The sequence below is a fragment of the Enterobacter sp. EC_50 genome (genome assembly GCF_019584525.1).
Lineage (GTDB): Bacteria > Pseudomonadota > Gammaproteobacteria > Enterobacterales > Enterobacteriaceae > Enterobacter > Enterobacter roggenkampii.
This window is the reverse complement of the sequence record NZ_VDAF01000019.1, coordinates 1-97,034: the sequence shown is the minus strand read 5'-3', so window position 1 is coordinate 97,034 and position 97,034 is coordinate 1. Positions and strand designations below refer to the sequence as shown.

The following is a 97,034-nucleotide window of genomic DNA, read 5'->3' as shown; positions in this document are numbered from 1 at the left end:
AATGTTTTATAACAGTAAGCGTCGGCATGGTTCGAGCGAGCAGATGCCACCGGCTGAATATGAAAACCTATATTATCAACGGCTCAGAAGTGTCTAGATTATCCGTGGCGATTCACACCACCAAACCTAACCCACATAGCGCCATCTTCCATTACCTCTACAAATCCAGCGCATCCATTTACTAAGAAGTGAACATAATGTTTAACGCTGTCTTTCTTGCCAGCCATTTAACACCCCTCTTTAAACGCTCTGTAAGCCCCGCTATTCATTTTATTATTAACAGGGCTACCAGAGTATTCATTAGCCTAATAAAGCTTGCTGTGCATCATCTGTAGCCGCTCCTGCTAATACCAACTTAGCTACAGCAATAGTTTTAGCTGGTACTTTCTCACCTGCCGTGGCTCTGTCTAATGCCGCCTGTGCCTTAGCAATGATTTCAGCGTCATATTCCCATTTACTAGCCTCTTGTTCTGGCTGTGGAATCATCGCAGCTAAGCCGCCCATCTCAGCCTCTAACTCTGCCAGAATACGCGCTTGTGCTGCTTCTATTTTCCTGCGCTGAATCTCTGTATAGGCGGCGGTTAAAATAGCTGGTGCATCACGCTTAACCAGTTCTAACAGCACATTGAAAAACTCATGCTGTGCGGTGGTGATGGTTACACCCTCTGTAGCTGGCTGCGCCACCGCCTGAAACATTGGAGCAGCTTTAGCCGCTTTAGCTTCACCACGTTTAGCGCGTGGTTCTGCTGCTGCTCTGGTTCCTTCCAGCATCTTGCTAAAGTCATTGATGGTCAGTGACAGGCCTTCCTGCTCGAACCACTTCACCACATCACTCTTAGTAATTGCTGGTTCCTGTTCTGCTGAATCATTCACCTTAATGAATGGGGCAAACTTCACAGCCTCAGCTTTACGCTGGTCAAAGGAACACAGCAAAGCCTTACCCTCTGCGCTCATATGGTGAAGCTTTGGGTTAGCTTCTTTAGCATCTTTAAATGCCTTGTTACCCATTACAGCTACATTAATGTTAGCTTTCTTGATTACTGCTTTAACGCTTTCCATCTTCAATCCTTATTAGTTAATGGCTAGCATCATTACTAGCCCTAATAGTTAATATTAAGCTGGTGTATGCAGGAGGTCTATCACGCTTGCTGTCATAGCCTCTACACCTTCATCCGATGCACAAACAATACCCGCATCCCGCATGGCATAAAGCACACATTCAATCATTTCAGACTCTTTATCGAAGTCAGGTTGAGTATCTTTAATCAGCTCACGCACGAGATTTATTAAAGCAAAGTCATTAGCCTTATTTAGCTGGTTAGCAATAAGGCAAGCCAGAATTAGATTGTATTTCATATTCCCATCCTCGTATTTGTCGTTTCCCGCAATCGGGAATTGAATAGTGCTCTTGTCAATAGCTAACAGCAAGCGCTAGCATTAATGCTTAGCACAAATACCTTAAAACCTTTGGGTGTGATAGCGCCTGATTACATCTGTTTAACCAGCGATAACAGATCATATCTCATTGATAATAAAACGGTAAATAAACGGTGCAGCACGGATAGATTAAGAATAGTCTTAACAGCTAATTAACCCCATTTACGCGATGAGATAACACCTGTAATAGATTGTTAGGCGCTAGAATGAACGCCTTAGAGAGTGCTTAGATGGTTAAACATCGCGCAGTTCATTACGATTTAGGTCAAAAGAACGCAGAAAGGAAAGTATTAACTAATAGCTATACATACTACTAATAGCTACTAAGCATTAATTGCAGCCACTAATAATAGCTCATACGGAAGGATAAACAACACAGGCGAGGCCAACCGTATAGCCATTGAAACGGGTGTGCATTCGCTAGCTCATGGGTGAATGACAATAGTTTTCACATTGATAGCCCTTCACATCTACGCTCTTGCACCCACGTTGCACACAGGAACAGCACAGCCTGATGCTAACATATTGATAGATAAACAAGTTTATCGGATAGATATAGATTAGGGTATTTTGCCCATCTCCCACGATGGGCTTTTTTTTATCCTGACTACGCGCGCGTAACCTCACAGGTACTGAGCATCCGCCACTCGGCAGGCAGCACCCGCGTTTCCCCGGTCACATTGACCGTCACCACCTGGCGGATATCCGCCGACGATGCGCCAACCTGCAGTTCAAACTCGCCCGGCTCAACGATGCGTTTCCCGTTGCGACGGGTGAAGTTGAACATCTCCACTGGCAGCGTAAAGCTGAGCGTGGCGGTTTCGCCCGGCGAGAGCGTGACGCGCTGGAAGGCCTTCAGCTCCTGAAGCGGCCGCACCTGGGTGGCGACCTTATCCCTGACGTAAACCTGCACCACCTCGCTGCCGCTGCGCTCTCCGGTATTGGTAATATCCACGCTCAGCGTCACCTCGCCGTCGACCGGCACGCTGTTTTCAGCTACGCGGACAGCATTCCAGCGAAACGTCGTCCAGCCGAGGCCGAAGCCAAACGGATAACGTGAACCGAAGTGGAACGCAAACGGCGTGCCCCCGCTTTTGAGCTTGTGATTGTAGTAATACGGCATGGCCCCGGCGCTTTTCGGCACGCTCACCACCAGACGGCCCTGCGGCTCTGCCCGTCCCGTTAACACGTCCGCAATCGCCCAGCCCCCTTCCTGCCCCGGTGCCCACGCCACGATCAGCACGGCCACCTTGTCCTCCAGGCCCTGAAGAGTGTAAGGACGCCCGCCGGTCATCACGACAATCACCGGCTTGCCCGTCGCCACCAGCGCCTCCAGCAGCTGCTGCTGAACACCCGGCAGGTTCAGGGAATCGGTGTCGGAACCTTCCCCCACGGTACCGCTCTGGAACAGCCCGGCGAGATCGCCCACGCAGGCCACCACCACGTCACTCTCCTGCGCGGCGTTGACCGCCTCGGGGATAAGAGCGGTGCTTTGCGACACGGGAGACTGCTGCATCGGTTTACCGCCGCTGTCGCCCGGGAAGACCGGCGCACCCGCCATCCGTTTCTCAATGATGTGACACCCTTTGGCGTAACGGACCTGAGACGCGCCGAGGTAGTGTTCCAGCGCCGCGCGCGGGGTCGTCACCTGCGAGGTCTCCTCAACCATATCGCTGATGATCAGATGCACCGGGAAGCTGTAGCCGCTGAGCAACGCCAGCGGATCGTCTGCCGTCGGTCCCACCAGCGCCACGCGGGGCTTACCATTTAGCGGCAGAATGCCGTTGTTTTCCAGCAGCGTGATCGATTTTGTCGCCACCTCCCGCGCCACCTGTAGGGTCGTCTCATTTTGCAGAACGATACCGTTTTCATCGGCATACGGGTTCTCAAACAGGCCGAGACGGAATTTTTCGGTCAGCACACGGCCCACAATCTCATCCACTTTCGCCATAGAGATCAGCCCGCGCTCAACGGCGTCCGTCAGATGGCGTGCGCAGTCATCTTTCGGCAGCTCAACGTCCAGCCCGGCGTTGAAGGCCAGCGCGGCGGATTCGGCCGCATCGTGGGAAATGCCGTGATGCTGGTGCAGCAGGCTGACGCCGCCGTAGTCCGCCACAATAATGCCGTCGAAGCCCCACTGTTCGCGCAGGACGGTGGTCAGCAGGAAGCTGTCGCTGTGCCCCGGCTGGTTATCGATATCGTGGTAGGCGGGCATGACCGAACCGGCGTTTGCCAGCTTCACCGCCATTTCAAACGGCAGCAGGAAGGTGTCATTCAGTTCGCTAAAGCCCAGATGTACCGGCGCATGGTTGCGCGCCCCTTCGCTGAACGAGTGGCCCACGTAGTGCTTGAGCGTCGCCAGCAGATCGCGCTTGTCGCCCTGTAACCCGTTCACGTAGGCGGTTGCCATCACGCCCACCAGCCAGGGATCTTCCCCGAAGGTCTCTTCGGTTCGCCCCCAGCGCACGTCGCGGGAAACGTCCAGCACCGGCGCCAGCCCCTGCTGGCAGCCGACGGATCGCGCCTCTTTGCCAATCTGCTCTGCCGCGCGCTGCACCAGTTCCGGATCCCAGGTCGAACCGTAGTTCAGCGACGACGGGAACAGCGTGGCGTCTTTGCACAGCAGCCCCACCAGGCACTCTTCATGGAACAGGGCCGGAATGCCGAGTCGCGTCTCCTCCATCATCAAGCGCTGCAGGCGGTTAGCGGCGCGCACGCCGGTTTTCGCGTCAACGATATGGGTACCCAGCGGACGGGTGATCTGCCCGACGCCCAGCTTCAGCCGTTCGCTCAGTGCAGCCTGCTCGCTCACGCCGGCGAATTCGTCGCTGAGGTCGCTGCGCTCGCGGTGGTTGCCGTTTTCATCGAGGATCAGCCAGTACGCATGCATCTGGGCGAACTTCTCTTCCGGGGTCATACGCGCCAGTAAATCGGCGACGCGCTCGTGCACGGGACGTCCCGCGTCCTTATAGATAGCTGTCATGTTTTACTCCTGTAGTGCGGAAGGGGTTGCCGGGCTGAGCGGCCCTGCTTCGGGTCTCACCTCACGCTTGCTGGCCAGCTCCCGGGCGATGGAATCCACCAGCCGACTGTTAAGCTTGTAGATTGAAAGCAGCGCGACCATGCAGAGGAACAGCGCGCAAGGGATAAGGGTGAACAGGGCGTTGATCGTAGAGAGCACGTGCGGCGCCTGGGCTGCCTGTCCCGGGGCGTAATCCACCATGCCAAGCACCCAGCCGACGACCGCCCCACCCAGCGCCAGCCCAAATTTGATGGCAAACAGCGCGGTAGAGAAAACCAGCCCGTCCAGGCGGCGGCCGCTGCGATGCTCTTCGTAGTCGACCACATCGGAGAACATGGTCCACTGCAGCGGCGTGGTGAGGTTTTGCACAAAGCTAAAGACAATGTTGAGGCCAAAAATCAGCCACACCTGCGAAGGCGGCAGGAAGAAAATCAGCGCCCCGAAAATGACGAAGGAAATAATGGTCCACTGATAGGCGCGGACTCGGTCAAATTTCCCCAGCAGCCGTTCAGATAATAGTGCGCCGCTTAAGGAGGCGACCATTCCGGAAACAATAAAGGCAAAAACCAGCTCCGGTCGCAACAGCACGTAGTTCACGTAATACATCGTGGCGGAACCGCGCGTTACCACCGCCGTTAACAGCAAAATATTAAACAGGAACACTATGCGCCACTGGCTGTTTCCGGCCAGCAGTTTTAAATCGGTGAGCATCGAGCCGGAAGTATCACTGCGCGGAGAATAACGCTCGCGGGTCATCAGGAAGCAGCAGAAAAACAGCACAATGCCCAGCAGCCCCATCAGGCTCATGGCGTAGAAATAGCCTTTCTGCACGTTGCCCTGGCCTAACAGTGAGACCAGCGGCAGGGCAATCACCGTCACAATCAACCCGCCGATAAACGACAGGCCAAAGCGCCACGACTGCAGGGAGTGACGCTCGCGGGGATCCAGCGTCAGCGCACCGGGCATAGCGCAGTAAGGCACGTTAATCGCGGAGTAAATCAGGCTTAAGATCGCGTAGGTCAGGCAGGCATAAACGATTTTCGCCGTCGGCCCCACGTCCGGTACATAGAAGGTGATGAGGCAGCTTACGCCAAACGGAATGGCAAACCACAGCAGCCAAGGACGGAAACGGCCGTGGCGCGTTTGAGTGCGATCCACCAGCGCGCCAATGCACGGGTCGACAAACGCATCGACCACGCGCACCACTAAAAACATGGTGCCCATGATTGCGGCGGGCAGCCCAAAAACGTCCGTATAGAAATAGGCGAGAAATAACGTTGCCGTTTGCCAGACCAGCGCGCTGGCCATATCACCTAAGCCATAACCTATTTTATCTTTGGTACGCAATACAGAGGAGAGTGTCATTGTTATTTGCCTTTTTATCAGGTTAAAACGTATTTCAACCAGTTGCGCATCATCTGAAGGGAAATGCGCATGTAAGGCTCAAGTATTAGCAACGGTTTGCGCGCTAACAATTGTCTAAATTGACAGGCAAATTATGATATTTAGTTTTTTACTTTATTTGTGATGGGGAGCATATTCGGGCGGAAATAAAAAAGGCGAGGAATAATATCCTCGCCTTTTCGGGTCAGCGTGGCGTTACTTGTTCAGTTCCGCCAGGCTCAGCCAGGTTTGCACCACGGTGTCCGGGTTCAGGGACAGGCTATCGATCCCCTCCTCCATCAGCCAGGCGGCAAAGTCTTCATGGTCGGATGGCCCCTGACCACAAATCCCGACGTATTTGCCCTGCTTCTTCGCCGCGCGGATGGACAAGGAGAGCAATGCTTTCACCGCCTCGTTGCGCTCGTCGAACAGCTCGGAGACCACGCCGGAGTCGCGGTCCAGACCCAGCGTCAGCTGCGTCATGTCGTTCGAGCCGATAGAGAAGCCGTCGAAGTGCTCCAGGAACTGCTCGGCCAGCAGGGCGTTGGACGGGATTTCGCACATCATGATGATCTTCAGCCCGTTCTCGCCGCGCTTCAAACCCTGACGCGCCAGCTCGTCCACCACCGCTTTCGCCTGATCCACGGTACGCACAAACGGGATCATGATTTCGACGTTGGTCAGCCCCATGTCGTTGCGCACGCGCTTCACCGCCTCACATTCCAGCGCGAAGCAGTCGCGGAAGCTGTCGGACACGTAGCGTCCGGCCCCGCGGAAGCCCAGCATCGGGTTCTCTTCTTCCGGCTCGTAGCGCTCGCCGCCGACCAGGTTGGCGTATTCGTTAGACTTAAAGTCAGACAGGCGCACAATCACGCGTTTCGGATAGAAAGCGGCACCCAGCGTGGCGATCCCTTCGGTCAGACGGCCGACGTAGAACTCTTTCGGCGAGTCGTAGCCTTTCATCATCTCGCGGATTTCGTTCTGCAGCTTCGGCTCCTGGTCGTCAAACTCCAGCAGCGCACGCGGGTGAACGCCGATCATACGGTTGATGATAAATTCCAGACGCGCCAGGCCTACGCCTTCGTTCGGCAGGCAGGCGAAGTCAAACGCGCGGTCCGGGTTACCGACGTTCATCATGATCTTCAGCGGCAGGTCCGGCATGGTATCCACGCTGGAGCTCTTCACGCTGAAGTCGAGGATATCGGCATACACGTAGCCGGTATCGCCTTCGGCACAGGAGACGGTCACGTTCTGTCCGTCCTTCATGCGTTCGGTGGCGTCACCGCAGCCGACAACCGCAGGAATCCCCAGCTCGCGGGCGATGATCGCCGCGTGACAGGTACGGCCGCCGCGGTTGGTGACGATAGCCGCCGCTTTCTTCATGATCGGTTCCCAGTCCGGGTCGGTCATGTCGGTCACCAGCACGTCGCCCGGCTCAATACGGTTCATCTCGCTGATGTCGTGGATCACCTTCACCGGACCGGCACCGATGCGGTGACCGATGGCACGGCCTTCCGCCACGATTTTGCCCTGGGCGTGCAGCGTGTAACGCTCCATCACCTGGCCGCGTGAGCGGACGGTTTCCGGGCGCGCCTGCACGATAAACAGCTTGCCGGTGTTCCCGTCTTTCGCCCATTCGATATCCATCGGACGGCCGTAGTGTTTTTCAATCTGCACCGCCTGCTTCGCCAGCTCCTGCACTTCGGCGTCGGTCAGGGAGAAGCGGTCGCGCTGCTCCTGCGGTACGTCTTCAATTTTAACCTGCTTGCCATGCTCCTGGGTCGGGGCATAGATCATGCGGATTTTTTTCGAGCCCATGGTGCGGCGCACCACCGCCGGACGGCCAGCGGCCAGCGTAGGCTTGTGAACGTAGAATTCGTCAGGGTTTACCGCACCCTGCACAACCATCTCACCCAGACCCCACGCGGAGGTGATGAACACCACCTGGTCGAAGCCGGATTCGGTATCAATGGAGAACATCACGCCGGATGAGCCCACGTCCGAGCGCACCATGCGCTGTACGCCAGCGGAGAGCGCCACGCCGCGATGGTCGTAGCCCTGGTGCACGCGATAGGAGATGGCGCGGTCGTTGAACAGGGAAGCAAACACGTGCTTCACCGCCACCAGCACCGCATCGTAACCCTGGACGTTCAGGAAGGTTTCCTGCTGCCCGGCAAACGAGGCGTCCGGCATGTCTTCTGCGGTGGCTGAAGAGCGCACAGCAAAGGAGGCCTGCGCGTCGTCAGCGGAGAGCTGGTTGTACGCGTCGTGAATGGCTTTTTCCAGTTCCGGCTGGAAAGGTGTGTCGATGATCCACTGGCGGATCTGCGCCCCGGCTTTGGCAAGCTCGGTCACGTCATCAATATCCGTTTTATCCAGCAGGTCGTAAATGCGCTGGTTAACACCGCTCTGGTCTAAAAACAGGTTAAAGGCATCGGCGGTGGTGGCAAACCCGTTCGGTACGGAGACACCCATACCCGACAGGTTTGTAATCATTTCACCCAGGGAGGCATTTTTGCCCCCAACTCTGTCTACATCATTCATGCCGAGTTGGTTATACCAAAGCACCAGCGGTGACGAGCCATTGTTGGACATCGAAACAATCCTTTTGTGATATTTGATCGGAGTAAGAAACACCTGACTACGTATTTATACTGGCATAATTATTTCCGCTAAAAAAACGGTGAATCGTGTAAGCAATTTAAATTTTCAACTTTTCGGATACTTTCCCATCAACGATTAACCCGATGATTCCTCTATATTCAGCCAGAAACCCCAAAAATAAAGTCGCTATTTGAAAAATGAAATCCACTTTTCAGGAAAATCAAAAACAGCGTTTCATTCATAATTAGGATAAGTTCTTTGCTGTGTAAATTACTTTTTTAATTTATGCTTTCAGACAATTACGTCTGATATTCAGGGTGGGTAAAATGGATAGTGCTGTCGATCGTCACGTTTTTTATATTTCTGATGGTACGGCGATCACCGCCGAGGTGCTGGGCCACGCGGTGATGTCGCAGTTTCCCGTATCGATCAACAGCATTACGCTGCCGTTTGTCGAAAATGAGAGCCGCGCCAAAGCGGTGAAGGACCAGATCGACGCCATTTACCAGCAGACCGGCGTCCGTCCGCTGGTGTTCTACTCCATCGTGATCCCCGAGATCCGCGCCATCATTCTGCAGAGTGAAGGCTTCTGCCAGGATATCGTGCAGGCGCTGGTGGCTCCGCTGCAGAGCGAGTTGAAGCTCGACCCAACGCCTATCGCCCACCGTACCCACGGGCTGAACCCCGGCAACTTGACCAAGTACGATGCCCGTATCGCCGCCATTGACTATACCCTCGCGCACGACGACGGCATCTCGCTGCGTAATCTCGACCAGGCGCAGGTGATCCTGCTTGGCGTGTCGCGCTGCGGCAAAACGCCGACCAGCCTCTACCTGGCGATGCAGTTCGGCATTCGCGCCGCCAACTACCCGTTCATCGCTGACGATATGGATAACCTGGTGCTGCCCGCCGCCCTGAAGCCGCTGCAGCACAAGCTGTTCGGGCTGACCATCAATCCGGAGCGCCTTGCCGCCATCCGCGAAGAGCGCCGCGAGAACAGCCGCTACGCCTCCATGCGCCAGTGCCGGATGGAGGTCTCCGAAGTGGAAGCCCTGTACCGCAAAAATCAGATCCCGTGGCTGAACAGCACCAACTACTCTGTGGAGGAAATTGCCACCAAAATTCTCGACATCATGGGGCTTAATCGCCGCATGTACTAATATGCTAGTACATTAGCTCAGATTCAGGTATCATCATCGGCAACCACGGGGCTATGTCGCCCCGAACTTGAAATCAGCAGGGATTGGTTTAAGGTGATGCCCATCACTTCCCGGTAGTCTGCCGATGAAGCAAAAATTTTCTGAGACATTCCATGAATAAAACCGATGAACTCCGCACTGCGCGCATTGACAGCCTGGTCACGCCGGCTGAACTGGCCCAGCGGCATCCTGTTTCCGCTGCCGTTGCGGAACACGTGACGGCCTCCCGCCGCCGCATTGAAAAAATACTTAATGGTGAAGACAAGCGTCTTCTGGTGGTGATTGGTCCCTGCTCCATCCACGATCTGGATGCCGCGATGGATTATGCAAAACGGCTTCAGAGCCTGCGGGATAAGTACCAGCACCGCCTTGAGATTGTGATGCGAACCTACTTTGAAAAACCGCGTACCGTGGTGGGCTGGAAAGGGCTGATTTCCGACCCTGACCTTAACGGCAGCTATCGCGTGAACCACGGCATCGAGCTGGCGCGGAAGCTGCTTTTGCAGGTCAACGAGCTGGGCGTGCCGACCGCCACCGAGTTTCTCGATATGGTGACCGGGCAGTTTATCGCCGATCTGATCAGCTGGGGCGCGATTGGCGCACGCACCACCGAGAGCCAAATCCACCGCGAGATGGCCTCCGCCCTCTCCTGTCCGGTCGGCTTTAAAAACGGGACCGATGGCAATACCCGTATTGCGGTTGATGCCATCCGCGCGGCCCGTGCCAGCCACATGTTCCTGTCGCCGGACAAGAGCGGTCACATGACCATCTACCAGACCAGCGGTAACCCGTACGGGCACATCATCATGCGCGGCGGGAAGAAGCCCAATTACCATGCACAAGATATTGCGGCGGCCTGTGAAACGCTGGCGGAATTCGACCTGCCGGAACATCTGGTGGTGGACTTCAGCCACGGCAACTGCCAGAAGCAGCATCGCCGCCAGCTGGACGTCTGCGATGAGATCTGCCAGCAGATCCGCAGCGGTTCAACCGCCGTTGCAGGGATTATGGCGGAGAGCTTTATCAAAGAAGGCACGCAGAAAATCGTTGCTGGCCAGCAGATGGTATACGGCCAGTCGATCACCGACCCGTGCCTGAGCTGGGAAGACAGCGAGCTGCTGCTGGAGAAACTCGCAGCAGCCGTGGACACGCGCTTTTAACATCCTGCCGGGTGGCGCTGCGCTTACCCGGCCTACGATTCGTGCCGTTGTAGGCCCGGTAAGGCGAAGTCGCCACCGGGCTTTTGATTGCACAATATTGATCCTCTCACCCTTTTTTCACAAAAACGCTTGCCGTAAATTTGCAGTTTATTGATAATGATTATCATTGTTACATTGATTGTTATTTATAAACATTATGTCACGTACGGATAACAGCGCGGCAACGCCAGCAAAAACAGACACAGCACCAGCCCCTACCGAGCGTCGGATTGACAGCAAAACCCTGCTCGGCGATGCGGGGCGGGTCATTATCGAGCATGACGGCCAGCGCTATCTGCTGCGCCAGACCCATGCCGGAAAACTGATCCTCACAAAATAAACCAAAAACTTCGCCAGCCACCCAGGTGATCCCCAGGCAGCCAGCGCTTTCGATTCTTTATGGAGAGTTGCTATGCCACACCTGCCTTCCGCGTCTTTACGCCCGTCACTTCTGGCGCTGGCGATTGTCAGCACCCTGCCGGGCGTCGCGTTTGCTGCCGCAGATGAAATGACCGTCACCGCCACGGGCAACGCCCGCAGCGCCTTTGAAGCCCCCATGATGGTGAGCGTGATTGATGCCACCGCCCCGGAGAAACAAACCGCCAGCTCGGCGGCCGATATGCTGCGTAACGTTCCCGGCCTGATGCTGGACGGAACCGGGCGCACCAACGGGCAGGATGTGAACCTGCGCGGCTACGATCGTCGCGGCGTGCTGGTGCTGGTTGACGGCGTGCGTCAAGGCACCGACACCGGCCACCTGAACAGCACGTTCCTCGATCCGGCGCTGATTAAACGTATCGAAGTGGTTCGCGGCCCGTCGGCCCTGCTGTACGGCAGCGGCGCGCTGGGCGGCGTGATTTCCTATGACACCGTCGATGCAAAAGACCTGCTGGAAACGGGTAAAAAAAGCGGCTACCGCGTGTTTGGGACGGGCGCGACGGGCGATCACAGTCTCGGCATGGGGGCCAGCGCCTACGGCCGCACCGACACGCTGGACGGTCTGGTGGCCTGGTCCAGCCGGGATCGCGGTGATATTCGCCAGAGCGACGGAGCAACCGCCCCTAACGACGAATCCATCAATAACATGCTGGCGAAAGGCAGCTGGAAAATCGACCCGGCCCAGACCCTGAGCGGCACCCTGCGCTACTACAACAACGATGCGCAGGAACCAAAAAACCCGCAAACCACGGGGACGGACAGCAGTAACCCGATGACCGATCGCTCCACCATCCAGCGTGACGCGCAGGTGGGCTACCGCATCGCCCCGGAAGGTAACGACTGGCTGAACGCCGACGCGAAGGTCTACTGGTCCGAAGCGCGCATTAATGCCCAGAATATCGACAACAGCGGTGAGTTCCGCAAACAGACCACCAAAGGCGGCAAGGTGGAAAACCGCACCCGCCTGTTCAGCGACACTTTAGCAGCACATCTGCTGACCTACGGTGGGGAATACTACCGTCAGGAGCAGCATCCGGGCGGCGCGACCACCGGCTTCCCGGAGGCGAAAATCGACTTCAGCTCCGGCTGGCTGCAGGATGAAATCACCCTGCGCGATCTGCCGGTCACCCTGCTGGGCGGTACGCGCTATGACAACTACCGCGGCAGCAGTAATGGCTACGACGACGTGGATGCCGATAAATGGTCCTCCCGCGCCGGGTTGACCGTCAGCCCGACCGACTGGCTGATGCTGTTTGGCTCATACGCGCAGGCGTTCCGCGCGCCCACCATGGGCGAGATGTACAACGACGCCAAACACTTCTCTATTGGCCGCTTCTATACCAACTACTGGGTGCCAAACCCGAACCTGCGCCCGGAAACCAACGAAACGCAGGAGTTTGGGTTCGGTCTGCGCTTTGACGATCTGCTGCTTGCCAACGATGCGCTGGAGTTTAAAGCCAGCTATTTCGATACCAAAGCTAAAGACTATATCTCCACCACCGTCAATTTTGCCGCCGCGACCACCATGTCTTATAACGTTCCGAACGCCAAAATCTGGGGCTGGGACATGATGGCAAAATACTCTGCCGACCTCTTCAACCTCGACCTGGCCTATAACCGCACGCGCGGGAAAGACACCGATACGGGCGAGTACATCTCCAGCATCAACCCGGATACCGTCACCAGCAAGCTGGACATTCCGGTGGCGCAGAGCGGTTTTTCCGTCGGCTGGATTGGCACCTTTGTCGATCGCTCAACGCATATCAGCAGCAGCTACAGCAAGCAGCCGGGCTACGCGGTCAATGACTTCTACGTCAGCTATAAGGGCCAGGAGCAGCTCAAAGGCGTGACCACGACGCTGGTGCTCGGCAACGCCTTTGACAAAGAATACTGGTCACCTCAGGGCATTCCGCAGGACGGCCGTAACGGCAAGATTTTCGTAAGCTATCAGTGGTAATTCCCGTCGGGGCAACTCTTCAGAAGGATAAGAAAATGAATCACTACACGCGCTGGCTTGAGCTGAAAGAAGACAATCCGGGTAAGTACGCACGCGACATCGCAGGGTTAATGAATATCAGCGAAGCAGAGTTGACCTTTGCCCGCGTGGGTCACGACGCCTGGCGACTGCGCGGTGAGATCCGCGAGATCCTGGGCGCGCTGGAGGCGGTGGGCGAAACCAAATGCATCTGCCGCAACGACTACGCCGTTCACGAGCAGGTCGGAAGCTTCACCAACCAGCACCTGAACGGCCATGCCGGGCTGGTGCTGAACCCGCGCGCGCTAGATCTACGCCTGTTCCTCAACCAGTGGGCAAGCGCGTTTCACATCAGTGAAGCCACCGCCCGCGGCGAGCGGCAGAGCATTCAGTTCTTCGACCACCAGGGCGATGCCCTGCTGAAGGTCTACGCCACGGATAACACCGACGTTTCCGCCTGGGGCGACGTGCTGACCCGTTTTATCTTTGCCGATAATCCACCGCTGGCGTTGAAGGCGCCCGACGCGCCTGCTCACGCGGAAAATGCGCAAGCCGACCTCGTGGATAAAGAGTGGCGCGCCATGACCGACGTGCACCAGTTCTTCAGCCTCCTCAAACGCCATAACCTCAGCCGCCAGCAGGCGTTTCGCCTGGTGGGGGACGATCTGGCCTGTCGGGTAGAGAACAGCGCGCTGGCGCAACTGCTGGAGACGGCGCGCCGGGACGGCAATGAAATCATGGTCTTCGTCGGCAACCGCGGCTGCGTACAGATTTTCACCGGCGTGGTGGAAAAGCTGGCGCCGATGAAAGGCTGGCTGAACATCTTCAACTCAACCTTTACCCTGCACCTGCTTGAAGACGCCATTGCGGAGACGTGGGTCACGCGCAAACCAACCGCTGACGGGCACGTCACCAGCCTGGAGCTGTTTGCCGCCGACGGGACGCAAATCGCCCAGCTGTACGGCCAGCGCACCGAAGGCGAGCCGGAGCAAAGCCAGTGGCGCAGCCAGATAGACGCCCTGACGGCGAAAGGGCTGGCCGCATGAAACGGTGGCTTGTCCTGTTCAGCGCCCTGCCCCTGATGGCGTTTGCTGCGCCGCAGGAGAAAATCATCACGCTCGGCGGCGACGTCACCGAGATTGTCTACGCCCTCGGTGCGTCGTCTTCCCTGGTGGCGCGCGACAGCACCAGCCAGTGGCCGCAGGCGGCGAACGTGCTGCCGGACGTGGGCTATCTGCGCCAGCTCAACGCGGAAGGGATCTTGTCCATGCGCCCCACGCTGGTGCTGGCCAGCGCCCAGGCGCAGCCCTCCCTGGCGCTAAAGCAGGTTGAGCAAAGCCACGTCCGGGTTATCGCGGTTCCAGCCGCTAACGATTTGAGCGTCATCGACGAAAAAGTGCGGATCGTGGCGGAAGCGACGCACCGGGAGGCCGAGGGGGAAGCCCTGCGCGGCAAGCTGCGTCAGGCGCTGTCAACCCTGCCCACATCGCCGCTCAACAAGCGGGTGCTGTTTATTCTCAACCACGGCGGGATGACCGCGATGGCTGCCGGACAACAGACCGGCGCGGACGCGGCCATTCGCGCGGCGGGGCTGCAGAATGCGATGCAGGGGTTCACCCGCTATCAGCCGCTGTCTCAGGAAGGGGTGATTGCCAGCCGGCCCGATCTGGTGGTGATTTCGCAGGACGGCATCAACGCCCTGGGCGGGGAAGCGAATCTGTGGACGCTGCCCGGGCTGGCGCAAACCCCGGCAGGACGTAATAAGCAGGTGCTGGCGATGGATGATATGGCGCTGCTGGGCTTTAGCGTGCGAACGCCGGAAGCCATCCGGCAGCTGCGTACCAAAGCGGAGCAACTGCCCTGATGTCCCGGCGAGTCGCCCTGTCATTGTGGATGCTGGCCGCGCTGCTGGTCGTCACGACGCTGACGGCCAGCGGTATTGGCGCGCTGCGCCTGCCAGTCAGCCTGCTTTGGAACGGCACCGACGAGTCCCTGCGTCAGATCTGGCTGACGATCCGCCTGCCACGCGTGCTGCTGGCGCTGGCGATCGGCGGTTCACTGGCGCTCGCGGGCTGCGTGATGCAGGGGCTATTCCGCAACCCGCTGGCGGACCCGGGCCTGCTCGGCATCAGCAGCGGCGCGGCACTTGCCGTCGCGCTGTGGGTGGTGCTTCCGCTCTCGCTGCCTGCACTGGTGATGCTGTATGCCCCGATGCTGGCGGCGTTTCTCGGCGCGCTGGCCGCCACCTTCGTGATTTTCCTGCTCAGCCGTCAGCGTGACGCTTCCCTGTCGCGCCTGCTGCTGGTGGGCATTGCCATCAACGCCCTGTGCGGTGCGGCCGTCGGCGTGCTGTCATGGCTCAGCAATGATGCCCAGCTTCGCCAGCTTTCACTCTGGGGAATGGGCAGCCTCGGCCAGGCCCAGTGGTCGACGCTGCTGGCCGTCGCGTCGCTGATGATCCCCACCGTACTGATTATCTGGCGCCTGGCAGGGCCCCTCAACCTGCTGCAGCTGGGCGACGAAGAGGCGCACTATCTCGGCGTGGAGGTGGCCGCCGTGCAGCGGATCCTGTTGCTGTGCAGCGCCCTGCTGGTGGCTGCCGCCGTTGCGGTCAGCGGCGTGATCGGTTTTGTCGGCCTGGTGGTGCCGCACCTGGTGCGGATGTGGCTGGGAGCCGACCACCGGGCCACGCTCCCCGGCTCGGTGCTGGCCGGTGCGCTGCTCCTGCTGGTGGCCGACACGCTGGCGCGCAGCGTGGTCGCTCCGGCGGAAATGCCGGTTGGCTTATTGACCAGCCTTCTCGGCGCGCCGTGGTTCCTGTGGCTGATCTTTCGTCGTGGAGGTGCGCATGGCTGAACGCTATTGTGCAGAAAACCTTGTTTTTCGCGCCGGGCAACGCACGCTGATTAACGACGTGTCGCTGACCTTATCTCAGAGCGAGCTGGTGGCGTTGATTGGCCCCAACGGTGCCGGGAAATCGACGCTGTTGCGGCTGCTTACCGGCTATCTTAAACCTGCTGGGGGACGGTGCAGCCTGGCGGGCACACCGCTTGCGGCCTGGCAGCCGGAAAGGCTCTCCCGCTACCGGGCGGTGATGCGCCAGAGCACGCAGCTCGGATTTGACTGGCCGGTTGAGGCGGTGGTCGGTATGGGGCGTGCGCCCTGGACCCGCACGCCAGAAGCGTCGGTGATCGAGGAGGTGATGGCCATCACCGGTTGTTTACCGCTGGCGGGCAGGCAGTTTGCCGCGCTCTCCGGCGGCGAGCAGCAGCGCGTTCAGCTCGCCCGCGCGCTGGCTCAGCTCTGGTGCGACGGGGCGCCGCGCGGCTGGCTGTTTCTTGATGAACCGACGTCCGCGCTGGATCTCTATCACCAGCAGCATCTGCTGCGCCTGCTGAAATCCCTGACCAGCCGGGGACATCTGCACGTGTGCGCGGTGCTGCACGACCTCAACCTGGCAGCGCTGTGGGCGGATCGCATCCTGCTCCTGCACAGCGGCCGGATCGTGTCCCAGGGAGAGCCGGAAACCGTGTTGCAGGCCGATGTGCTGGCGCGCTGGTACGGCGCACAGGTTCACGTCGGCAGGCATCCGGCTCACCCCGTGCCGCAGGTGTTTCTCGCCCCCTGACCGGTCCGGATTCTGACGACGCCGACTCCGGCCAGACACTAGCTTGAGCAACTGACCTCCAGCCGCTTGCCCCACTCAGGCGGGCGGCTGACGTAATCATCATCCCGGTCGGCAAACGGCGTGCGCAACGCCACGTGCAGACGGTGTAACTCGTCGTACTCGCCCTGCTCGGCCTGCTCAATCGCCCGCTGCGCCAGCCAGTTGCGCAACACCATCGCCGGGTTCGTAGCGTTCATCTGCGCCTGGCGGGTCGCATCATCCACCTGCTCCTGCTGCAGCCGCGTGCGGTACGATGCAAACCAGTCGTCAAACGCCTGTCTGTCAATAAACTCATCGCGCAGCGGCGAGGCGGCACTGTGCTGCTCCGTCTGGCCCAGCATCCGGAAGGTGCGCGTGTAATCGCTGCCCTCGCGCGCCATCAGGACAAACAGGCCATTGAGGATGTCGTTATCGCCCTTCTCCTGCGTGACTAGCCCCAGCTTGTTGCGCATCAGCGAGCCATACTCTCGCAGTAAGATCGCCTGATAGCTGTCGAGCGCATCATTGAGGGCATCAACGTCGATGAACGGCGACAGGGTTTGCGCAAGCCGCTGCAGGTTCCACAGGCCCACCGCGGGCTGATTGTCAAAACTGTAGCGCCCCTGATAGTCGGAGTGGTTACAGATGTACCCTGGCTGATAATCATCCAGGAAACCAAACGGGCCGTAGTCAAAGGTCAACCCGAGAAGCGACATGTTGTCCGTATTCATGACGCCATGGGCAAAACCTACCGTTTGCCAGCGAGCAATCAGGGCTGCGGTACGGGCCACCACGTCCCTGAACCAGAGAACGTATTTATCCGCGTCGTCCTGCAACTGCGCCCAGTGGTGACGAATGGCAAAGTCAGCCAGCTGGCGCACCTTGTCCGGCTCGCGGCGATAGTAAAAGTGTTCAAAATGACCGAAGCGCAAATGGCTTTGCGCAATGCGCATCAGCATTGCGCCCTTTTCCACGGTTTCGCGCGCAACCGGCGTGTCGCTGGTCACGATCGACAGCGCACGGGTGGTGGGGATACCGAGGGCATGCATCGCTTCGGAGCCCAGGCATTCGCGAATCGTTGAACGCAGAACCGCACGCCCGTCGCCCATCCGCGAATAGGGCGTCAGGCCCGCACCTTTCAGGTGCCAGTCAACCGTCTCCCCGTTGGGAAGCTGTTGTTCACCGAGCAGGATCCCCCTGCCGTCGCCCAGTTGCCCAGCCCAGACGCCAAACTGATGCCCGCTATAGACCTGAGCAAGGGGTTGCATACCGGCGAGAAGCGTTTCGCCTCCCCAGACGCCAGCGCTTCCTGAACGCTGAAACAGCTCAGGCGGAATGGCCAGCTCTTCTGCCAGCCGATCGTTATGCCAGATAAGGCGTGAATTTTGTAACGGTGTGGGTTTGAGTGCGGTATAAAATCCCGGCAACTCGTCATGCCAGTGAGCAGTAAAAGACAGGGTCATAAGTCCTCCTGCTTTTAGTGTAGAGGGTTTACCCGGACTTAAACACGGGCGAAAGCAAGGGTTATCGCTGCTGAACCAGCGTAGTGACGTGTTCCGCCGAGACGGCAGGCCAGAGTGTTCCCTGCATGGCGCCAAAATTAAAGGACAACACGCGCTGCAACAGACCGTGGTCGTCAATGCCCGAGACAATCACAGACTGGCAGTGCGGCGTGATTTGCCAGAGGATGGCGCGCATAAATGGCTCAAAAGAGAGCTCTGAAGCACGCTGCTGAATGAAGCCTTTATCGAGAATAACCCGTTTAAATAATCCATCATACACCGCTTTGAGCGATGCAGCGCCTGCACCAAAGTTTGCCAGCACCAATGGGAAATGGATTGCCATTCTCGCCAGCTGAAGATCGTCCTTTCCGTTATTTAAACCTGGATAATTCTCATTAACAGTAAACTCAAGAAACGGATAACGCTCAAGAATTGAAACAGCGTTTCCATTACTTAATAAAAATTCAACTATTGCAGGGGTAATATTGATCCATGCAATTAACTGATGCTGAATAAAAAACAGTTTGCAGGTATCAAGCAATTGCAGTTTTTCGTTAAACAGCGCTAACTCTTCAGCCGCTGAAAGTCGTGGGATAACAAGCTCAGTGGGGATCCGCACATCGCTGTCGACGCCAGTAAAGTTAACCAGAATTTCTAAACCTTTAAGCTCCCCTGCGCTATTACGGGCAGGCAAAAGCAGCAGTTCAGACTGGTAAGCATTATCTAGCGTAATTATCATTGCACTCGCCCCGCATTAAAGATGAGAGAGGACATCCTGGAGCAATTGCCGACACAATTCCACTGTCTTGATTTTAATAAGATTAATTTCATTAGTTCCGTATTAATTTTCAGATTTTTCCCTGAATCTAAAATAATCTTATCCTGGTTGCAAAATAATAGCCAGTTTTAGATAAAACAGATACATGAGGAATTCGCTAATTTTAGGTAAATTTAACTTTAATCATCTTATTTGAGAAAAAACGGCATGTTATTCGCTACCATGCCGTCATAAGAGAGGTATACGACGAAGATTATATACGTCGTGCCTGCCAGAAATTTTTACGCCAGTAAACATTATCAAGAGAAGAGCGCATCACGCCGCGGCTCGTCGAGGCGTGAATGAACTGGTTGTCAGTATCATAAATGCCCACATGAAGTCCGCTTTCCCCCGATCCGGTTTTGAAGAAAACCAGGTCCCCGGGCAGGAGGTCGTCTTTATCAATTTCCGTGCCGATTTCTGCCTGTTTACGCGTTTCACGCGGCAGCTGTAAATCAAACTTGTCGCGAAACGTCATCAGAACGAAGCCGGAGCAATCTACACCGCCACGGCTCATGCCGCCGTAGCGATAAGGCGTGCCGCGCCAGTTGCTCAGCTGATCGTTGAGGCTGGCAATGACGGTGATCGAATCTGAAAGCCGTGGGTTAGGCGGCGGTGCACGATGGCTACTGCATCCCGCAAGAAAAAGTGCGGCCATCAGGAGAAACCAGAATCGCATTTTCAGACGAATCCTCTGCTTTTTTTGTTCTTTTCGTAATTTAGCGTGCAATTGTGCTCACAGGCAAGAAACGCTTACTCCTGCCCGGTCGAAATCAGCATCTTATGGCCCTCAATATCCAGCCTGCGGAACGACATGTTGTACGCGCGGGCAAGATTGGGCGGCGTCAGAACCTGATCCCGCGTACCGCTGGCGATCATCTTCCCCTGCGACAGCAGCCACACCCGGTGGGCATGACGCAAGGTGTGGTTGAGGTCATGACTGCTCATCACCACGGCGATGCCTTTTCTACTGAGCGCACTTAGCAGGGTATCCAGGGCCGCCTGCTGCGCGACATCCAGACCGCTCATCGGTTCATCGAGAAGCAGCATCCGCCCATGAGGATTACCGGCCGGGTGGATCTGAACAATGGCAGCCGCCAGACGCACCCGCTGCCATTCGCCGCCGGATAGCTGGCTGGCATGCCGGGAGAGTTTATCCTCCAGCCCCAGCGCCGCGGCCACGTCCGTCAGCAGTGCCGTAGAATGTTTGTCGTGCAAATGCAGCATCAGATAGTGCCAGACCGGCATCGCAAAGGGGGGGACCTGCTGCTGCACGAGATAGCTGCGCCGATGCGCCAGCGAGACCGGCGACCACTCGGCCAGCGTATGCTCCAGCAACATTATCTGCCCTTCTCCGGCAGTCATGCCTGCCATCCGTGCCAGCAGCGTGCTCTTTCCTGCGCCGTTTGGCCCGACAAGATGCAGGATTTCTCCCGCATTGACGGCGCCGGTTATCGGCTCCAGACGTCCCTTCTCGGCAACGTCCGTGAGCTGCATCAGCAGCGACATTATTTCGCCAGCGCCAGCTTGATCGATTCCATGACGATCGGATCTTCAGGGGTCATATCCGGTGAAAAACGCTGTACGACCTGACCGTCGCGACCTATCAGGAATTTTTCAAAGTTCCACAGAATATCGTCCGGATAAAGCGGCGCGCGGCCTTTGCTGGCCATGCGTTCATAAAAACCGCTGCCTTCCGGCGCGACGGCTTTCGGTGCGGCAGCGATCAGCTTCGCATACAGCGGGTGGCGGTCTTCACCGTTGACATCGATTTTGCTGAACAACGGGAACGTTACGCCGTAGGTAGTGCTGCAGAAGGTTTTAATCTCCTCTTCGCTGCCCGGCTCCTGCCCCAGGAACTGGTTGCAGGGGAAGCCCAGCACGGTAAAACCGTCTTTCTCCCAGGCCTTCTGAATGTTTTCCAGCTGCTCGTACTGCGGCGTCAGGCCGCATTTGGATGCCACGTTGACGATCAGCAACACATTGCCTTTGTAGCCTTCCAGCGTGGTTTTATCGCCATCAATGGTGGTCACTTCAGTATTCAGGATATCTGACTGCATAGCATTTCCTCAGGTTGTCGATTTAACGTCCAGCTTTTAATAGTAGCCAGATAAAGACCGGCGCGCCCAGCGTGGCGGTCACCACGCCAATGGGCAGCTCTGCGGCCGTCAGGGCAAGCCTGGCGATGATGTCGGCCACCAGCAGCGTGACGGCCCCGGCAACCGCCGAGGCCGGAAGCAAGGTTCGATGGTCCGTGATTCCGCACAGTCGGAGCATATGCGGAATCACCAGACCGATAAAGCCAATCGCGCCCGCCAGAGCCACGCTGACGCCGACCAGCCAGCCAATGGCGATGACCAGCACATTACGCCAGAACCCAATCGGCATGCCCAGCTGGCGGGCTGAGGTTTCACCCAGCGCGAGCATATTCAACGGCTGCGCCTGCAGGGCAGCCCACACGATGACCGGCACCAGCAGCGCCATCAGCCAGCCCTGCTGCCAGTCGACGCCGCCAAAGCCGCCCATCATCCAGTACATGAGCTGCCGAAGGTCAAAAGAGGTCGAGAAGTAGACCGCCCAGGTCATCAGCGCGCTACAGATGATCCCCAGCGCCACGCCGGCAAGCAGCAGACGGCTGGTCGATAAGTGCCGTCTGGCAAAACGAAGAAGGATGAGCGTTATCAGTAATGCGCCGAGGATCGCGCTCAGGCTAATGCTCCAGCCGGAGAGTTCTCCTCCGCCCAGCATCACCGCTGCAATCAGCCCCACGCCCGCACCGTTAGACACGCCGAGCAGCCCGGGCTCCGCCAGAGGATTCTCAAACAACGCCTGCATAATGGTGCCGCACAGCGCCAGCGCGGCCCCCACCAGCATCACCGCGACGGTACGCGGCAGACGAATTTGCCAGACGAAGAGCTGTCCGTCAGGTCCCCACCAGCTTTCGGGCCCTATCCACCGGTCACCGGCGCAGAGGCTAACGCCTGCGGCGACAATGAGCAGCAGCACCAGAAAAAGCAGGTGACGCCGATCGGAACGGTGCTGGAGATAGACATAATCAAGCATGTTTACGGTTTTCGTAGCGAGAGATGTAATTGATTTTACGGCGGGTTTGCCTGAGAGCGCAAAGAAAAAAGGCCGCGTGGGCGGCCTTTTTAGTTAGTTCATATTACTCTGCTTTGGGCGTTGCGTTTTCGACACGGCTTTTTAACTTCTGGCCGGGTCTGAAGGTCACCACGCGGCGGGCTGTAATGGGAATATCTTCCCCCGTCTTCGGGTTGCGGCCCGGACGTTGGTTTTTGTCTCGCAAATCAAAATTGCCAAAGCCGGAGAGTTTTACCTGCTCACCATTTTCCAGAGCACGACGGATCTCTTCGAAAAACAGCTCTACCAGCTCTTTGGCATCCCGTTTGCTAAGCCCAAGCTTATCAAACAGATATTCTGACATTTCAGCTTTTGTAAGCGCCATAGGTTCAATCCCTCAATGATGCCTGGAATCGCTCTTTTAATGCCTCTACACATTTGGCGACGGTAGCGGCAATCTCCTCTTCTTCGAGTGTACGGCTGGTATCCTGAAGGATCAGGCTGATAGCCAGGCTCTTAAAGCCCTCTGCTACGCCCTTGCCGCGGTACACGTCAAATAAGTTTACGCCAACTACCTGATTTACGCCAACTTTCTTACATTCGGCCAAAATATCTGCTGCGGGCACATTTTCCGCGACCACAACCGCGATATCACGGCGGTTTGCCGGGAAGCGGGAGACGTCCTGAGCCTGAGGAATCACGCGGTCTGCCACCAGGTTCCATTCCAGCTCGAACACGATGGTACGGCCATTCAGGTCCAGTTTACGCTCCAGCTCAGGGTGAACAACCCCAATAAAACCAATGCGTTTGCCGTCTAAATAGAGGGCGGCGCTCTGGCCTGGATGCAGGGCCGGAATGGCTTCTGCACGGAATTCAATTTCAGATAATTTACCGGTCAGATCCAGAATCGCTTCCAGATCGCCCTTCATATCGTAGAAATCAACCGTGCCTTTTGCCAGGTCCCAGTGCTCTTCATAACGGTTACCGCTGATGGCGCCAGCCAGCATGAGATCCTGACGGATGCCTAAATTTGCCTGATTATCCGGTACAAAGCGCAAACCGCTTTCGAAAATTCGCACGCGGTTTTGCTGGCGATTCTGGTTGTAAACGATAGTGCCCAGCAGGCCCGTCCACAGGGACAGACGCATCGCGGACATTTCGCTGGAAATTGGGCTTGGCAGGATCAGCGCTTCCTGACCCGGGTGGATCAGCTGCTGCAGCTTTGGATCAACAAAGCTGTAGGTGATCACTTCCTGATAGCCTTTGTCGTTCAGCATGGTTTTCACACGCTTCAGGGACAGGTCGGCTTCACGGTGGGTGCCCATCACCAGACCTGCCTGTACCGGCTCGTCAGGGATGTTGTTGTAGCCATAAACACGGGCCACTTCTTCCACCAGATCTTCTTCAATTTCCATGTCGAAACGCCATGACGGCGCAACGGCTTTCCACTCGTCCTGGCCTTCGGTTACGTCGCAACCCAGACGCTTCAGAATATCGGTCACCTGCGCGTCGGCAACGTGGTGCCCAATCAGGCGATCCAGCTTACTGCGACGCAGGGTGATGGTCGCACGCTTCGGCAGCGTGGCTTCGTTGGTGACGTCGATAACCGGGCCCGCTTCGCCGCCGCAGATGTCGATCAGCAGGCGAGTCGCACGCTCCATCGCTTTGTATTGCAGCGCAGGATCCACGCCGCGCTCGTAGCGGTGGGACGCATCGGTGTGCAGGCCGTGACGGCGTGCGCGACCAGTGATGGAAAGCGGGCTGAAGAACGCGCACTCCAGCAGGACGTTTTGCGTTTCGTCGTTGACGCCTGAATGCTCGCCTCCGAAGATACCGCCCATTGCCAGCGCTTTGCTGTGGTCAGCAATCACCAGGGTGTCGGCGTTCAGTTTCGCTTCGGTGCCGTCCAGCAGAACCAGGGTTTCGCCCTCTTTCGCCATGCGCACCACAATACCGCCTTCAATACGATCTTTATCGAAGGCGTGCATTGGCTGGCCCAGTTCCAGCAGAACGTAGTTAGTCACGTCAACCACGGCGTCGATAGAGCGGATACCGCAGCGGCGCAGCTTCTCTTTCATCCACAGCGGGGTTGGCGCTTTCACGTTGATGCCTTTCACCACGCGACCGAGATAGCGCGGGCAGGCATCCGCAGCGTCAACCTGGATAGGCAGCACGTCATTGATGGTCGCTTCAACCGGGGCGATCTCCGGCGCGTTCAGCTCGGTCTGGTTCAGCACGGCAACGTCGCGCGCCACGCCGATGATCCCTAAGCAGTCAGCGCGGTTTGGCGTGACGCTGATTTCGATGGTGTTGTCATCAAGCTTCAGGTATTCGCGGATGTCGGTGCCGATTGGCGCATCCAGCGGCAGCTCAATGATGCCGTTGTGATCGTCGGAAATACCCAGCTCGGAGAAGGAACACAGCATGCCTTCAGACGGCTCGCCGCGCAGCTTAGCCGCTTTGATTTTGAAATCGCCCGGCAGTACCGCACCGACGGTCGCCACGGCCACTTTCAGCCCCTGGCGGCAGTTTGGCGCACCGCAGACGATATCCAGCAGACGGTCACCGCCTACGTTTACTTTTGTTACGCGCAGTTTGTCCGCGTTAGGGTGCTGGCCGCACTCTACCACTTCACCGACGACCACGCCGTTGAATGCCCCTGAAACCGGCTCAACGCCGTCCACTTCCAGACCTGCCATGGTAATCTGATTAGAAAGCGCGTCGCTGTCCAGCGTGGTGTTCACCCACTCGCGTAACCACAGTTCACTGAATTTCATTGTTCTGTCCTGCCCTTATTTAAACTGTTTGAGGAAACGCAGATCGTTTTCGAAGAATGCACGTAAGTCGGTGACGCCATAGCGCAGCATGGTCAGACGCTCCATGCCCATACCGAAGGCGAAGCCGGAGTAAACTTCCGGATCGATACCCACGTTGCGCAGGACGTTTGGATGCACCATGCCGCAGCCCAGCACTTCCAGCCATTTGCCGTTTTTGCCCATCACGTCAACTTCCGCAGACGGTTCGGTGAACGGGAAGTAGGACGGACGGAAACGAACCTGCAGATCTTCCTCAAAGAAGTTGTTCAGGAAATCGTGCAGCGTGCCTTTCAGGTTGGTGAAGCTGATGTTTTTATCAACAATCAGACCTTCCATCTGGTGGAACATTGGGGTGTGGGTCTGATCGTAGTCGTTACGATAGACGCGGCCCGGCGCGATAATACGGATTGGCGGCTCCTGATCCTTCATGGTACGGATCTGAACGCCGGAGGTCTGGGTACGCAGCAGACGCGTCGCGTCGAACCAGAAAGTGTCGTGGTCAGCGCGTGCCGGATGATGGCCAGGAATGTTCAGAGCATCGAAGTTGTGGTAATCATCTTCGATTTCCGGGCCAGTCGCCACGGTAAAGCCGAGCTCACCGAAGAAACTTTCAATGCGATCGATGGTGCGGGTAACCGGGTGCAGACCGCCGTTCTCGATGCGGCGACCCGGCAGAGAAACGTCGATCGTCTCTGCGGCCAGACGCGCATTCAGCACCGCGCTTTCCAGCTCGGCTTTGCGTGCGTTCAGCGCCTGCTGTACCTGCTCTTTGGCTTCGTTAATCACCGCCCCCGCTGCCGGGCGCTCTTCTGGCGGCAGCTCACGCAGGGTTGTCATTTGAAGGGTCAGGTGCCCTTTCTTCCCAAGATATTCGACGCGGACATTGTCTAACGCGGCAACATCTGAGGCCTGATTAATGGCGGCTGTTGCACTGGCAACCAGCTCTGCGAGATGTGACATGATTTTCCTCATTATGTCGGTGCAGACACCGATTTGGTGGAGTTATTCTCTCAAATTCAGGCACAAAAAAAGCCTCCATCGGGAGGCTTATCTGGCGCTGTTTTTCGTTTCATCTTTCACGCGCTAGCCTCCTGAAGTCAGGTGCTAAAGTAAAAGAAGAAGCGGAAAATAGCAGCATTCATGCTTGCGTTACCTTGTTGGGTAAAAACCGTTGAGACCTTATTGAAAAGCCTGCACGGGTAAATGTCAATCTTCTTACAGGGTTATATGAAAAGAGGGAGCCAGGCCCCCTCTCTCAACTGGCTTATGCCAGTGCTGCTTTCGCTTTTTCGACCAGAGCGGTGAACGCTACTTTGTCGAATACTGCGATGTCAGCCAGGATCTTACGGTCGATTTCAACAGAGGCTTTTTTCAGGCCGTTGATGAATTTGCTGTAAGAAATACCGTTCTGACGTGCTGCTGCGTTGATACGCGCAATCCACAGTTGACGGAACTGACGCTTACGCTGACGACGGTCACGGTAAGCGTACTGACCTGCTTTGATAACAGCCTGGAAGGCAACGCGGTATACGCGTGAACGCGCACCGTAGTAGCCTTTAGCTTGTTTCAAAATTTTCTTGTGACGTGCACGTGCAATTACACCACGTTTTACGCGAGCCATGTGTGCTCTCCTGTATCTATTCTAAGTTAAAAAAGTTAAACGAAACGACTTATGCGTACGGCAGGCACGCGATGACCAGGCCCAGATCGCCTTTAGAAACCATGGCTTTTGGACGCAGGTGACGTTTACGCTTGGTAGCTTTCTTAGTCAGAATGTGACGCAGGTTAGCGTGCTTGTGCTTAAAACCACCTTTACCGGTTTTTTTGAAGCGCTTAGCAGCACCGCGTACGGTCTTAATTTTTGGCATTTTAATAACTTCCACTTCGCATTGTTAAATAAACGAAACATAGGCGAACAAAACCTATGAAACCCGAAGGCTCCACAGATTTTGCTGCTTGAAGGCCTTACTGTTTCTTCTTAGGAGCGAGCACCATGATCATCTGGCGGCCTTCGATCTTCGTAGGGAAGGATTCGACTACTGCCAGTTCACTCAGATCGTCACGGACGCGGTTAAGCACTTCCATACCAATCTGTTGGTGGGCCATCTCACGACCGCGGAAACGCAGTGTGATCTTGGCCTTATCGCCATCTTCCAGAAAGCGAATCAGGCTGCGGAGTTTTACCTGATAATCGCCATCGTCTGTACCAGGACGGAATTTGATTTCCTTAACCTGGATAACTTTTTGCTTCTTCTTCTGTTCCTTAGAAGACTTACTCTTTTCATAAAGGAACTTGCCGTAGTCCATGATACGACAAACTGGCGGTTCGGCGTTAGGGCTGATTTCAACTAAATCTACTCCAGCTTCTTCAGCCTTTTCGATTGCTTCTCTCAGACTCACAATCCCCAGCTGCTCGCCTTCCAGACCTGTTAAGCGAACTTCCTGGGCGCGAATCTCGCCATTGATACGATTCGGACGTGCCGTTTGAACTCGTTTTCCGCCTTTAATACCTTATTCCTCCAGTTGTTGAAGACTGCGGCTGCGAATCTCTTGTTGCAGCTTCTCAATCACTTCACTTACGTCCAGGCTGCCCAGGTCTTTACCACGGCGGGTGCGAACGGCAACTTTGCCTGCTTCCACCTCTTTATCACCACAGACCAACATATACGGGACACGACGTAAAGTGTGCTCGCGGATTTTAAAGCCAATCTTCTCATTTCTCAAGTCTGCTTTTACGCGAATGCCCGCATTTTGTAGTTTCTGCGTCAATTCTTTAACGTAATCTGCCTGAGAATCGGTAATGTTCATCACCACCACCTGCACCGGCGCAAGCCAGGTTGGGAAGAAGCCGGCGAACTCTTCGGTCAGGATGCCGATGAAGCGTTCCAGAGAACCGAGAATGGCACGGTGAATCATTACCGGCACCTGACGCTCGTTGTCTTCGCCAACATAAGAGGCGCTTAAACGCTGCGGCAGGGAGAAGTCCAGCTGTACAGTACCGCACTGCCATGCGCGATCGAGGCAGTCATACAGGGTAAATTCGATTTTCGGACCGTAGAATGCGCCCTCGCCCAGCTGGTATTCGAACGGAATGCCGTTCTCTTCCAGCGCCACGGCGAGATCCGCTTCTGCGCGATCCCAGGTCTCATCGCTACCGATACGTTTTTCCGGACGCGTTGAGAGTTTGACCACGATCTTCTCGAAGCCAAAGGTGCTGTACATATCGTAGACCATACGAATACAGGCGTTAACTTCGTCACGGACCTGATCTTCGGTACAGAAGATATGCGCATCATCCTGCGTAAAGCCACGCACGCGCATCAGACCGTGCAGCGCACCTGATGGCTCGTTACGGTGGCAGCTACCGAACTCCGCCATACGCAGCGGCAGGTCACGGTAGGATTTCAGACCCTGATTGAAGATCTGAACGTGGCCCGGGCAGTTCATTGGCTTGATGCAGTATTCACGGTTCTCAGAGGAGGTGGTGAACATCGCATCCTTGTAGTTGTCCCAGTGGCCGGTTTTTTCCCACAGCACACGGTCCATCATGAACGGGCCTTTCACTTCCTGATACTGGTACTCTTTCAGCTTGGAGCGTACGAAGGTTTCCAGTTCACGGAAGATGGTCCAGCCGTCGTTATGCCAGAACACCATACCCGGCGCTTCTTCCTGCATGTGGTACAGGTCAAGCTGCTTGCCGATTTTACGGTGGTCACGCTTCGCCGCCTCTTCCAGGCGCAGCAGGTAAGCGTTCAGGGCTTTTTTATCGGCCCATGCGGTACCATAGATACGCTGCAACATCTTGTTGTTGCTGTCGCCGCGCCAGTAGGCGCCTGCGATCTTCATCAGCTTAAAGTGATGACAGAAGCGCATGTTCGGCACGTGCGGTCCACGGCACATGTCGACGTATTCTTCGTGATGGTACAAGCCAGGCTTGTCATCATGCGAAATGTTTTCGTCAAGAATCGAGACTTTATAGCTCTCGCCGCGCTTCACGAAGGTTTCACGCGCTTCGTGCCAGCTGACTTTCTTCTTGATGACGTCATAGTTCGTTTCGGCGAGCTCGTGCATACGTTTTTCGAGCGCGTCGATATCTTCCTGAGTCAGGGTATGGTCAAGGTCAACGTCGTAGTAGAAACCATTATCGATAACCGGACCGATCGCCATTTTGGTGTTTGGCCACAGCTGTTTGATGGCATGGCCCAACAGGTGCGCGCAGGAGTGACGAATGATCTCCAGACCTTCTTCATCTTTTGCGGTGATGATGGCCAGCGTCGCATCGTTTTCGATCAGATCGGAGGCATCCACCAGCTCACCGTTGACACGGCCGGCGATGGTCGCTTTCGCGAGACCAGGACCGATGTCCAGGGCAACATCCATTGGGCTAACAGCGCGGTCGAAATGGCGTTGGCTGCCATCAGGAAGAGTAATTACAGGCATTTTATATCCTTATTTGCAGTGATGCCCCACACATAAGAGCATATACAAAGAAAATAATCGTGATTTGACAATAGATTACGACACCATCTGACCAACAATCGTCAAATTGGTTCGTCATCATTCACCTGCCGGAAAATCAGACAACGCCGGATATACGGCAAGCCTTGCAATGTTAACACTAACAAAAGGGAGATTGCACCCTCTGCTGGCAGATTGATGTGCTGGCACTTTCGCATGAATTTGCAGGTTGCATATTCCCGGCGCTCGCAATTTAGAAATGCAGGGCTACTCTTGAACAGGTCTTTAAACCCAAAGGTGCATACCATGAACGTATCCAGTAGAACGGTTGTGATATTGAACATCCTTTCCGCCACAGGTTTATTGTTGATTCTCGCCGAACGATTCCACTGGTTCTGAACCGCCCCCTACGCTGGCATAACCCAATCGTTCCTGCGAAGGGGCATATTCAGGCCCTGTTTGGTAGACTGTGGATATCAACGAACAAGGATTAGGTTATGCCAACAAAACGATTTGCCGTAAAACACTGGAAAATGGTGCTGCTGCTGATTGCCATCTGCGGCGCAATGCTGTTACTCCGTTGGGCGGCGATGATTTGGGGTTAGGGGCGAGTAGAGCTCATCAGAAGGGACGTCACAAGATCAGAGAGAATAAACGGGCCGACATTATCATCGGCCCGTCTTTATTACATTCTATAACCCAGTGAAACCGTGGTTCTGCGGTCGGTATGATCCGGCGCAGACTCTGGTGGTGAAGAGTTCCAGGTCACGTTGTAGGCGACTTTCAGACCAAAGTGTTCGTTGATGGCCACGTTGAGCGCCGTCTCAGAGTTCAGCGTCGTGTCGTCGGCACCAAATACAGAAACACCCTGTGTAAATTTGGTGTTATCAGTCATCTGCCAGGCATAGGTACCAGAAGCGTAACCGAGCGGTTGGGTTTTGGTATCGCCATTGGTGTACTCGTCATAACGCACACCGGGACCGAATTCAAAACGGAGGCTGTGTACCGGACCGTTCAGGAACTGACGACCATAACCCGCCGTGAACACGTCACGCTGGCGATAACCGTTGTAACGGTCGGTTAACCAGCTTGCCTGACCAAACAGGTAGTCATAGTCGGTCATGTTGTAACGGCTACGTCCGCCTACCGCATATTTCTCGGAAGAGCGTTCGTCATTAGCGGACGTATTGCTGGCATTACCCCACAGAGACCAGGCGGTGGTATTACCGTACCAGGTGAGCGTACTGTCCGCCGTCAGAGAAGAGCTTTTGGTGTTACCGGATTGTGCCAAGTACCCCGCGTTCAGGTTACCTTCAAACGGTTTTTTCGCGGTGGAGGGATCGTCCATGACAGTAAAAACGGAATCATCGGCGGTCGCGTTCATAGCCGCAAACACGCCACCCGCCAGCATCAGTGCAGCGGGCACTGTCTTTAAAAGCTTCATTTTATTAAGGAGTCCGTACAACAAAAAAAGAGACCACACGGTCCCGGAATCTTTCTTGAGGATCAATGACAAGGCGTCCAGAGAAAGGTAACAAATTATAAAAAGCCGCAAATAACATAGCAATGTTTTCTTATTTCATTTTTTGAATAAGAACGATCCCAAAAAGCGTTTTATTTTATATGTCTCCGGCCTCACTTTTATTCACTATTCATATTTAAAATCATACTGTTATTTACATTGCCTTCCTGACAAATGGTGCCAGACTAAAAGGAACCCATGCTAAAAGGAGGTAATGATGGTTCCTATCTACACCCTGACGCTCTCCCCTTCCCTTGATTCCGCCACCCTGACGCCGCAGATTTATCCGGAAGGTAAATTGCGCTGTAGCGCCCCGGTCTTTGAGCCCGGCGGTGGCGGTATCAACGTGGCGCGCGCCATTACCCACCTCGGCGGCAAAGCCACGGCCATTTTCCCCGCAGGCGGTGCTACCGGTGAACACCTGGTCTCCCTGCTGGCAGATGAACAGGTGGCCGTAGAGACCGTCGAGGCGAAAGACTGGACGCGGCAAAACCTGCATGTTCACGTGGAATCCAGCGGCGAGCAGTACCGGTTTGTCATGCCGGGCGCGAAACTCACCGATGACGAGTTTCGTCAGCTTGAAGAGAAAGTGCTGACGATAGAAAGCGGCGCGCTGCTGGTGGTCAGCGGCAGCCTGCCGCCCGGCGTCAGCACGGAAAAATTAACCGCGCTGATTCAGGCGGCGCAGCAACGCGGTATCCGCTGCATCGTCGACAGCAGCGGCGAGGCCCTGCAAGCGGCCTTAGTGCCGGGCAATCTTGAACTGGTCAAACCCAACCAGAAAGAGTTAAGCGCGCTGGTCAACCGAGACTTGACGCAGCCTGACGATGTGCGCACCGCCGCGCAGGAGCTGGTACGCAGCGGCAAAGCGCGACGCGTGGTGGTTTCCCTCGGTCCGCAGGGGGCACTGGCCGTCGATGAAACGTCGTCCGTTCAGGTTGTTCCACCGCCGATGAAGAGCCAGAGCACGGTTGGCGCGGGTGACAGCATGGTGGGTGCGATGACGCTTAAGCTTGCGCAGGGTGCGTCACTGCTGGAGATGACGCGCTACGGCGTGGCGGCGGGTAGCGCCGCCACCATCAACCAGGGCACGCGCCTCTGTTCGCTGGCCGATACGCAAAAAATCGTCGATTACCTGTCCCGAAATTAACGTCTGTTCCCCTTCATCTGCATGAAGGGGAACGTCATCCCCGAGTCGCCAAACGCAAACTATCGACTATGCTAAGAAAACTTCCATGATAACAATGAGGTGAATTATGAGCAGTGGTGACATCACTCGTTATGTCGTAACCGTCAACCTTCATGAGGCATCGCTTACCGAGCTAAATGAGCTCAACAATGCCTTCACCCGGGCTAATTTTCTCCTCACCCTGACGGATGACGAAGGCAATATTCATGATTTAGGCACCCTGGCATTTGGCCTGATCGGCGCGCTTAATAAAGAAGAGGTCCATGCGCTGGCCGCCAGCCTGGTGGAAAGTGTGACCGACAAGCCCGCCGAAATTGACGTCGACACCTGGGAAAGCTGGCAGAAAAAAGAACAATAAGTGCCCTGTATGAAATTAAACCGCTCAGGTGTGCGTTAGTTCGTATTTTTTTACCGCAATAATGCGCTAACTTTATGATCTGGCAGACAACATGGGAGAGTCAACATGTGGCAGGCTATCAGTCATCTTTTAAGTGAGCAGCTGGGTGAAGGTGAAATTGAACTGCGTAACGAACTGCCAGGCGGAGAGATCCACGCCGCGTGGCATTTACGCTACGCAGGGCGCGATCTCTTCGTAAAATGCGATGAACGTGAGTTGCTTCCGATATTTACCGCCGAAGCCGATCAGCTGGAGCTGTTGTCGCGCAGTAAAACGGTGACGGTCCCGCAGGTTCTGGCCGTCGGTAGCGACCGCGATTACAGTTTTCTGGTCATGGAATATCTCCCCGCCCGTCCGCTGGATGCCCATAACGCTTTCATTCTTGGCCAGCAGCTAGCGCGCCTCCATCAGTGGAGCGACCAGCCGCAGTTTGGCCTTGATTTTGACAACGATCTCTCCACCACGCCACAGCCCAATGCCTGGCAGCGTCGCTGGTCGACGTTTTTTGCCGAGCAGCGCATTGGCTGGCAGCTTGAGCTTGCCGCCGAGAAAGGGCTGGAGTTTGGCAATATTGATGCCATCGTCGAGCACGTGCAGCAGCGCCTGGCCTCCCACCAGCCTCAGGCGTCTCTGCTCCACGGTGATTTGTGGTCCGATAACTGCGCGCTGGGGCCCAACGGCCCCTATATCTTCGACCCGGCCTGCTACTGGGGCGACCGTGAGTGCGATCTTGCCATGCTGCCGCTGCATCCAGAACAACCGCCGCAAATATACGACGGATATCAGTCGGTTTCTCCCCTGCCGCCCGGCTTCCTCGATCGTCAACCGGTGTATCAGCTTTATACGCTGATGAACCGCGCCATACTTTTTGGTGGGGAACACCTGGTTAACGCCCAGCGGGCGCTTGAGCGCATGCTTGCCGCCTGAGACGTGAACGGGTGGCTTTGCCGCCACCCGTATCGGTTACAGAAAACCGAGCAGTGAGAAGAAGAAGTATCCTGCCACAATGATGATCACGGGAAGGATATAGAGCGGGAAAATTTGCAGGAAAATGGTGTGACGCGGCACAACAATGCGGGATTCAATCTGCTCCCGGCTCATGCCTTCCGGGCCTTTGGCCTGCTCCAGAATGAGCTGGTCCTCGACGCCCTCGCGTAAGAAGCGCGTCTGACGGCTCATTCGCGCGCCAGAGGCCTGCAGCGCCAGCGCAACAAAGATCAGGGCGTAGATCACCCAAAAGCCGATATTCAGCTGATGCTGAAAATCCGGGGTCGGTGAGTTAAACCAGAAGACATTCAAGAATGGCGTATTAAAACGCATCATCTCAATCATCACATGCGCAAAATCAAGCATAACCGCATTGATACCCGGCTGTTTTTCGCTGTGATCGTACATAAATTTGAGTACAGAAATCAGCGTAGAAATGACGGCAGGAATAAAAATCACCCAGCCAGCAATACGTTTTAAGACCGCGATGCGTCCAGCTTGTTGATACGTCATCAGTTCCTCTTCATAAAGACGCGTTATTTGTGCCTAAGTCTACCTGCTGGTCATCAATTTCGCCCGCTCTTTAAAAGCAATATGCTAAATTGCAGAGTGTGCTTAGCACTTATCGTCTGTCGAACACCCTGGATAAGGAGACGTTGTGATGTCGACACCGCGCCAAATTCTTGCCGCAATTTTTGACATGGATGGATTACTGATCGATTCCGAACCGTTGTGGGATCGCGCCGAACTGGAGGTCATGGCCAGCCTGGGCGTGGACATCAGCCGCCGTAATGAACTTCCCGATACGCTGGGCCTGCGCATCGATATGGTGGTTGACCTGTGGTTTGCCCAACAGCCGTGGTCTGGACCGGGTCGTGATGAAGTGACCGCGCGCATTATCAGCCGCGCCATTTCGCTGGTAGAAGAGAGCAAGCCGCTGCTGCCCGGCGTACATGAGGCCGTCGCGCTGTGTAAAGCCCAGGGGCTCAAGGTCGGCCTGGCCTCGGCGTCACCGCTGCATATGCTGGAAAAAGTGCTCATCATGTTTGAACTGCGCGACAGTTTCGACGCGCTGGCGTCTGCTGAGAAATTGCCTTACAGCAAGCCGCACCCGCAGGTCTATCTGGACTGTGCCGCTAAGCTCGGCGTGGATCCCCTCAACTGCGTTGCGCTGGAAGATTCCGTTAACGGCATGATAGCGTCTAAAGCCGCGCGGATGCGCTCCATTGTGGTGCCTGCGGAAGAAGGCCGCCACGATCCCCGGTTTGCCCTTGCCGATGTGAAGCTGATTTCACTGGCAGAACTCACGGCGCATCACCTGCGGGGCGGTTAAGACCCTCCTGCAGTTTGTGACAAACAGTTACACCGTCACCTCTTCCGCCTACTGTATAAAAACCCTATACTGTATGAATTGACAGTTTTATGGGTTTTATCATGACGGCGGAAGGCCACCTGCTTTTTTCTATCGCGTGCGCAGTATTTGCCAAAAACGCTGAACTCACCCCCGTGCTGGCACAGGGGGACTGGTGGCATATCGTCCCTTCCGCCGTATTGACCTGTCTGCTGCCCGATATTGACCATCCCAAGTCCTTCCTCGGTCAGCGCCTGAAGTGGGTGTCAAAACCCATCGCCCGCGCGTTCGGCCACCGGGGGTTTACGCACAGCCTGCTGGCCGTGTTTGGCCTGCTGACGCTTTTCTATTTAAAAGTGCCCGAAAGCTGGATCGTCCCCGGTGATGCCATCCAGGGGATGGTGCTGGGCTATCTGAGCCATATTCTGGCCGATATGCTGACGCCCGCGGGCGTACCGCTGCTGTGGCCCTGCCGCTGGCGCTTCCGTTTTCCCATCCTCGCACCGCAGAAAGGGAACCAGGTGGAGCGCGTCTTGTGCATGGCGCTGTTTGCTTACGCCGTCTGGATGCCGCAAACGTTGCCCGAAAACAGTGCAGTCCGCTGGTCTTCCCAGATGATTAATTCGCTACAATTTCAGTTCAATCGCTTTATTCATCACCAGATTGAACAGTAAACCAACAAAATTATCCCATTTGTCATAACCCATTCCATTTGGATATAAGCGCGACATCACACTTCTGCTAACCTTCCGCCAACAGGATCGGTAAAAACCGACCCGATAATAAATCAGGAGAACGGGGATGAATTTTCCACTCATCGCGAACGTCGTTGTGTTCGTTGTATTGCTATTGCTTCTCGCGCAGGCGCGCCATAAACAGTGGAGCCTGGCGAAAAAGGTGCTGGTTGGTCTGGCCATGGGTGTCGTATTTGGTCTGGCATTACAGGCTATTTATGGCTCCGATAATCCAGTACTGAAAGATTCCATTCAGTGGTTCAACATTGTCGGTAACGGCTATGTTCAGCTGCTGCAGATGATCGTTATGCCGCTGGTATTCGCCTCTATTCTGAGCGCCGTTGCCCGCCTGCATAACGCGACCCAGTTGGGAAAAATCAGTTTCCTGACCATTGGTACGCTACTGTTCACCACGCTGATTGCCGCGCTGGTGGGTGTGCTGGTCACTAACCTGTTTGGCCTGACCGCAGAAGGTCTGGTTCAGGGTACCGCTGAAACGGCGCGTCTGACCGCAATTCAGACCAACTACGTCGGTAAAGTGGCTGACCTGACCGTGCCGCAGATGGTGCTCTCCTTCATTCCGAAGAACCCGTTTGCTGACCTGACCGGTGCGAGCCCAACCTCCATCATCAGCGTGGTTATTTTCGCCGCGTTCCTGGGCATGGCGGCGCTGAAGCTGCTGAAAGACGATGCGCCAAAAGGCGAACGCGTGCTGACCGCGATTGATACCCTGCAAAGCTGGGTGATGAAGCTGGTTCGTCTGGTTATGCAGCTCACCCCTTACGGCGTGCTGGCGCTGATGACCAAAGTGGTTGCCGGCTCTAACCTGCAGGACATCATTAAGCTGGGCAGCTTCGTTGTCGCCTCTTACCTGGGCCTTGGCATTATGTTCGTGGTGCACGGCATCCTGCTGGGCGTGAACGGCGTCAGCCCGCTGAAATACTTCCGTAAGGTCTGGCCGGTACTGACCTTTGCCTTCACCAGCCGTTCCAGCGCCGCGTCTATTCCGCTGAACGTTGAAGCACAGACTCGTCGTCTGGGCGTGCCTGAATCCATCGCCAGCTTCTCTGCCTCCTTTGGTGCCACCATTGGTCAGAACGGCTGTGCGGGTCTGTACCCGGCGATGCTGGCGGTAATGGTTGCTCCTACAGTCGGCATTAACCCGCTGGATCCAGTCTGGATCGCCACGCTGGTCGGGATTGTTACCGTAAGCTCCGCAGGCGTTGCGGGTGTTGGCGGCGGCGCAACCTTCGCCGCGCTGATTGTGCTGCCTGCGCTGGGTCTGCCCGTGACGCTGGTTGCCCTGCTGATCTCCGTTGAACCGCTGATCGACATGGGCCGTACAGCGCTGAACGTCAGCGGCTCCATGACCGCCGGTACGCTGACCAGCCAGTGGCTGAAGCAGACCGACAAAGCGATTCTGGAAAGTGAAGACGACGCCGAACTGGCGCATCGTTAATCGCTGTAGATATAAAAAAACCGCCAACAGGCGGTTTTTTTATGGCTGTTATTCTTCAACCTCTTCATCCTGGCGGATCTGCATCGCCCACCGCTGTGCGGACTCCGGCACCGTAAAGGTGGGAGAGCGACGGAAATGCTCGCCGATTAGCACAAAGGCCACGTATTTCCCCCGTAACTGCCACACATCGCGAAAACCCTCCACTTTCAGGGCATGGTCTGGCGGCGCGGGCTCAACGCGGGGCACATAGCTAATAACCTGGCGGTTTTGTTGACGAAGAGGTTTCATAAGCGACGGATTCACTAAAGCAAATTCTTGAAGCAGGAAAATTCTATGATAGCCGATCCTGCTGCCTTCCGTCGCGCTCCGAGTGGGTGAGATGGCTCCTTTCGTTAATGCTGGCATGTGAAAACTCTTAGTTCGCGAGCCATCTCACGACATTGTTCTATCCTTAATAGGGTTTTTAGCAATGGATAAAGGAGAAGCGTGCAATGTCGAACAAAGATAAAACACATCAATCACCGATTCATGGCACTGAAGAATCTCAACCGGGCATGGACTATCTCGCCCCTGCAGACGGCTCTCATCGCCCCTCCCCGGGCCCTTCCGCACCAGGCGAACAGCCTACCGCACCGGGAAGCATGAAATCCCCGGATACGGGAAACGACAAGCTGAAATCGCTTGAGCCACACCGTAAAGGCGGCGAAGGTTTTGCGCTCACCACCAATCAGGGCGTGCGCATTGCTGACGATCAGAACTCCCTTCGCGCAGGCTCGCGCGGGCCAACCCTGCTGGAAGACTTCATTCTGCGGGAAAAAATCACCCATTTTGACCACGAGCGGATACCGGAACGCATCGTCCACGCACGCGGTTCCGCTGCGCACGGCTATTTTCAGCCCTACAAGAGCCTGAAGGCGATCACCAAAGCGGACTTCCTCTCCGACCCGGATAAAATTACCCCGGTATTTGTGCGTTTCTCCACCGTGCAGGGCGGCGCAGGTTCGGCAGACACCGTCCGGGATATCCGCGGCTTTGCCACCAAGTTTTATACCGAAGAGGGGATTTTCGATCTGGTCGGCAATAACACGCCGGTGTTTTTCATTCAGGACGCGCATAAATTTCCTGACTTTGTCCATGCGGTAAAACCGGAGCCCCACTGGGCCATACCGCAGGGACAAAGTGCGCACGACACCTTCTGGGACTATGTCTCCCTGCAGCCTGAAACCTTACACAACGTGATGTGGGCGATGTCAGACCGCGGGATCCCCCGCAGCTACCGCACCATGGAGGGGTTCGGCATCCATACCTTCCGAATGATCAACGCCGAGGGGAAAGCCACGTTTGTCCGTTTCCACTGGAAGCCGGTGGCGGGTAAAGCCTCGCTGGTGTGGGACGAGGCGCAGAAGCTGACCGGGCGCGATCCGGACTTCCATCGCCGCGAGCTCTGGGAATCCATTGAAGCGGGCGACTTCCCGGAATACGAGCTGGGCCTGCAGCTCATCCCGGAAGAGGACGAATTTAAGTTCGATTTCGACCTTCTGGACCCGACGAAGCTGATCCCGGAAGAGCTGGTGCCGGTGCAGCTGGTGGGTAAAATGGTGCTCAACCGCAACCCGGATAACTTCTTTGCCGAAAACGAGCAGGCCGCGTTCCACCCGGGGCATATCGTGCCGGGGCTGGACTTCACCAACGATCCGCTCCTGCAGGGACGCCTGTTCTCCTATACCGATACGCAGATCAGCCGTCTGGGCGGGCCGAACTTCCACGAAATTCCGATCAACCGCCCAACCTGCCCGTACCACAACTTCCAGCGCGACGGGATGCACCGTCAGGATATTGATACCAACCCGGCAAACTATGAGCCGAACTCCATCAACGATAACTGGCCGCGTGAAACGCCTCCCGGACCGAAACGCGGTGGATTCGAATCCTATCAGGAGCGTATCGATGGCAATAAAATTCGCGAGCGCAGCCCCTCGTTCGGCGAGTATTACGCCCACCCTCGCCTGTTCTGGAACAGCCAGACGCCGATTGAGCAACAGCACATCATCGGCGGCTTCAGCTTTGAGCTGAGTAAAGTGGTGCGCACCTACATCCGCGAGCGCGTGGTCGATCAGCTGGCGCATATTGATGTTCAGCTTGCCCAGAGCGTCGCGGACAACCTGGGCATTACGCTGACCGACGAGCAGCGTAACCTCGCTCCGCCGAAAGAGGTTAACGGCGTGAAGAAAGATCCGTCGCTGAGCCTGTATGCGGTGCCGGGCGGCTCGATTAAAGGCCGCGTGGTTGCCATTCTGCTGAACGACAAAACCCGCGCCAGCGACGTGCTGGGGATCATGCAGGCGCTAAAAACCCAGGGCGTGCATGCCAAACTGCTCTATTCCCGCATGGGTGAAGTAACGGCCGACGATGGTTCTGTGCTGCCGGTCGCGGCGACCTTTGCCGGTGCGCCATCGCTCACCGTCGATGCGGTGATTGTGCCGGGCGGAGATCTTGCCAGTCTGCTGACCAACGGCGACGCCGTCTATTATCTGCTGGAAGCCTATAAGCACCTGAAGCCGATCGCGCTGTCCGGCGATGCGCGACAGTTTAAAGCGCAGCTGAAGGTGGCCGATCAGGGTGAGGACGGCATTGTCGAGGGAGATAACGTTGACGATGCCTTCATGACGAAGCTGTTTGATTTGCTCGCCGCGCACCGCGTCTGGTCACGCAGCTGTAAGATCGATCAGATTCCGGCGTAAAAAAAGCCCGGTAGCGGCTTCGCCTTACCGGGCCTACAAGAGTTAGCAGGTCGTTCGTAGGCCGGGTAAGGCGAAGCCGCCACCCGGCAACTCTTACAGCTCCCTGAACGTCCCCAACCGATACCCGCGTTCGGCAATCGCGTATTTCAGCGAGGCCGACGTCAGCACGTCCAGCTCCGCCAGCCGCGGCCAGCAGTAGGCACTTTTACGCACGGTGTTATCGACAAAGGCAGGATGCGCCATCACTTCCACCGAGGTTTCACCGCGGGCAGCGGAATCATCCAGCACCTTCAGGAACAGCGCTTCGCTGATCTCTTCTCCGTAAAACGCGCTGCTGAACCCCTCAGTGGATGTAACAGCGCAGTCCGGCAATCCGTGCACCTCGCGATCCACGCGCATCGCCACGCCTTTGCGCTGCGCAAACCCGGCGACAACAGGGAAAATTGCCGGGATCATATGCACGTGGTGATGGCTATCGATATGCGTCGGCGCCTGACCAAACACATCAACGAAGCGGTTGAACTGACAGTCCAGCTCGCGGGCAATCTCTTCGAGCGGCAGAGCACCCTGCTCCGCCCGTTCCCAAATCCATTTACCCAGCTGGCCGTCGCGCGTCAGGCCCGGCATTGGCGAAAGCGGCATCCCGAGCGTCAGCACAAAATGCATGCCGACGCCTAGCTCCGGCACATCGCGGCTCAGCTGCGCCGCGTGTTCAACCGCCTCAGCGTTAACCAGGGCCGTTGTAGAGGTCACAACCCCCCGGCGGCAGGCTTCAATAATGCCGTAGTTCTGACCTTTCGAGAGACCAAAATCATCAGCATTAACGATCAGCAGGTTTTCCATTGGGCGCCCTCTTATTGCTGTTTGAACTTCAGCTTCTCGATCGTGGCGGCAAAGTTCGGCAGCCATTTTTCATGCGCCAGAATCATCTCGCTGGCCAGCTGCTCCGCGTCACGGTCAGAATGCACCAGCGGGCTGAGGTTCAGGGCCAGCAGCACGTCATTGAGTTCCCCGCTCAGCGCCGCGTTGCTTGCTGCCACTTCAAAGCCTTTGATGGTATGAATCAGCCCCATGACCTTGTCATCGAAGTGGGTGATACGGGGATGCGGTTTAGCCCCCTCGCGCCCCAGGATGCAGGTCATTTCGACGGCCCAGTCAGCCGGAATATTGTCGACATGGCCGTGATGCGGGACGTTAACATAGTGCTCCGCCTGCTTGTCGTTGTAGATGGCGTTGATCACTTCGCACGCCGCATCGGAGTAGTAGGCCCCGCCGCGCTGCTCCAGCTCTTTCGGTTTGACGTTCAGGTTCGGGTCTTTATACAAATCGAACAGCTGCTTTTCGACCTTCTGAACGATCTGCGCACGCGCGCCGCCCTTATAATACTCGCCCATTTCGATGGCCAGCATCTCTTTCTGCTTGAAGTAGTAAAGCAGGTACGAGCAAGGCAGCAGATTCAGCGAGCGGATCAGCCCTTCGCTGAACGGCAGGTCAAAGATGTTTTTCACCGATGCCGCCGTCAGACGACCGGAGGCTACGCCGTCGAGGAGCTCGGCAAAGCGCGATTCTCCGTTCACGATGACATCCTTAATAAACACCATGTGGTTCAGGCCGAACAGATCGATGGAGAGATCGTCGTTGTCGGTCAGCGCCAGCACGTCGCGGATGAACATCTTCATGCCGATCGGAATATTACAGACGCCGATAAAGCGTTTGAAGTTCGTATGACGATAGACCGCCTCGGTCACCATACCGGCCGGGTTGGTGAAGTTAATGACCCACGCGTTCGGGCAGATCTCCTGCACGTCTTTGACGATGTCGAAAATGACCGGGATGGTGCGCAGGCCTTTAAACAGGCCGCCCACGCCGTTGGTCTCCTGCCCCAGATACCCGTGGCTCAGGGGAATACGCTCGTCCAGCTCACGCGCCTTCAGCTGGCCGACGCGCAGCTGGGTGGTGACAAAATCCGCATCTTTCAGCGCCAGACGACGGTCGAGGGTTTTATGCACGGTCAGAGGCACGCCCGCTTTTTCCACCATGCGCTTGCACAGGTCGAAAATAATATTCAGCTTCTCCTGACCTTCCTCAACGTCCACCAGCCATAATTCGCTGACCGGTAATTCATGATAACGTTTCAGGAAACCTTCGAGTAATTCCGGGGTATAGCTGCTGCCGCCACCAATGGTTACGACTTTTAATTTCTTCTGCATAATATCTCCCTTAGCGTATCAGGTTAATCGCCTGCAAGGTATAGCGTGCTCTTCCCGCTATTTGGGCAAGCCATTAAAGCAATATTCGTGGCGGGTAATCCGCCGACAGTTAATTAATTACCGTCAAATTTTTCCGGTAACTGTTCGGTGTGAATGACGTCAATTTCTTAAAGGTTTTAATAAACAGGCTGGGGCTGCTGTATCCTGACTCGTATGCAATATCGGTGACAGAATAGTTGGTAATTTCCAGCTGTTTTTTAGCAAAATTAATGCGGATTTCATTAATAATTTGCACGGGCGTTTTACGGTAATAACGCTGCGTCGCGCGGGTCAGATATTCCTGGGATTTGCCCGACAGGGAGACCATATTTTCCAGCGCATTTTCGCTGAACTGGCTTTTATCGTGCATCAGCTCAACGGTGCTGCGTAGCCATTGCGGAATATCATCCGTCACCTGCTGCTCTTCACGATGATGGCGCAGCCGGTTCATCACGTAGAAGGTCACCGTTTCAATAAACTCATCAAATTCATTGTCGCGGAAGTTAAGCGAGGCGATAACCGTTTCAATCCAGGTCATGAACTCGTTTTTGACGCGATAAACCTGGGAGGCCACAAAGCAGAACGGCACCAGCGGCAGATAATGCTTCTCGAAGAAACGTCTGCTGACGCCCACATTCAGAATGCGGGTGGCACCAAATTCGTAAAAGCTCTGGTGATAAGATCCCATCGGCAGGAAGACAAAATCCCCTCGTTCAAGCAGAACGCGCTTACCGTTGATCTCCTGGTAGTAGCGGCCGGTCAGAACAATCGTGAACTCGTAGTAGTCATGCTGATGCAGACCGCTGGCGCTCTCCGTCTTGTTGTAGATAACCACGTGAAAATTTTTGCCATTAAACAGCTGCTGTTCAAGTGCGGTTTTAATTTCCATCGTGCTGACCTCCTGCTACTCAGTCTGACTTACTGCATCTTCTCGTGAAGCTCAATGAGCTCCGCCACCAGCTCGCGTGCCAGCATCGAGGTCATCAGGTGATCCTGCGCGTGGACCAGCACCAGGCTGACCTTCATCTTCCCTTCGCCCTGATCGCTTTCAATCAGCTTTGTCTGCACCAGGTGCGCTTCGTTCAGCGCCGTGCGGGACTGTTCCATCATGGTTTTCGCCGCGGCAAAATCCCCCTGCTTGGCCTGCTTCAGCGCGGCGTAGGCCAGGCTGCGGGCCTGCCCGGAGTTGATGATAAGCCCCATCACCACTTCTTCGAGATCGTTCTCGACGGCTTCGTCTGCGACAATATTATCCAAATCTAACATCTTTAAGCTCCTTGTGGCTGGCGCGGGTTTCCCCGCGCCGTCAATCTTAGAATTTCAGTGAGAGGGCGATATCCTCTTCGCTCTCTTCTTCATCAATGATGGTGGCGGCTTTGTTCGCAATCGCCACGAACGGCATGTACAACAGGGTGGCAATCCCGAGGTTAAATATCGCCAGCAGGAAGGCTGCGACGCTGCCGTTGGTGTTGAAGAAGGCGCCCAGACCCGCTGGCATGGTCCACGGTGCAATGTTGGTGACCGGTGGAATGATGCCCATGTAATACGCCGTCAGGGTGATAGCGGCCAGCAGCGGCTGAACCAGGATGAACGGAATGAACATGACCGGGTTCATGATGATTGGCAGACCGAACAGAATCGGTTCGTTAATCTGGAAGATGCCTGATGGCAGCGCCAGCTTCGCGACCTGACGGTAGTCTGCGCGACGAGAGACAATAAAGACCGCGATGATCAGACCCAAGGTTGCCCCGGTACCGCCCAGGAAGATATAGGAGTCAAGCATCGGCTTCGCCCACACATGGAAGGTTTTACCCGCTGCCAGCGCCGCATCAACAGAACCGTACTGTTGATAAAGCGCAACGTTTTCCAGTGCCCACGGGGTCATAATTCCGCTGTCCAGCGCGGCCAGTGCCAGTGAACCATGCACGCCAAAGAACCACAGCAGAGAGGTAAAAATCACATACGCCCAACCGACCACGCCACCCATAGACGCCAGCGGCGTAGAGATAGAGTCCATGATGATCTGGTGGAAGTTCGTGCCCCAGTGAGAGAGCGCCCAGGCGATAATCCCCATAATAGAGAGAATAATGAAGCCTGGAATCAACGCGGAAAATGAACGGGAAACGGAGGCCGGTACGCTATCCGGCAGGCGAATCACCCAGTTTCGACGGATGATAAAGGTGAACATCTCTGCCACCACCAGGCCGATAACAATACCGGAGATGATGTTAGCCCCACCCAGCCAGTTGGCGCCCACAGCATAGGCTTCACCGACGCTGTACGGGGTCACTGTCATAAAGGCGGCGACGGATAATAACCCGGCGGCCAGTGGGTCCACCTTACGCTCTTCTGCCAGCGCCATCCCAATAAAGAAAGGCGCCATCAGCGACATAATCCCCAACGTACCGTTATAGACGTTGCCGCCGATGGCTTTAAAACCATTAAGGGTTTCAATTGTGGAAGCGTCTAACCGAATTCCTAATGAATAAAAGAAGGAACCTTCACCAAAGCTCAGAAAAACGTTGTTAATTAAAACGAACATGGCCCCGGCCAGCGTCAACGGCATTAATTTAATAAAGCCGTTTTTGATGGCATTAACGTGAGGCTGCTTTCCTATTTTAACAGCAAAAGGAAGGAGTACCTTTTCAAGTGAAGCGATGACTTTACTCATAGGAAAATACCCTTAAATGCCGTAACGCATGTTACGGCGTATTGTGTGTGAAATAACTCTTTGACGGGAAAAATAAAAATTAATTAGCAGCTTTTTTAATCGCTGCCACAGCAGCTTTAAGAACACCTAAACCATCAATCTTGCCGTACAGCCCCGAGTCGATCACTTCGACCGGTTTATTAGGTAACAGTCGTTGAATTTCGGGCAACATATAGGCAATTTGCGGTCCCAGTAAAACAACATCGGCTGTCTGACCTTTTTCGCCCGCCAGCGTTTCCGGGAACGCTTCGATCACCACAGGGACTTCATACTTTTCAGCCTGCGCACGCATCTTTGACACCAGAAGCGAGGTTGACATGCCCGCTGAGCAGAACAGGTAGATATGTTTCTTTTCCATCGTAATTTCCCTCTTGTATGACTACCTGCCGTCGCGTTCTCACTGGACTCGCTGTCCCGGCAGACAGGTAGTTTGCGTACTGTTGTTTATCGTTGGACTGAGTATACGCAATGGTACAGACAGGGGATAATTCTGAACATACTCAAATTGTCTCTCATTGACCTGGCTTGTTGACTACCCTCACATTTCGGGCAAATAATTCGCGAAAAGAAATAAGATTTTCCGATGCATAAAAAAAACCGGCCTCAGGGCCGGTTTGTTAACATCCTCAGGCAAGGAGGGTGACTACGCCTTAGGTGCCTGCGGGTCAGTATCGTATTCAGCACAGGTCTGATAGCCGGAGTTGATCACATGACCGGTATCATCCAGGGCGACAAAGTAGGTTTCTGCCTTACCATCACGTTGACCCAGGATGTAGGTCTGGCAGGTGCCTTTCGCATGAATCATGGTGACTTCGGAAGAAGGTTTACCGGCAATCGCAGCGACCTGCGAACGGGTCATCCCTTTTTTGACATCTTTTACTACGGGCTGCGTAAACTGATCCTTGGTGCGATCGTAAGCCGTACACCCTGCCAGCATAGTCAGTACCGCCGCTGCGCTAAGAATTCCTGCTACGTTCTTGTTCATATTCCGTCCTCTTGTTTATCAGCGTGTTATCTAAGCATGGGATAAAAAGTACTATTGTTCAACTTTGTGCGTTACGCCAGACGAATTTCGGAAAATTCTAATAAAACAACGATAACCTGCTAAAACGGCGCAAATTAGCGCACTCGAAACTGTGATCCTTGTCGTTTTACGTCCAAAGGGTTAGTTTTAACAGTTAACACATTCTGTTTATGGAGAGCGTGATGACTCTGCAACAAGAGATTATCCAGGCGCTGGGCGCGAAGCCTGCGGTAGATGCAAATGAAGAGATCCGCCGCAGCGTGGATTTTTTAAAAGCGTATTTAAAGAAGAACTCTTTCCTGAAATCTCTGGTGCTGGGCATCAGCGGCGGCCAGGATTCAACGCTGACCGGTAAGCTCTGCCAGATGGCCATTTCAGAGCTGCGCGAGGAGACGGGAGATGAAACCCTGCAATTTATCGCCGTGCGTCTACCATATGGCGTACAGGCGGACGAGCAGGATTGCCAGGATGCAATCGCCTTCATTCAGCCTGACCGCGTGCTGACCGTAAATATTAAAGGCTCCGTGCTGGCAAGCGAGCAGGCGCTTCGCGAAGCGGGCATTGAGTTAAGCGATTTTGTTCGCGGCAACGAGAAAGCCCGCGAGCGCATGAAAGCGCAGTACAGCATTGCCGGGATGACCAAAGGCGTCGTGGTCGGCACCGACCATGCGGCAGAAGCGATCACCGGTTTCTTCACCAAGTACGGCGACGGCGGCACCGACATCAACCCGATCTTCCGCCTGAACAAGCGTCAGGGTAAGCAGCTGCTTGCCGCGCTGGGCTGTCCTGAGCATCTGTATAAGAAAGCGCCGACAGCGGACCTTGAAGACGATCGCCCTTCCCTGCCGGATGAAGCGGCCCTTGGCGTCACCTACGACAACATTGATGATTATCTGGAAGGCAAAAAGCTGGATGAAGGCACCGCGAAGATCATCGAAGGCTGGTATCTGAAAACCGAGCACAAGCGCCACACGCCAATTACGGTGTTTGACGACTTCTGGAAATAAACGCAAAACGGTAACCCCGTTTTGTAGGCCGGGTAAGGCGTCGCCGCTACCCGGCTCTTTTTTAACCACCACACTCCTGCTACACTGTATGCCTGAACAGTATATGGAGCAGTATGTGAGCAGGCGTCAATCCGCCCCGCGTCTTGAATTTGAAGCGGCGGCTATCTACGAATATCCCGAGCACCTTCGCCCCTGGCTTGAGGCACTGCCTAAACAGCCGGGCGTGTACATCTTTCACGGCGAAAGCGACACCCTGCCGCTCTACATCGGCAAGAGCGTTAACATTCGCAGTCGGGTGTTATCCCATCTGCGTACCCCGGACGAGGCCGCCATGCTGCGCCAGTCGCGACGCATTACCTGGTTCCAGACGGCAGGAGAAATGGGCGCGCTGTTGCTGGAGGCGCGTTTGATTAAAGAGCAGCAGCCGCTATTCAACAAGCGCCTGCGCCGCAACCGTCAGCTCTGCTCCCTGCAGATCAACGAAGGCAAGCCGCAGGTCGTCTACGCGCGCGACGTCGATTTTTCTCATGCCCCGAATCTCTATGGACTGTTCGCCAATAAACGTGCGGCACTTCAGGCGCTGCAGACGCTGGCGGACGAACTCCAGCTTTGCTACAGCCTTTTGGGCCTGGAGGCGACCACGCGCGGACGCGCCTGTTTCCGATCCGCGCTGAAGCGCTGTGCCGGTGCCTGCTGTGGGAAAGAGAGCGTTGAGGCGCACCACGCCCGGCTCCTCGCCGGTCTGGCGGCCATCAGCGTGAAGTGCTGGCCCTGGGAAAGCGCCGTTGCGCTAAAAGAAGTGGGTGACGCGATGACCCAATATCACATCGTCAATAACTGGCTCTGGCTGGGCGCTGTCGACGATATCAACGACGCGGCAACCCTGCTGCGCACGCCCGCCGGATTTGACCACGATGGCTACAAAATTCTCTGTAAACCTGTGCTGGCCGGTAAGTTTGAAATCATTGAGCTCAATGGCCTGGCAGCCACGTGATTTCGCTGAACAATAAGGTACCCTGAGCCTCCAGCAGACGCAGCGTATGGGTACCCTCCTCCCAGCTGGCGCCCTGATCGGCCGTCAGCAATTTATCACCCAGCTGCCACGCCCCGCTTAACACAAACACCACGCCCCCGCGTGTGCCAAAGGTGGTAAAGGTACGGTCAGCCACGCGCACCTTCGCCCGACAGCAGTCGCGACGGGTCATGATGTTGAAGTCCATCGCCATCCGCCCATCGGACAGCAGCGCTTTCACCGGCAGGTCGCCGGCAAAGCTATAGGGCTGATGGTGCTTCAGGGTATGGAAGAACGCCTGGCCCGCATCCAGCGTCACCTCCCCGCCTTCCAGCAAGGTAATTACCCGATCGACGCCGGGAAAAGAGGAAAATTCGCCGTTGCTGGCGATAGTTGCGATACTGGCGCGCCAGTGAAAATCGCGCGTTGCGGGAGGGAAACAACAAATCTCACGCGTTTCACCCGCACCATTGCGCCAGAGGCTGACCGGCATCTTACGGATATCAAAGAACTCCATCACCACTCCTGAATGGCACAACCCGTGCCAGGGCAAGGATATTGCTATCGTTGCTGTCTTGTTTGTTATCGTTAGGTATTCACAACACAGTATCGGCAGCAGAGCGGGCAGGCCTTAGCGGAACGTTAATAAAAATTCTAACGCCATGACTCTACAAACATTCTCTGATGCGACTACAGGAGCATACCGCGCTGGCGGCGGCAGACAAGAGGGCAGGAAAGAAAAACCGCCGGTCCTGTCCACAGCGATTGCGCTTTTGTGGACAGGATCCCGGCGGTCTTAAGAGAGTGAACCGATTATTCGGTTGGTGCTGGCATTTTACCTTCCATCGCCGGACGTTCTGTCAGACGCTTCTCAAAATTCGCATTAAATTGTTTTTTCTGTTCCGGGGTCAGAATGTTGTAGATCTTGTTCTGGGTTTCCAGGTGAGCCAGCATGCGGGCTTTGTGCTGCTCGGCCATTTTGTCGATCTGCGCTTCGGCTTTCGCCTTGTCGAAGCTGTCGCTGGCGATGATGTCATGCATGGCACGACGCTCTTCCAGCGGCGGACGTTTCATCTGGTCGCGTTCGCTTTTCCGGATATCGCGGATCTGCTGTTTCTGTGCATCCGTCAGGTTGAGATCCTTAAACATCATCATCTCGTTGTGCATACCCGGGCCTTTATGATGCATCATCATTTTGCCTTCAGCAGGCGCGGCAGCGGTGGTGGTCGCAGTATCTGCGGCGAACGCCATGCTGGTAGCGCCCAGAGCCAGGGTAGAAGCAACAAACAGTGCAGTAAACTTACGCATAATTTATTTCCTTTCTTTCAGTTATTCTTCGGCGCTATGCCGTGTTGACGAGATTAACTTTACGGGGTTTATCGTCAATTAATCAGAGCAACGGTAAAACAATGAAAGTGTAAAAAACAAATTTTCGCCAAATGTGGAGGAAATAAGGATAAAGCGTGGAGAGTTGCAACCAAAAATATTCAATACGATGATTTTAAAGCGATTTAGCAAAAGTATAACGGAGTGAAGGTGAATAATAAAGCAATTCACCAGGAATATTCTGCAAAACACGTTCACGCGCTTTAATTGCTAAGAAAAGGTATTTAACTTCCCCTCCCGGATGATGAGAGGGGAAAGGTTCAGGATATTTTTTCCAGCATCAGCCCGGCACGCAGGCCAAACGCGACGGTTGGGTTAGGGAATAAAACATACTCGGTGGTTTTCTGCACCTCGTAACGTTCCTCGCCATCCTCGGCCAGCAGCGCCCCTTTGCGGAACGGGGTGAAGTTGAGGGTGTGTGCGGTCATGTGGAGCAGGAAGGCGTCGCTGCGGCGCGTGATCTGCTGTACGACCCGGTACCGCTCAACGGTCTGGTGCGTAGGCTCGGGAGCCGACCCGCCCAGCAGCGCCCGCAGGGCGAGATGCGTTGGCGCAAAGCGGGTGAGATCGTTTTCCCCAAACGGCAGCGCTTTCCCCAGCTCCAGCGTACAGGACAACGCACCAAAGTGCTCACAGGTGAAGTGCGTAAAGGTTCCGCCCGGCGACTGGTGAAACACCAGCGCCTCCAGCCCGGCATCTCCCAGCCAGCTCAGAAAACCTTCCTCCCACGGCTGATTGCGCTGCGGCAGCACGCCGAAGCGGACATGGTAGGACGCGCGGATGGCCGTATGCAGATCCAGATGCCAGCGCACGGGACCCGCAGCGGCAAAGAACGCGGTCACCACATTCTCCAGCCACGCCGCCCGCGCCGTTTCGTCACTCTGCGGAAACTGCGACCAGCGCCCGCCGAACATGCGGTTAATGTCGCTCACCAGATACCGTTTGTTTTGCGCCAGCGCAGGGGGATTGCCGAGCACCACCAGCACGCGGCACTTCAGGGCAATTTCATTGCGATACAGCGCGCGCAGCAGCAGATCGACAATCTCAACGGGCGCCGTTTCATTCCCGTGAATGCCTGTTGAAAGCAGCAGCGAGAGATCGCTCTTTGCGGTCGGCGTCAGCTCAAGCACCCCGCGCCCCAGCCACCGCCAGCGAAATGAGGGGCCATCCCCCTCTTTCTGTTCCGGTGTTTCATCGGCCAGGGTCAGCGCCAGTAAATTTTCCATACCCACTCCTTTAGCGCTGGAACGGATAAACCGATCCCAGCTGCAGGATTGTCGACAACGCGTCCAGCGCCTCGCGACCTTCGCGCAGAAGCTGCGGGTCAACCAGATCGGCCTGCGTTAGACGGTCGCGATAGTAGCGATCGACCCAGTCATTCAGGCGCGTAAAGAGCGTATCGTTCATCATGACCGCCGGATTAACCGCCTGCATTTCGTCCTGAGTCAAGACCACGCGCAGACGTAAACAGGCTGGACCACCGCCGTTGGCCATGCTTTCACGCAGGTCAAACACGCGCAGTTCGTCAATCGGGTTATCCGCCTTCACCAGCTCGGTCAGGTAGCGCCATACGCCCTGATGATCCCGGGACTCCTGCGGCAGGACCAGCATCATGCTGCCGTCATCGCGGCTGAGCAGCTGGCTATTGAACAGATACGTTTCAACCGCGTCCTGCACGCTCACCGCCTCCGTTGGCACCTGGACAGGCGTGAAGCCGTGCACGCGCTCATGCAGCGTGGCGAGCAGCTTTTCCTGATGGGCAAACGCCAGCTCGTGGCAGAACAGCACCTGGCGGTTAGAAACGGCAATCACGTCGTTGTGGAACACGCCCTGGTCGATCACATGCGGGTTCTGCTGGGCAAAAATCACCTGGGAAGGATTCACCTGGTTCAGGCGGGCAACCGCCTGGCTGGCCGCCAGCGTCTGACGGGCAGGATAACGGGTTGGCGCGACGTGGCCCCCCTCTTCTCGCCCGTAAATAAACAGCTGCACACCAGGCTCGCCATAATCGCCCCCCAGGCGGTTATGGTTGGCCGCACCTTCGTCGCCAAACATCGCCACCTGCGGCAGGGCCTGATGCACCGCGAAATGGGCGTCCTGGTTGAAAATGGCGCGCAGCACGCGCTCGGTGGTTTCCGCTTCGGTGGCGCGGTGAAACTTGTTATTCAGGTTCGCCACCGTCAGGTGGACTTTGCCATCCAGCGTATCGGCTGACGGCGCGACGGTTGCCGCGTTGGCGACCCACATCGAAGAGGCGGAGCTTGCCGCCGAGAGCAGGTGCGGCGTCTGCGTCCCCGCTTTTTCGACCACCTGCTCATCGGTACCGCTAAAGCCGAGCTGACGCAGTACCGCCACGTTCGGACGCTCCTGCGGCGGGATCACCGCCTGCGGGAAACCGGCATCCGCCAGCGCTTTCATCTTCAGCAGCCCCTGCTTCGCCGCCAGCTTCGGGTTGGAAACCTGAAAACGGTGCTTCGTGGAGGCTTCATTACCAAAAGAGAGACCGGCGTAGTGGTGCGTCAGCCCCACCAGCCCGTCAAAGTTGACTTCACGCGCTTTCATGACGGTCCCCTCCGGTAAAGTCCAGCCCCGGATTAAGCGTTTCCGGCAGCGTCAGCGCCGGGGTTTCCAGGCTCGCCATCGGCCAGGCACAGTAATCGGCGGCATACCACGCGCTGGCGCGATGGTTCCCCGACGCGCCCACGCCGCCGAACGGCGCGGTGCTCGCGGCCCCGGTCAGCGGTTTATTCCAGTTCACAATCCCGGCGCGCGCTTCCAGCAGCAGTTGGTCAAACTTCTCGCGATGCGGCGAAATCAGCCCGCTCGACAGACCGTAGCGGGTGTTATTGGCCATCGCAATCGCCGCATCGAAATCGTCATAGCGCCAGACGCACAGCAGCGGGCCAAAGACCTCTTCATCCGGCACGTTGCTCGCGCCGCTCATCTCAACGATGCCCGGCGTCAGCAGCGAGGCACCCGGCTGAACCTGTTTCGGTTCGAGCAGGGTTTTCGCGCCGCGCGTGACGTGGTCCTGCCAGGCCTTCAGCACGTTCAGCGCGGCCTGCTCGGAAATCAGCCCGCCGATAAACGGCTGCGGATCGGCATCCCACGCGGCTGGCACCAGACGCGCGCTCACCTCAACCAGACGTTTGAGGAACGCATCCCCCTGCGCGCCCCGTTTCACCAGCAGGCGGCGGGCGCAGGTGCAGCGCTGTCCGGCGGTAATAAAGGCGGACTGAATCGTCAGGTGCACCGCGGCGTCGATATCGTCAGGGTCTTCCACAATCAGCGGGTTGTTGCCGCCCATCTCGAGAGCAAGGATTTTTTCCGGCTGCCCCGCCAGCTGGCGATGCAGCTGATAGCCCGTCCCGGCGCTGCCGGTAAACAGCAGGCCGTCGATATCGCTCAGCGCGCTCAGCGCCTGGCCGGTTTCACGTCCACCCTGCACCAGGTTCAGCACGCCCGGCGGCAGGCCAGCCTGTTCCCACAGCTTCACCACCGCCTCGCCGGTTAATGGGGTGAGCTCGCTCGGCTTGAAAATCACGGTATTGCCCGCCAGCAGCGCGGGCACAATGTGGCCATTCGGCAGATGTCCCGGGAAGTTGTACGGACCAAACACCGCCAGCACGCCGTGCGGACGGTGACGCAGCGTGGCCGCGCCGTCCGGCATCTCGGTGTGCTGTTCGCCGGTGCGGGTGTGGTACGCCTTCACCGAAATGGCGACTTTGTTGATCATCGCTGTCACTTCGGTTGCCGCTTCCCAGCGCGGTTTACTGGTTTCAGACGCGATGATGCGCGTCAGTTCGGCCTTATTTGCCTCCAGCAGCCCGGCAAACTTTTCAACAAGCGCCTGGCGCACGGCGAAAGGCTGTTTTGCCCACGCCGGGAACGCGCGGCGTGCGGCATGGCAGGCTTGTTCCACCTGCGCGGCGCTGGCGTCGTTCCCCTTCCAGAGCACCTCTTTTCCTACCGGATTGGTCTTTACGCGCTGTTCGCCTTCGCCCGTGACCCAGTCACCGTTAATCCATAATGTCATGCTGTTTTCTCCTCAGGGCAGAGACGCACCAGGCGAACCTTATCGCCAGCGTTACATTTCAGGGCATCCAGTTCTGCAGCCGTCAGCACCAGACGTTCACATTTCGGGTTGGTCCGCACCAGCATCGCACGGAAGTTGGCGTAATTTTCGTTCGCCACCAGGCATGCCGGCCAGTCGCCCGGCGCGGGCTGGCCTTCAGAGACCTCAACCAGCCGGCTCTTACGGATCGCGCGTACGCGGTCGATATCGCACTCAAGCGTGGGCCCACCGTCAAAGATGTCGACATAGTTACGGTAGCGGAAGCCCTCTTTCTCCAGCACCGCGCGGGCAGGCGCGGTTTGCGGATGCACTTCGCCGATCACCGCCTGCGCTTCCGGGCTGAGGAAATGGGTATAGATAGGATGCTTCGGCATCAGTTCGGCAATAAAGGCTTTCTGACCCGTGCCGCAGAGATAGTCCGCCCGGCTGAACTCCATCGAGAAGAAGCGCTCGCCCAGGCTCTCCCAGAACGGTGAATAGCCGGTGTCGTCGATCACGCCGCGCATCTCCGCAACCACCTTTTCGTTAAAGCGATCGCGGAAGGCGGCCATAAACATAAAGCGCGATTTGGAGAGCAGATAGCCGTTGCCCTCCTTGCGCCACGCCGGGTCGAGGAACAGCGTGCAAAGCTCGCTGGCGCCCGTGTGGTCATTGCAGAGGAACAGCGTCGGCAGCGCGTTATAGACGTTCAGCTCTTTCGAGGCATGAACCATGGTGCCGACGCGGTAGTTGTACCACGGGTCGTTAAGCCCGACGGCCACTTCGATGGCGCAGATCCCGGCCACGGTCCCCGTGTCGGTGTCTTCCAGCACGAACACATACCCCTGTTCGCTTTTTGGCAACGTCCCCTGCCAGGTTTGAAGGGCGCGCTCAATGCGCGCCGATAGCGTTTTTTCATCGGCAGGAAGCGAGGTCAGCCCGCCTCCCGTCTTACCGGCAAGCTGCATGAGCCCGGCGAGATCGCCGCGCTCAACGGGACGGATGACCATCATGATGACACCCCGGATTTCACCTTTTCACACGCCAGCGCAAAGCGGTCCAGACCGGTTTGCACCTCTTCCTCGCTGACAATCAGCGCGGGAGCAAAACGCACGACGTTGGCACCGGCAATCAGCACCATCACACCCACTTTTGCCGCTTCCTGTGAAATAAGTTTAGCTTTTCCGGCAAACTCAGCGGTGAGCTCGCAGCCGATTAACAGCCCCAGGCCACGAATTTCTTTAAACAGGCCAACCTTGCCGTTGATGGCATTCAGGCGCTCAACAAACCAGTCGTGGCGCTGCTTAACGCCCTTCAGCACCTCAGGGGTATTAATGATGTCGAGCACCTGTCCGGCGACGGCGGTGGCCAGCGGGTTGCCGCCGTAGGTGGTGCCGTGGGTGCCGACGGTCATCACGCTGGCGAATTTATCGGTAGTCAGCGTTGCGCCAATCGGGAAGCCGCCGCCCAGCGCTTTGGCGGTCGACAGCACGTCCGGCGTGACGCCGTAGTGCATATAGGCATACAGCTCGCCGGTGCGGCCCACGCCGGTCTGCACTTCGTCGAAAATCAGCACCGCGTTATGACGATCGCACAGCTCGCGCAGCCCCTGCAGGAATTCCTTTTGCGCCGGAAGCACGCCACCCTCACCCTGCATCGGCTCGACGATCACCGCACAGGTGGTGTCGTTAATCAGCTCGCTGGCAGACTGCAGATCGTTATAAATACCGTGACGGATATCCGGCGGCAGCGGTGCGAAATCCTGCGAGTAGGAAGGCTGGCCACCCGCGCTGACGGTAAAGAGCGTCCGTCCGTGAAAGGCATTTTTAAACGCCACGATACCGCTCTTGTGGGTTCCAAACTTATCGTGCGCATATTTGCGCGCCAGCTTCAGCGCCGCTTCATTGGCTTCCGCCCCCGAGTTACAGAAAAAGACTTTTTCGGCAAACGTCGCGTCGATCAGTTTTTTGGCCAGGCGCAGCGCAGGCTCGTTGGTAAAGCCGTTGCCGGTATGCCAGAACTTCGCCGCCTGGTCATTGAGCGCCTGACGCAGCGCCGGGTGCGCATGCCCCAGCGCGTTCACCGCAATCCCACCGGCAAAGTCGATATACTCTTTACCCTGTTGATCCCACAGGCGCGAGCCTTCCCCACGAACCGGAATAAAAGCCGCCGGAGCGTAAACCGGCATCATCCATTCATCGAAATTTTCACGCGTAATTGACAGAGACATAGCGACCTCATCCGGTAAATAAAAAGTTATTTGAATGTTAAATAATTGAGTGTTTGCACTGTGAATGTAGATTGCAGCCTTCGTGCCAGCCAGCGATAAAAATGCATAAACGGGTTGAGAGGACAGAATATCAATAAGTTACAACATGGAGTTATTCACTGTTAGTGCATAAAAAGTGAATATTTTTACGACAAGCGGCGCTTTGCCGCATGAAAATCAGAAAGAGTATGCACAGGCCAAATATAATTCTGGAATTGTGATCGCTCGCGAAATTTATCGGCCATTTACGCCCTCTTTGGGGGCGAAGCGCGTCAGAATGGTGCAAATATTGCACCACCGGCATTATCTGTTGCAGTTATTGGTCGAAGCCGGTAACAGTTGACGCAAATTCTGCTACCATCCTTGCACTATTCACCTTGCACTGGCAGCGACTATGAAATTTGTCTCTTTTAATATCAACGGCCTGCGTGCCCGCCCTCATCAGCTTGAAGCTATCGTTGAGCAACATCAGCCAGATGTGATCGGCCTGCAGGAGACAAAGGTTCACGACGACATGTTCCCCCTCGAAGAGGTGGCGAAACTTGGCTACAACGTCTTTTATCACGGCCAGAAAGGTCACTATGGCGTCGCGCTGCTGACCAAAGCGCCACCGGTCTCCGTGCGTCGCGGCTTCCCGGGCGACGGTGAAGAAGCACAGCGTCGCATTATCATGGCGGAAGTCCCTTCTGCGATCGGCAATATCACGGTCATCAACGGCTATTTCCCGCAGGGTGAGAGCCGTGACCATGAGACCAAATTCCCGGCTAAAGCGAAGTTTTATCAGGATCTGCAGGACTACCTGACCACCGAACTCAAAAAAGAGAATCCGGTGCTGATCATGGGCGACATGAATATCAGCCCGACGGATCTCGATATCGGTATTGGCGAAGAGAACCGCAAACGCTGGCTGCGCACCGGCAAATGCTCCTTCCTGCCGGAAGAGCGTGAGTGGATGGAGCGCCTGCTGGGCTGGGGCCTGGTGGATACCTTCCGCAATGCCAACCCGGAAACGCAGGATCGCTTCTCCTGGTTTGACTATCGCTCTAAAGGCTTTGACGACAACCGCGGCCTGCGTATCGATCTTCTGCTGGCCAGTTCCCCGCTGGCCGAGCGCTGCATCGAAACCGGGATCGACTACGACATCCGCGGCATGGAAAAACCGTCTGACCACGCGCCAGTGTGGGCTAAATTCAAGCTGTAATGACGCGTGAACCTTTCAAAAACACTCTTCCTGTGCGCCCTTCTGGGCGCCTTTATTCTGGCGTTTATCATGCTTCCGCCGGGAACCCTCTCCCTGGAAGGGATTAAAACGCACCAGCAGGCATTACTCTCCTATGTCGACCACTCGCCGCTGCGCAGCGCGCTGATCTTCTTTGCGGTCTATGTGGCGGTCTCCGCCCTCTCGATCCCCGGCGCGGCGATCCTGACCCTGCTGGGCGGGACGTTGTTTAGCCTGTGGGAAGGCACTGTGCTGGTCTCGTTTGCCTCCACGCTTGGGGCCACGCTGGCGATGCTCGCCAGCCGCTATCTTTTGCGCGACTGGGTGCAACGGCGGTTTGCCAGGCAGATGGGTACGGTGAATACCGGCATGGCGCGCGACGGCGCGGGCTATCTTTTTGCCCTGCGCCTGATGCCGCTGTTCCCGTTTTTCCTGGTGAATTTGCTGATGGGACTGACCCGCATGGGAGTATTTCGCTACTGGTGGGTCAGCCAGGTCGCCATGCTGCCCGCGACGGTGGTCTTTCTCAACGCCGGGCGCGAGCTGGGAAAAGTGACCTCGCTGCGCGATATTTTGTCGCCGGGCATGCTAATCGCCTTTACACTACTGGGGTTATTGCCGTTGGTCACCCGCCGGCTGTTTTCCCGTTATCTCCCGTCTGCTAAAAAGTGAGGCATTATGCGCCGTGTGCGTTTTTGCGCGTTTCTGACCGGGCTGCTGCTGGCGGCCCCTCTGTATGCCGCCGACGGCTGGCAGGCTATTCAGCAACAGGCCAAAGGCCAGACCGTCTGGTTTAACGCCTGGGGCGGCGATCCGGCGGTCAACCGCTATCTGGAGTGGGTCAGCGGCGAGATGCATACGCACTATGCCATTACCCTTAAAATTGTCCCGCTGGCGGATGCTGCCGACGCGGTAAAACGTATTCAGACCGAAGCCGCCGCGGGGCGTAAGACCAACGGCTCCGTCGACCTGCTGTGGGTTAACGGCGAGAACTTCCGCACGCTGAAAGAGGCAAACCTGCTGGAGACCGGATGGGCGCAGACGTTGCCCAACTGGCGCTATGTTGATACCCGCAAGCCCGTTACGGAGGATTTTGCTATCCCCACAGACGGCGCGGAATCGCCGTGGGGCGGCGCGCAGCTGACCTTTATCACCCGCAAAGCCAGCATGCCGACGCCGCCTGTGGATCCTCAGGCACTGCTGGCTTACGCGCAGCAGCATCCGGGCAAGATCAGCTATCCTCGCCCGCCCGATTTTACCGGCACGGCATTTCTTGAGCAGCTGCTGATGACGCTAACCGCTCACCCGGAGGCGCTGCAAAAGGCCCCCGATAGCACCTTTGCCGAGGTCACGGCCCCGCTCTGGGATTATCTGGACACGCTCCACCCGCTGCTGTGGCGCGAAGGGAAAGATTTTCCCCCTTCTCCTGCACGGATGGATGCCCTGCTTGCCAGCGGCAGCCTGTACCTGTCGCTGACCTTTAACCCGGCCCATGCGCAGCAGAAAGTGGCGAGCGGCGAACTGCCCGCCGACAGCTATAGCTTTGGTTTTCAGAGCGGGATGCTCGGCAACGTCCATTTTGTGGCGATTCCGGCCAACGCCAGCGCGAGCGCGGGGGCGAAAATGGTCGCCAATTTCCTGCTGTCGCCGCAGGCGCAGATCCGCAAAGCTGACCCGGCCATCTGGGGCGATCCGAGCGTGCTGGATGCGAAAACGCTGCCCGAAGAAGAAGCCAGACAGCTGCTGGCCCACACGCCGCAGGGGCTGCCGAAGGTGCTTGCCGAGCCGCAGTCCGCCTGGGTGAACGCGCTGGAGCAGGAATGGCTGCGTCGTTACGGCACCCGCTGAACGGGCTCGTCTGGCTGGCGATGGCGGTGATTTATCTGCCGATCCTGCCCGCCGGCGCCATGCTGCTTGCCCCGGCGTTTTCGCTGACAAACTGGCAGCGGCTGCTGAACGATCCGCAGCTCCCGCAGGCGGCCGTCGCCACGCTGGTCTCAACGCTCATCGCCACGCTGGGGGCGTTGTTCATTGCCCTTCTCCTCGTCAGCCTTCTCTGGCCCGGTAAACGCTGGCGACGTCTCACAACCCGTCTGCCGTGGCTGCTGGCGATCCCCCATGTGGCGTTCGCCACCGGCGCGCTACTGCTGTTTGCCGAGGGCGGACTGTTTTATCAGGTCTGCACCGTCTGTTCGCCGCCGTTTGACCGCTACGGCGCCGGGCTGGGGCTGACGCTTGCGGTCAAAGAGAGCGCGTTTGTCCTGTGGGCGATTTATGCCGTACTGCCGGAAAAACGGCTCGCGCAGCAGAAGATCGTCCTGCAGACGCTCGGCTACGGGCGATTTCAGACGCTGAGCTGGCTGATTCTGCCAGCTATCGCGCCCGTCCTCGGGGCAGTCATGCTGGCGGTGCTGGCATGGTCGCTGTCGGTCGTGGACGTGGCGATCGTTCTCGGGCCCGGCAACCCGCCTACCCTGGCCGTGCTGGCCTGGCAGTGGTTAAGCCAGGGCGACGCGCAGCAGCAGGCAAAAGGGACGCTGCTGTGCCTGCTTCTCCTTCTGCTGCTGGCCGCGCTTGCCGCTCTGGGATACGGACTCTGGAAGGCATGGGTTCGCACACTTGCGGACCTTACCGGAACGCGTCCCCGGTCGCAGCGCGTCCTGCCTGAGCGGACACTGAGCGGGTTTCTGCCCGCCTGCGGCGTCCTGTGCGCCGCGGTACTGCTGATGCTGGCGCAACGGGATGACGTTGGCCCGGTGGGGAGCAGCCTCTGCTTCGGTCTGCTTTCAAGCCTGACCGGCCTGGTCGTCGGGTTACTCTGGCTGGAGTGGGGCCCGCAGCGCGGCGCACTGTGGGTGTGGTTACCGCTCGCCCTTCCGGCCCTCCCGCTCGTTACCGGCCAGTATGCGATTGCGTTGCACCTGGACGTCGACGGGCACTACGCCGCCGTGCTCTGGAGCCATCTCCTGTGGGTATTGCCGTGGATGCTGCTGGTGCTGCAACCCGCCTGGCGCCGGATCGATTCCCGGCTTATTCTCACCGCCAGAACCCTCGGCTGGCGACGGACAAAAATCTTTTTACTGCTGAAATGCCCGCTGCTGGTGCGCCCTGCGCTACTGGCCTTTGCCACCGGCTTTTCCGTCAGCATGGCGCAATATATGCCGACGCTGTGGCTGGGCGCGGGGCGTTTCGCCACGCTGACCACCGAAACCGTGGCGCTCAGCAGCGGGGGCAGCATCCCGATTCTCGCTAACCGGGCGCTGGGATTACTGCTGGTCACGGGCACGGTATTTGGTCTTGCCGCCCTGCTATCCCGGCTCGTGGGCCGCTACCGACAAGGGTTACGTTAATGCTGAAGGTAAAAAATCTCACCATCGAACCGCTTTTCCGCGAGGTCAGTTTTTGCGTGCCCCGCGGGGAGATCGTCACCCTGATGGGGCCGTCCGGCAGCGGAAAGTCGACCCTTTTTGCCTGGATGGTCGGCGCGCTGTCAGACGATTTCCAGGCGCGTGGCGAACTGTGGCTCGACGCGCGTCGCTGCGACGCGCTTCCCGTGGAGTCCCGCGGGATGGGTATTCTCTTTCAGGACGCGCTGCTGTTCGATCAGTTCAGCGTCGGGCAAAATTTGCTGCTGGCGCTGCCTGAGCGCATCGCCGGACGCGCGCGTCGGGAGGCGGTCGCGCAGGCGCTCGATTCCGCCGGGCTGAGCGGCCATTACGCCAGCGATCCGGCCACCCTCTCCGGCGGGGAGCGTGCCCGGGTCAGCCTGCTGCGGGCCCTGCTCGCGGAGCCGCAGGCGCTGCTGCTGGATGAACCGTTCAGCCGCCTCGATAAAGCGTTACGGGCCACGTTTCGGGCATGGGTATTTGACGCCGTCCGCGCGCGCAATATTCCGGCGGTGCTGGTCACGCACGATGAGGACGATATTCCACCCGGCGGCGAGCTGATTGAGATTTCTCGCTGGCAATAATGTGCTAACGCAATGTTTTCCGTTTCGGGAGAGACGACAATGCCCCCCTCTTTTACTGACGTCAGGTTATTCGATGAAACGTGTTTCTCAACTGACCGCGCTGGCCCTGCTCTGCGGCCTCGCCTCTTTTTCCTCGCTGGCGGCTGATATGCCCAACGCCATCACGCTGTCTCAGCTTCAGGCACAGCACGGCACGCCTGTCGACACACGCGCCAGCGCCTTCTATAACGGCTGGCCGCAGACGCTTAGCGGCCCCTCCGGGCATGAACCCGCCGCGCTCAACCTTGCTGCCGCCTGGCTCAGCGCCATGAGCGACGAGCAGATTGTGCTGTGGGCAAAACAGCATCAGCTTACCCCTGCGACGACCATCGCCCTGTATGGCGACGAGAACGATAACCAGGCGGTGAAAGCCCGCCTGGAGAAAGCCGGGTACCGCCACGTTTCGCTGCTCAGCGATGCTCTGCAGACGCCCGAGCGCCTTCAGCGCCTGCCTCACTTTGAACAGCTGGTTTACCCGCAGTGGATCCACCGGCTCCAGCAGGGTAAACCCGTGGCTGCCGCACCGGCGGGCGACTGGAAAGTGATTGAGGCCGCCTGGGGTGCACCGAAGTTTTACCTGCTGAACCACATTCCCGGCGCGGGCTATATCGACACCAACGAGGTGGAAAGCGAACCGCTGTGGAATAAAGTCTCCGACGACAAGCTGAAAGCGATGCTGGCGAAGCACGGGATCCGTCACGACACCACCGTCATCTTGTATGGCCGCGACGTCTACGCCGCCGCGCGCGTGGCGCAGATTATGCTGTATGCGGGCGTGAAGGATGTGCGTATTCTCGACGGCGGCTGGAAGGCGTGGTCAGATGCAGGCCTGCCGGTTGAGCGCGGTACGCCCGGTAAAGTGACGCCCGCCCCCGATTTCGGCGCGCCGATCCCCGGTCAGCCGCAGCTGATGGTGGATATGGAACAGGCGCGCGGCATGCTGCACCGTCAGGATGCCTCTCTGGTCAGCATACGCTCGTGGCCGGAGTTCATCGGCGAAACCAGCGGCTACAGCTACATCAAGCCAAAAGGTGAAATTGCCGGTGCCCGCTGGGGTCACGCGGGCAGCGATGCCACCCACATGGAGGATTTCCATAACCCGGATGGCACCATGCGCAGCGCTGACGACATCGCCGCCCAGTGGAAGCGCTGGAATATTCTGCCGGAACAGCACGTCGCGTTTTACTGCGGCACCGGCTGGCGGGCGTCTGAAACCTTTATGTACGCCCGGGCGATGGGCTGGAAGAATATCGCCGTCTATGACGGCGGCTGGTACGAATGGAGCAGTCATCCGCAGAACCCGGTGACGACCGGTGAGCGCGGGCCTGAAAGCGCGCGCTAAGGGTTAAGTGACTTCAGCGTCACGTAGCCGCTCCAGATGCGCGTTGTGGTGGTCAGCCAGCACAGCGCGCCGAATACCCACGCGAAGAGCGTAAAGTGCGCAGGAAAAAGGCAGCACAGCACAAACAGCACGATGGTCTCCGTCCCTTCCGTTAACCCGCCGATGTAATAAAACGACTTGTGCGCATAGCCGGGGTTGTCGATGTCGTGCTTCGCGGCCAGGGCCGCAAACGCCAGAAAACTGCTGCCGGTCCCGATAAACGCAAACAGCAGCCAGGCGGCCGCCAGCGCATTTTCTGCCGGAGCAGCGAGCGCAAAGCCAAACGGCACCAGGGCGTAGAACAGAAAGTCGAGCGCGATATCGAGAAATCCCCCCGCATCGCTCAGCCCTCTCCGACGCGCCAGCGCCCCGTCCAGACCGTCCAGCAGACGGTTAAGCACGATGGCGACCAGCGCCGCCGGATACCAGCCGAGGGCCAGAAACGGCAGCGCCAGCACGCCGATGGCAAACCCGGTCAGGGTCAATCCGTCTGGCGTGATGCCCGGCCTGTCCAGCACGGAGACCAGACGATTCAGAGCCGGTTTTATCCGCGGGTGAAAATGGCGATCAAGCATGGGGCGTCTCGTTAAAGGTGGCGCACAACCCCTGCGCCGGAATATCCAGCGCGGCGTTAAAGCGGGCAGAGAGATTCTGAAAGGCAATGAGCGCCGTCATCTCGGTGATGGCATCTTCCGTAAAGTGGCGCTTCAGCGCCGTTCTGATGGCCTCATCCGCCCGGGGCGGCGTGGCGGTCACCGCCTCGGCGTAGGCCAGCGCCGCGCGCTCCTGCTCCGTGAACAAGGCGGATGCCTGCCAGTCGCTAACGGCCTGCACCTTTTCCAGCGCCCCGCAGCGCTCGGCCAGCCGCAGGCTGTTGGCATCAATACAGAAAGCGCAGTGGCAGAGCTGGGACACCCGCGTCATGAGCAGCGAACGCAGCACGGGCGTCAGGCGCGCGTGACGACGCTCCAGAAAACCGACGAACAGCGCGACCAGCCAGAACAGACGCGGCATGCGCCCCCACCAGCGCGTGGGATTCAGCACGGCGCCAAAATGCTTTTTCTGCATCACGGCAATGGGTTTAAGGCTGGCGGGAAGGGATTCGATAGGGGCAACCCAGGCGGTGGTCTCTTTCACCTGATTCTCCTGATTACTGGACTCTGAGAAAGGGCACGATAATATGTCTTTTTTCGCTATCAATTATTGACGACCATGCTGAAAACACTCGATGTCGTTGCCGCCATCATCGAAAAAGACGACAAAATTTTACTGGCGCAGCGCCCTGCCCACGCCGACCAGCCGGGCATGTGGGAATTTGCAGGCGGCAAAGTCGAGGCGGGAGAAACCCAGCCCGAGGCGCTTATCCGCGAGCTGCGCGAAGAGTTGGGTATTGAAGCGCGGCCTGCGCAATACGTGGCAAGCCACCAGCGCGAGGTCTCGCAGCGCTTAATCAACCTGCACGCCTGGCACGTTCCTGCGTTTAGCGGTGCGCTCACGGCGCACTACCACAGCGCGCTGGCATGGTGCACGCCGGAAGAGGCGTTTGGCTACGCCTTAGCCCCCGCGGATATTCCCCTGCTGGAGGCGTTTATTGTTTTACGCGACGCCAGACCAGCGGGTTCGTGCTGATGGCGCGCTCGTCGCGCTGGCACTGCAACAGCACGCCCTCCGCCTTCACGACGGCCCCTTCAGAATAGTTTTGATCCTGGTAGATGCAGCACTGGTTACACGGCTGCGCGCGCTGGCCGCTGGAGCTAAACACTTCCGGCGGCACATTCACTTCCACATCCGGGCGAATGCGGTCAGCCTGCGCGCCTGCGGTAAAAATCGCACATAATGCGGTAAGTACATAACGGTTCATAGACACATCTTCCTGTTGTTCCCTTGATAATGACTATAACGGTAAACCCGCGCGGAACCTTTAATTTATCTCGTCATCGCTTTTGGTTATGACGCAGCACCTGTCATTAATTTCCCTTTCGTCCTGAATTTCTGCTTGCCACACAAAGCGGTACGGGTGGTATAGTCAAAAAAACAACACAAAACGCATAAGTCATATACAAACATTATTATAAGAGGTTCTTATATCTATGGATCAGACACGCTCTCTGGAAAGTTTCCTTGCCCATGTTCAGCAGCGCGACCCGCACCAAAGCGAGTTCGCCCAGGCCGTACGTGAAGTGATGACCACCCTGTGGTCCTTCCTTGAACAAAACCCGCGCTATCGCCAGATGTCGTTGCTCGAACGCCTGGTCGAGCCAGAGCGAGTGATCCAGTTCCGCGTGACGTGGGTGGACGATCGCAATCAGGTGCAGGTCAACCGCGCGTGGCGCGTCCAGTTTAACTCCGCCATCGGCCCGTTTAAGGGCGGCATGCGTTTCCATCCGTCCGTGAATTTGTCGATTCTGAAATTCCTCGGCTTCGAGCAGACCTTTAAAAACGCGCTGACCACGCTGCCCATGGGCGGCGGAAAAGGTGGCAGCGATTTCGACCCGAAAGGCAAAAGCGAAGGTGAAGTGATGCGTTTCTGCCAGGCGCTGATGACCGAACTCTACCGTCACCTCGGCCCGGACACCGACGTGCCTGCCGGTGATATCGGCGTGGGCGGACGTGAAGTGGGCTTTATGGCCGGGATGATGAAAAAGCTTTCCAACAACAGCGCCTGCGTCTTTACCGGCAAAGGGCTGTCGTTTGGCGGGAGCCTGATCCGCCCGGAAGCGACCGGGTACGGCCTGGTATACTTCACAGAGGCCATGCTCAAGCGTCACGGCTTAGGCTTCGAAGGCATGCGCGTAGCCGTTTCCGGCTCCGGTAACGTGGCGCAGTACGCGATTGAAAAAGCGATGCAGTTTGGCGCTCGCGTGGTGACCGCCTCTGACTCCAGCGGAACGGTGGTGGATGAAGCGGGCTTCACGGCAGAGAAGCTGGCGCGCCTGTGTGAAATCAAAGCCAGCCGCGATGGACGCGTAGCGGATTACGCCCGGGAGTTTGGCCTGACCTACCTCGAAGGTAAACAGCCGTGGGGCGTGCCGGTGGATATCGCCCTGCCGTGCGCCACGCAGAACGAGCTGGATGCTGAAGCCGCGCGCACGTTGATTAGCAACGGCGTAAAAGCGGTCGCCGAAGGGGCAAACATGCCGACCACCATCGACGCGACGGATCTGTTCCTGGAGGCAGGCGTGCTGTTTGCACCGGGCAAGGCCGCCAACGCGGGCGGCGTGGCAACCTCCGGCCTCGAGATGGCGCAAAACGCCGCGCGTCTCGGCTGGAAGGCGGAGAAAGTGGATGCGCGCCTGCACCATATCATGCTGGATATTCACCACGCCTGCGTGGAATATGGCGGTGAAGCGTCACAAACCAACTACGTGCGTGGGGCGAATATCGCCGGGTTCGTGAAGGTAGCGGATGCGATGATTGGGCAGGGTGTGATTTAAAGTTTCGCGGCGTTCTCGCCCTGTAGGCCCGGTAAGGCGTAGCCGCCACCGGGCTTTTTTCAGGCCGCAGAGCTGTCTTTCGCCGGGTGGCGGCTTCGCCTGACCCGGCCTACGAGTTAAGAAGCGGCCGCGCTCTTTTTCTTTTTAAACGGTTTCTTCGCCCCACCACCGGGTGCAACCATCCCTCTGAACGTTTTCACGGGCGTGCTGCGCGCCTGATCGATCAGCTGGTAAAGCGTCCCCACCAGCGGCTGCATAAAGTCCTGATAGCGGCACTGCTTCTCGCTGATCTGCGTCAGCACCGATTCCCAATGCGCGGTCATGTCCGGCCTGGCGGCCAGCTCCGGCAGGGAATGAATCAGCGCGCGGCCCGGCTCGGTCGAATGAATATAGCGCCCCTTTTTCTCAAGAAAACCGCGCTTAAAGAGCAGCTCGATAATCCCCGCGCGGGTCGCCTCCGTGCCCAGACCGTCGGTGGCGCGCAGGATCTTCTTCAGATCTTTATCCTGCACGAACCGGGCGATCCCGGTCATCGCGGAAAGCAGCGTCGCATCGGTAAAATGGCGCGGCGGCTGGGTCTGGCGTTCCACCACTTCCCCTTTCTCGCACAGCAGCTCGTCGTCTTTGGCGACCACGGGCAGCGGCGTGCCGTCATTCTCCTCGTCACGCTCTTTGTTGCCGAGCAGCGTGCGCCAGCCTGCTTCCGCGAGGAAACGGGCTTTGGCGATAAACTTCCCTTTTGCGATTTCCAGCTCGATCACGCATTTGCGGAACACCGCGTCCGGGCAGAACTGCATCAGGTACTGGCGGGCGATCAGGTTGTAGACCTTCGCTTCGTTATCCGTCAGGTTGACGCTGCTGGCGCGCGCCGTCGGGATAATCGCGTGGTGGGCGTCCACCTTTTTGTCGTCCCAGCAGCGGTTATGGGTGTCCGGGTTCACCACCGGCTGCGGCAGCAGATCCGGCGCGTGCACGCTAATGGCGTTCATCACCGAATGACGACCGGCAAAATGCTCTTCCGGCAGGTAGCGGCTATCCGAACGCGGATAGGTGATCAGCTTGTGGGTTTCATAGAGCTTCTGGCAGATGTCCAGCACGTTCTGCGCGCTGAGGCCAAAGCGTTTCGCGGCCTCAATCTGCAGGGCCGACAGCGAGAACGGCAGCGGCGCGGGTTCTGATTCCCGTTTATCGTTATAGCTGGTGACGATAGCGGGCTGTCCGGTAATGCGGTTAACCACATGATCCGCCAGCGGGCGGTGCAGCAAACGCCCCTCTTCATCCTGATATGACTCGCAGGCATCGCTCGGCTGCCAGACGGCGGTAAAGCGTTCGTCTTTAGGCGTGACGATATGCGCTTTCACTTCAAAGAAATCTTTGGCGACGAAGTTCTCAATCTCTTCATCACGACGCACGACCAGCCCCAGCACCGGCGTCTGCACGCGCCCCACGGAGAGCACGCCCTGATAGCCCGCGTTGCGCCCGAGGATGGTGTAGGCGCGGGTCATGTTGATACCGTACAGCCAGTCGGCGCGGGCACGCGCGAGCGCCGAGACGCACAGCGGAATAAATTCGCTGTTGGCGCGCAGGCGCGAGATCGCACGCTCCACCGCCTGCGGGTTGAGGTCGTTGATCAGGCAGCGCTGCACCTGCTGGCGCTTTTCCGGCGCCAGTTCAAGATAGTCCAGCACCTCATCCACCAGCAGCTGTCCTTCCCTGTCCGGGTCACCCGCGTGCACGATTTCATCGGCTTCATGCAGGAAGCGCTTGATCACGTTGAGCTGTTTGGTCACCGAAGGTCGGGGCTGCAGGCGCCATTTTTCCGGCACGATGGGCAGATCGTTTAAATTCCAGCGGGCGTAACGGCTGTCATAGACATCCGGCTGCGCCTGCTCAAGCAGGTGACCGATACACCAGGTGACCACCTGCCCGTTACCGCATTCGATAAAGCCGTCGCCTTTGCGATGCGGCTTGGGCAGCACATCGGCAATGGCACGGGCCAGGCTCGGCTTTTCGGCAATAAACAACCGCATCGAATTAACGGATCTCAATCATCGGTCGGCCACCGCGCGCGGTCACCAGCTCGCCGATCGCCGTCAGGGTAATACCGAACTCGGCGGCCGTGGCCTGAACCTCGGCTTCGGATTCCGGCGTGACCGCCAGCAGCAGGCCGCCGGAGGTTTGCGGATCGCACAGCAGGTTGCGCCATTCTTCTGGCATTTCGCCCATCAGGTGACCATAGCTGGCGAAGTTGCGCTGGGTACCGCCCGGGACCGCGCCCTGAGCAATATACTCTTCCACGCCCGGCAGCTTCGGCACGTCCTGATACCAGACCTGCGCCTGCACGCCCGCGCCCTGACACACTTCGGAGAGGTGCCCCAGCAGACCAAAACCGGTCACGTCGGTCATCGCCTTCACGCCGTCGATATTGGCGAACGCCGCACCCGCGAGGTTCATCTGGCACATGACTTCGGTTGCCAGCCCTTTGTGCTCCGGTTTGAGCAGGGATTTTTTCTCGGCGGTGGTCAGCACGCCAATGCCCAACGGCTTGGTGAGGAACAGCTTGCAGCCCGCCTGCGCGGTACTGTTGCGCTTCACGCGCTCGGTCGGGACCACGCCGGTAACGGCCAGGCCGAAGATAGGCTCCGGCGCATCGATAGAGTGACCACCGGCCAGCGCAATCCCCGCCTGCTGGCAGGCAAAACGGCCGCCATCAATCACTTCACGGGCTACTTCCGGCGGGATGGTGTTGATCGGCCAGCCCAGAATAGCGATCGCCATAATCGGTTTGCCGCCCATGGCGAAGATATCGCTGATGGCGTTAGTGGCCGCAATACGCCCGAAATCGAACGGGTTGTCGACAATCGGCATAAAGAAGTCGGTGGTGCTGATAATGCTGGTGCCGTTACCCAGGTCATAAACCGCTGCATCGTCACGCGTTTCGTTGCCGACAAGCAGGTTCGGGTCGACAAACTTCGCCTGTTCGCTGTGCAGGATGGTCTCCAGCACTTTCGGGGAAATTTTACAACCGCAACCGGCTCCGTGGCTGTACTGCGTTAAACGAATGGTTTGCTCGCTCATGGACGTCTCCTGTCATCTCAATCGCGCTATGGTAGCGCTCATTCCATAAAGAGGTAAGTATGACTGTCTGAATTCTGCGGCAGATGCTCAGAATCCAGACAGTTTAGCGCGCGCTATCAGAAACGGCTGACGAAAGGCGTGGTGTCCGGCACGCTGATGGTGCTGGAGGCTTTAAGCTGCGGAGTACCGAGATAGAGGAAACCGACAATTTTGTCATGCTCACCGCAGCCAAAACCGTCCCGGACCGCCGGGCTTTCGGTCAGCGCACCGGTGCGCCAGATACCGTTAAAGCCTTGCGCGACGGCGGCCATCTGCATCGCCATCACCGCACAGCCCGCAGACATTTCCTGTTCCCAGACCGGGACTTTATGATCCACCTGGCATTTTGCCACGACAGCGATGATCATCGGAGCGCGGAACGGGGCATTACGCGCCTTCTCGATTCCTTTCTCATCCTGCCCTGCGGCCACCGCCCCCTGCTCCAGCAGTTTACTGAAACGATCGCGACCTTCGCCTTCAATCACAAAGAAGTGCCACGGCTGCAGCGTGCCATGATCGGGGGCACGCATGCCGGCACGCAGAATGTTCTCCAGCTGCTCGCCTGCCGGGGCAGGTTCGGCCAGACGGGAAGCGCTACGGCGGTTAACAAGCAGTTCGAGTGCGTCCATTGGTTAACTCCTTTCTTGAAATTTACTCACAAAATTAACACGACGGCAGATTTTGTTACAGCCTGGCAGGCGATTCCTGCTGACAAGTGGCGGTTGGGTCATTACGATAACCCAACATTACCGTCCAGTGGCGACGGAAACAGTCATTTTCTGGTTAGGGAGAATACATGCGAACCCTTTGGCGAATTATTGCCGGTTTCTTTAAATGGACGTGGCGACTGCTCAACTTCGTCCGCAACCTGGTGATGAACATCTTCTACATCTTCCTGGTTCTGGTTTGCGCGGGCATCTGGATGCACATCAGCAACGCAAATCAGGCGCAGCATTCGACTCGCGGGGCCCTGTTACTCGATATCACCGGCGTCATCGTTGATAAACCGTCAGCCAGCAACCGTCTGGGTGTGATCAGCCGTCAGCTGTTTGGCGCCACGTCAGACCGTCTGCAGGAAAATTCCCTGTTCGATATCGTCGATGCCATCCGTCAGGCCAAAGATGACCGCAACATCACCGGCATCGTGCTGGATCTGAAAGATTTTGCCGGCGGCGACCAGCCCTCTATGCAGTACATCGGTAAAGCGCTGCGCGAATTTCGCGACAGCGGCAAGCCGGTGATTGCCGTGGGCGACAGCTACAGCCAGGGACAATATTATCTGGCGAGCTTCGCCAATAAGATCTGGCTCTCCCCACAGGGTACGGTCGATCTGCACGGCTTTGCCACCAACGGCCTGTACTACAAATCGCTGCTCGACAAGCTGAAGGTTACCACCCACGTCTTCCGCGTCGGCACGTACAAATCCGCCGTGGAGCCGTTTATCCGCGACGATATGTCACCTGCCGCCCGCGAAGCGGACAGCCGCTGGATTGGCGAGCTGTGGCAGAACTATCTCGGCACTGTTGCCGCGAACCGTCAGATTACGCCTGAGCAGGTGTTCCCTGGCGCGCAGGGCGTGCTCGAAGGCCTGCGTAAGGTTGACGGCGATACCGCGAAATACGCGCTTGATAACAAACTGGTTGATGCCCTGGGCACCAGCGCCGAGATTGAAAAATCCCTGAGCAAACAGTTTGGCTGGAGCAAAGAGGACAAAAATTACAGCGCCATCAGCATGTATGATTACTCGACGAAGAAACCGGATGAGAACGGTGATAGCGTCGCGGTGGTCTTTGCTAACGGTGCGATTATGGACGGTCAGGAGACCCCGGGGAACGTGGGCGGTGATACCACGGCGTCACAAATACGCGATGCGCGCCTCGATCCGAAAGTGAAGGCGATTGTCCTGCGGGTCAACAGCCCTGGCGGTAGCGTCAGCGCCTCCGAAGTGATCCGCGCTGAACTGGCCGCGGCCCGCGCCGCCGGTAAGCCTGTCGTCGTCTCAATGGGCGGAATGGCCGCCTCCGGGGGGTACTGGATCTCCACGCCAGCCAACTACATCGTGGCGAACCCAAGCACGCTCACCGGCTCGATTGGCATCTTCGGGGTGATCAACACCGTAGAGAACAGCCTGGATTCTCTGGGCGTGCATACAGACGGCGTAGCGACCTCTCCGCTCGCGGATGTCGCGGTGACCAAATCCCTGCCGCCGGAAGTCTCTGAGATGATGCAGCTCAGCATTGAGAACGGCTATAAACGCTTTATCACCCTGGTCGCCGACTCGCGCAAAAAGACGCCTGAGCAGATCGACCAGATTGCGCAGGGCCACGTCTGGACCGGTCAGGATGCGAAGAGCAACGGACTGGTGGACAGCCTGGGCGACTTCGATGACGCGGTGAAGAAAGCCGCCGAACTGGCGAAGCTGAAGCAGTGGCATATCGAGTATTACCAGGACGAACCGTCGTTCTTCGATATGGTCATGGACAGCATGTCCGGCTCGGTACGCGCCATGCTGCCGGAGGCGCTGCAGGCTTACCTGCCTGCGCCGGTCGCCACGGCGGCAAAAGCGATGAAGGCAGAAAGCGATAAGCTTGCGGCCTTTAACGATCCACAGAGTCGTTACGCGTTTTGCCTGACCTGCGCGAACGTCCGTTAAAAACCGTCCCCTCTTCCTACGAAGAGGGGATTTTTTTCTTTTGAAGAACAAGAACTCACTACCATGCAGAAGAAATCGATTTATGTAGCCTACACTGGCGGTACCATCGGTATGCAGCGCTCTGAAAACGGCTATATCCCCGTCTCCGGCCACCTGCAGCGTCAGCTTGCGCTGATGCCCGAATTCCACCGACCGGAAATGCCTGACTTCACCATCCACGAATACGAGCCGCTGATGGACTCCTCCGACATGACGCCGGAAGACTGGCAGCACATCGCGGATGATATTAAAGCCCATTACGACCAGTACGACGGCTTCGTGATCCTGCACGGTACCGACACCATGGCGTTTACCGCCTCGGCGCTCTCCTTCATGCTGGAGAACCTGAGCAAGCCGGTTATCGTCACCGGGTCGCAAATTCCGCTGGCGGAACTGCGCTCCGACGGGCAGATCAACCTGCTGAACTCCCTGTACGTGGCGGCGAATTACCCGATTAACGAAGTGTCGTTGTTCTTTAACAATCGTCTTTATCGCGGTAACCGCACCACCAAAGCCCACGCCGACGGCTTTGACGCCTTTGCCTCACCCAACCTGCAGCCGCTGCTGGAGGCCGGGATTCATATCCGCCGTCTGGGAACCCCTCCTGCGCCGAACACCGCGGGCGAGCTGATTGTGCATCCGATTACTCCGCAACCGATTGGCGTGGTGACCATTTATCCGGGTATCTCTGCGGACGTGGTGCGTAACTTCCTGCGCCAGCCGGTGAAAGCGCTTATCCTGCGCTCCTATGGCGTGGGCAATGCGCCGCAAAACGGCGAGTTTCTGAAAGAGCTTCAGGAAGCCAGCGAACGCGGAATTGTGGTGGTGAACCTGACCCAGTGTATGTCCGGTAAAGTGAATATGGGCGGCTATGCCACCGGCAACGCGCTGGCGCATGCGGGGGTGATCAGCGGTTTCGATATGACCGTTGAGGCAACGCTGACTAAACTTCACTATTTACTGAGTCAGGATCTGGACATTCAGTCCATTCGCAGCGCGATGATGCAAAACCTGCGCGGCGAACTGACGCCTGACGAATAAGGAGGTCTCATGAAGCAACGCGCCCTGCTCCTGGTCGATTTGCAAAATGATTTCTGCGCGGGCGGTGCGCTGGCCGTCGCCGAAGGTGACAGCACCGTTGACGTGGCCAACACGCTGATTGACTGGTGCAAAGCCCGTGGTGAAGCAGTTGTCGCAAGCCAGGACTGGCACCCGGCAAATCACGGCAGCTTTGCCAGCCAGCACAATGTCGAGCCCTTCACCCAGGGTGAACTCGACGGGCTGGCGCAAACTTTCTGGCCGGATCACTGCGTACAGCAAACGGAAGGCGCGGAGTTACATCCGCTCCTGAACCAGAAAGCCATCGACGCGGTGTTCCATAAAGGTGAAAACCCGGTAATCGACAGCTATAGCGCGTTTTTTGATAACGGGCATCGCCAGAAAACGGCGCTGGACGCCTGGTTACGTCACCATGAAATCACCGAGCTGATTGTACTGGGGCTGGCAACGGACTACTGCGTGAAGTTCACCGTGCTGGATGCGCTTCAGCTTGGCTACACCGTCAGCGTCATCACCGACGGCTGCCGCGGGGTGAACATTCATCCGCAGGACAGCGCTCAGGCGTTTATGGATATGGCTGCGGAAGGCGCGACGCTGTATACGCTCGAAGACTGGCTGGAAACGCAGGCGTAGTCTTTTAAGCCGGGTGGCGCTGACGCTTACCCGACCTACCTTTCCCCGTAGGCCGGGTAAGGCGCAGCCGCCACCCGGCAAAACCCCTCCGATCTCCCATAAAGTGAACTCCCTCGCAACCTCAGCGAAGCGGCAATGCTATTCTCTTCAGGCTGTTTTTTTCGCCACGCCTTTTCCGTGGCGTGGTTAATTTTATTAAGTCAAAGAGGAACTTGTATGAAACTTTTGCCCTTGCTGGCAGCCTTACCCTTGCTTTGCGCGTCAGTTGCCTCCGCCAGTTCCCTGATGTCCGTGGGCTATTTTAACGGGGGTGGCGACGTCACCGCCGGACCGGGTGGCGATATCAATAAACTTGACGTTCGCCAGATCACCCACCTGAACTACTCGTTTGGTCTGGTCTATAACGACGAAAAAGACGAAACCAACGCCGCGCTGAAAGATCCGGCGAAGCTGCATCAAATCTGGCTATCGCCAAAAGTGGCGTCCGATCTGGCCTTAATCCCCACGCTGCGTAAGCAAAACCCAAATCTTAAGGTCCTGCTCTCCGTCGGCGGCTGGGGCGCGCGTGGTTTCTCTGGCGCAGCGGCAACCCAAGAGAGTCGCGCGGTGTTCATCCGCTCCGCGCAGGAGATTGTTGAAAAATATGGTCTGGACGGGATCGACCTCGACTGGGAGTATCCGGTCAACGGCGCCTGGGGCCTGGTGGCTAGCCAGCCCGCCGACAGGGATAACTTTACCGCCCTGCTGAAGGAGATGCGCGACGCGTTCGGGCATAAAAAGCTGGTGACCATTGCGGTAGGCGCGAATGCGGAAAGTCCGAAAAGCTGGGTGGATGTGAAAGCCATTGCGCCCCTGCTCGACTACATCAACCTGATGACCTACGACATGGCGTACGGCACGCAGTATTTCAATGCCAACCTGTACGACTCCAGCGCCTGGCCGACGGTGGCCGCCGCAGACAAATACAGCGTCGATTTTGTGGTGAACAACTATCTGGCCGCCGGGCTGAAGCCGCAGCAGATGAATCTCGGGATTGGTTTCTATGGCCGCGTACCAAAACGCGCCGTGGAGCCGGGCATTGACTGGACGAAACCCGATGCGCAAAAAAATCCGGCCACTCAGCCCTACTTCGGGCCGCAGGAGATCGGGTTGTTCAAGTCGCTCGGCTACGACCTGACCAAAGATACCTACGTGAAGTACAACGATATCGTCAAAAAGCTGCTGAACGATCCGCAAAAACGCTTTACCGAGCACTGGGACGACCAGGCGAAAGTGCCGTGGCTTTCGGTGAAGGGTGCCGATGGCAACGCGCTGTTTGCGATTTCGTATGAGAACCCGCGATCCGTGGCGATCAAAGCGGACTACATCAAAGAGAAAGGTCTCGCCGGGGCGATGTTCTGGGAGTACGGCGCGGATGATGAAAACCAGTTAGCTAAGCAGCTGGCGGCGTCGCTCGGGATCCCGCACTAAAGTGTAGCGTGCCGGGTGGCGCTAGCGCTTACCCGGCCTACATGAGAGCATTATTTGAAAGTCGCAATCGGCTTCGGGGTGATACCAAAGTCCTCTTTCAGCTCACGCTTGCTCTTCATCACCATTTGACCATGGGTGTCGATCGTCATGTGTTGCGCGTCGGTGTTGTTGCGCGCCTGCCACAGCATCACCAGCTGCAGGCTGTTCTCTTTTTGCTCCGGGGTCAGCGCGACGCCATCGGGCCATTTTCCCAGCTCTACGGCGGTGACCAGACGCTGATAAATCTCCGGCGTCATACCGCTAATCATGTCTTCAATATTCACAATCCCGCCCTTTTAAAGGAATAATTTGCTGAATCGTTTTTTCAACCCTTGATCTGGTCGCCGTTTTCGTCGTCAGTGAAGCTCATTGAGGCTGAATTCACGCAGAAACGCTCGCCCGTTGGCTGAGGGCCATCCGGGAAGACGTGTCCAAGGTGCGCATCGCAGTTGCCGCAGCGAATTTCGGTGCGCACCATACCGTGCGACGAGTCGGTCAGATAGCGGATAGCCTCATCGCTCACCGGCTCGTAAAAGCTCGGCCAGCCGCAGCCCGAATCAAATTTCGTTTGGGAATTGAACAGCGGAGCATCACAGACCAGGCAGTGGTAGACGCCGTCTCGCTTGTTGTGCAGTAAACGCCCGGTGAACGGCGGTTCCGTCCCGTGGTTCTGCGTCACGTAAAACTGCATTTCTGTGAGGTTTTTTTTCAAATCGTCGGGGTTACGTTGGTTCGACATATGCTTACATCTCGCTGTAGAAACAGACATCTTTTACCCCGCATTCTAACAAAACATTAACACCCTTGCGTGCACTTTTGATCTAAACTTATGTGTCGCGAAAAGGCGGTCAGGCAATTGTGATCATATTCACATTTTTATCCTGCGAGGACTTTAAAATTCCGGGCGCAGCCCCCATGTGGTTGCAAGCTCAAAGGGAAAGTGAGGCGAGTCAGTCGCACAAACGTTAGTCACAGGATTGATTTGTCGCAATGATTGACACGATTCCGCTTGACGCTGCGTAAGGTTTTTGTAATTTTACAGGCAACCTTTTATTCACTAACAAATAGCTGGTGGAATATATGACTATCAAAGTAGGTATCAACGGTTTTGGCCGTATCGGCCGTATTGTTTTCCGTGCTGCTCAGAAACGTTCTGACATCGAAATCGTTGGTATCAACGATCTCCTGGACGCTGAATACATGGCGTACATGCTGAAGTACGACTCAACTCACGGTCGTTTCGACGGCACCGTTGAAGTGAAAGACGGCCACCTGGTTGTAAATGGCAAAACCATCCGCGTTACTGCTGAGAAAGACCCAGCTAACCTGAAATGGAACGAAATTGGTGTTGACGTTGTTGCTGAAGCAACCGGTATCTTCCTGACCGACGAAACTGCACGTAAACACATCACTGCGGGTGCGAAGAAAGTTGTTCTGACGGGTCCTTCCAAAGACAACACCCCAATGTTCGTTCGTGGTGCAAACTTCGAAACTTACGCTGGCCAGGACATCGTTTCCAACGCATCCTGCACCACCAACTGCCTGGCACCGCTGGCTAAAGTTATCAACGACAACTTCGGCATCATCGAAGGTCTGATGACTACCGTTCACGCAACCACCGCTACTCAGAAAACCGTTGATGGCCCGTCTCACAAAGACTGGCGCGGCGGCCGTGGCGCGGCTCAGAACATCATCCCATCCTCTACCGGTGCGGCTAAAGCTGTAGGTAAAGTACTGCCAGAACTGAATGGCAAACTGACTGGTATGGCGTTCCGCGTTCCAACTCCTAACGTATCCGTTGTTGACCTGACCGTTCGTCTGGAAAAAGCTGCTTCTTACGAAGAAATTAAGAAAGCAATCAAAGCTGCTTCCGAAGGCCCAATGAAAGGCGTTCTGGGTTACACCGAAGACGACGTTGTTTCTACCGATTTCAACGGCGAAGTGTGCACTTCCGTGTTCGATGCTAAAGCAGGTATCGCACTGAACGACAACTTCGTTAAACTGGTATCCTGGTACGACAACGAAACCGGCTACTCTAACAAAGTACTGGACCTGATCGCTCACATCTCCAAATAAGTTGAGATGAGTGTTTGATCCAAAAAGGCGACTTCGGTCGCCTTTTTTATTTATAAGACAGAGGATTGCTTAATGATTAATAAAATTTTTGCACTTCCGGTAGTCGAACAACTTACCCCTGTGCTCTCCCGCCGCCAGATTGACGGTGCTGACGTTATCGTCGTTGACCATCCACGCGTTAAGGCCTCCGTGGCGCTGAACGGCGCCCACCTGCTCTCCTGGAAGCCGGAGGGTGAAGTTGAGGGATTGTGGCTCAGTGATGCGACCTCCTTCAAAAAAGGGGCTGCAATCCGTGGTGGCGTACCGATCTGCTGGCCGTGGTTCGGCCCGTCCGCACAGCCGGGTTTGCCTTCTCACGGTTTTGCCCGTAACCAGCAGTGGACCCTGAAAGCGCATAACGAAGACGACAGCGGCGCCGTGCTGACCTTTGAGCTGCAGGCAAATGACGAAACCCGCGCCCTGTGGCCACACGATTTCACCCTGTACGCCCGCTTTAAGCTGGGTAAAACCTGTGAAATCGAACTGGAAGCCCACGGCGAGTTCGAAACCACCTCCGCCCTGCACACCTATTTCAACGTGGGTGACATCAGCGCTGTGAAGGTGAGTGGCCTTGGCGATACCTTTATCGATAAAGTCGACAACGCGAAAGAAGGCAAACTCAGCGACGGCGTTCAGGCGTTTCCTGACCGTACCGACCGCGTCTATCTGCATCCGGAAGCATGCAGCATGATCCACGACGGTGCCCTGAACCGCGGCATTGAGGTAGTACATCACCATCACAGCAACGTGGTGGGCTGGAACCCGGGCCCTGCACTGTCTGTCAGCATGGCCGACGTGCCTGACGACGGTTATAAAACGTTTGTCTGCGTGGAAACGGCCTGCGTGACTACCCCGCAGAAAGCGAGTGAAGAAAAGCCATCTCGTTTAGGGCAGACGATCCGCATTATTAAGCGATAATCTCGCTGCACCACACTGAAGCAAACGGGGCGCAAGCGCCCCGTTTTGATGCACCAATTGCACAATATAAGTGCGCAATCAGAACTTGTAGGTCACACCGACAGAGAAGATGCCTGCCCAGGACTTATCGACCATCGGGCTGTCTTTCACTTCATCGCTCAGACGCTCATAACGGCCAGTACCGTACACGCTCCAGTCGCCAAGGAAGTTATAGCTCGCGGTCAGCTCCAGGTACGGATCCCAGCCGTCATCTGCGCTGTAGCTCTTCAGACCGCTACGACGGGACTCGTTTTTAGAGACGCCATAATAGTAGTCATTGTAGTTCTCGCTGTTGTACTGCACACCAATACCCGGCGTCAGGGTCAGACCACCGTTGGTGTAACGGTACAGCCACGCCAGATCCCAGATAAAGCCGTTGCTGTTATCCAGCGTATCGCCTGCCAGGGCCGTACGCAGGAAGCCATACTGGGTGTTATGCACATAAGAGATGCCGGCCATCATCGAGCTTTTACGCTTGTCGAGCTGGCGAAGCGCGTGGCTGTCGCTGTCACCCGGCTTGAAGTGCGTAGGATCGTAGTACGCCATGATGGAAAGCTTATCGGCCGTATCGTTCCACAGATAGTAGCCGCCGCCGAGCCCACGGAACCAGACGTTATCGCCTTCATAGGTGATAACCGGGACAGGATAAACATCACGGTCATACTGTTTGTACGGGCTGTTAATGACGCCAACACCCGCGCCAACCGTCCACTGACTTTCCGCCTGTGCGGTGCTTACTGCGGTCGCGGCAAGGATGCCTAATGCCAGAAGTTTGAGTTTGGTCACAATCCATTCTTTCCTGTAGTCAAATAATCAGCGGGTGAAGTGTAACCGCCATTCCCGTACATCCCAAAATTTTTTGCCTGCTAATCAGTCTGATTAACCCATTATTTTTAACTTATCAGATGACAACCGGCTTTCATTTACATGACCGCTGAATGAAAAATGTGCTTTTGCCTTATTACCAGAGTGGAAATTTTTGGATGAGTTATTGATATGTCATTGAAAGTAGATTTTATGGGCATGCAAGTTTTGCAAATGCCATCTACGCTTTAATTTAAGAAGAGTTTTCCTGAACACCCTGCGGTTCTTAGCGTCTGACCTGGCACACAGGTTGCTGCTCTGGCAGTGAGGTGCGAGAGATTCTCTTCCGGGAGCCTCCACTACTCATACGAACGGCTCTTATCCTGTGCTAAAAAACGAAAGGACGGCATGCCATGAATATATTCGATCACTATCGCCAGCGCTATGAAGCTGCCAAGGACGAAGAGTTCACACTGCAGGAGTTTCTTACCATCTGTCGGCAAGATCGCAGTGCCTATGCCAATGCGGCAGAACGGCTATTGATGGCTATTGGTGAGCCAAACATGGTTGACACTGCCCTGGAACCCCGGCTTTCCCGTCTCTTTTCGAATCGGGTGGTCGCCCGATACCCGGCGTTTGAAGAGTTCTATGGCATGGAAGATGCCATAGAGCAGATTGTCTCCTACCTGAAGCATGCCGCTCAGGGTCTGGAAGAGAAGAAACAGATCCTCTATTTACTTGGCCCCGTGGGCGGCGGTAAATCCTCGCTGGCGGAACGCCTGAAGTCGCTGATGCAGCGCGTGCCTATCTATGTCCTGAGCGCCAACGGCGAGCGCAGCCCGGTGAACGACCACCCGCTGTGCTTGTTCAATCCGCAGGAAGATGCGCAGATTCTGGATAAAGAGTACGGCATCCCGCGTCGCTACCTCGGCACCATCATGTCGCCGTGGGCGGCAAAACGCCTGCACGAGTTTGGTGGCGACATCACCAAATTCCGCGTGGTGAAAGTCTGGCCGTCGATCCTGGAACAGATCGCCATCGCCAAAACGGAACCCGGTGATGAGAACAACCAGGATATTTCGGCGCTGGTCGGTAAGGTCGACATCCGCAAGCTGGAAAACTTCGCGCAAAACGACCCGGATGCCTACGGTTACTCCGGCGCGCTGTGCCGGGCTAACCAGGGTATTATGGAATTCGTCGAGATGTTTAAAGCGCCCATCAAGGTGCTGCATCCGCTGCTGACGGCCACTCAGGAAGGAAACTACAACGGGACGGAAGGTATCTCCGCCCTGCCGTTTAACGGGATCATTCTTGCCCACTCGAACGAATCTGAATGGGTGACCTTCCGTAACAACAAAAACAATGAGGCTTTCCTTGACCGCGTGTACATCGTCAAGGTGCCTTACTGTCTGCGGATCTCCGAAGAGATCAAAATTTACGAGAAACTGCTTAACCACAGTGAGCTGGTGCATGCGCCGTGCGCGCCGGGCACGCTGGAAACGCTGTCTCGCTTCTCCATCCTGTCGCGCCTGAAAGAGCCGGAAAACTCCAGCATCTACTCGAAAATGCGCGTCTATGACGGTGAGAGCCTGAAGGATACCGATCCGAAAGCGAAGTCGTATCAGGAGTATCGCGACTACGCCGGGGTTGATGAAGGGATGAACGGTCTGTCCACGCGCTTCGCGTTCAAGATCCTCTCCCGCGTCTTTAACTTCGACCATGCGGAAGTGGCGGCCAACCCGGTGCATCTGTTCTACGTGCTGGAGCAGCAAATCGAGCGCGAGCAGTTCCCGCAGGAGCAGGCTGAACGCTACCTTGAGTTCCTGAAAGGTTACCTGATCCCGAAATACGCCGAGTTCATTGGCAAAGAGATCCAGACGGCCTACCTGGAATCCTATTCAGAATACGGGCAGAACATTTTTGACCGTTATGTCACCTACGCTGACTTCTGGATCCAGGATCAGGAGTACCGCGACCCGGATACCGGCCAGCTGTTTGACCGTGAATCCCTGAACGCGGAGCTGGAAAAAATCGAGAAGCCTGCCGGGATCAGCAACCCGAAAGACTTCCGTAATGAGATTGTGAACTTCGTCCTGCGCGCCAGAGCGCATAACAACGGGCGCAATCCGAACTGGACCAGCTACGAGAAGCTGCGCACGGTCATTGAGAAGAAAATGTTCTCCAATACCGAAGAGCTGCTGCCGGTGATCTCGTTTAACGCCAAAACCTCAACCGATGAACAGAAAAAGCACGACGATTTTGTCGACCGTATGATGGAAAAAGGCTACACCCGCAAACAGGTCCGCCTGCTCTGCGAATGGTACCTGCGCGTGCGTAAATCGTCTTAAAACAAGTGCCCGGCGGCGGTTAGCGCCTGCCGGGCCTACAAAATGCAAGTTGGCAAATGCAGTACGGGGGGTATATGACCTGGTTTATTGACCGGCGTCTTAACGGCAAAAACAAGAGCACGGTGAACCGCCAGCGCTTCTTGCGTCGTTATAAAGCGCAAATTAAACAGTCTATCTCCGAGGCCATCAACAAACGCTCGGTGACCGACGTCGACAGCGGCGAGTCTGTCTCCATCCCCACCGATGACATCAGCGAACCGATGTTTCATCAGGGGCGAGGCGGCCTGCGCCATCGCGTACACCCAGGTAATGACCACTTCGTTCAGAACGACAGAATTGAGCGCCCTCAGGGCGGCGGCGGTGGTTCAGGAAGCGGTCAGGGACAGGCCAGCCAGGACGGTGAAGGTCAGGACGAATTTGTCTTCCAGATCTCAAAAGATGAATATCTCGACCTGCTGTTCGAAGACCTGGCGCTGCCGAATCTGAAAAAGAATCAGCATCGTCAGCTTAATGAATATAAAACCCACCGCGCGGGCTATACCGCCAACGGCGTGCCCGCCAACATCAGCGTCGTGCGTTCGTTGCAGAACTCGCTGGCGCGACGCACGGCCATGACGGCAGGCAAACGTCGCGAACTGCGCGAGCTGGAGAGCAGCCTGAAGGTGGTGGAAAATACGGAACCGGCGCAACTGCTGGAAGAGGAGCGCCTGCGTAAAGAGATTGCAGAGCTGAGGGCGAAGATCGAACGGGTCCCGTTTATCGACACCTTTGACCTGCGCTACAAGAACTACGAAAAACGCCCTGAGCCCTCCAGCCAGGCGGTGATGTTCTGTCTGATGGACGTGTCCGGCTCGATGGACCAGGCCACGAAGGATATGGCGAAGCGTTTTTATATCCTGCTCTACCTGTTCCTGAGCAGAACCTATAAGAACGTGGAGGTGGTCTATATCCGTCACCATACCCAGGCAAAAGAAGTGGATGAACATGAGTTCTTCTACTCGCAGGAAACCGGGGGCACCATCGTCTCGAGCGCGCTGAAGCTGATGGATGAAGTGGTCAAAGAGCGCTACGACCCGGCACAGTGGAACATTTATGCCGCGCAGGCGTCGGATGGCGATAACTGGGCCGACGACTCGCCGCTGTGTCACGAGATTCTGGCGAAGAAAATTCTGCCGGTCGTGCGTTACTACAGCTATATCGAAATCACCCGTCGTGCGCACCAGACCCTGTGGCGGGAGTATGAGCATCTGCAGTCGATGTTCGATAATTTTGCCATGCAGCATATCCGTGACCAGGATGACATTTATCCGGTGTTCAGGGAGCTGTTCCACAAGCAGTCTGCTACCAGCAACGCATAATCCCACAGCCAGCGAACCCGCTGGCTGTTTTCTTTCGACCCCGTTCATCCCGTGCTAATGTAGACCCCTGCATACTGGATTATCACCGGGAAAATCGTTATGACTGACGACGTTATTGGAACAGGAACCCACCAGCAGCTCATTACCTTACTCACCGAGCAGGGCGCGCGTTTTCGCGTCATGGAGCACGAGGCGGTCGGGAAATGTGAAGCGGTAAGTGAAATTCGCGGAACCGACCTGCGGCAAGGCGCCAAAGCCTTGGTCTGCAAGGTGAAGGGAAACGGCGTAAAGAAACATGTTCTGGCGATCCTCGCCGCCGACCTGCAGGCTGACCTGAGCCAGCTTGCCAGCCATTTTGGCGGGCTAAAGGCCTCCCTCGCCAGCCCTGCCGAAGTCGATGCCCTGACCGCCTGCGTTTTCGGCGCTATCCCGCCCTTTAGCTTCCATCCTGACCTGGCGCTGGTTGCCGACCCGCTGCTGTTCGAGCGCTTTGACGAAATCGCGTTTAACGCCGGCCTGCTGGAGAAATCCGTGATTATGGATACCCAGGATTACCTGCGCATCGCCCGTCCTGAGCTTGTCACCTTCCATAAAGCGTAACTGCGATGGCTGACGCCCCTGTCAGCCTTTTCTTTCCAGGAACAGCACGGAGGCAACAAGAATGACGGCAATAGCGAAAAACGATGAGGAGATAATCAGCGTTTCCACAAACATGTGATCGTTCATGATGGCGACCCTTTTGCGATATCTGCTTTCGTTTTAATCCGCGTAAATGACAAGGTTATGACAACGATAAAATCTTTTTAACACTGTTCTCTGCCGCGTTTGCGCGTACAGTAAACAGGACCATTATTCTGGCAAGGATTCCCTATGTTTGACCCTACTCTGCTCATTCTTCTGGCACTCGCCGCGCTCGGCTTTATCAGCCATAACACCACCGTTGCCATCTCGATTCTGGTGCTGATTATTGTGCGCGTGACTCCGTTAAATACCTTTTTCCCGTGGATAGAAAAACAAGGCCTCACCATCGGGATCATCATCTTAACCATCGGGGTAATGGCGCCCATCGCCAGCGGCACGCTTCCCGCCTCCACGCTGCTGCACTCGTTTGTAAACTGGAAATCGCTGGTGGCGATCGCGGTGGGGATTTTTGTGTCATGGCTGGGCGGACGCGGCGTCACGCTGATGAGCAGCCAGCCCTCGCTGGTGGCGGGCCTGCTGGTGGGCACCGTGCTGGGCGTGGCGCTCTTTCGCGGCGTGCCGGTCGGCCCGCTGATTGCGGCAGGCCTTGTCTCGCTGTTTATTGGGAAGTCGTAGTCAGGCTGGCCATATAACGCGCCGGCGTCTGGCCCAGTCCCTTCCTGAACATGGTGATAAACGCGGTGGTCGAGTCATAGCCCAGTGACTGGGCCACCTGCTGCACCGATTTGCCGCTTATTAAATGCTGTAACGCCACAATCAGCTGCAGCTGGTGACGCCAGCGGCGGAAGCTCAGACCGGTCTCCTTCACTACCAGCCGCGCCAGATTGCGTTCGCTCATGGCGAAGTGGCTCGCCCACTGCGCCAGCGTCTGCCAGGCGGCGGGCTCTTCCGCCATCTTCTCGCTCATCAGCCGGATTTTGGGATGGGGCGACACGGGCAGCTGCAGATGCTCCTGACGCTGGAGCGGCAGCTCGTCAAACAGGACGTCCACCAGACGCGAGGTGGCCGCGAGCTGCAGCTGTTCACGTGATTTTTCCGCGAGCGATAAAATCAGCTCCCGCACCAGGGGGGAAATTTTCAGAGTACAGCAGCGCTCGGGCAGGCTGGCAGCCCCCGGCTCAATGAACAAAAAGCAGAGCTGCGCGCCCGGCGTGGCCCTGTTGCTGTGCGGCATCTGGCCAGGGATCCAGACGGCATACTGGGGCGGCACCATCAGCATGGCATTTTCCACTTCACAGGTGATTGCGCCGCCGAGGGCCAGAATCAGCTGCCCCTTACGGTGATGATGAAGCGGAATATATTGTTCCTCCGCCACTACCTGAATGCGAAATGCGACGGCCGCATCGTACTGGCTATCCGGATCGTAGCCTTCCAGTCCCAGACCAATCATCAGTTTGTCCGATATGAGCGATAAACTGTCATTTTAGCCTGATTTCAACCGCTGAGAAAATCGGTATTGTGTGCGCTCGCTTGAACGTATGAGAACATAATGACTACTGCTATTCGCACCTCAGGAAAACACGGCGCGCTGTTGATTGCAGGCATCCTGATGATTGCCACTACGCTTCGCGTCACCTTTACTGGCGCAGCGCCGCTGCTCGATACCATTCGTCTTGATTATGGCTTAAGCACGGCGCAAACCGGTCTGCTGACCACCCTGCCCCTGCTGGCTTTCGCCCTTGTCTCGCCGCTCGCCGCAGGCGTTTCCCGGCGTATCGGCATGGAGCGCAGCCTGTTTATCGCCCTGCTGCTCATTTGCGCCGGGATTGCCGTTCGCTCGCTGCCTTCCGCCGCTTTGCTTTTCATCGGAACGGCGATCGTCGGCTGCGGTATTGCGCTCGGTAATGTGCTGTTACCGGGATTAATTAAGCGTGATTTTCCGGGCCAGGTGGCGAAGCTCACCGGCGCCTATTCCCTGACGATGGGCGTCTCGGCGGCGTTTGGCTCAGCAATGATCGTTCCCCTTGCACAGGGGAGCGCGGGCTGGCATGGCGCGCTGCTGATGCTGATGGCGTTTCCGCTGGTCGCGCTGCTGCTCTGGCTGCCGCAGTGGCGTCAGAAACACGTCGCAACGGTAACGGGCGCAGGCGCGCTGCAAAACCGCGCGCTCTGGCGCTCGGCCCTCGCCTGGCAGGTGACGCTCTTTTTAGGAATTAACTCGCTGATCTACTACGTCATCATCGGCTGGCTGCCGGCGATATTGCTGAGCCATGGCTACAGCGAAGCGCAGGCCGGTTCGGTGCACGGTCTGTTGCAGCTGGCCACGGCCGTGCCGGGACTCGCCGTTCCGCTGATCCTCCACCGCCTGAAAGATCAGCGAGCGATCGCAGGCTTAGTGGCCCTGATGTGCGCGATAAGCGCGGCAGGATTATGGTTTATGCCCGGAATGGCGGTGATGTGGACGCTGATGTTTGGCTTTGGCACAGGGGCAACAATGATCCTCGGCCTGACGTTCATCGGCCTGCGCGCCAGCTCTGCGCACCAGGCGGCGGCGCTCTCCGGAATGGCACAGTCGATTGGCTACCTGCTTGCCGCCTGCGGCCCGCCGCTGATGGGGAAAATTCACGATACCGCAGGAGACTGGCAAATCCCGCTTCTGGGCTGTGCGCTGGCCGCTGTGATAATGGCTATCTGCGGTGTGTTAGCCGGGCGAGACCGGGAGATCGCGCCCCGTTAAATCCTCAGGCAGACCACCGGGTCTGCCTTTTTTACCCGCGCGCTGCGCGCAGCATCGCCTGCACCAGCACGACCGGGCGTCCTTCCAGCGCGGCACGTTCATGCTGGAATAAGGTGATCACGAAGAACGGGTGCGTCACCAGCTCCGCGGCACGGATTTCACCCTGATCGTCCCAGCCCGTCACATGCATATCACCGCTTTCCAGCGCCTGCGCAAACGCCGGCGACACGCCATAGTTACAGTGATACCCCTCTTCAATTTCGGGCTTGCCGTACGCTTTGGCGATCAGCGTATTATTGCGCAGCTCAATGGCATCCGTTTTTTCCACCAGCGAGCAGGTCAGCGGCGCAATCACCATGGTGCCTTCGGTATCCGTCTCAGCGTGTGCCGCATCAGCCCAGCCCAGCACGTTTCGGGCATACTCAATCAGCGCATGCTGGAACCCGCCGCAGGTGCCCAGGAACGGGATGCCGTTCTCACGGGCGTAGCGCGCGGCAATAAAAGCGGCCGCCGTGTTTTTATAGGGGCTGGCAGGAACCAGCCAGATGGCATCGTAGCCCACCAGATCTTCAGCGCTTGTTAGCTCCGTCGTGGCCAGCCAGTCGTAATCGGCGGTGAGGTCAAGCACTGCAGCGGCGTCGTCAATGGCCAGCGGGATAGCCTGATGCGCAATAACATTGGGATTGTAATCGCCAACCAGCGCAATGCGCAGCGTCGTTTTAACCGGGAGGTGTTCCATGAAAGGTTCCTTATGCCAGAGTATTATCAGATAACATAAGGAACCTCAGACTACCGATCTTTTGCAATTATCACAATACCTTAAATTGGGAGGGTGGAATCATGATTCAGTGCAAACGGGTATACGAACAGGCAAGCCCTGACGACGGCTATAGGATACTGGTGGACAGGCTGTGGCCGCGCGGGCTGAAGAAAACGGATCTCGCGTATGACGAATGGTGTAAAGCGCTCACGCCTTCGAATGAATTACGCAAGGCTTTTCACAGCGACACGATTGATTTCGCCGCCTTCAGTCAGGCCTATCGGGAAGAGCTGGCGCAGCAGGCTGACGAGGGCGTGCGTCTGGCGACGCTGGCGCGCAGGCAGACCGTCACCCTGCTCTTTGCTGCCAAAAACACGGAGCAAAATCACGCTCTGGTCTTAGCCGACTGGCTGCGCCATCTCTGATCAGCCGATCGTCAGTTCATCCAGAATTTGCGGCGCTTCATCCGGGGTGAGCGGCATCAGATGTTCGGCGCGGACAAAGGCAAAGCCATGCTGATTGTCAAAGGCGTAGACATCCCCCGTCACCAGCCAAAGCGCGCGATCTGCGGTGACCGGTAATTGCGTCATCACGCCGTTGACGGGGTTAACAAAACGCAGGCCAGGCTGGCAAAGGCCAAACAGCTCAACGGATTTACCAATATTGCGACGGCCTGACGCCGTGCGGGCGCCAACGATCATCGCCATGCTGCCCGGTTTTAGCTGAAACATACTTCTCTCACGATAACGAACGCCAGGAACTGGCTAAGAATAATCTTAAAGAGAAGTGTATCGCAGGCAATATTACTTTGTCACCTGGCGGGTTGCGGATGGTCGCGACGATAGAGCGTCCATTCATCAATCACTTCGCCGCCCGGTAATTTGCACTCGGTACGCACACCCTGCGGGCTTTGAACCGGGAACTGTTCCCCGCCTTTCTCCAGACAGTAGACGGAAGCTGGGTTCGCCATACCGATAACGTGCGGCGGTTTCGGTGCATCAGGTGGCGTGGTTTTGGCGGTGCAGGCGGCCAGGGGAAGCGCCAGCGCCAGAAGCAGAAATCTCATCTCATTGATCCTTTTGACGTCATCAGAGTCTAAGGGTAACGGGTCATCGCCACGTTCTCCATGATTTCTCCATTTTAACTGCACTTTTCAGCACTATAGTGTGGCATGTTCTCGATATGACCAGAGAACATCATTCCGTAATCAAGATGTCTTTGCCCCGGTCTCAACAACGGGGCTTTTTTTCTCGCCTGCTGCCCGCCCCCTGCATATATTAAATTTTCTGTATTCATGTTTTACTATGTCTGAAGCCTAAAAATTCAGCATAACATGCAGATGCAGACGTCTTCTGCCTGGGAGTCATTCTACGTCATGTCGGATCTTATCCTCGCTCGCGTTTCAGAAACCCTTGCCACCGAGCAATCCCTTGAAAGCCTCGTTCGCCAGCTGCTGGAGATGCTGGAGATTGTCACCGACATGGAGTCGACCTACCTGACGAAGGTGGATATCGAAGCGCGGCTTCAGCACATTCTCTACGCCCGCAACAGCAAGCAGATGACGATCCCGGAGGGGCTGAGCGTCCCATGGGATGAGACGCTGTGCAAGCGCGCGCTGGATAGTGACACGATATTCAGCAATGACGTGCCCGAGCGTTGGCCCGAGTGTGAAGCAGCGAAAGCACTTGGCATTACCACCTACATGAGTATTCCTGTCCATCTTGCGGATGGTTCACTTTACGGAACGCTCTGTGCCACCAGCACGGCCAGAAAGCCGCTGAGCGAGCGCGGCGAACAGGTTCTGAAGCTCTTCGCCGGGCTGATCGCCCAGTCCATTCAGAAAGAGTCGCTGGTGACCCAGCTTCGCGAAGCCAATGCGGCCCTCATCGCGCACTCCTATACGGATGCCCTTACCGGTTTACCTAACCGTCGCGCCATTTTTGAAGATCTGACCACCCTCTTTTCTCTGGCCCGGCACCTGAAGCGTAACGCCATCATCGCGTTCATCGATCTGGATGATTTCAAACTGATTAACGATCGTTACGGCCACGAGGCTGGCGACCAGTTCCTGATAGAAGTGGGCAAGCGTTTGACGGAAGAGAAACAGCAGGACGATATTATCGGTCGTCTGGGCGGGGATGAATTTCTGGTCGCGTCGCTGATCCAGCCCCACCAGGACGGGGATAACGCGCAGCTTACGCTGCTCAAAACGCGCCTCAGCGCCTGCATCGCTGGCGAATACTGGCTGGGCAGCGTTCATATTATTTATCCGGGCGCCAGCTTCGGCGTGATCGAAGTGGACCCTGCCGCAACCGATCCTGACAGCGCGTTACGCGCTGCGGATGTCGCGATGTATCAGGATAAGAAAGGAAAAAGCAAATCACGCTTTCTCACCATTGATTAACCCCGTACACTCTACGGCGTTACAGAAACCGAAACAGGTGATGGTATGAGAATAGGGATCCTCTTCCCGGTCGTTATATTTATAACGGCGGTGGTATTTTTAGCGTGGTTTTTTGTCGGCGGTTACGCGGCGCCGGGGGCATAAATGCGGAAGACAACCGTCATTATGCTGATCGTTGCCATCGCGGCGTTTGCCGGCACGCAGCTTGGCTGGTGGTAAACGCCAGTACGTAAAAAGGCCGCCATCTGGCAGCCTTTTTCAACGCTTTCAGACCTTAGCTTTTGATCTTTCTGTAGATAAACAGAACAACCAGCGCACCGATCACCGCGACGGCGAAACTGCCGAAGTTAAAGCCATCGACCTTGCCAAAACCGAACAGCGTACTGATCCAGCCGCCGACTACCGCGCCGACAATACCCAGTATTACGGTGACGATAAACCCACCGCCATCTTTGCCCGGCATGATCCACTTCGCCAGAATACCCGCAATAAGCCCAAAGATAATCCAGGATAAAATTCCCATAACTTTCCTCTCTGTATGGTTTTTGTCATTAAATCAACGACACAAAAAAGAATAGCACAGGATTCCAGAAAGGAAATTTGTGATAAGCATCACAATGAGAGAGTGGGGAATTATTCATCAACAAAATGTACAGGCCACAGAAACTGTGGGGTTGCATCTTTTGTTGAGAAAGATTATCTTTCTCAACACTGAATAGTTGAGAGAAACACTCAAGTATTCAGTACGACATTGCTCACATTGCTTCCAGTATTTCTTGCCCACTCCTGAGTGGGCTTTTTTTTTGCTCATACCCCAACAAACGCGTACCGGTTACGTCCCGCGCGTTTCGCCTGATAGAGCGCCTGGTCTGCGGCAATAATGATATTTTGCTGGCTGCCTGCAATGTCGACGGCACGGGCGGTGGAAATTCCGACGCTTACCGTCACCCGGCCGAAGGGACTAAAGGCATGCGCGATTTGCAGCGAGAACACATTGCGAATAATCGTCTGGGCCAGACGAAGTGCCTCCTGAATATCCGCATCCGGCAATATCAGCGCAAACTCCTCTCCGCCGTAGCGCGCCACAAGCTGATTATCACGGGTAAGGCTCTCCCTGAGGCTGTTTCCGAGCATTGCCAGACACCGGTCCCCTTCAGGATGACCATAGTTATCGTTGTATTTTTTGAAGTAGTCCACGTCCACGATCAGTACCGAAATCGGCGCGTCATGCGCGGCGCACGTAGCAATTTCCGAGAGGATTTTTTCATCAAAGACGCGGCGGTTGTACAGCCCGGTCAACGCATCTTCTGAAGCGATAATCTTCAGCGCTTTGTTATCCCGTGTTTTTCGGGACAGGTCGGAATACAGGAAGTACGACGCCACGATGAGTATCGCCGTAAACACGAAAATGAGTACCGCCAGCTGAATCGCCTGCTTGCGCCAGGGTGCAAGAGCTTCATCAATGCTGACGGCCACTGTGGTGACCAGTCCGTAGCGTCGGTTTTTCTCATAGGCATAGATGCGCTCGATTTTATCAAACCGTGAGATGGAGCTGGCTATCCCCGTATTTTGTACTTTGAGATATTTCCTGAAGAGCGGTGAATCAGAAACAATCGTGCCGATATAGGTATTTTTAAAGGGATAACGGACCAGCAGCACGCCTGATTGCGTCGTTAAGCCGATGACGCCCGAGTGGCCGATATTAATCTGCCCGTAGAGTGCCAGAAAATTTTCAATACCGAGCGTAACCACCACGACACCGTTAAATGCTCCGGACTGAGTTTCAAGGCGCCGACTGAGGGTGATAACCCATTTGCCATTGGTTCTGCTTACCACCGGCTCCCCAATAAAGACCTGCTGAGTTTTATTTTCCTGGTGATAGATAAAAAACTCTCTGTCCGAGCCTTTGCGTGGCCCCGTGAAACTTTCATGCAGCGCAGTGAAGATATCGCCCTGAGCATCGTAAACAACCACATTATTAATCTGGGTAAGAAGGTTATCCTGATTATGGATCATGTGCTGAATATTGGTCGCCTGCTGCGGGGTCATGCCATAAATTTCGATTATGTCGGAAACGGTAGTAATTAACATTTCACTCTGGCGCATGATCCCTTCAGTATAAACATCCAGGGTGTGGCTGAGGTTAGCGACGCTGGTATTAATTTGCTGGATTGACTGCTGTCTGGACGTGGCAATTTGGACGGCAAGCGCCAGCGAGATAATCAATGAGACAATGATGACGGTAATGGTTGTTGTGTAAAAAGTATTTTTCACATGCACGAGCTTTTCCACCTTATCACGCCTGATATCCCTGGCTGACAACTCTTGTCACTGTAACAAAGCTCAGGATAAGAGGAAAATGAATTGCACTTAAGCATACAACAGAAGCTCGTCTTTATTTTGTGTTTCACCGCCAGGCAACCCGCTCTATTCCTGATTTTTTTACAGCGCCTGACGTTTTACAGCATCACGGCCTCCCTGGGCTTAGATAAAATGACTTTAATAAAATCGATATAGGAGACGGGTTTACCAAAATAATACCCCTGCAACAGGGTAATTTCATTACGGTTGAGGTACTCCAGCTGCTCTTTCGTTTCTACACCTTCGGCCACGATACGCAATGAGAGTTTTTTCGCCAGGTCAATAACGCAGTCCAGCAGGATCGTTGAGTCCTTCTCCTCAGAAACCCGGTTAACAAAGCTTTTATCAATTTTAATATAATCTATGGCAAGCGCATTTAGACATGACAGCCCGGAATACCCCGTACCAAAATCATCCAGTGCAATGACAAAACCGGCGTTATGCAGCGCGTTGAGGTTTTCCACCAGATGAGGATTATCGATCAACGGTTCACGTTCGGTCACCTCGAGAACCAGCTTCACGGCTTTACCCTGAAACCCCTTACCGAAGAGACGACAGTCACCAAGGAAAGAAGGGGCATCAATGTGTCTGGCGCTGATGTTCACCCCGATATGGAACCCATCCGGTAGCTTCGGCAACAGCGGCTTAAGCTGTGTGACCACTTTCGCCATCAAGCCTTTGGTCAGCGGAATAATCAACCCGCTACGTTCAGCAATCGGAATAAAGACATCCGGCGGGATAAACCCAGACTTTGGATGCTTCCACCTTGCGAGGACTTCAACCCCGTATAACCCGCCGGTGTCCCCGTTCACGATCGGCTGGTAGTAAGGCACGATCTCTCCCTGCAAAATGGCCTTACGCAAATCGTCTTCAAAGGTGGTGCTTTTTCCCTTGTATCGGCGGATCAAAATGCCCACCGCCAGGGATAGCGCGAGAATCAGCAGTATCAGGCTCCAGCCCTGGTGCAGTAGCCGCGTCAGGCTAAAAAAGGCAGGCGGTTGCCAGGCCAGACTAAAGGGGAATTGCGAAGATGCCGTAAGTGAACCCGTCCACGAGGCCGCTTTCCAGCCGGTCACGTCACCGTTGCGCGTAAACATGCTTTCGCCGACAACCAACCCCAGGTCAACGCTGTTTGATGCGTTCGCGATGACGTCCTGCAAATGCGCATCGCTGACGCTGACGATGATGCGCCCGCCTGCGATGGGCATCTGGAAGACAAGTACCGGGATCCCGTTCACCAGTCGATTACCGGGGAGCAGCATTAATTCTTTTTCAGGTAGCGTCTCCGGATGAACAATCAATACGCCATTCCCCGGAAGGGATGTACAGGTGATTTCCCCCTGCTGCTGGATCATGATGGCGCGCAGATGCGGTTTTAGCGCAGCTTCTGTCCCCAGCGCCAGCTGCCCGCTGCTGGTACACCCCTGCTCCGCAACGCGCTTCGCCGTGCTGGCCGCACTGACGGCTTCCGACAAAATGCTTTCTATTTTCTGGGTGCTTACCGTGGCGGTATGAACGTTATTCATTTTCGCCATCTGCCATAACTGCCAGTTAATAATCAGTATGCCGATCAGAAAAAGAAACAGGGCACTGAGAATAGGGATCATCACGTTGCGCACGATGTTTTCCTTAATAGAATAAACAAGCATGAAGGATCTGAAAGAAGAACCCGTGGTTTACCTGACGTTGCCGATCGCAATGAAAATAGCTTAGCTGAGAATTATCTTAAAAAACTGATGCTTTCGTATGAGTTCACCCGCCCGAATTTGCTCACCCGGCGTGACTATCAGGCTTGTGCCTTGCCCAGGCTGTGTTAAGATTTATGAATTCAGGGAGCGGACAGGATAACCGGAAAATGAAAAAGCGCATTGCCGTTGCGATCGTTTCAACGCTTCTGGTCATCCTGTCTCTTTATGCGGTCAATGCGGTTATCCTTGGTCAGCAAAAAACCAAACAGCTTGAAATATCCCGGACCCTTTTACATTATTCCGAAGACCTGTCCCAAAACGTGGCGCTGGGCCTTAAAAGCATAACGACGCAGGGGTGTGATAAAACCAGCCTGGATAGCTACAGACAAATAAAGCTTAACAACCTCTATTTCGGCGATATCGGTTTTATTGAAAAAGGAAAAATTATCTGTACTGCTTTTTGGGGTAAACTCGCGACGCCCGTTCCACTTCCTGCGGAACTGCATAAAACGCCGAGAGGTTTTCTCCTCGCGCAGTTTTCAAGAAAAGACTTTTTCACGGGCAATGCGGCCATTTATAATAATATTATTATCTTCACTTCCCGCTATGCTTACGATAAATTCACCCCGGTTACCGCAAGCTATTCTCTGAGTGCCACCACAAAGGACTTTGGCCGGATCTTTTTTTCGGCTGCCCCCGACCTGCGAGCGCGGAGCTGGCTGCACTCCACGTTGTTCACCCTGACCATTACACAGTGCAGCGCCGTATGGGATTTATGCGTGATTGTAAAACATCACGATGCGGGACTGGCCTCGTTACCCCCGTTTATCTTGACGTTTCTCGCGATCATTCTCTACTTTATCTGGGTCGCGATAACGTTATTTGTCTTCCGTATCCATGAAGACCGTTTTTCGCTGGAACGTACGCTAATCAAAGCCGTGATAACAAATACCTTCAGCGTTAACTATCAGCCCATTATTCGCATTCGCGATCAAAAAATCGTGGGCGTGGAAGTTCTGTCGCGATGGCGCGATCAAAAACACGGAGACGTCTCGCCGGAGCTGTTTATCCCATTAATTAAGAAAATCGGGCTGTATAAAAGATATTATGGCAATGTTATCGGTAAATCGCTCTCAGAAATTGCCCCGCTGGCGATTAAGCATCAGCTGATCGTTTCAATCAACGTTGGGCGGAAAGAAATTGAAGACGGACAGTTTATTAACATTTTGCGTCGCGAGTGCTTAGTCAACAACCTTCCCCTTTCCCTGATGAAGGTCGAGCTTTCTGAGAAAGCCGTTTCCGCGGCGGATATCCTTGAGGGATTCTGCCAGGAACTAAAATCGCTTGGCGTTAAAATTTCAATCGATGATTTCGGCGTGCAAAATTCAAATCTGGCGCGGCTGTCGCAGCTTGAATATGATGAAATCAAAATTGACAAATCGCTGGTGGACGGCATCAGCGAAGATTATAAGCAAAACATCTTTGTTATCTTTAGCGATGCCCTCGCGAAGTTGAATAAAACCCTTGTTTTCGAGGGCGTGGAAAATGAAACTCAGTATCGCTTTATTGCGGACAGATATCCCGACGCGCTGATCCAGGGATGGTATTTTTCAAAAGCACTCACCCGGAGCGAGCTGGCGAAGCGACTCACCGGCGTCGCCCCCTAACCTGAAGCCTGTCCTGCTCGTTTTTTTACACTCGGACGTTTCCATTTTTTCCGCCAAAACATATAGTCGTCATATTCAGACGGTAGATTCCCCTGAAGCACACTCTTATTTTGGTTAAAAACGTGAAATTATCCTTAGTTTTTCCTGCAGTACTCTTTCTTCTGATCGTTATTTTCGCGCTGCTTGTCGATAAACCCGCTTCGCCTATTCTGCGGAAAAAATGCATGTGGTCCGATAGCGTGATGCTGAGCTGTATCGCAAAGCATCAGCATAACAGTTTCTAAGGCAGGCTATTCATTTCCCCACTGATTGAGGAAGTTCGCAACATCATCAATGCGACCCGCACGGATCCCGGCTTCTGTGGCCATCTCCTGCTGGGCTTCCTCGCTGATCTCCTCATTATTCGCTAAGCGGGTGAGCAGCAGCTGGAAGTAGTGTGCCAGCGCGTCGCGCTCTGATTCCGCGACTTGCTCTGCGGCCTCCGTCGCGTACTCATCGGCAATATCATAATATTTCAGGGGGATATCGTTGTGCATAACAGTCTCGTCTCTGGTCAATAAAGGTAACGTCACGAGTATATCGGACGCATTATCTCAACCAAAGCATTGCTTCAGATGAGTAACGCAAGCAGCGCAGCGAGCGCGGGAATGGCCTGCACGTACAAAATTTTACGGCTGGCGGTGGCTGCGCCAAAAAGTCCGGCAATCAATACGCAGCTCAGGAAGAAGATGGCCACCTGAATCCCGTTTTCGCCGAGCCAGAGGCTCCACAGCAGGCCCGCCGCCAGGAACCCGTTATACAGCCCCTGATTCGCCGCCAGCACGCGGGTGTCGCGTGCAAAATCAGGACGCAGATTAAAGGCCTTGTGCCCTGTTTTGGTATTCCACAGGAACATTTCCAGCACAAGAATGTAGAGATGAATAAGTGCAACGACAGTGATAAGGACAGTGGCTAACATCGGGTTGTCTCCCGCGGGCAGAGGCAAAAAAAACGGGAACCCTCTGGCCCCCGCTCTTGTTTAACCCAGAATCTGGATTACATGTTCGCGATAATCGCGTCGCCAAACTCTGAACATTTCAGCAGCTTAGCGCCTTCCATCAGACGTTCGAAATCGTAAGTTACGGTTTTCGCATTGATCGCGCCTTCCATACCTTTAACGATCAGGTCTGCGGCTTCGAACCATTCCATATGACGCAGCATTATTTCATGAAATCAATCATGACGCATTGATTTTTAGGTAAAAACATCAGAAATAAAGCTCTCGTCACACATTTCTAGCCACAGGCTAACCAGTTGATTGTATTTAATTATTTTTGGGTTTTGATAACCATTTTTCAGTTGAAGAAATTATCTTCCTCTGTGTACCCTAAATCAAAGGCGTTTTAAAATCACACATGTTATCTACAATAATCAGTAACATACGTTAAATTTTTCGCCACTAATTCATAATTATAAAATCATATTAATCAACAGATTACGATTACCAAAAAGTTAAAATGGTGAAACTTTAGCCTTAAAGCTTATGATTTTACTCACAAACATTTTCTTACGCCGGATGTAATCTTATGGCTTACACGAACGTCATTTATCTAAAAAGAGGGATGTATGGCCGATATTGTCACAGGATTAACTGCGCTTAAGACAGCCTTCGATTTGGCGAAGGATATAAAAAATGCTTCGGGCGCATATAACGATGCTGAAATGAGGCTCAAGTTCAGCGAGCTTTACAGTGCTCTATCTGAAGCAAAAATCGAACTTGCAGATGCACAGCTTGAGATGTATGAACTAAAGCGGAAGGTTGATGAACTGCAAGGAAAACTAAATGCCTCAGATGAGCTTGAGTTTCGGGATAATGTCTACTGGAGAGCTACACCTGTTGATGGCAAGCCAAACGGACCTTTCTGCCCAAGATGTTATGAGGGATCGGATAAAAAAATGTCCTCAATGAGCGCAGTCACTGGACATGCAACTATTGCTGGTAAGTACAAATGTAATTCCTGCAATGCATTTGTAAGATAAATACCCGTCATGGGGTGTCGGGGGTCGGAGGTTCAAATCCTCTCGTGCCGACCAAAAACACATTCAAAACCAGCCTTTTACGGCTGGTTTTTTTCATTTTTAAAAATTATACGGGGAATCATTAGGGAAAAATGGGGGAATAACCTCCGACAACGATAAAATCGTATAGGCCCATAATAATTACACACCCATTGACTTCCAAGTATTTATCTCAAATAAGACAGCACAATCCCCTTCATCAGGCTTTGTTGAATAAATCGAACTTTTGCTGAGTTGAAGGATCAGATCACGCATCTTCCCGACAACGCAGACCGTTCCGTGGCAAAGCAAAAGTTCAGAATCACCAACTGGCCCACCTACAATAAAGCCCTCATCAACCGTGGCTCCATAACTTTCTGGCTGGATGATGAAGCTATTCAGGCCTGGTATGAGTCGGCAACGCCTTCATCACGG

100 protein-coding genes, 1 tRNA gene, 2 pseudogenes and 1 other annotated feature are annotated in these 97,034 nt (G+C 56.1%); of the genes and pseudogenes, 46 read left to right on the top strand and 57 right to left on the bottom strand.

The window, feature by feature from the left end; genetic code table 11:
- Positions 1-185 (top strand): hypothetical protein (locus FHC48_RS16710; RefSeq protein ID WP_220420552.1); only part of this gene is annotated, 185 nt, incomplete at its 5' end.
- A 115-nt stretch (positions 186-300) separates the two neighbouring features.
- Here FHC48_RS16710 and FHC48_RS16705 read toward each other — a convergent pair.
- The 5 genes from FHC48_RS16705 to ppsA all read right to left on the bottom strand — a co-directional run bounded on the left by FHC48_RS16705 (position 301) and on the right by ppsA (position 8,437).
- Entirely contained in the window at positions 301-1,059 is a 759-nt protein-coding gene (locus FHC48_RS16705) for a hypothetical protein (RefSeq protein ID WP_059364123.1), read from the bottom strand.
- A 54-nt stretch (positions 1,060-1,113) separates the two neighbouring features.
- Complete coding sequence (locus tag FHC48_RS16700) at positions 1,114-1,356, bottom strand: hypothetical protein (RefSeq protein WP_145975724.1); 243 nt, start codon at positions 1,354-1,356, stop codon at positions 1,114-1,116.
- A 688-nt stretch (positions 1,357-2,044) separates the two neighbouring features.
- A complete protein-coding gene (locus FHC48_RS16695; protein WP_059364121.1) occupies positions 2,045-4,420 on the bottom strand; it encodes a glycoside hydrolase family 3 N-terminal domain-containing protein in 2,376 nt (791 codons plus the stop codon).
- Positions 4,421-4,423: 3 nt separating this feature from the next.
- Positions 4,424-5,824 carry an MFS transporter gene (locus FHC48_RS16690; RefSeq protein WP_023292663.1) on the bottom strand — a complete coding sequence of 467 codons (1,401 nt, stop codon included), beginning with the start codon at positions 5,822-5,824 and terminating at the stop codon, positions 4,424-4,426.
- Positions 5,825-6,058: 234 nt separating this feature from the next.
- Positions 6,059-8,437 (bottom strand): phosphoenolpyruvate synthase, encoded by a 2,379-nt coding sequence (ppsA, locus tag FHC48_RS16685; RefSeq protein ID WP_008500643.1) that lies wholly within the window; start codon positions 8,435-8,437, stop codon positions 6,059-6,061.
- Positions 8,438-8,772: 335 nt separating this feature from the next.
- Between ppsA and ppsR the strand changes: the two genes are divergently transcribed.
- The 8 genes from ppsR (at position 8,773) to FHC48_RS16645 (ending at position 16,885) form a co-directional block, all read left to right on the top strand.
- A complete protein-coding gene (gene ppsR, locus FHC48_RS16680) occupies positions 8,773-9,606 on the top strand; it encodes a posphoenolpyruvate synthetase regulatory kinase/phosphorylase PpsR (RefSeq protein ID WP_008500644.1) in 834 nt (277 codons plus the stop codon).
- A 152-nt stretch (positions 9,607-9,758) separates the two neighbouring features.
- Positions 9,759-10,805 carry a 3-deoxy-7-phosphoheptulonate synthase AroH gene (gene aroH / locus FHC48_RS16675; protein WP_039023829.1) on the top strand — a complete coding sequence of 349 codons (1,047 nt, stop codon included), beginning with the start codon at positions 9,759-9,761 and terminating at the stop codon, positions 10,803-10,805.
- A 196-nt stretch (positions 10,806-11,001) separates the two neighbouring features.
- Positions 11,002-11,184: a hemin uptake protein HemP gene (gene hemP / locus FHC48_RS16670; RefSeq protein ID WP_021241095.1), complete on the top strand. Its 183-nt coding sequence runs from the start codon at positions 11,002-11,004 to the stop codon at positions 11,182-11,184.
- A gap of 72 nt (positions 11,185-11,256) precedes the next feature.
- Positions 11,257-13,239: a TonB-dependent hemoglobin/transferrin/lactoferrin family receptor gene (locus FHC48_RS16665; RefSeq protein WP_119312087.1), complete on the top strand. Its 1,983-nt coding sequence runs from the start codon at positions 11,257-11,259 to the stop codon at positions 13,237-13,239.
- 35 nt (positions 13,240-13,274) lie between these two features.
- Complete coding sequence (gene chuS / locus FHC48_RS16660; RefSeq protein WP_059364120.1) at positions 13,275-14,303, top strand: hematinate-forming heme oxygenase ChuS; 1,029 nt, start codon at positions 13,275-13,277, stop codon at positions 14,301-14,303.
- Entirely contained in the window at positions 14,300-15,121 is an 822-nt protein-coding gene (locus FHC48_RS16655) for a hemin ABC transporter substrate-binding protein (RefSeq protein ID WP_059364119.1), read from the top strand. Before chuS ends, FHC48_RS16655 begins: the two co-directional genes overlap by 4 nt.
- The gene (locus FHC48_RS16650) at positions 15,121-16,113 is read left to right on the top strand and encodes an iron ABC transporter permease (protein WP_059364117.1); all 993 of its coding nucleotides are present in this window, start codon (positions 15,121-15,123) and stop codon (positions 16,111-16,113) included. Before FHC48_RS16655 ends, FHC48_RS16650 begins: the two co-directional genes overlap by 1 nt.
- Positions 16,106-16,885, top strand: coding sequence for a heme ABC transporter ATP-binding protein (locus tag FHC48_RS16645; RefSeq protein ID WP_059364116.1), 780 nt, complete (start codon positions 16,106-16,108; stop codon positions 16,883-16,885). Before FHC48_RS16650 ends, FHC48_RS16645 begins: the two co-directional genes overlap by 8 nt.
- Before the next feature lie 38 nt (positions 16,886-16,923).
- Here the strand turns inward: FHC48_RS16645 and selO are convergent, their stop codons facing one another.
- From selO to thrS, 14 genes are all read right to left on the bottom strand, one after another.
- Positions 16,924-18,366, bottom strand: coding sequence for a protein adenylyltransferase SelO (gene selO / locus FHC48_RS16640; RefSeq protein WP_059364115.1), 1,443 nt, complete (start codon positions 18,364-18,366; stop codon positions 16,924-16,926).
- Between the two features lie 61 nt (positions 18,367-18,427).
- Positions 18,428-19,144, bottom strand: a complete 717-nt coding sequence (locus tag FHC48_RS16635; RefSeq protein WP_008500649.1) for an EAL domain-containing protein — start codon at positions 19,142-19,144, stop codon at positions 18,428-18,430.
- Positions 19,145-19,436: 292 nt separating this feature from the next.
- The gene (locus FHC48_RS16630) at positions 19,437-19,901 is read right to left on the bottom strand and encodes an NlpC/P60 family protein (RefSeq protein WP_008500650.1); all 465 of its coding nucleotides are present in this window, start codon (positions 19,899-19,901) and stop codon (positions 19,437-19,439) included.
- Between the two features lie 74 nt (positions 19,902-19,975).
- Positions 19,976-20,731, bottom strand: a complete 756-nt coding sequence (gene btuD, locus FHC48_RS16625; RefSeq protein WP_059364114.1) for a vitamin B12 ABC transporter ATP-binding protein BtuD — start codon at positions 20,729-20,731, stop codon at positions 19,976-19,978.
- Positions 20,731-21,282, bottom strand: coding sequence for a glutathione peroxidase (locus FHC48_RS16620; protein WP_021241087.1), 552 nt, complete (start codon positions 21,280-21,282; stop codon positions 20,731-20,733). The genes btuD and FHC48_RS16620 overlap by 1 nt, the downstream gene beginning before the upstream one ends.
- A 22-nt stretch (positions 21,283-21,304) precedes the next feature.
- Complete coding sequence (btuC, locus tag FHC48_RS16615) at positions 21,305-22,285, bottom strand: vitamin B12 ABC transporter permease BtuC (protein WP_059364112.1); 981 nt, start codon at positions 22,283-22,285, stop codon at positions 21,305-21,307.
- Between the two features lie 103 nt (positions 22,286-22,388).
- Positions 22,389-22,688 (bottom strand): integration host factor subunit alpha, encoded by a 300-nt coding sequence (gene ihfA, locus FHC48_RS16610; RefSeq protein ID WP_003857805.1) that lies wholly within the window; start codon positions 22,686-22,688, stop codon positions 22,389-22,391.
- A 4-nt stretch (positions 22,689-22,692) separates the two neighbouring features.
- Positions 22,693-25,080 carry a phenylalanine--tRNA ligase subunit beta gene (gene pheT / locus FHC48_RS16605; protein ID WP_059364111.1) on the bottom strand — a complete coding sequence of 796 codons (2,388 nt, stop codon included), beginning with the start codon at positions 25,078-25,080 and terminating at the stop codon, positions 22,693-22,695.
- A 15-nt stretch (positions 25,081-25,095) separates the two neighbouring features.
- Positions 25,096-26,079 carry a phenylalanine--tRNA ligase subunit alpha gene (pheS, locus tag FHC48_RS16600; protein ID WP_010426091.1) on the bottom strand — a complete coding sequence of 328 codons (984 nt, stop codon included), beginning with the start codon at positions 26,077-26,079 and terminating at the stop codon, positions 25,096-25,098.
- Positions 26,080-26,141: 62 nt separating this feature from the next.
- Positions 26,142-26,266, bottom strand: a sequence feature (Phe leader region).
- Complete coding sequence (gene pheM, locus FHC48_RS16595) at positions 26,217-26,261, bottom strand: pheST operon leader peptide PheM (RefSeq protein WP_001386830.1); 45 nt, start codon at positions 26,259-26,261, stop codon at positions 26,217-26,219. It overlaps the preceding feature by 45 nt.
- Before the next feature lie 117 nt (positions 26,267-26,383).
- Entirely contained in the window at positions 26,384-26,740 is a 357-nt protein-coding gene (gene rplT, locus FHC48_RS16590) for a 50S ribosomal protein L20 (protein ID WP_000124850.1), read from the bottom strand.
- A 49-nt stretch (positions 26,741-26,789) separates the two neighbouring features.
- The gene (rpmI, locus tag FHC48_RS16585; protein WP_001124225.1) at positions 26,790-26,987 is read right to left on the bottom strand and encodes a 50S ribosomal protein L35; all 198 of its coding nucleotides are present in this window, start codon (positions 26,985-26,987) and stop codon (positions 26,790-26,792) included.
- 97 nt (positions 26,988-27,084) lie between these two features.
- Complete coding sequence (gene infC, locus FHC48_RS16580) at positions 27,085-27,627, bottom strand: translation initiation factor IF-3 (RefSeq protein ID WP_023616141.1); 543 nt, start codon at positions 27,625-27,627, stop codon at positions 27,085-27,087.
- A gap of 3 nt (positions 27,628-27,630) precedes the next feature.
- Positions 27,631-29,559 carry a threonine--tRNA ligase gene (thrS, locus tag FHC48_RS16575; protein WP_008500657.1) on the bottom strand — a complete coding sequence of 643 codons (1,929 nt, stop codon included), beginning with the start codon at positions 29,557-29,559 and terminating at the stop codon, positions 27,631-27,633.
- 216 nt (positions 29,560-29,775) lie between these two features.
- On the opposite strand from thrS, the gene yncL reads away from it, so the two are divergent.
- Positions 29,776-29,976, top strand: coding sequence for a stress response membrane protein YncL (yncL, locus tag FHC48_RS23690; RefSeq protein ID WP_084635613.1), 201 nt, complete (start codon positions 29,776-29,778; stop codon positions 29,974-29,976).
- A gap of 98 nt (positions 29,977-30,074) precedes the next feature.
- Positions 30,075-30,182, top strand: a complete 108-nt coding sequence (gene yniD, locus FHC48_RS16565; protein WP_119312086.1) for a small membrane protein YniD — start codon at positions 30,075-30,077, stop codon at positions 30,180-30,182.
- Positions 30,183-30,262: 80 nt separating this feature from the next.
- Here the strand turns inward: yniD and FHC48_RS16560 are convergent, their stop codons facing one another.
- Positions 30,263-31,021: a YdiY family protein gene (locus tag FHC48_RS16560; protein WP_021241081.1), complete on the bottom strand. Its 759-nt coding sequence runs from the start codon at positions 31,019-31,021 to the stop codon at positions 30,263-30,265.
- Positions 31,022-31,316: 295 nt separating this feature from the next.
- Between FHC48_RS16560 and pfkB the strand changes: the two genes are divergently transcribed.
- The 3 genes from pfkB (at position 31,317) to FHC48_RS16545 (ending at position 33,612) form a co-directional block, all read left to right on the top strand.
- Positions 31,317-32,249 carry a 6-phosphofructokinase II gene (gene pfkB / locus FHC48_RS16555; RefSeq protein ID WP_008500660.1) on the top strand — a complete coding sequence of 311 codons (933 nt, stop codon included), beginning with the start codon at positions 31,317-31,319 and terminating at the stop codon, positions 32,247-32,249.
- Positions 32,250-32,355: 106 nt separating this feature from the next.
- Positions 32,356-32,646 carry a type V toxin-antitoxin system endoribonuclease antitoxin GhoS gene (gene ghoS / locus FHC48_RS16550; protein ID WP_008500661.1) on the top strand — a complete coding sequence of 97 codons (291 nt, stop codon included), beginning with the start codon at positions 32,356-32,358 and terminating at the stop codon, positions 32,644-32,646.
- Positions 32,647-32,751: 105 nt separating this feature from the next.
- Positions 32,752-33,612: a fructosamine kinase family protein gene (locus FHC48_RS16545; RefSeq protein ID WP_008500662.1), complete on the top strand. Its 861-nt coding sequence runs from the start codon at positions 32,752-32,754 to the stop codon at positions 33,610-33,612.
- Positions 33,613-33,648: 36 nt separating this feature from the next.
- On the opposite strand, the gene FHC48_RS16540 is transcribed toward FHC48_RS16545, so the two are convergent.
- The gene (locus tag FHC48_RS16540; protein ID WP_008500663.1) at positions 33,649-34,185 is read right to left on the bottom strand and encodes a YniB family protein; all 537 of its coding nucleotides are present in this window, start codon (positions 34,183-34,185) and stop codon (positions 33,649-33,651) included.
- A gap of 148 nt (positions 34,186-34,333) precedes the next feature.
- Between FHC48_RS16540 and hxpB the strand changes: the two genes are divergently transcribed.
- The 3 genes from hxpB to FHC48_RS16525 all read left to right on the top strand — a co-directional run bounded on the left by hxpB (position 34,334) and on the right by FHC48_RS16525 (position 37,216).
- Positions 34,334-35,005, top strand: coding sequence for a hexitol phosphatase HxpB (hxpB, locus tag FHC48_RS16535; RefSeq protein ID WP_220420551.1), 672 nt, complete (start codon positions 34,334-34,336; stop codon positions 35,003-35,005).
- 101 nt (positions 35,006-35,106) lie between these two features.
- Positions 35,107-35,697 (top strand): metal-dependent hydrolase, encoded by a 591-nt coding sequence (locus tag FHC48_RS16530; RefSeq protein ID WP_059364125.1) that lies wholly within the window; start codon positions 35,107-35,109, stop codon positions 35,695-35,697.
- Positions 35,698-35,824: 127 nt separating this feature from the next.
- On the top strand, positions 35,825-37,216 hold the full coding sequence (locus FHC48_RS16525; protein ID WP_045353715.1) for an L-cystine transporter: 1,392 nt from the start codon (positions 35,825-35,827) through the stop codon (positions 37,214-37,216).
- Between the two features lie 48 nt (positions 37,217-37,264).
- Here the strand turns inward: FHC48_RS16525 and cedA are convergent, their stop codons facing one another.
- Positions 37,265-37,540 carry a cell division activator CedA gene (cedA, locus tag FHC48_RS16520; protein WP_191091794.1) on the bottom strand — a complete coding sequence of 92 codons (276 nt, stop codon included), beginning with the start codon at positions 37,538-37,540 and terminating at the stop codon, positions 37,265-37,267.
- Between the two features lie 167 nt (positions 37,541-37,707).
- Between cedA and katE the strand changes: the two genes are divergently transcribed.
- Positions 37,708-39,957, top strand: coding sequence for a catalase HPII (gene katE, locus FHC48_RS16515; RefSeq protein ID WP_059364109.1), 2,250 nt, complete (start codon positions 37,708-37,710; stop codon positions 39,955-39,957).
- A 93-nt stretch (positions 39,958-40,050) separates the two neighbouring features.
- On the opposite strand, the gene chbG is transcribed toward katE, so the two are convergent.
- The 7 genes from chbG to osmE form a co-directional block, all read right to left on the bottom strand.
- Entirely contained in the window at positions 40,051-40,800 is a 750-nt protein-coding gene (gene chbG / locus FHC48_RS16510; RefSeq protein ID WP_059364712.1) for a chitin disaccharide deacetylase, read from the bottom strand.
- A gap of 11 nt (positions 40,801-40,811) precedes the next feature.
- Positions 40,812-42,167 (bottom strand): 6-phospho-beta-glucosidase, encoded by a 1,356-nt coding sequence (locus tag FHC48_RS16505; protein ID WP_059364709.1) that lies wholly within the window; start codon positions 42,165-42,167, stop codon positions 40,812-40,814.
- 109 nt (positions 42,168-42,276) lie between these two features.
- Positions 42,277-43,095 (bottom strand): transcriptional regulator ChbR, encoded by an 819-nt coding sequence (chbR, locus tag FHC48_RS16500; protein ID WP_008500673.1) that lies wholly within the window; start codon positions 43,093-43,095, stop codon positions 42,277-42,279.
- Positions 43,096-43,124: 29 nt separating this feature from the next.
- Positions 43,125-43,472 carry a PTS N,N'-diacetylchitobiose transporter subunit IIA gene (gene chbA, locus FHC48_RS16495; protein WP_021241072.1) on the bottom strand — a complete coding sequence of 116 codons (348 nt, stop codon included), beginning with the start codon at positions 43,470-43,472 and terminating at the stop codon, positions 43,125-43,127.
- Between the two features lie 46 nt (positions 43,473-43,518).
- Positions 43,519-44,877: a PTS N,N'-diacetylchitobiose transporter subunit IIC gene (chbC, locus tag FHC48_RS16490; protein WP_008500675.1), complete on the bottom strand. Its 1,359-nt coding sequence runs from the start codon at positions 44,875-44,877 to the stop codon at positions 43,519-43,521.
- Positions 44,878-44,956: 79 nt separating this feature from the next.
- Positions 44,957-45,274 carry a PTS N,N'-diacetylchitobiose transporter subunit IIB gene (chbB, locus tag FHC48_RS16485; protein ID WP_008500676.1) on the bottom strand — a complete coding sequence of 106 codons (318 nt, stop codon included), beginning with the start codon at positions 45,272-45,274 and terminating at the stop codon, positions 44,957-44,959.
- Positions 45,275-45,559: 285 nt separating this feature from the next.
- Positions 45,560-45,901: an osmotically-inducible lipoprotein OsmE gene (gene osmE / locus FHC48_RS16480; protein ID WP_008500677.1), complete on the bottom strand. Its 342-nt coding sequence runs from the start codon at positions 45,899-45,901 to the stop codon at positions 45,560-45,562.
- Positions 45,902-46,122: 221 nt separating this feature from the next.
- Between osmE and nadE the strand changes: the two genes are divergently transcribed.
- Positions 46,123-46,947, top strand: a complete 825-nt coding sequence (gene nadE, locus FHC48_RS16475) for an ammonia-dependent NAD(+) synthetase (RefSeq protein WP_008500678.1) — start codon at positions 46,123-46,125, stop codon at positions 46,945-46,947.
- Positions 46,948-47,062: 115 nt separating this feature from the next.
- Entirely contained in the window at positions 47,063-47,941 is an 879-nt protein-coding gene (gene cho, locus FHC48_RS16470) for an excinuclease Cho (RefSeq protein WP_025911692.1), read from the top strand.
- Here the strand turns inward: cho and ves are convergent.
- The 7 genes from ves to FHC48_RS16435 all read right to left on the bottom strand — a co-directional run bounded on the left by ves (position 47,919) and on the right by FHC48_RS16435 (position 55,629).
- The gene (gene ves / locus FHC48_RS16465; protein WP_021241069.1) at positions 47,919-48,476 is read right to left on the bottom strand and encodes an environmental stress-induced protein Ves; all 558 of its coding nucleotides are present in this window, start codon (positions 48,474-48,476) and stop codon (positions 47,919-47,921) included. The genes cho and ves overlap by 23 nt on opposite strands.
- A gap of 296 nt (positions 48,477-48,772) precedes the next feature.
- On the bottom strand, positions 48,773-49,267 hold the full coding sequence (gene spy / locus FHC48_RS16460; RefSeq protein ID WP_008500682.1) for an ATP-independent periplasmic protein-refolding chaperone Spy: 495 nt from the start codon (positions 49,265-49,267) through the stop codon (positions 48,773-48,775).
- 338 nt (positions 49,268-49,605) lie between these two features.
- Positions 49,606-50,571 carry a succinylglutamate desuccinylase gene (gene astE, locus FHC48_RS16455; protein ID WP_059364706.1) on the bottom strand — a complete coding sequence of 322 codons (966 nt, stop codon included), beginning with the start codon at positions 50,569-50,571 and terminating at the stop codon, positions 49,606-49,608.
- 10 nt (positions 50,572-50,581) lie between these two features.
- Entirely contained in the window at positions 50,582-51,907 is a 1,326-nt protein-coding gene (gene astB / locus FHC48_RS16450) for an N-succinylarginine dihydrolase (RefSeq protein WP_059364702.1), read from the bottom strand.
- On the bottom strand, positions 51,894-53,381 hold the full coding sequence (astD, locus tag FHC48_RS16445) for a succinylglutamate-semialdehyde dehydrogenase (RefSeq protein ID WP_059364699.1): 1,488 nt from the start codon (positions 53,379-53,381) through the stop codon (positions 51,894-51,896). Before astD ends, astB begins: the two co-directional genes overlap by 14 nt.
- Entirely contained in the window at positions 53,378-54,412 is a 1,035-nt protein-coding gene (gene astA / locus FHC48_RS16440; RefSeq protein WP_008500686.1) for an arginine N-succinyltransferase, read from the bottom strand. Before astA ends, astD begins: the two co-directional genes overlap by 4 nt.
- Positions 54,409-55,629 carry an aspartate aminotransferase family protein gene (locus tag FHC48_RS16435; RefSeq protein WP_047748268.1) on the bottom strand — a complete coding sequence of 407 codons (1,221 nt, stop codon included), beginning with the start codon at positions 55,627-55,629 and terminating at the stop codon, positions 54,409-54,411. The genes astA and FHC48_RS16435 overlap by 4 nt, the downstream gene beginning before the upstream one ends.
- A gap of 433 nt (positions 55,630-56,062) precedes the next feature.
- On the opposite strand from FHC48_RS16435, the gene xthA reads away from it, so the two are divergent.
- The 6 genes from xthA (at position 56,063) to FHC48_RS16405 (ending at position 62,238) form a co-directional block, all read left to right on the top strand.
- Positions 56,063-56,869, top strand: coding sequence for an exodeoxyribonuclease III (gene xthA, locus FHC48_RS16430; RefSeq protein WP_059364697.1), 807 nt, complete (start codon positions 56,063-56,065; stop codon positions 56,867-56,869).
- A gap of 69 nt (positions 56,870-56,938) precedes the next feature.
- Positions 56,939-57,559: a TVP38/TMEM64 family protein gene (locus tag FHC48_RS16425; protein WP_259281169.1), complete on the top strand. Its 621-nt coding sequence runs from the start codon at positions 56,939-56,941 to the stop codon at positions 57,557-57,559.
- Positions 57,560-57,574: 15 nt separating this feature from the next.
- On the top strand, positions 57,575-58,735 hold the full coding sequence (locus FHC48_RS16420; RefSeq protein WP_059364715.1) for an ABC transporter substrate-binding protein: 1,161 nt from the start codon (positions 57,575-57,577) through the stop codon (positions 58,733-58,735).
- Positions 58,708-60,237 (top strand): thiamine ABC transporter permease, encoded by a 1,530-nt coding sequence (locus FHC48_RS16415; protein ID WP_119312082.1) that lies wholly within the window; start codon positions 58,708-58,710, stop codon positions 60,235-60,237. The genes FHC48_RS16420 and FHC48_RS16415 overlap by 28 nt, the downstream gene beginning before the upstream one ends.
- Positions 60,237-60,857 (top strand): ATP-binding cassette domain-containing protein, encoded by a 621-nt coding sequence (locus FHC48_RS16410; protein WP_059364688.1) that lies wholly within the window; start codon positions 60,237-60,239, stop codon positions 60,855-60,857. Before FHC48_RS16415 ends, FHC48_RS16410 begins: the two co-directional genes overlap by 1 nt.
- Positions 60,858-60,930: 73 nt before the next feature.
- A complete protein-coding gene (locus tag FHC48_RS16405; RefSeq protein ID WP_059364685.1) occupies positions 60,931-62,238 on the top strand; it encodes a sulfurtransferase in 1,308 nt (435 codons plus the stop codon).
- On the opposite strand, the gene FHC48_RS16400 is transcribed toward FHC48_RS16405, so the two are convergent.
- Positions 62,235-62,852: a CDP-alcohol phosphatidyltransferase family protein gene (locus FHC48_RS16400; protein WP_059364682.1), complete on the bottom strand. Its 618-nt coding sequence runs from the start codon at positions 62,850-62,852 to the stop codon at positions 62,235-62,237. The genes FHC48_RS16405 and FHC48_RS16400 overlap by 4 nt on opposite strands.
- Complete coding sequence (locus FHC48_RS16395; RefSeq protein ID WP_032663734.1) at positions 62,845-63,414, bottom strand: carboxymuconolactone decarboxylase family protein; 570 nt, start codon at positions 63,412-63,414, stop codon at positions 62,845-62,847. The genes FHC48_RS16400 and FHC48_RS16395 overlap by 8 nt, the downstream gene beginning before the upstream one ends.
- Positions 63,415-63,489: 75 nt before the next feature.
- Here FHC48_RS16395 and FHC48_RS16390 point away from each other — a divergent pair, with 75 nt between their 5' ends.
- Positions 63,490-63,906: a pyrimidine (deoxy)nucleoside triphosphate diphosphatase gene (locus FHC48_RS16390; RefSeq protein ID WP_028015711.1), complete on the top strand. Its 417-nt coding sequence runs from the start codon at positions 63,490-63,492 to the stop codon at positions 63,904-63,906.
- On the opposite strand, the gene FHC48_RS16385 is transcribed toward FHC48_RS16390, so the two are convergent.
- On the bottom strand, positions 63,866-64,138 hold the full coding sequence (locus FHC48_RS16385) for a YnjH family protein (RefSeq protein ID WP_008500699.1): 273 nt from the start codon (positions 64,136-64,138) through the stop codon (positions 63,866-63,868). The two genes, FHC48_RS16390 and FHC48_RS16385, sit on opposite strands and share 41 nt — an antisense overlap.
- 229 nt (positions 64,139-64,367) lie before the next feature.
- Here FHC48_RS16385 and gdhA point away from each other — a divergent pair, with 229 nt between their 5' ends.
- A complete protein-coding gene (gdhA, locus tag FHC48_RS16380; RefSeq protein ID WP_220418831.1) occupies positions 64,368-65,711 on the top strand; it encodes an NADP-specific glutamate dehydrogenase in 1,344 nt (447 codons plus the stop codon).
- 116 nt (positions 65,712-65,827) lie between these two features.
- Here the strand turns inward: gdhA and FHC48_RS16375 are convergent, their stop codons facing one another.
- The 3 genes from FHC48_RS16375 to FHC48_RS16365 form a co-directional block, all read right to left on the bottom strand.
- Positions 65,828-67,741 (bottom strand): DNA topoisomerase III, encoded by a 1,914-nt coding sequence (locus FHC48_RS16375; RefSeq protein WP_008500701.1) that lies wholly within the window; start codon positions 67,739-67,741, stop codon positions 65,828-65,830.
- A 4-nt stretch (positions 67,742-67,745) separates the two neighbouring features.
- On the bottom strand, positions 67,746-68,789 hold the full coding sequence (gene selD, locus FHC48_RS16370; RefSeq protein WP_008500702.1) for a selenide, water dikinase SelD: 1,044 nt from the start codon (positions 68,787-68,789) through the stop codon (positions 67,746-67,748).
- Positions 68,790-68,905: 116 nt separating this feature from the next.
- The gene (locus FHC48_RS16365) at positions 68,906-69,457 is read right to left on the bottom strand and encodes an NAD(P)H nitroreductase (protein ID WP_059362338.1); all 552 of its coding nucleotides are present in this window, start codon (positions 69,455-69,457) and stop codon (positions 68,906-68,908) included.
- Positions 69,458-69,624: 167 nt separating this feature from the next.
- On the opposite strand from FHC48_RS16365, the gene sppA reads away from it, so the two are divergent.
- The 4 genes from sppA to FHC48_RS16345 all read left to right on the top strand — a co-directional run bounded on the left by sppA (position 69,625) and on the right by FHC48_RS16345 (position 74,682).
- A complete protein-coding gene (gene sppA / locus FHC48_RS16360; protein WP_059362341.1) occupies positions 69,625-71,481 on the top strand; it encodes a signal peptide peptidase SppA in 1,857 nt (618 codons plus the stop codon).
- A 63-nt stretch (positions 71,482-71,544) separates the two neighbouring features.
- Complete coding sequence (gene ansA, locus FHC48_RS16355) at positions 71,545-72,561, top strand: asparaginase (RefSeq protein ID WP_008500705.1); 1,017 nt, start codon at positions 71,545-71,547, stop codon at positions 72,559-72,561.
- 9 nt (positions 72,562-72,570) lie between these two features.
- Positions 72,571-73,212: a bifunctional nicotinamidase/pyrazinamidase gene (gene pncA, locus FHC48_RS16350; RefSeq protein ID WP_059362344.1), complete on the top strand. Its 642-nt coding sequence runs from the start codon at positions 72,571-72,573 to the stop codon at positions 73,210-73,212.
- 216 nt (positions 73,213-73,428) lie between these two features.
- A complete protein-coding gene (locus FHC48_RS16345) occupies positions 73,429-74,682 on the top strand; it encodes a glycoside hydrolase family 18 protein (RefSeq protein WP_059362347.1) in 1,254 nt (417 codons plus the stop codon).
- Between the two features lie 50 nt (positions 74,683-74,732).
- Here FHC48_RS16345 and FHC48_RS16340 read toward each other — a convergent pair whose 3' ends face one another.
- Together FHC48_RS16340 and msrB are read right to left on the bottom strand one after the other, a co-directional pair.
- Positions 74,733-75,005, bottom strand: a complete 273-nt coding sequence (locus FHC48_RS16340; protein WP_021241050.1) for a YeaC family protein — start codon at positions 75,003-75,005, stop codon at positions 74,733-74,735.
- 41 nt (positions 75,006-75,046) lie between these two features.
- Positions 75,047-75,460 carry a peptide-methionine (R)-S-oxide reductase MsrB gene (gene msrB, locus FHC48_RS16335; RefSeq protein WP_008500710.1) on the bottom strand — a complete coding sequence of 138 codons (414 nt, stop codon included), beginning with the start codon at positions 75,458-75,460 and terminating at the stop codon, positions 75,047-75,049.
- Positions 75,461-75,801: 341 nt separating this feature from the next.
- Here msrB and gapA point away from each other — a divergent pair, with 341 nt between their 5' ends.
- Positions 75,802-76,797, top strand: a complete 996-nt coding sequence (gapA, locus tag FHC48_RS16330) for a glyceraldehyde-3-phosphate dehydrogenase (protein ID WP_006809136.1) — start codon at positions 75,802-75,804, stop codon at positions 76,795-76,797.
- A gap of 72 nt (positions 76,798-76,869) precedes the next feature.
- Positions 76,870-77,754 (top strand): D-hexose-6-phosphate mutarotase, encoded by an 885-nt coding sequence (locus tag FHC48_RS16325; protein WP_021241049.1) that lies wholly within the window; start codon positions 76,870-76,872, stop codon positions 77,752-77,754.
- Between the two features lie 78 nt (positions 77,755-77,832).
- On the opposite strand, the gene FHC48_RS16320 is transcribed toward FHC48_RS16325, so the two are convergent.
- Positions 77,833-78,579, bottom strand: coding sequence for a MipA/OmpV family protein (locus FHC48_RS16320; RefSeq protein ID WP_059362352.1), 747 nt, complete (start codon positions 78,577-78,579; stop codon positions 77,833-77,835).
- 431 nt (positions 78,580-79,010) lie between these two features.
- On the opposite strand from FHC48_RS16320, the gene yeaG reads away from it, so the two are divergent.
- From yeaG to FHC48_RS16305, 3 genes are all read left to right on the top strand, one after another.
- On the top strand, positions 79,011-80,945 hold the full coding sequence (gene yeaG, locus FHC48_RS16315) for a protein kinase YeaG (protein WP_008500713.1): 1,935 nt from the start codon (positions 79,011-79,013) through the stop codon (positions 80,943-80,945).
- 74 nt (positions 80,946-81,019) lie between these two features.
- Complete coding sequence (locus FHC48_RS16310) at positions 81,020-82,303, top strand: YeaH/YhbH family protein (protein WP_023292702.1); 1,284 nt, start codon at positions 81,020-81,022, stop codon at positions 82,301-82,303.
- A gap of 99 nt (positions 82,304-82,402) precedes the next feature.
- Entirely contained in the window at positions 82,403-82,903 is a 501-nt protein-coding gene (locus tag FHC48_RS16305; protein WP_008500735.1) for a YbaK/prolyl-tRNA synthetase associated domain-containing protein, read from the top strand.
- 21 nt (positions 82,904-82,924) lie between these two features.
- Here FHC48_RS16305 and yoaI read toward each other — a convergent pair whose 3' ends face one another.
- Positions 82,925-83,029 (bottom strand): small membrane protein YoaI, encoded by a 105-nt coding sequence (gene yoaI, locus FHC48_RS16300; RefSeq protein ID WP_010430055.1) that lies wholly within the window; start codon positions 83,027-83,029, stop codon positions 82,925-82,927.
- A gap of 144 nt (positions 83,030-83,173) precedes the next feature.
- Between yoaI and FHC48_RS16295 the strand changes: the two genes are divergently transcribed.
- Entirely contained in the window at positions 83,174-83,620 is a 447-nt protein-coding gene (locus tag FHC48_RS16295) for a DUF441 domain-containing protein (RefSeq protein WP_008500737.1), read from the top strand.
- Here FHC48_RS16295 and FHC48_RS16290 read toward each other — a convergent pair.
- Positions 83,604-84,395, bottom strand: coding sequence for a helix-turn-helix domain-containing protein (locus tag FHC48_RS16290; protein ID WP_008500738.1), 792 nt, complete (start codon positions 84,393-84,395; stop codon positions 83,604-83,606). The two genes, FHC48_RS16295 and FHC48_RS16290, sit on opposite strands and share 17 nt — an antisense overlap.
- A 99-nt stretch (positions 84,396-84,494) precedes the next feature.
- Between FHC48_RS16290 and FHC48_RS16285 the strand changes: the two genes are divergently transcribed.
- Positions 84,495-85,682, top strand: a complete 1,188-nt coding sequence (locus FHC48_RS16285; RefSeq protein ID WP_059363694.1) for a CynX/NimT family MFS transporter — start codon at positions 84,495-84,497, stop codon at positions 85,680-85,682.
- A gap of 31 nt (positions 85,683-85,713) precedes the next feature.
- On the opposite strand, the gene FHC48_RS16280 is transcribed toward FHC48_RS16285, so the two are convergent.
- Complete coding sequence (locus FHC48_RS16280) at positions 85,714-86,421, bottom strand: CTP synthase (protein ID WP_021241044.1); 708 nt, start codon at positions 86,419-86,421, stop codon at positions 85,714-85,716.
- A gap of 101 nt (positions 86,422-86,522) precedes the next feature.
- Here FHC48_RS16280 and FHC48_RS16275 point away from each other — a divergent pair, with 101 nt between their 5' ends.
- Entirely contained in the window at positions 86,523-86,867 is a 345-nt protein-coding gene (locus FHC48_RS16275) for a DUF488 domain-containing protein (RefSeq protein ID WP_059363693.1), read from the top strand.
- Here FHC48_RS16275 and FHC48_RS16270 read toward each other — a convergent pair whose 3' ends face one another.
- The gene (locus FHC48_RS16270; protein ID WP_008500742.1) at positions 86,868-87,173 is read right to left on the bottom strand and encodes a hypothetical protein; all 306 of its coding nucleotides are present in this window, start codon (positions 87,171-87,173) and stop codon (positions 86,868-86,870) included. It abuts the gene before it with no gap.
- A gap of 80 nt (positions 87,174-87,253) precedes the next feature.
- Positions 87,254-87,508: a DUF333 domain-containing protein gene (locus FHC48_RS16265; RefSeq protein ID WP_059363692.1), complete on the bottom strand. Its 255-nt coding sequence runs from the start codon at positions 87,506-87,508 to the stop codon at positions 87,254-87,256.
- Positions 87,509-87,817: 309 nt separating this feature from the next.
- Here FHC48_RS16265 and FHC48_RS16260 point away from each other — a divergent pair, with 309 nt between their 5' ends.
- Both FHC48_RS16260 and FHC48_RS16255 read left to right on the top strand, forming a co-directional pair.
- Positions 87,818-88,846, top strand: a complete 1,029-nt coding sequence (locus FHC48_RS16260) for a sensor domain-containing diguanylate cyclase (protein ID WP_059363743.1) — start codon at positions 87,818-87,820, stop codon at positions 88,844-88,846.
- A 45-nt stretch (positions 88,847-88,891) separates the two neighbouring features.
- Positions 88,892-88,990, top strand: coding sequence for a YoaK family small membrane protein (locus tag FHC48_RS16255; protein ID WP_014883431.1), 99 nt, complete (start codon positions 88,892-88,894; stop codon positions 88,988-88,990).
- Here FHC48_RS16255 and FHC48_RS23500 read toward each other — a convergent pair.
- The 4 genes from FHC48_RS23500 to FHC48_RS16240 all read right to left on the bottom strand — a co-directional run bounded on the left by FHC48_RS23500 (position 88,969) and on the right by FHC48_RS16240 (position 92,826).
- The gene (locus FHC48_RS23500; RefSeq protein ID WP_008500745.1) at positions 88,969-89,091 is read right to left on the bottom strand and encodes a hypothetical protein; all 123 of its coding nucleotides are present in this window, start codon (positions 89,089-89,091) and stop codon (positions 88,969-88,971) included. The genes FHC48_RS16255 and FHC48_RS23500 overlap by 22 nt on opposite strands.
- Positions 89,092-89,120: 29 nt before the next feature.
- Positions 89,121-89,369, bottom strand: coding sequence for a GlsB/YeaQ/YmgE family stress response membrane protein (locus tag FHC48_RS16250; RefSeq protein WP_008500746.1), 249 nt, complete (start codon positions 89,367-89,369; stop codon positions 89,121-89,123).
- Positions 89,370-89,653: 284 nt separating this feature from the next.
- Positions 89,654-91,138, bottom strand: coding sequence for a diguanylate cyclase (locus FHC48_RS16245; RefSeq protein WP_369804006.1), 1,485 nt, complete (start codon positions 91,136-91,138; stop codon positions 89,654-89,656).
- Between the two features lie 167 nt (positions 91,139-91,305).
- Complete coding sequence (locus FHC48_RS16240; RefSeq protein WP_084833571.1) at positions 91,306-92,826, bottom strand: EAL domain-containing protein; 1,521 nt, start codon at positions 92,824-92,826, stop codon at positions 91,306-91,308.
- 236 nt (positions 92,827-93,062) lie between these two features.
- Here FHC48_RS16240 and FHC48_RS16235 point away from each other — a divergent pair, with 236 nt between their 5' ends.
- Positions 93,063-94,562 carry a cyclic diguanylate phosphodiesterase gene (locus FHC48_RS16235; protein ID WP_220418830.1) on the top strand — a complete coding sequence of 500 codons (1,500 nt, stop codon included), beginning with the start codon at positions 93,063-93,065 and terminating at the stop codon, positions 94,560-94,562.
- A 290-nt stretch (positions 94,563-94,852) separates the two neighbouring features.
- Here FHC48_RS16235 and FHC48_RS16230 read toward each other — a convergent pair whose 3' ends face one another.
- The 3 genes and pseudogenes from FHC48_RS16230 to FHC48_RS16220 form a co-directional block, all read right to left on the bottom strand.
- Positions 94,853-95,098 carry a DUF2543 family protein gene (locus tag FHC48_RS16230; RefSeq protein ID WP_025911748.1) on the bottom strand — a complete coding sequence of 82 codons (246 nt, stop codon included), beginning with the start codon at positions 95,096-95,098 and terminating at the stop codon, positions 94,853-94,855.
- Between the two features lie 74 nt (positions 95,099-95,172).
- Positions 95,173-95,520 carry a DUF1304 domain-containing protein gene (locus FHC48_RS16225; protein WP_059363690.1) on the bottom strand — a complete coding sequence of 116 codons (348 nt, stop codon included), beginning with the start codon at positions 95,518-95,520 and terminating at the stop codon, positions 95,173-95,175.
- Positions 95,521-95,597: 77 nt separating this feature from the next.
- Positions 95,598-95,768 (bottom strand): annotated as a pseudogene (locus FHC48_RS16220) (isocitrate/isopropylmalate family dehydrogenase); the annotation flags it as partial.
- A gap of 399 nt (positions 95,769-96,167) precedes the next feature.
- Here FHC48_RS16220 and FHC48_RS16215 point away from each other — a divergent pair.
- From FHC48_RS16215 to FHC48_RS16205, 3 genes and pseudogenes are all read left to right on the top strand, one after another.
- Complete coding sequence (locus tag FHC48_RS16215; protein WP_129694292.1) at positions 96,168-96,581, top strand: hypothetical protein; 414 nt, start codon at positions 96,168-96,170, stop codon at positions 96,579-96,581.
- Positions 96,539-96,635 (top strand) — tRNA-Pro (locus FHC48_RS16210). The genes FHC48_RS16215 and FHC48_RS16210 overlap by 43 nt, the downstream gene beginning before the upstream one ends.
- Positions 96,636-96,854: 219 nt before the next feature.
- Positions 96,855-97,034, top strand: a pseudogene (locus FHC48_RS16205) (IS5/IS1182 family transposase); the annotation flags it as partial.

Bases quoted from the DNA above. Each gene is read 5' to 3' on its own strand.
- thrS (WP_008500657.1), bottom strand. From the start codon at position 29,559: ATGCCTGTAATTACTCTTCCTGATGGCAGCCAACGCCATTTCGACCGC.
- osmE (WP_008500677.1), bottom strand. From the start codon at position 45,901: ATGAACAAGAACGTAGCAGGAATTCTTAGCGCAGCGGCGGTACTGACT.
- FHC48_RS16705 (WP_059364123.1), bottom strand. From the start codon at position 1,059: ATGGAAAGCGTTAAAGCAGTAATCAAGAAAGCTAACATTAATGTAGCT.
- pheS (WP_010426091.1), bottom strand. From the start codon at position 26,079: ATGTCACATCTCGCAGAGCTGGTTGCCAGTGCAACAGCCGCCATTAAT.
- FHC48_RS16365 (WP_059362338.1), bottom strand. From the start codon at position 69,457: ATGGACGCACTCGAACTGCTTGTTAACCGCCGTAGCGCTTCCCGTCTG.
- katE (WP_059364109.1), top strand. From the start codon at position 37,708: ATGTCGAACAAAGATAAAACACATCAATCACCGATTCATGGCACTGAA.
- ihfA (WP_003857805.1), bottom strand. From the start codon at position 22,688: ATGGCGCTTACAAAAGCTGAAATGTCAGAATATCTGTTTGATAAGCTT.
- FHC48_RS16620 (WP_021241087.1), bottom strand. From the start codon at position 21,282: ATGCAGTCAGATATCCTGAATACTGAAGTGACCACCATTGATGGCGAT.
- selD (WP_008500702.1), bottom strand. From the start codon at position 68,789: ATGAGCGAGCAAACCATTCGTTTAACGCAGTACAGCCACGGAGCCGGT.
- FHC48_RS16560 (WP_021241081.1), bottom strand. From the start codon at position 31,021: ATGAAGCTTTTAAAGACAGTGCCCGCTGCACTGATGCTGGCGGGTGGC.
- selO (WP_059364115.1), bottom strand. From the start codon at position 18,366: ATGACCCTGTCTTTTACTGCTCACTGGCATGACGAGTTGCCGGGATTT.
- FHC48_RS16385 (WP_008500699.1), bottom strand. From the start codon at position 64,138: ATGAACCGTTATGTACTTACCGCATTATGTGCGATTTTTACCGCAGGC.
- FHC48_RS16235 (WP_220418830.1), top strand. From the start codon at position 93,063: ATGAAAAAGCGCATTGCCGTTGCGATCGTTTCAACGCTTCTGGTCATC.
- nadE (WP_008500678.1), top strand. From the start codon at position 46,123: ATGACTCTGCAACAAGAGATTATCCAGGCGCTGGGCGCGAAGCCTGCG.
- FHC48_RS16325 (WP_021241049.1), top strand. From the start codon at position 76,870: ATGATTAATAAAATTTTTGCACTTCCGGTAGTCGAACAACTTACCCCT.
- astE (WP_059364706.1), bottom strand. From the start codon at position 50,571: ATGGAAAATTTACTGGCGCTGACCCTGGCCGATGAAACACCGGAACAG.
- FHC48_RS16345 (WP_059362347.1), top strand. From the start codon at position 73,429: ATGAAACTTTTGCCCTTGCTGGCAGCCTTACCCTTGCTTTGCGCGTCA.
- FHC48_RS16425 (WP_259281169.1), top strand. From the start codon at position 56,939: ATGCTTCCGCCGGGAACCCTCTCCCTGGAAGGGATTAAAACGCACCAG.
- FHC48_RS16415 (WP_119312082.1), top strand. From the start codon at position 58,708: ATGGCTGCGTCGTTACGGCACCCGCTGAACGGGCTCGTCTGGCTGGCG.
- FHC48_RS16645 (WP_059364116.1), top strand. From the start codon at position 16,106: ATGGCTGAACGCTATTGTGCAGAAAACCTTGTTTTTCGCGCCGGGCAA.
- FHC48_RS16310 (WP_023292702.1), top strand. From the start codon at position 81,020: ATGACCTGGTTTATTGACCGGCGTCTTAACGGCAAAAACAAGAGCACG.
- chbC (WP_008500675.1), bottom strand. From the start codon at position 44,877: ATGAGTAAAGTCATCGCTTCACTTGAAAAGGTACTCCTTCCTTTTGCT.
- btuD (WP_059364114.1), bottom strand. From the start codon at position 20,731: ATGTCGCTGCTGATGCAGCTCACGGACGTTGCCGAGAAGGGACGTCTG.
- FHC48_RS16690 (WP_023292663.1), bottom strand. From the start codon at position 5,824: ATGACACTCTCCTCTGTATTGCGTACCAAAGATAAAATAGGTTATGGC.
- yeaG (WP_008500713.1), top strand. From the start codon at position 79,011: ATGAATATATTCGATCACTATCGCCAGCGCTATGAAGCTGCCAAGGAC.
- aroH (WP_039023829.1), top strand. From the start codon at position 9,759: ATGAATAAAACCGATGAACTCCGCACTGCGCGCATTGACAGCCTGGTC.
- yncL (WP_084635613.1), top strand. From the start codon at position 29,776: ATGTGCTGGCACTTTCGCATGAATTTGCAGGTTGCATATTCCCGGCGC.
- btuC (WP_059364112.1), bottom strand. From the start codon at position 22,285: ATGCTTGATTATGTCTATCTCCAGCACCGTTCCGATCGGCGTCACCTG.
- chbB (WP_008500676.1), bottom strand. From the start codon at position 45,274: ATGGAAAAGAAACATATCTACCTGTTCTGCTCAGCGGGCATGTCAACC.
- FHC48_RS16635 (WP_008500649.1), bottom strand. From the start codon at position 19,144: ATGATAATTACGCTAGATAATGCTTACCAGTCTGAACTGCTGCTTTTG.
- astB (WP_059364702.1), bottom strand. From the start codon at position 51,907: ATGAAAGCGCGTGAAGTCAACTTTGACGGGCTGGTGGGGCTGACGCAC.
- FHC48_RS16250 (WP_008500746.1), bottom strand. From the start codon at position 89,369: ATGGGAATTTTATCCTGGATTATCTTTGGGCTTATTGCGGGTATTCTG.
- chuS (WP_059364120.1), top strand. From the start codon at position 13,275: ATGAATCACTACACGCGCTGGCTTGAGCTGAAAGAAGACAATCCGGGT.
- FHC48_RS23500 (WP_008500745.1), bottom strand. From the start codon at position 89,091: ATGGCGGCCTTTTTACGTACTGGCGTTTACCACCAGCCAAGCTGCGTG.
- spy (WP_008500682.1), bottom strand. From the start codon at position 49,267: ATGCGTAAGTTTACTGCACTGTTTGTTGCTTCTACCCTGGCTCTGGGC.
- astA (WP_008500686.1), bottom strand. From the start codon at position 54,412: ATGATGGTCATCCGTCCCGTTGAGCGCGGCGATCTCGCCGGGCTCATG.
- FHC48_RS16280 (WP_021241044.1), bottom strand. From the start codon at position 86,421: ATGGAACACCTCCCGGTTAAAACGACGCTGCGCATTGCGCTGGTTGGC.
- pheT (WP_059364111.1), bottom strand. From the start codon at position 25,080: ATGAAATTCAGTGAACTGTGGTTACGCGAGTGGGTGAACACCACGCTG.
- FHC48_RS16265 (WP_059363692.1), bottom strand. From the start codon at position 87,508: ATGAGATTTCTGCTTCTGGCGCTGGCGCTTCCCCTGGCCGCCTGCACC.
- FHC48_RS16270 (WP_008500742.1), bottom strand. From the start codon at position 87,173: ATGTTTCAGCTAAAACCGGGCAGCATGGCGATGATCGTTGGCGCCCGC.
- FHC48_RS16665 (WP_119312087.1), top strand. From the start codon at position 11,257: ATGCCACACCTGCCTTCCGCGTCTTTACGCCCGTCACTTCTGGCGCTG.
- pfkB (WP_008500660.1), top strand. From the start codon at position 31,317: ATGGTTCCTATCTACACCCTGACGCTCTCCCCTTCCCTTGATTCCGCC.
- sppA (WP_059362341.1), top strand. From the start codon at position 69,625: ATGCGAACCCTTTGGCGAATTATTGCCGGTTTCTTTAAATGGACGTGG.
- yniD (WP_119312086.1), top strand. From the start codon at position 30,075: ATGCCAACAAAACGATTTGCCGTAAAACACTGGAAAATGGTGCTGCTG.
- FHC48_RS16525 (WP_045353715.1), top strand. From the start codon at position 35,825: ATGAATTTTCCACTCATCGCGAACGTCGTTGTGTTCGTTGTATTGCTA.
- rpmI (WP_001124225.1), bottom strand. From the start codon at position 26,987: ATGCCAAAAATTAAGACCGTACGCGGTGCTGCTAAGCGCTTCAAAAAA.
- FHC48_RS16295 (WP_008500737.1), top strand. From the start codon at position 83,174: ATGTTTGACCCTACTCTGCTCATTCTTCTGGCACTCGCCGCGCTCGGC.
- FHC48_RS16650 (WP_059364117.1), top strand. From the start codon at position 15,121: ATGTCCCGGCGAGTCGCCCTGTCATTGTGGATGCTGGCCGCGCTGCTG.
- FHC48_RS16390 (WP_028015711.1), top strand. From the start codon at position 63,490: ATGCTGAAAACACTCGATGTCGTTGCCGCCATCATCGAAAAAGACGAC.
- FHC48_RS16285 (WP_059363694.1), top strand. From the start codon at position 84,495: ATGACTACTGCTATTCGCACCTCAGGAAAACACGGCGCGCTGTTGATT.
- FHC48_RS16545 (WP_008500662.1), top strand. From the start codon at position 32,752: ATGTGGCAGGCTATCAGTCATCTTTTAAGTGAGCAGCTGGGTGAAGGT.
- FHC48_RS16410 (WP_059364688.1), top strand. From the start codon at position 60,237: ATGCTGAAGGTAAAAAATCTCACCATCGAACCGCTTTTCCGCGAGGTC.
- ansA (WP_008500705.1), top strand. From the start codon at position 71,545: ATGCAGAAGAAATCGATTTATGTAGCCTACACTGGCGGTACCATCGGT.
- chbA (WP_021241072.1), bottom strand. From the start codon at position 43,472: ATGTTAGATTTGGATAATATTGTCGCAGACGAAGCCGTCGAGAACGAT.
- ghoS (WP_008500661.1), top strand. From the start codon at position 32,356: ATGAGCAGTGGTGACATCACTCGTTATGTCGTAACCGTCAACCTTCAT.
- FHC48_RS16505 (WP_059364709.1), bottom strand. From the start codon at position 42,167: ATGCAGAAGAAATTAAAAGTCGTAACCATTGGTGGCGGCAGCAGCTAT.
- FHC48_RS16630 (WP_008500650.1), bottom strand. From the start codon at position 19,901: ATGCGATTCTGGTTTCTCCTGATGGCCGCACTTTTTCTTGCGGGATGC.
- FHC48_RS16290 (WP_008500738.1), bottom strand. From the start codon at position 84,395: ATGATTGGTCTGGGACTGGAAGGCTACGATCCGGATAGCCAGTACGAT.
- gdhA (WP_220418831.1), top strand. From the start codon at position 64,368: ATGGATCAGACACGCTCTCTGGAAAGTTTCCTTGCCCATGTTCAGCAG.
- yoaI (WP_010430055.1), bottom strand. From the start codon at position 83,029: ATGAACGATCACATGTTTGTGGAAACGCTGATTATCTCCTCATCGTTT.
- FHC48_RS16305 (WP_008500735.1), top strand. From the start codon at position 82,403: ATGACTGACGACGTTATTGGAACAGGAACCCACCAGCAGCTCATTACC.
- rplT (WP_000124850.1), bottom strand. From the start codon at position 26,740: ATGGCTCGCGTAAAACGTGGTGTAATTGCACGTGCACGTCACAAGAAA.
- FHC48_RS16375 (WP_008500701.1), bottom strand. From the start codon at position 67,741: ATGCGGTTGTTTATTGCCGAAAAGCCGAGCCTGGCCCGTGCCATTGCC.
- ves (WP_021241069.1), bottom strand. From the start codon at position 48,476: ATGGAGTTCTTTGATATCCGTAAGATGCCGGTCAGCCTCTGGCGCAAT.
- xthA (WP_059364697.1), top strand. From the start codon at position 56,063: ATGAAATTTGTCTCTTTTAATATCAACGGCCTGCGTGCCCGCCCTCAT.
- FHC48_RS16700 (WP_145975724.1), bottom strand. From the start codon at position 1,356: ATGAAATACAATCTAATTCTGGCTTGCCTTATTGCTAACCAGCTAAAT.
- FHC48_RS16435 (WP_047748268.1), bottom strand. From the start codon at position 55,629: ATGTCTCTGTCAATTACGCGTGAAAATTTCGATGAATGGATGATGCCG.
- FHC48_RS16405 (WP_059364685.1), top strand. From the start codon at position 60,931: ATGAAACGTGTTTCTCAACTGACCGCGCTGGCCCTGCTCTGCGGCCTC.
- hxpB (WP_220420551.1), top strand. From the start codon at position 34,334: ATGTCGACACCGCGCCAAATTCTTGCCGCAATTTTTGACATGGATGGA.
- gapA (WP_006809136.1), top strand. From the start codon at position 75,802: ATGACTATCAAAGTAGGTATCAACGGTTTTGGCCGTATCGGCCGTATT.
- FHC48_RS16230 (WP_025911748.1), bottom strand. From the start codon at position 95,098: ATGCACAACGATATCCCCCTGAAATATTATGATATTGCCGATGAGTAC.
- FHC48_RS16530 (WP_059364125.1), top strand. From the start codon at position 35,107: ATGACGGCGGAAGGCCACCTGCTTTTTTCTATCGCGTGCGCAGTATTT.
- hemP (WP_021241095.1), top strand. From the start codon at position 11,002: ATGTCACGTACGGATAACAGCGCGGCAACGCCAGCAAAAACAGACACA.
- chbR (WP_008500673.1), bottom strand. From the start codon at position 43,095: ATGGAAATTAAAACCGCACTTGAACAGCAGCTGTTTAATGGCAAAAAT.
- pncA (WP_059362344.1), top strand. From the start codon at position 72,571: ATGAAGCAACGCGCCCTGCTCCTGGTCGATTTGCAAAATGATTTCTGC.
- FHC48_RS16215 (WP_129694292.1), top strand. From the start codon at position 96,168: ATGGCCGATATTGTCACAGGATTAACTGCGCTTAAGACAGCCTTCGAT.
- FHC48_RS16540 (WP_008500663.1), bottom strand. From the start codon at position 34,185: ATGACGTATCAACAAGCTGGACGCATCGCGGTCTTAAAACGTATTGCT.
- FHC48_RS16695 (WP_059364121.1), bottom strand. From the start codon at position 4,420: ATGACAGCTATCTATAAGGACGCGGGACGTCCCGTGCACGAGCGCGTC.
- FHC48_RS16260 (WP_059363743.1), top strand. From the start codon at position 87,818: ATGTCGGATCTTATCCTCGCTCGCGTTTCAGAAACCCTTGCCACCGAG.
- astD (WP_059364699.1), bottom strand. From the start codon at position 53,381: ATGACATTATGGATTAACGGTGACTGGGTCACGGGCGAAGGCGAACAG.
- FHC48_RS16400 (WP_059364682.1), bottom strand. From the start codon at position 62,852: ATGCTTGATCGCCATTTTCACCCGCGGATAAAACCGGCTCTGAATCGT.
- FHC48_RS16655 (WP_059364119.1), top strand. From the start codon at position 14,300: ATGAAACGGTGGCTTGTCCTGTTCAGCGCCCTGCCCCTGATGGCGTTT.
- ppsA (WP_008500643.1), bottom strand. From the start codon at position 8,437: ATGTCCAACAATGGCTCGTCACCGCTGGTGCTTTGGTATAACCAACTC.
- FHC48_RS16275 (WP_059363693.1), top strand. From the start codon at position 86,523: ATGATTCAGTGCAAACGGGTATACGAACAGGCAAGCCCTGACGACGGC.
- chbG (WP_059364712.1), bottom strand. From the start codon at position 40,800: ATGGAAAACCTGCTGATCGTTAATGCTGATGATTTTGGTCTCTCGAAA.
- ppsR (WP_008500644.1), top strand. From the start codon at position 8,773: ATGGATAGTGCTGTCGATCGTCACGTTTTTTATATTTCTGATGGTACG.
- FHC48_RS16225 (WP_059363690.1), bottom strand. From the start codon at position 95,520: ATGTTAGCCACTGTCCTTATCACTGTCGTTGCACTTATTCATCTCTAC.
- FHC48_RS16255 (WP_014883431.1), top strand. From the start codon at position 88,892: ATGAGAATAGGGATCCTCTTCCCGGTCGTTATATTTATAACGGCGGTG.
- msrB (WP_008500710.1), bottom strand. From the start codon at position 75,460: ATGTCGAACCAACGTAACCCCGACGATTTGAAAAAAAACCTCACAGAA.